The sequence below is a fragment of the Streptomyces tibetensis genome (assembly GCF_007655005.1).
GTDB classification, from domain to species: domain Bacteria; phylum Actinomycetota; class Actinomycetes; order Streptomycetales; family Streptomycetaceae; genus Streptomyces; species Streptomyces tibetensis.
Map to the genome: position 1 here is coordinate 1 of NZ_SZVW01000014.1, position 111,668 is coordinate 111,668.

A 111,668-nucleotide genomic window follows, 5' to 3' on the forward strand; every position below is an offset into this window, starting at 1 on the left:
TACAGCGCCGATGGTACTGCAGGGGGGACCCTGTGGGAGAGTAGGACGCCGCCGAACTCCTTTTAGAGCTCTGGCTCTTGGGCACACAGCCCAAGAGCCAGAGCTTTTTTGCGTTGAGGTAGGGTCAGGGGGCATCGTTGGCACGTTTCCCACAGGAGGCCCCCGGGTGGAGGTTCAGGAGACTCGCGTCCAGACGGACCGTGTGCTCACCATCCCGAACATCCTCAGCATGGCCCGCCTCGTCGGCGTACCCGTCTTCCTGTGGCTGATCCTGCTCCCTGAGTTCGGCGGACCCCAGAGTGACGGTTGGGCCCTTCTGGTACTCGCTCTGAGCGGCGTCAGCGACTACCTGGACGGCAAGCTCGCGCGGCGCTGGAACCAGATCAGCAGCCTCGGCCGGCTCCTCGATCCTGCGGCCGATCGGCTCTACATTCTCTCGACCCTGGTCGGCCTCACCTGGCGTGAGATTCTGCCCCTCTGGTTGACGGCCGCACTTCTTGCGCGAGAGCTGGTTCTGCTGGTGATGGTGGGCATCCTCCGCCGGCACGGCTATCCGCCGCCCCAGGTGAACTTCCTGGGTAAGGCCGCCACCTTCAACCTGATGTACGCCTTCCCCTTGCTTCTGCTGAGTGACGGAAGCAGCTGGATCTCGTCACTGGCTGCTATTTTCGGATGGGCGTTCGCCGGATGGGGTACAACCCTGTACTGGTGGGCAGGAGTCCTCTACGTGGTACAAGTCCGCCGCCTGGTCCGTGCGGACGCCATAGCCGATTGAACTCTCGGATGGTCCTGCTGCCGTAGCGGAGCGATGGCCTGTACCGGATAAGTGCGGGACAATCCTGGCGGGGGAAGTCGGCTAGACCGTCTCTTCGAGGAGGACGCTTCCGACATGAAGGCCGTCGTGATGGCCGGAGGCGAAGGCACACGCCTTCGCCCTATGACCTCAAGCATGCCCAAGCCGCTCCTGCCGGTGGCCAACCGGCCGATCATGGAGCATGTTCTTCGGCTGCTCAAAAGGCATGGGCTCAATGAAACAGTCGTGACCGTCCAGTTCCTGGCCTCGCTCGTCAAGAACTACTTCGGCGACGGCGAAGAGCTGGGTATGGAGCTCACCTATGCCAATGAGGAGAAGCCACTCGGTACTGCCGGGAGCGTCAAGAACGCCGAGGAAGCGCTGAAGGACGATGCCTTCCTTGTCATCTCCGGTGACGCTCTGACGGATTTCGACCTCACCGAGCTCATCAATTTCCACAAGGAGAAGGGCGCGCTGGTCACCGTCTGCCTGACGCGTGTGCCCAATCCGCTGGAATTCGGGATCACCATCGTCGACGAGGAAGGCAAGGTGGAGCGCTTCCTCGAGAAGCCCACCTGGGGCCAGGTCTTCTCCGACACGGTGAACACCGGCATCTACGTGATGGAGCCCGAGGTCTTCGACTACGTCGAGCCCGACGTGCCCGTCGACTGGTCGGGTGATGTCTTCCCGCAGCTGATGAAGGAAGGCAAGCCCATCTACGGCTACATCGCCGAGGGCTACTGGGAGGACGTCGGCACCCACGAGAGCTATGTGAAGGCACAGGCCGATGTCCTCGAGGGCAAGGTCGACGTCGACATCGACGGGTTCGAAATCTCCCCGGGCGTGTGGGTCGCCGAGGGGGCGGAAGTCCATTCCGACGCCGTACTCCGCGGGCCTGTTTACATCGGCGATTACGCCAAGGTCGAGGCCGGCTCCGAAATCCGTGAACACACCGTCGTGGGCTCCAATGTGGTCGTCAAGAGCGGTGCGTTCCTGCACAAGGCCGTCGTTCACGACAACGTCTACGTGGGGCCGCACAGCAATCTGCGTGGCTGCGTGGTCGGCAAGAACACCGACATCATGCGCGCGGCGCGGATCGAGGACGGGGCGGTCATCGGTGACGAGTGCCTGATCGGTGAGGAATCGATCGTCCAGGGCAATGTGCGGGTCTATCCGTTCAAGACCATCGAGGCCGGTGCCTTCGTCAACACCTCGGTGATCTGGGAGTCCAGGGGCCAGGCGCATCTCTTCGGTGCCCGTGGTGTGTCCGGCATCCTGAACGTCGAGATCACGCCGGAACTCGCGGTGCGGCTCGCCGGCGCGTATGCGACGACGCTCAAGAAGGGCTCGACGGTGACCACGGCCCGGGACCACTCGCGTGGTGCCCGTGCGCTGAAGCGGGCGGTGATCTCAGCGCTGCAGGCCAGCGCGATCGACGTGCGCGACCTGGAGAACGTGCCGCTGCCCGTGGCCCGGCAGCAGACCGCGCGCGGCAGTGCGGGCGGGATCATGATCCGTACCACCCCCGGGGTACCGGACTCCGTCGACATCATGTTCTTCGACGGGAACGGTGCGGACCTGTCGCAGGGCAGCCAGCGGAAGCTCGACCGAGTGTTCGCGAGGCAGGAGTACCGTCGGGCGTTCCCCGGGGAGATCGGGGATCTGCACTTCCCGGCCAGCGTCTTCGACTCGTACACCGGGTCGCTGCTGCGGAACGTCGACACGACAGGCATCTCCGAGTCGGGGCTGAAGGTCGTCGTGGACGCGTCCAACGGCAGTGCGGGACTCGTCCTGCCCAGCCTCCTCGGCAAGCTCGGGGTCGATTCGCTGACGATCAACCCCGGGCTCGACGAGTCCAGGCCCACGGAGACGGCCGACATGCGGCGGTCGGGGATGGTGCGCCTCGGGGAGATCGTGGCGTCCTCGGGCGCCGCGTTCGGCGTGCGGTTCGACCCCGTCGGTGAGCGGCTGTCGCTCGTCGACGAGAAGGGCCGGATCATCGAGGACGACCGGGCACTGCTCGTCATGCTCGACCTCGTCGCCGCCGAGCGGCGCAGCGGCCGGGTCGCGCTTCCGGTGACCACCACCCGGATCGCCGAGCAGGTGGCGGCGTACCACGGGACGCAGGTCGAGTGGACGACCACCTCTCCCGACGACCTCACACGCGTGGGCGGTGAGGAAGGGACGATCTTCGGCGGTGACGGCAAGGGCGGGTTCATCGTCCCCGAGTTCAGCAGTGTCTACGACGCCACCGCGGCGTTCGTACGGCTCATCGGGCTCGTGGCGCGGACGCAGCTCACCCTGAGCCAGATCGACGCGAGGATCCCGCGGGCGCACGTCCTGAAGCGGGATCTGGCGACCCCGTGGGCCGTCAAGGGGCTCGTGATGCGTCGGGTCGTCGAAGCAGCCGGAGATCGCTTCGTGGACACCACGGACGGTGTGCGTGTGGTGGAGACCGACGGCCGCTGGGTGATGGTGCTGCCAGACCCGGCCGAGGCCGTCACCCACCTGTGGGCCGAGGGGCCGGACGACGCCTCCGCGCAGGCCCTGCTGGACGAATGGTCGGCGGTCGTGGACAGCGCCGGCCGGTAGAACGGGCTGCACGCGTGCGTGCCGGACACGTGTCCCCAACGGGGCCTGTCCGGCACGCCGGTGGCCCCGTTCGAAGGTAGTGCTCGCGACGTGCGACGATGTGCGGCATGCCGCAGCAACCCCCCATTCGGAGCACACCCACGCGGCCCCGGCGCCCGGATGCGTCCATGTCGTTGCTCACCAACGTCATGGACCACAGCCTCGACGACGGATACGCCGAGGCCGCCGAGCGGAAGAAGGCCGCGGGTGACAGCGGCATGCCGAAGACGCTCAGGGCGAAGCTGGGGCTCGCCGCCGGACTGGTGCTCGCGGCCCTCGTCGTGACCGTCGGGGCGGCGCAGGCGCGGGTCGCGGCTCCGGTCGTCGCCAAGGAGCGGGAAGAGCTGGTCGACCGCATCGACCGGGAGACCGAGGCGGCGGACAAGCTGGCGGACACCGTCGACGAGCTGCGCGCGGACGTGGGCGCACGACAGCGCGAGGCACTGAAGCACAGCGGCGGCAGCGGGGACTCCGACCTGGCGGGCATCCTGTCGGGTGCGGTCGCGGTGCACGGCCCCGGTGTGAAGCTCGTCGTGAACGACGCCAAGGAAGCCGCCTCCGGTGGCGATGGCAACCCGCGGGAGACCTCCGGCTTCTCCGACACCGGTCGCGTGCGTGACCGGGACATGCAGCGCGTGGTCAACGGGCTGTGGGAGTCGGGTGCCGAAGCCGTCTCCATCAACGGGCAGCGGCTGACGGCGCTGTCCGCGATCAGGGCCGCCGGGGACGCCATACTGGTCGACAACAAGCCGCTGGTGCCGCCGTACACGGTGCTCGCGGTGGGGGACGGGCAGCGGCTGAGCACACGGTTCCAGGACAGCGCGGACGGGTTGTACCTCAACGCGCTGCAGGAGAGCTACGGCATCAGGACAGGCATCTCCGTGGAGGACGACCTCCGGCTGCCCGCCGCACCGAGTGTGATCGTACGAACAGCACAGCCGAGCATTGAGAAGAGCGAGAAGGGCACATCGTGATCGCCGTACTGGGCCTCGTGGTGGGAGTCGTGGCCGGCCTGTTGGTCCGGCCTGAGGTTCCGGCGGTGGTCGAGCCTTATCTGCCGATCGCTGTCGTGGCGGCGCTCGACGCCGTCTTCGGCGGTCTGCGAGCCATGCTCGACGGGATCTTCGACGACAAGGTCTTCGTGGTGTCGTTCCTGTCGAACGTGGTCGTGGCCGCTTTGATCGTGTTCCTGGGTGACAAGCTGGGTGTGGGTGCGCAGCTGTCCACCGGAGTGGTGGTCGTCCTCGGTATCCGCATCTTCTCCAACGCCGCGGCGATCCGCCGGCACGTGTTCCGGGCGTGAGGCCGATGAACGAGCACGACGAGAAGCCCCCCAAGCCCGCCGATCCCGCCGAGGGGCAGGGCAACACGCGCGACGGCGGTGACGAGTCCGGGAACAGGCTGCGCAAGGAACTGCCCCGAGAGGTTCCCGGGGCCGGGCCGGCGGAGGCGCCCGCGGCCAAGGAGACCCCGGCGGAGCCGGAGCCCGAGCAGGCACCGGAACCGCAGCCGGACCCCGAGCCCCGGCTGACCGGGCGGCAGCGGCTGGCACAGGGGGTGTGGCCGCCGCGCGTGACCCGGGCCCAACTCATCGTCGCCGTGCTGCTGTTCGGTCTCGGGTTCGGTCTTGCGGTGCAGGTGGCGTCGAACAGCGACAGCGACAATGCGCTGCGTGGGGCGCGACAGGAAGATCTTGTCCGCATCCTCGATGAACTGGATGACCGTACTCAACGTCTTGAGGACGAGAAGCAGGGTCTCGAGAAGCAGCGCGACGAGCTGGAGAACAGCTCCGACCAGGCGGAGGAGGCCCGGAAGCAGACGGTCGAGAAGGAGAGGCAACTCGGCATCCTGGCGGGCACGGTGCCCGCGCAGGGGCCCGGCATCACCATGACGATCCAGGACACGAAGGGGACGGTCGAGGCGGACATGCTGCTCGACGCGATCCAGGAGCTGCGCGCGGCGGGTGCCGAGGCGATCCAGGTCAACGGTGTTCGGGTGGTCGCGGGTACGTATCTCACGGACTCGGGCAAGGGCGTGGGCGTCGACGGGAACAAGATCAACGCGCCCTATCGTTTCAAGGTCATCGGCAAGCCGCAGGATCTCGAGCCGGCGCTCAACATCCCCGGAGGTGTGGTGCAGACTCTCGAGAAGGAACAGGCCACCGTCACGATCGAGCGGTCGACCGACATCGTCGTGGACGCCTTGCGAGCAGCGAAGCGGCCTGACTACGCTCGGTCGTCCTCGCAGTGAACCGAGGGTGCATGGGCGGCGTTCGGCGAGGGCATGAGGTTGCGGGGGGTCGGCGCACCGAATGGGCGGTGCGTGGTGGAAACTGTCTGGTGCAGACGGACGTTGTCAGGATGTCCGGGTCGGCCAGAGTGTTCAGTCAGGGTTCGTCCTGCCCCACGGGCGGGTCTGTTTCGGTCAAGGGGAATCGCCCGTGAAGTTGTTTGCGAAGTTGTTCGGCAAGAGCGCGCGAGAAGGTAGCGACAACGCGACCGCTCGTCATCGCGCACAGCCTGACGCGGAAGGCCAGCGGCCGCTGTTCCGGGACCAGGTCGGCGGCCCGGGCGGCGATGTCTCCGGTGGTCAGGGCGCGCCTTCGGTTGACCCTGCACAGTCCGGCGGCATAGGTTTCGGGCAACCGTCAGCCTCAAGTGCGGGTGGAGGGTTTTCCGACCCGTACGCGTCCAACGCCCCCGGTGGGCAGCCGCGGCAGGAGGATCCGATGTCGGCCCTGGTGTGTACGAGGTGCGGTAACCGCAACGCGGAGAACAGCCGTTTCTGCTCCAACTGCGGCGCGCCGCTGCGGGCGGGGGCGGCACCGGAGCGTCCGTCCGAGACGACCTCCACGATCTCCATCTCCGGTCTCGAGGCCTACGACAGCGAGACCACCGGTCAGACGCCGATGCCGACCCTGTCCCCCGAGGCGCAGGCCGCCGTCGACGCGCTGCCGCTGGGTTCCGCGCTCCTGGTCGTACGCCGTGGGCCGAACTCGGGCAGCCGCTTCCTGCTGGACGGCGACCTGACCACGGCCGGCCGGCACCCGCAGAGCGACATCTTCCTGGACGACGTGACGGTCTCCCGGCGGCACGTGGAGTTCCGCCGAGCCCAGGACGGCTCGTTCACGGTGGCCGACGTGGGCAGCCTGAACGGCACGTACGTGAACCGGGAGCGGATCGACCAGGTCGCCCTGAACAACGGCGACGAGGTGCAGATCGGCAAGTACCGGCTGGTCTTCTACGCCAGCCAGCGGGGCTACTGACCGGCTGCGTCCGGGCAGACCCAGCGAAGGTCCATCCGTCAGGGAAGGTCCATGCTTCATACACCGAGCGGCGGTGCCGGGCACGGCACCGCCGCCACGGACAGTGGGCTGATGAGCATCGGCGCGGTGCTGAACGCGCTGCGCGGTGAGTTTCCCGAAGTGACCATCTCCAAGATCCGCTTCCTGGAGTCGGAAGGGCTCATCGAGCCGCAGCGGACCCCCTCGGGATACCGCAAGTTCAGCGCCCGTGACGTCGAGCGCCTCGGACGCGTCCTGCGGATGCAGCGGGACCACTATCTGCCCCTGAAGGTGATCCGGGAGCATCTGGAGGCCATGGAGCGTGGTGAGGCCGTGCAGCTGCCGGTCGTGGGCCGCCAGCGGGACGGCGAATCCGCGCCCGAGCCGTCAGAGCCGCCCACAGCGGCCAGGATCGGGCGGGACGAGCTGCTCACGGCCGTCGGCGTGGACGAGCAGGAGCTCAAGGAGTGGGAGTCCTACGGGCTCCTCACCCCGCTGGAGGACGGGGCCTACGACGCCGAGGCGGTCACCGTGGCCCTGCTGGTGGTGGAGCTCGGGCGGTTCGGCATCGAGCCGCGGCACCTGCGGGCGATGAAGGCCGCCGCCGACCGGGAGGCCGGGCTCGTGGACCAGGTGGTGGCGCCGCTGAAGCGGCACCGGAACCCGCAGACCAGGGCTCATGCCGAGGCCCGCGCCAAGGAGCTGGCGGGGCTCACGGTGAAGCTGCACGCCGCGCTGGTGCAGACGGCGCTCGGAGTGCGGCTGCCCTGAGACGGGCGGTTGCTCGGGGGGCTGGATCAGGCGCCCGATCCCGGCCCGACTACCCAAACGTCCCGGGCACGGCCTAGGGTTGCTGTGTGAACGAGCTCGATGTCGTAGGTGTCCGGGTCGAAATGCCCTCCAACCAACCGATCGTGCTGCTGCGTGAAGTGGGAGGCGACCGTTACCTCCCCATCTGGATCGGACCGGGGGAGGCGACGGCGATCGCCTTCGCCCAGCAGGGCATGGCTCCCGCGCGGCCGCTGACACACGACCTGTTCAAGGACGTGCTGGAAGCCGTCGGCCAGGAGCTCACGGAAGTGCGCATCACGGACCTGCGTGAGGGCGTCTTCTATGCGGAGCTGGTCTTCGCCAGCGGCGTCGAGGTGAGCGCCCGCCCGTCCGACGCCATAGCGCTCGCGCTGCGCACCGGGACGCCGATCTACGGCAGTGACACGGTGCTCGACGACGCGGGTATCGCGATCCCGGACGAGCAGGAGGACGAGGTGGAGAAGTTCCGCGAGTTCCTCGACCAGATTTCCCCTGAGGACTTCGGCAGCAGCAGCCAGTGAGTTCCTCGGGGGCGGCAGCGGCCTGAGAAGCGTGTGGGCGGCCCGGCGGACGATGTGGTCCGTGGCAGGGTCGCCCGCCGTGTGTGGCGGGTGAAATGCCCGCATGTGCCGGTGGCGTGTGAGAGCGTCACACGGCCCGTTCCGGGCACATTCGGCTAGCCTTTCCCCGCGACGGGGCACGGGAAACCACTCTCAGGGTGATTATCACTCGGCGTGGCGAGTGTGGCGATCGTTGACGCACCCCTGGTGACTGCCTACCGTCGAGAAGGCAGGTCAAGGACGGAGGTCGGCGTGAGAAGCAGCGGCGACGGTACGGCTGGGGGCGGCCCCGAGCGCATTCTCAGGGCGAGCGGTCCGTACCCTCCCCCCGGCTCACGGCCTCTCCCGGGAGGGGGATGCCCCCAGCCCGGTGGTGCGGCCGATCACGCTCCGCAGCGACCGGCAGCGGTGCCGACCAGCGGAGGGGCGACGTCCATGGCGTCCGAGCAGATCGGCTACCGCGGCCCCACGGCCTGTGCGGCCGCCGGTATCACCTACCGGCAGTTGGACTACTGGGCCCGCACCGGGCTCGTCGAGCCCAGTGTGCGCCCCGCGTACGGCTCCGGGACGCAGCGGCTGTACAGCTTCCGGGACGTGGTCGTCCTGAAGATCGTCAAGCGGTTCCTCGACACCGGGGTGTCGCTGCAGAACATCCGCACCGCCGTCCAGCACCTCAGGGAACGCGGTTTCAGCGACCTCGAGCGCATGACGCTGATGAGTGACGGCGCGACGGTCTACGAGTGCACCTCGCCCGATGAGGTCCATGCCCTGCTCCAGGGGGGCCAGGGAGTCTTCGGGATCGCCGTCGGGGTGGTGTGGCGGGACGTCGAGAGCGCACTGTCCCAGCTGCACGGCGAGCGGATCGACACCGGCGAGACCCTGGTCGGGCCCAACCCGGCGGACGAGCTGGCGCGCCGGAGGAACCGGGCCGTCTGAGTCGTCCTGCGGCAGGGGGCGTACGCGGTCGAAGGAGACGGGACGTTTCCGCGCCGGGCCGTAAGCGCTTTCTGGCCGGAGGGCTTAGTCCGGTGGTGCAGAGAAGGCGTTGCCGGGTGGTGAGCGGTCTCGCCGGAGGGCGTTGCCGGGGCCGTGAGCGGCTTGCCGTGAGGCGTTCGGAGCGGCGGGGCGGGGGCGTTGTCAGTGGCGTAGGGCAGCATCGGGGGTGTGAGAACCTCGCCCACGATCCTGCATCTCGACATGGATGCCTTCTACGCCTCGGTGGAGCAGGCGTCCAAGCCGAGTCTGCGCGGGAAGGCCGTGGTCGTGGGCGGGCTCGGGCCGCGGGGCGTGGTGGCGACCGCGTCGTACGAAGCCCGGGTCTTCGGGGTGCATTCGGCGATGCCCATGGGGCAGGCCCGCCGGCTCGCGCCCAACGCCGCGTATCTCGTGCCGCGCTTCCATTTCTACCGGTCGATCAGCGAGCAGGTGATGGAGCTGCTGCGCGCGCTGTCGCCGCTGGTGGAGCCGCTGAGCCTGGACGAGGCGTTCGTGGACCTGGAGGCCGGCGGAGTGGCGTGGGACGAGCGGTCGGCGCGGCTGGCCGGGGTGAAGTTGCGCGCGGACATCCGTGCCGTCACGGGGCTCACGGGGTCGGTGGGGCTCGCCGCCTCCAAGATGCTCGCGAAGATCGCCTCGGAGGAGGCCAAACCGGACGGGCTGGTGGTCATAGAGCCGGGGACCGAGCGGGCGATGCTCGGGCCGATGTCGGTGCGGACACTGCCGGGCGTGGGGCCGGCGACGGGTGACCATCTGAGGCGGGCCGGGATCACCACGGTCGAGGAGATCGCCGAGGCGGGCGAGGACGAGCTGGTCCGGCTGCTGGGCAAGGCACACGGACACGGTCTCTACGCCATGGCGCTGGCACGGGACGACCGGCCCGTGGTGGCGGAGCGCGAGGCGAAGTCGGTGTCGGTCGAGGACACCTACGACGTGGACATCCACGACCGCACGCGGGTCGGGCTGGAGGTGCAGCGGCTCGCCGAGAGGTGCGTGCGGCGGCTGCGCGGGGCCGGGCTCTCCGGGCGGACGATCGTGCTGAAGGTGCGGCGGTACGACTTCTCGACGCTCACCCGCTCCGAGACGCTGCGCGGTCCCACGGACGACCCCGCGGTGGTCCGCGAGGCGGCGGCCAGATTGCTGGACTCGGTCGACACGACCGGTGGGGTGCGGCTGCTCGGGGTGGGGGTCAGCGGGCTCGCCGATTACACGCAGGAGGACCTGTTCGCCCAGGCGGCGGGGGAGCGGGCGGTCGCGGAAGGCCCGGTCGAGGAGCATTCCGTGGCGCCGGTCGAGGAGCCGCTGCCGCTCGCCGGGCGGCGCTGGCCCGCCGGGCACGATGTGCGGCACGCCGAGTTCGGGCACGGCTGGGTGCAGGGCAGCGGTCTGGGGCGGGTCACCGTGCGGTTCGAGACGCCCGACTCGGAGCCCGGGCGGGTGCGGACCTTCCGGGTCGACGATCCGGATCTGGAGGCGGCGGATCCGTTGCCCCTGGTGTTACGGGGGCCCGAGGGGGGAGACCGGGTACCCGGGGCGGGGTCTCAGGCCGTTTCGTCGGTGCCCGCCAGCTTGCCGAAGTCGTGGTCCGGGAGCGGGGGCGGGGCGGCGACGTCGAGACCGTAGTGGTGGTAGAGCTGCAGTTCCTGCTCGGGGGAGAGGTGGCGGCCCACGCCGAAGTCGGGGGCGTCCTTGATCAGGGCGCGTTCGAAGGGGACGTGGAGAGCGCCCTCGATCAGTTCGCTGGGCTCCAGGGGGACGAAGGCGTCCCTGCTGAACAGGCCGGTCCGTATGGCCGCCCACTCCGGCTCGCCGGTGGCGTCGTCGAGGTAGACCTCGTCGATGGTGCCGATCCTGGTCCCGTTGCGGTCGAACGCCTTGCGGCCGATCAGGTTGCGCGGATCGATATCGGTTCGCACGGGCCCTCCACATGGTCGCGCCTCATTTGTAAACACCACAAAACGGTACAAGCGGGGATGCGGCCACTCGAAGGTTCGTGCGTTGGCCTCGCTGGTACGCTGGCAGCGGCTGTTGACCCCGTGCGGGAGAGTCCTCCAGACACCATCGGAGGCGCCGAAGGAGCAAATCCTCCCCGGAATCTCTCAGGCACACGTACCGCACGGACGAGGTCACTCTGGAAAGCAGGGCGGGTGTCGACGGCTTCCGCTCTCACCGACGGTGAAAGCCGGGGGCCTTCGGGCGATCCGGTGAAGCTCTCAGGTTGAGATGACAGAGGGGGAGGCCGTCCGGGTACCCGTGCCGTGGTGCCCCTCGCAGGTCGTGTCGACCAGGAGGCCTCCGTAATGACCGCCCACCGCATTCCGCTCTCCGAGCTCGAAGAGGCAGTCCCCTTCGAGCAGCGCCACATCGGCCCCGATCACGAGGCCTGCGCCAAGATGCTCGCGCATGTCGGCTACGGCTCGCTGGACGAGCTGACCGCCGCCGCTGTCCCGGCCGTGATCAAGAGCGCCGAGGCACTGGACCTGCCCGGCGCCCGCAGCGAGGCCGAGGTGATCGCCGAGCTGCGCTCCCTCGCCGACCGCAACCAGGTCCTCGGCTCCATGATCGGCCTCGGGTACTACGGCACGTTCACGCCGCCGGTCATCATGCGTAACGTCATGGAGAACCCGTCCTGGTACACGGCTTACACGCCGTACCAGCCGGAGATCTCGCAGGGCCGGCTCGAGGCGCTGCTCAACTTCCAGACCATGGTCGCCGACCTGACCGGACTGCCGACCTCGGGCGCCTCCCTGCTCGACGAGGGTACGGCGGCCGCCGAGGCCATGGCGCTGTCGCGGCGCCTGGGCAAGAACAAGAAGGGCCTGTTCCTGGTCGACGCGGACACGCTGCCGCAGACCATCGCGGTGATCCAGACCCGCGCCGAGCCGACCGGCGTCGAGGTCGTCGTCGCCGACCTCAGTGAGGGCATCCCCGCCGAGATCGCCGAGCGCGAGATCAACGGCGTCCTGCTCCAGTACCCGGGTGCCTCCGGTGCCGTGCGGGACATCAAGCCGGTCATCGACCGGGCGCACGAGCTCGGCGCGCTCGTCACCGTCGCCGCCGATCTGCTGGCGTTGACGCTGCTGAAGTCGCCCGGTGAGCTCGGGGCGGACATCGCCGTCGGGACGACGCAGCGCTTCGGCGTGCCCATGGGCTTCGGCGGACCGCACGCCGGCTACATGGCGGTCCAGGACAAGATGGCGCGCAGCCTGCCCGGGCGGCTCGTCGGCGTGTCCGTGGACGTCGACGGGAACAAGGCCTACCGGCTGGCGCTGCAGACGCGTGAGCAGCACATCCGCCGCGAGAAGGCGACCAGCAACATCTGCACCGCGCAGGTGTTGCTCGCCGTGATGGCCGGCATGTACGCCGTCTACCACGGCCCGGAGGGCCTGAAGGGCATCGCGCGGCGCACCCACCGGTACGCCACGGTCCTGGCCGCCGGGCTCGCGGGCGGCGGGGTCGAGGTCGTGCACGGGGCGTACTTCGACACCCTGACCCTGCGGGTCGGGGGCCGGGCCGCCGAGATCGTGGCCGCCGCCCGGGACAACGGGGTCAACGTGCGTCTCGTCGACGCCGACCACGTCTCGATCGCCTGCGACGAGACCACGACGCGTGCCCAGCTGCGCGCCGTGTGGGCGGCCTTCGGTGTCGATGGTGTCGTCGAGGCGCTGGACGCGGCGACCGAGGACGGGCTTCCGGGCGCGCTGCTGCGGACCGACGACTGCCTGACGCACCCCGTCTTCCACCAGCACCGCTCGGAGACCGCCATGCTGCGCTACCTGCGCAGGCTGGCCGACCGCGACTACGCGCTCGACCGGGGCATGATCCCGCTGGGCTCCTGCACCATGAAGCTCAACGCGACCACCGAGATGGAGCCGGTCACCTGGCCCGAGTTCGGGCAGCTGCACCCCTTCGCGCCCGCCGAGCAGGCCGGGGGCTACCTCACCCTCATCCACGAGCTGGAGGACCGGCTCGCCGAGGTCACCGGCTACGACAAGGTCTCCCTCCAGCCGAACGCCGGGTCGCAGGGCGAGCTGGCCGGTCTGCTCGCCGTCCGCGGGTACCACCGGGCCAACGGGGACGAGCAGCGCACCGTCTGCCTGATCCCGTCGTCCGCGCACGGCACCAACGCCGCCAGCGCGGTGATGGCCGGCATGAAGGTCGTCGTCGTGAAGACCGCCGACGACGGCGAGATCGACGTCGCGGACCTGCGGGCCAAGATCGAGCAGTACCGCGACGAATTGGCCGTGCTGATGATCACGTACCCGTCCACCCACGGTGTGTTCGAGGAGCACGTCTCCGAGATCTGCGCGCAGGTGCACGAGGCGGGCGGGCAGGTCTACGTCGACGGGGCCAACCTCAACGCGCTCGTCGGGCTCGCCAAGCCGGGGCACTTCGGCGGGGACGTCTCCCACCTGAACCTGCACAAGACCTTCTGCATCCCGCACGGCGGCGGCGGCCCGGGCGTCGGCCCGGTGGCCGTGCGCGAGCACCTCGCGCCCTACCTGCCCAACCACCCGCTGCAGCCCGAGGCGGGCCCGGAGACGGGCGTCGGTCCCATCTCGGCGGCTCCGTGGGGCTCCGCCGGCATCCTGCCCATCTCGTGGGCGTACGTCCGGCTCATGGGCGGCGAGGGGCTGAAGCGGGCCACGCAGGTGGCCGTGCTCAGCGCCAACTACATCGCCAAGCGGCTGGAGCCGCACTACCCGGTGCTCTATACCGGCCCCGGCGGTCTCGTCGCGCACGAGTGCATCATCGACCTGCGGCCCCTGACCAAGGCGACCGGCGTGAGCGTCGACGACGTCGCCAAGCGGCTGATCGACTACGGCTTCCACGCGCCGACCATGTCGTTCCCGGTGGCCGGCACGCTGATGATCGAGCCGACCGAGTCGGAGGACCTGGCCGAGCTGGACCGGTTCTGCGAGGCGATGATCGCCATCCGCGCGGAGATCGAGAAGGTCGGCTCCGGCGAGTGGCCCGCGGAGGACAACCCGCTGCGCGGCGCCCCGCACACCGCCGGCGCGCTCGCCGGGGCGTGGGAGCACGCCTACAGCCGTGAGGAGGCCGTCTTCCCGGCCGGGGTGTCGACCGCGGACAAGTACTGGCCGCCGGTGCGCCGCATCGACCAGGCCTACGGCGACCGGAACCTGGTGTGCTCCTGCCCGCCGCTGGACGCGTACGAGGACTGATCGGCCGACCGGTCACAGGGAGGGGCTCCGCGGTGCGGGGCCCCTCTCGTCGTTCACCGCCGTGTCATGCGGTGGCGAGTGACACGGCGGTCGCCTTGATCAGAGCGACGACCGGCGTCCCGGGCGACAGGGTCAGGTCCTCCGCGGCGTTCCTGGTGATCGCGGAGGACAGCTCACCGCCCTCGACCGTGCGGCGGACCGACCCCATCGCCGGCGGCGAGATCCGTGACCGTGCCGGGGAGCTGGTTGCGGATGCTCAGGCTCATGGGTGCACGGTGGCCCCGATGGGCGGATCGGGGCGGTATGTGTAGGTGTGTGTCGACCTTCCCGGCCCCCCTCAGACGCGGTCGATATGGACGTTCGTCGACTTCACGCGGGCCGTCGCCTCCATGCCGACCTCCAGGCCCAGTTCCTCCACCGCCTCGCGGGTGAGCAGTGAGACGAGCCGGTGCGGGCCGGCCTGGATCTCGACCTGGGCGGCGACGTCGCCGAGTTTGATCGCGGTGACGATGCCGGGAAAGGCGTTGCGGGCCGAGGTGTACGGGGCGTCCTCTTCGGCCGTGCCGGACCGGGCGAGCTCGACCGAGAAGGCGGCCAGGTCCCGCCCGGCGATGAGACGGCGCCCGGTCTCGTCACGGTGGGTCGTGATGCGGCCCGCGTCGGCCCAGCGGCGGGCGGTGTCCGGGCTGACGCCGAGCAGCCGTGCTGCCTGGCCGATCGTGTAGGACTGCATGCCGGTCACGATAGGGGCGGGGGAGGGCAGCGGGGGATGCGGGGTTGGCCGTCGGGGCGTAACGCGATATGGCGCTTGACCGCATACGGCAGCCCGGGCCCGGCTCACCCCACGTGCACCCTCGGCCGCCGCTTCCGGTCCGGCTCCGCCTCGCGCAGGACCTCGCGGGTCACCGGGGCGACCTCGCCCTGGCCGAACAGGAAGAAACGCAGGAAGTTGGCGAAGGGCCCGCCCTCGGTCCACTCGAAGTAGATGTGCGGGGTCCGGTCGGTCGCGTCGCGGATGTGCAGCAGCAGCGCGGCCAGGGCGTTGGGGATGGAGGACGACTCCAGGGTCAGGACGCGGTAGCGGCCGTGCAGCACCTCGCCGCGTACGGTCAGGCCCGCCTCGAACTCGGAGGGGTCGGTCACCGTCACCTCGACGAAGACGAAGTCCTCCTGGCCGGACACGTCGTTGTCGTGCCGGATCTGCTCGATCTTGTCGCGGTACTCGGCGATGTCGCGCCGGTCGGGCTCGTTGGCGATGAACCGCATCCGGCGGCTGGCCATGTCCCGGACGAAGCGCTCGGCCATGTCGTCCAGGGTCACGCTGGTCACGCGCAGCTCGAACGCCCGGGCCAGGCGCGACAACAGGGAGACCAGGATGATGCCGGCGATGAAGCAGGCACCGATCTTCACGCCGTCCGGGCGCTCGATGACGTTGAGCACCGTCGTGTAGAGGAACACCGCGGAGATCACCGCGAAGGCGATCGTCCAGTTCCGCTGCCGGGCCTTTCGGGCGGCGATGGTCACCGCGATCGCCGCTGAGCTGATGAGGACCAGCACACCGGTGGCGTATGCGCCGCCCTGGGCGTTGACGTCGGCATCGAAGATCCAGGTGACCAGGAAGGCGATCAGTGTGAAGACGATGACCATGGGCCGCACCGCGCGGGCCCAGTGCGGCGCCATGCCGTAGCGGGGGAGGTAGCGCGGCATCAGGTTGAGCAGACCGGCCATGGCGGACGCGCCGGCGAACCAGAGGATGGCGATCGTCGAGACGTCGTAGACGGTGCCGAAGGTGTTGCCGAGGTAGTGGTGCGCCAGGTAGGCGAGCGCACGGCCGTTGGCCTGGCCGCCCGCCTCGAACTCCTTCTCCGGGATGAGGAGGGTGGTGATGAAGCTGGTCGTGATCAGGAAGACGCTCATGATCAGGGCGGCCGTGGTGAGCAGCTTCTTCGTGCCGCGGATGCGCCCGGCCGGACGCGCCTCCGTGTCGTCCTCATCGCCCCTGACGTGGGGCATCACGGCGACGCCCGTCTCGAACCCGGAGAGGCCGAGGGCCAGTTTCGGGAAGACGAGCAGGGCGACGCCGATCATGGCGAAGACGTTGCTGTGCTGGGCGGTGAGGGCGCTCGACCAGTCGGTGATCACATGACCGGCCGTGAGGACGTGGTAGAGGCCGACGACCACCACGACCGCGTTCAGCGCGAGGTAGGCACCGACGAGGGCGACGGCGACGCCGATCGCCTCCAGGAAGCCTTTGAGGAACACCGCGCCCAGCAGGGCCACCAGGATCAGGGTGATCAGCATCTGCTTGTCGTGCAGCACGCTCGTCAGATGAGGGTTCTCCACGAGGTGGGTGGAGGCGTCGGCGGCCGACAGGGTGATGGTGATGAGGAAGTCGGTGGCGGCGAAGCCCAGGAGGGTCAGGACGAACAGCTTGCCCTGCCAGAAGGAGAGCAGCCGCTCCAGCATCGCGATCGAGCCTTCGCCGTGGGGGCTCTCCTCGGCCACGCGGCGGTAGACGGGCAGCGCGCCCGCCAGCGTGACGACGACCAGGACGATGGTCGCGATCGGCGACAGCAGTCCGGCGGCGAGGGCCGCGATGCCCGGCTGGTATCCGAGGGTCGAGAAGTAGTCGACGCCGGTCAGACACATCACCCGCCACCAGCGCTGACCCCGGTGCGGAGGCTCCGGCTCGGCATGCGGCCCGGTGTGGCCGCCGCCCTTGCCCATGTCCGACAGGCCCTCCAGCATCCAGGCGCGCAGACGGCTGGGTGGGGAAGGCTCCGGACGGCTCGGTGCCGGGTGCTCGGTGGTGGCCATCGACGTGCTCCCGATCGTGCGGCTCAGTGTGGTTCCGGCCATCACTGGACGGCCCGATCAGCGTAAGCGGAGCGTGACGCCATGGCCCACGGGTGAAGGGGCTGACCGCGTCAAGCTTCCGTTAAGACTGATGGCCGGTCCGGTCGAGGCTCCAAAAGACGAGCTGAGCGCGCTCGGACGGCGTTGCCCGCGAAGGGGGAGGTGCTCCCTCGTCGGCTCGCGGGCGGACACCCTGCGTGATCACGGCACAGTCGACTTCGTAACGTTCGTCCGGTGAATCGAATGTTTCGCATCCGCGTCAGGTTCCGGTACTGCCGAGAGATTCACCTCGTACAAGGGGTTGCCACCGTTTATCCGCTGTCTCTAGGGTGCGGCAGCAGCGAAGCTTTCTGATTTGGATCCGAAACTTTCGACACATTCGAGGAGCGCATGATGGGCGACCCCGCACTGTCCCGCCGCGGCTTCCTGGCGGCCTCCGCCGCGACCGGTCTGGGGATGACGGCACTGACCGCATGCGGCGGGGACTCGGACGGGGGGGCGTCCGGGACGACCACGATCGAGTGGTGGAACATCTCCACCACCGAGCCGTCCAAGACCGTCTGGGCCGCTCTCGCGCGGAAGTTCGAGGCACAGAACCCCAAGGTCAAGGTAAAGATCGTTCAGCTGGAGAACGACGCCTACAAGTCGAAGATGACGGCTCTGACCGCCTCGGGGAAGCTGCCCGACATCTTCCACACCTGGGGCGGCGGCGTGCTGAAGCAGCAGGTCGACGCGGGGCTCGTCGAGAACCTCACGGACCGGACCAAGCCGTGGGGCGACGCCCTGTTGCCCGTCGCCAGGGAGCCGTACCTGTTCGACGACCAGGCCTACGGCATCCCGTTCGACATCGGCATGATCGGCTTCTGGTACAACAAGGCGCTCTTTCAGAAGGCCGGCATCGCCGGGCCGCCGACCACCTGGGACGGCTTCCTCGACGCCGTACGCAAACTGAAGGCCGCCAAGGTCACGCCCCTGGCCCTGGCCGGCAAGGAGAAGTGGCCCGGCATGTACTACTGGGCCTACCTCGCCATGCGCACCGCCGGGGCCGAGGCGCTGCAGAAGGCCTACGACGACAGGGACTTCACCGGCACCCCCTTCGTCGAGGCGGGCGAGCACCTGAAGGAACTCGTCGCCCTGCAGCCGTTCCAGAAGGGCTTCCTCGGCGCCGCCTACTCGTCGCCCACCGGCCAGGCCGCCGCCGTCGGCAACGGCAAGGCGGCCATGGAACTCATGGGCCAGTGGGCGCCCACGGTCCAGGCCGACGCGGGCAAGGGGCTCGGCAAGGACCTCGGCTTCTTCCCGTTCCCCGCGGTCGAGGGCGGCAAGGGCGCCATCGCCGAGGTGTTCGGCGGAGGGGGTGGGCACGCACTGCGCCGGGGCGCCCCGCAGGAGGCCGTCGACTTCCTCAAGTTCTTCGCGTCCGAGGCCACCGACCTCGAGCTGGTCAAGAAGACCGGTGTGCTGCCCGTGGTCCCGGCGGCCGAGAGCGCCATCGCCGACCCCAACATCAAGGCCGTGCAGGCTCAGTTGAAGGCCGCCACCGGCTTCCAGCTCTACCTCGACCAGGCGTACGCACCCGCCGTCGGCCAAGAGGTCAACGACAGCGTGGCCGCGCTCATCGCCGGTTCCAAGTCGCCCGGGCAGGTCGCCCAGTCGATCACGAAGACCGCGAAGGAAGAGCAGTAGCCGGCGATGACCTCCACGTTCCTGCCGGACAAACGGACCGGCCCCGGCGCCGGTGCCCCGCCCCCGGCCGCGGACCGGCCCACGGGGCGGACCCGGCGACGCGCACTGCACTGGCTCACCGCGGCCGGCTTCCAACTCCCGGCCTTGGTGCTGTTCCTGGGGCTCGTGCTGCTGCCGATGCTCTTCGCCCTGTACGCCGCGTTCTTCCGCTGGGGCGGCTTCGGCATGCCCTCCGACTACATCGGCGGCGAGAACTTCACCCGGCTCTTCCAGGACGACGTCTTCCTCGGCGACCTGTGGCGCTGCCTGGTCCTCGTGGTGCTGTCACTCGCCTTCCAGCTGCCGTTCGCGCTCGCCATGGCCGTCCTGCTCAACCAGCGGATGCGCGGCCGGGCGGTGTACCGGATGCTGTTCTTCGCCCCGTACGTCCTGTCGGAGGCCATCACAGGCATCCTCTTCGGCATGATCTTCGCCCCGGACGACGGCTTCGCCGACCAGGTTCTCGGCAGGATCGGTCTCGACGGGCTCGGCGGGGAGTGGTTCGCGGATCCGTCCACCGTCATGGCGACCGTCTTCCTGGTCATGACCTGGAAGTACTTCGGCTTCCACATGATGCTGTACCTGGCCGGGCTCCAGGCCGTCCCGAGGGAACTGACCGAGGCGGCGCTCATCGACGGGGCGAGTGCCTGGCAGCGGTTCCGCAACGTCACCCTGCCGCTGCTCGCGCCCACCCTGCGCATCAGCGTGTTCCTCGCGGTCATCGGGTCGATCCAGCTCTTCGACCTGGTGTGGGTGACCACCGCGGGCGGCCCCGACCACCACTCCGAGACCATGGCCGTGACCATGTTCCAGTACGGCTTCAAGCGCTACCAGGTCGGCTACGCCAGCGCGATCAGCGTGGTCATGTTCGGCATCAGCCTCGTCTTCGCCCTCGCCTACCAGCGGTTCGTCCTGCGGCGCGACCTCGAAGGGGCCACCACGACCATGCGGGGTGACGGAAAGTGACAGCCAGTCAGAAGACCCGTGCGGGCGGGAGGACCTGGAGCCTGCACCTCGTCCTGGTCGTCGTCGGGGCCGTCATGGCCGTCCCCCTGCTCTACGCCGCGCTCTCCGGCTTCAAGTCCACCGACGAGCTCTCCCGCAACCCGGTCGGACTGCCCGAGTCGTGGGTCACGTCCAACTACACCCAGATCCTCGGCTCGGGTGACTTCTGGCGGCTGATCGGCAACAGCACGCTGATCGCGATCGGCACGACCGTCCTGCTCGTGGCGGTCTCCGCCCTGTCGGCCTTCTCCTTCGCGCGGTTCGCCTTCCGCGGCCGGGAGGCGCTGTTCACGCTGTTCACCATGGGACTGATGTTCCCGTTCGCCGTGGCGGCCCTGCCGCTGTTCCTGCTGCTGCGCTCGCTGGACCTGCTGGACAACCCGCTCGGCGTGATCCTCCCGCAGGCCGCCTTCGGACTCCCGATGACGATCATCATCCTGCGGGGCTTCTTCCGGCAGATCCCCGGCGAGCTGGAGGAGGCGGCCACGCTCGACGGGTGCAGCCCGTTCGGCTTCTTCTGGCGGGTGCTGCTGCCCATGGCGCGGCCCGCGCTCGGCACGGTCTCCGTGCTGGCCGTCGTCACCAGCTGGAACAACTTCTTCCTGCCGCTGCTGGTGTTCACCGACGCGCAGTGGTGGACGCTGCCGATCGGCGTCCAGCAGTTCCAGGGGCAGTACTCCGCGGAGTACGCCAAGGTCTTCGCCTATCTGGTGCTGGCCATGGTGCCCGCCCTCGCCTTCTACTCCGTGGCCGAGCGTCAGCTCGTCGGCGGCCTCACCGCCGGCGCCACCAAGGGCTGACACGCGCCGCGAACGTACGGCTCTACCCACCCACATTCGTGAGGAGTCGCACCATGCGCACCACCCGTCTCAGACTCGTAGGCGCCGTCGCCGCGCTCCTGGTCGCCGCCGGCATCGGTGCCGGCACACCCGCCCAGGCGGGGCACCAGCAGTCCACCCTCGCCGACCTCGCGCAGCGGCACGGCCGCTACTTCGGCAGCGCCACCGACAACCCCGAGCTCGTGGACGGGCCGTACACGGCCCTGCTCGGCAGCGAGTTCGACCAGATCACGCCCGGCAACGGCATGAAGTGGTACGCGACGGAGCCCCAGCAGGGCGTGTTCGACTTCTCCGAGGGCGACGAGATCGTCGACCTCGCCCGGGCCAACCGGCAGAAGGTGCGCGGCCACACCCTGGTCTGGCACAGCCAGCTGCCCGGATGGCTCACGGGCAGGGAGTGGACGGCGCCCGAGCTGCGGGCCGTACTGAAGAAGCACATCCAGACCGAGGTACGGCACTACCGGGGCAAGGTGTTCGCCTGGGACGTCGTCAACGAGGCGTTCAACGAGGACGGCACGTACCGGGAGTCGGTCTTCTACAAGACGCTCGGACCCGGCTACATCGCGGACGCCCTGCGCTGGGCGCACCAGGCCGATCCGCGCGTCAAGCTCTACCTCAACGACTACAACATCGAGGGCGTCGGCCCGAAGAGCGACGCCTACTACCGCCTGGCCAAGGAGCTGAAGGCCGCGGGCGTCCCGCTGCACGGCATCGGTCTGCAGGCCCATCTGGCCTTGCAGTACGGCTATCCGGCCACCCTGGAGGACAACCTCCGCCGCTTCTCCCGGCTCGGCCTCGACACCGCGCTCACCGAGGTCGACATACGGATGCAGCTGCCCGCGACCGAGGAGAAGCTGGACCGGCAGGCCGAGTGGTACGCCGACCTGACCGAGGCGTGCCTGGCGGTCCGTCGCTGCGTGGGCATCACGCTGTGGGACTACACCGACAAGTACTCATGGATCCCCGCGTTCTTCCCGGGCGAGGGCGCGGCCCTGCCGTGGGACGAGGAACTGCGGCGTAAGCCCGCGTACTTCGCGCTGCGTGAGGCGCTCGGGGGGAGGTAGCGGGGGCGGGCGGCGCCCCACCGGACAGGGGGTGGTGGGGCGCCGTTCCTCGGGGTGGAGGTCAGGCCGGGGGCGCGGTGCTCGCCCGGACCACCAGGTCGGTGCCCAGTTCCACGCGTGGTGAGTCCGGCTGCTCGTCGCGGGTCATGCGGAGCACCGTGCGCACGGCGAGTTTGCCCATGTCGGCCAGGGGCTGGCGGATCGTCGTCAGGGGTGGTGCCGACCAGCGGACCTCCGGAAGGTCGTCGAAGCCGACCACGCTCATGTCCTGCGGCACCCGGAGACCGCGCCGGCGCAGCGCCTCGATGGCGCCGAGTGCCATCTGGTCGCTGGCCGCGAACAGCGCGGTCGGCGGCTCGGGCAGGTCGAGCAGGGTGCCGCAGGCGGTGAAACCGGACTCGGGGCGGAAGTCGCCGGGGACGACGAGGGACGGGTCCCTCGGGATGCCGGCGCCTTCCAGGGCCGCGCGGTAGCCGTCGAGGCGGGCCCGGGAGCACAGCAGGCGGGGCGGTCCGGCGATCAGGCCGATCCGGCGGTGGCCGAGGGACAGCAGGTGCTCGGTGGCCGCCAGGCCGCCCGCCCAGTTCGCGGCGCCGATCGTGGGGGCGTCGAGGGCCGGGGAGCCCGCCGGGTCGACGACCACCAGGGGCACGCCGAGGATCTGCAGCTCCTCGTGGAGCGTCGGATCCAGGGCGGACGTCACGAGGACGACCCCGTCGGAGGCGCGGGCCCTCAGGTTGCGCATCCACTCGCGGGCGTCGCCGGATCGCCCGTGGATGGCCGACACCACGGTGCCGACCCCGGCGGCGTGCGCGACCTCCTCGACCCCGCGGATGATCTCCACGGCCCAGGGGCTGTCGAGGTCGTTGAAGACCAGGTCGAGCAGGGCGGCGCGGGTGCCGGGGGCCGCGGGACGCTTGCGGTAACCGTGCCGGCGCAGCAGGTCCTCGACCCGGGCCCGGGTCCGCGGCGACACGTCGGACCGGCCGTTGACGACCCGGGACACGGTCGGTACGGACACGCCGGCCTGCCGGGCGATCTCCGTGATGGTGACCCTGCCCCCGGGGTCGGCCCCACCTGATCCCACCAGCCCCACCTCCGTCGACGGGTGACCGCGAAACCTCCAGGAGTCTTCCGGAAACGGGGCGTCCGTGGGAAGGCGTACGGGGCGAAGGCGTACGGGCCGGGAACGCCACGTCGCGGGAAGTTACCGTCAGTGACGACCGTCGGGCGTGCGTCGGGGCCGGGGCGCAGAGTGTCCTGCGGCCGGCCCCTCATGTCGGGCGGCGGGTCATCGCCCCGCCGACGGCCTCAGGCGGCCGTCATCACCTGGCCGGCCAGCGGACGGTGCGGGGCGATGGCCCGGCCGTCCGGCAGGAGTTCGCCGGTGTCCTCGAAGAGCACCACGCCGTTGCACAGCAGGCTCCATCCCTGTTCCGGGTGGTGCGCCACGAGACGGGCGGATTCCCGGTCGGCGGATTCTGCTGAGGGGCACTGGGTCTGGTGCTGGCACATGGGTGGGATCTTTCGCTGTGTCGAGACGGACGATGATATTGACGTGTCCGAGTGGGCTGTCGTGTCTGTTCCGCGGCTAGAAGTGTCGTTCATGGCCGCCCCCCGTTGTGATAAGTCGTCGGAACCCAGTGTTGCCCCACGGGCGTCGATCCGCAGGGATTTCGCGGCACCGCTTCTCACAGGTTCAGGACGCGTCACCCGCGCGGACGGTTCATCCCAACTGGGCTGTCCCTTCGGGTGGTTCGCAGTGGCCGGATAGGGCTAGTCCGCTCGCGCCGACGCCCATTCCGGCTCGTACGAGCTATTTATCGCTCGTACGAGCGATCGTGTGAGCGGTAATGCGATCGTGCGAGCGGTCCGTGGCCGGTCGGCAGGAAAGGAACGACCCCGCCGCCGGAATTCGGCGACGGGGTGCGAGGAATCGTGGGTGCTTCAGGCGATGGATCCGAGAAGTCTGGTGGGAGTCACTCGATGGGTGAGCACCGGGAGGAGTTCGGAGACGCGGTGCGGGCGGTGGGCCGCTATGCCGGGCGGCGCCGGCGCGAGTGGGACGAGCAGGTCGGTGGCGGCGGGGTGGCCGGCGGCACCGTCCGAGGAGCAGTCCTCGTGCAGCCAGAGCGTCAGCATGTACAGGCCGGGCACCGACAGCAGGCGGGGCTGGTACGGCTGCGGCATCGTCTCGGCCTGACGCAGGGCGCGCTCGGTGGAGGTGATGTACGGGCCCTCGAAGAAGTGGGAGAAGGCCCAGCCGTCGGCGGTCAGCATGGTCTCCGCCGCGGCCACGGCGTGGTCGCCACAGCGGATCAGGAAGCGCCACCCGGCCAACCGGGTCGCGGAGACGCCCTCGGCCGTGACGTGGTCGAGGACGTGCACGGGCAGGGGCAGCTCGGGTGTGGCGGGTCCCTGGGTGCCGAGCAGGGAGGGAGTGCGGGCTTCGCGGACCGCGGTGGGAGAGGAGAGGGCGGTGAGGACGGAGCGGAGTGCGGGCGCGGGAGCCGGAGGGACATGCAGCGGCATGGTGGGTCGCCTCTCATTCAAAGGCACGGTGGCACGAGGGCGGGGGCGGACGACGCTGTCTGCTCACGGGGGTCAGAGCGGCAGGGGCCGGGGTCTTGTGAACGAGAGGGGGGTGGGGTCCGCGTCGCCTCGACCGCAGGACCCATCGACCGTGGGCGCCGGCCTTCTGCCTTGTTGGCGGAGTTTATACGACACGGGTTCAGACTGTGTTTCGTCTAGCCGTTTCCGGTGAGTAGAACAAGGGTACATTCGGTCGGCGATACGCGAGAATTATCCCGATTCCATGCGGGGGTGCACAACGGTGACCTCGATGAATGTCCGCACGCCGGTCGGCCCATTCTCGTCGGCGTTTTTCACGAGTTCCCGGAGCCCGAAACCTGCGCTGTGCGTCATGCCGAGTGAATGTGCCACCGGTCACACCCGTCCAGCGTAGCGGTCACCGGGTCCGCCCGGGACGTTATCGATCGCTTTCGCTGGGCATCCTCCACCTGACCGGGGCCCCGTCGGCCGGATCCCGGCCCGCATCATCCAAGGAGGGACGCTTCGATGGGGGAGAAGGTCGTGGCAGGGCGGTTCGACCTGTCCGATCGCCAGCGCTACCGCGACAAGCTGCGTCAGTGCCTGACGGGCTTGGAGCGACTCCTGGCGGAGAAGCGGTTCGATCGCCCCAGGAACCTGATGGGGCTGGAGATCGAATTGAATCTCGCGGGCGCCGACGGCATGCCGAAAATGTTGAACGGGCAAGTCTTGGAACGCATCGCGAGTCGCGATTTCCAAACAGAACTCGCCATGTTCAATCTGGAAGTGAACATTCCCCCACACCGCCTGGGGGGCCGGGTATTCGACCGTCTGGCGGAGGAACTCCGTACGTCGCTGGCATATGCCGACCGGAAAGCCGGTGAGGTCGACGCGGGTATCGTGATGATCGGTATTCTGCCGACTCTCGACCGTGACGATCTGGTGTCGTCGAACCTCTCGGACGTCGACCGGTACACCCTCCTCAACGACCAGATCGTGGCCGCCCGCGGCGAGGAGTTCACCCTCGACATCGACGGCGTGGAGCACCTGAGCTGCACCTCGAAGTCCATCGCGCCGGAAGCCGCCTGCACCTCCGTGCAGCTGCATCTCCAGGTCACCCCGGCCCGCTTCGCCGACGTGTGGAACGCGGCCCAGGCGGTCGCCGCCGCGCAGATCGCCGTCGGCGCCAATTCGCCCTTCCTCTTCGGGCGCGAACTGTGGCGCGAGTCGCGGCCCCCGCTGTTCCAGCAGTCCACCGACACCCGCCCGCCCGAGCTCCAGGCCCAGGGCGTCCGGCCGCGCACCTGGTTCGGGGAGCGCTGGGTCACCTCGGCGTACGACCTCTTCGAGGAGAACCTGCGCTACTACCCGGCCCTCCTGCCGATCTGCGACGACGAGGACCCGCTCGAGGTGCTCGACCGGGGCGGCACGCCCTCGCTCGCCGAACTCGTCCTGCACAACGGCACGATCTACCGCTGGAACCGCCCGGTCTACGGCATCGCCGACGGCGTCCCGCATCTGCGCGTGGAGAACCGCGTGCTGCCGGCCGGGCCCACCGTCATCGACGTCGTCGCCAACGCGGCCTTCTTCTACGGCGTGGTCCGGGCGCTCGCGGAGGAGTCCCGGCCGGTGTGGTCCCGGCTGCCCTTCGAGGCGGCCGCCGCCAACTTCGACGCCGCGTGCAAGGACGGCATCGACGCACGCTTCACCTGGCCCCGGCGCGGCCGGTACAGCGGCACCACCGAGGTCGACGCGGTGAGCCTGATCCGTGACGAGCTGCTGCCGCTCGCCGAAGCCGGGCTGGACGCCTGGGGGGTGGAGCCGGCCGACCGCGATCTGTACCTGGGCGTGATCGAGGAGCGGTGCCGGCGCCGGGTGAACGGGGCGAGCTGGCAGGCCGCCACCTTCCACAAGGCACTGGACGCGGGCCTCTCCCGGGAGGACGCGCTGGCCGCCACGACCCGGCGCTACCGCGAGCTGATGCACAAGGGCGAGCCGGTGCACAGCTGGCCTGTGGGGCTGCCGGAACCCGTGTCGCTGGGCTGACGTCGCGTGCCCGACGCCGAGGGCCGCTGGGCTGACGTCGCGTGCCCGACGCCGAGGGCCGCTGGCTGATGTCGCGAGGCCGTGTGTCCTCGGGCCGACGCCGCGAGGCCGTGTCCTCGGGCCGACGCCGCCTCAGGGGTGACATCCCGCTGCCGCCATACTGATCCGACAGGTCGGTGAAGTGGAGGCGGGTGTGCAGGCGGAGGCGAGCCCGGTGGGCGATACCATTCCCCAGCAGGGGCTCTCACGGCGGATGCTCCGCAACGAGACGCTGCTGGTCCTCGCGCTGTCGCTGGGCGCGAGCGGGCTGTCGGCGCTGATCAGCTTCATCGGGTCGGTCACCAAGCCGGGCGGCCTCAGGGACCAGGCGGCCACGATGAACGCCTCGGCCGCGCCCGGCCGGCCCTGGCTCGACCTCGCCTGGCAGCTCTTCGGGATTACCACGGCGCTCGTACCCGTCGCACTCGTCGCGCACTTCCTGCTCCGCGAGGGCGCGAGCCTGCGCACGATCGGCTTCGACCGTACCCGCCCGCTGCCCGACCTCGGCCGCGGAGCGGCGATCGCCGCGGTCATCGGCAGTACCGGCATCGCCTTCTACCTGGCGGCCCGCGGCCTCGGCTTCAACCTCACCGTGGTGCCCGAGGCGCTGCCGGCGGTGTGGTGGAAGTACCCCGTGCTGATCCTCTCGGCGATCCAGAACGCCGTGCTGGAGGAAGTGATCGTCATCGGGTACCTGCTGCGCCGCATGGGTCAGCTGGGCTGGACGCCGACGGCCGCGCTGGCCGGCAGCGCCGTTCTGCGCGGGTCGTACCACCTCTACCAGGGCATCGGCGGCTTCATCGGGAACATGGTGATGGGCGTCGTCTTCGTGTACCTCTACCGTCGCTGGGGGCGCGTCGGCCCGCTCGTCGTGGCCCACTCGCTGCTCGACATCGGGGCGTTCGTCGGATACGCGCTGCTGGCGGGCAAGGTGGGCTGGCTGCCGACGGCGTGAAGAAAACGAGTGAAGGGGCGCACGGCGGTGTCGTGTGCCCCTTCACTCGTCTCAGGCCAGCAGGTCGCCCTCGATGACGGTGACCGCGGTGCCCGTCAGCAGGGTGCGGTCGCCGCGCAGCTCGGTGCGGATCCGGCCGGAGCGGAGTGAAGCCTGGAGACCGGTGAGGCGGGGGCGGCCCAGGCGCTCGGACCAGAACGGGGCGAGTGCCGTGTGGGCGCTGCCGGTCACCGGGTCCTCGTCGATGCCCACGTTCGGGAAGAAGCAGCGCGAGACGAAGTCGTAGCCTCCGGCGGGGTCCTCGGCGCGGGCCGTGGCGATCACACCGCGCTCGGAGTGCGCGGCGAGGGCCGTCAGGTCCGGGGCGAGGGCGCGCACCGTCTTCTCGTCGGCGACCTCGACGAGCAGATCGCCGACGTTCGGGCCGGTGTCGAGGACCGTGAGCACCTCCGTGCCCAGCGCCTCGACGAGACCTCCGGGCGGATCGATCCGGGTGAGCGGGGCCGTCGGGAAGTCCAGGGTGACGGAGCCGTCCGCTGCGGGCGTGGCGACGAGGACGCCGCTGCGGGTGGCGAACCGCACCGGCCCGTCGTGGGCGCCGGTCGTGTGCAGGACGTGGGCGGTGGCGAGGGTGGCGTGGCCGCACATCGCGACCTCGGTGGCCGGAGTGAACCAGCGCAGCGCCCAGTCCGCCTCGGAGGCCTCGCGGAGCGGGTGGGCGAAGGCCGTCTCGGCGTGGTTGACCTCCAGGGCGACGTTCTGCAGCCAGGTGTCGTCCGGGAAGGCGTCCGCGCGGGACAGGAGGAGGACCCCGGCCGGGTTGCCGGAGAAGGGGCGATCGGTGAAGGCGTCGACGATTCGGATCCGCATGCCCCGACGCTAGAGCGCCCACGACGCAGCAGGCCAAGGCCAATTCGCACCCGCTGGCCCGATTTCCCGGCAGAGAACTGTCCCCCGGCGGTGGCGAAGGCCTGTGCCCAGCGGGTCGCGGAACACGGCCTTCTCTCGCTCGGTCTCCAGCGCCCGCACCCGGGCCAGCGGGCCACGGGCCACAGGACACAGCCCAGGGACGGGGAGGGTCTTGTCGGTCGAGCATTACCGATATATCGTTGAAGCATCGCGACAGATCAACGATGGAATGGAGAGTGGTTGCGATGCGTACCCACGGATTCGAGCGTGGACATGGACACGGCGGCCCGCACCACGGTCGGGGCGGCTTCGAAGGGCTGCGTGCGGCCTTCGGTCCCTTCGGGCCGGGTGGTCCGGGTGGCCCCGGCTGGGGCGGGCCCGGCGGGCCGGGCTTCGGTCCGGGACCCTGGGGCGGCCGAGGGCGCGGGGGGCCCAGGGGAAGGGCGCGGCGAGGTGACGTACGCGCCTCGATCCTGGCCCTGCTGAAGGACCGGCCGATGCACGGCTACGAGATGATCCAGGAGATCGCCGAGCGCAGCGGCGGGGCGTGGAAGCCCAGCCCCGGCTCGGTCTACCCCACCCTCCAGTTGCTGGAGGACGAGGGGCTGATCGCCAATGCCTCCGAGGGCGGCAAGAAGCTGTTCTCGCTCACCGAGGCGGGCCGTGAAGCCGCCGAGGAGGGGCCCGAGGCCCCCTGGGAGGAAGCCTCCCGAGGGGTCGACTGGGAGGCTCTCGGTGAGATCCGCCAAGCCGGCTTCGGTCTGATGGAGGCCTTCGGCCAGGTCTGGAAGACCGGCAGCAAGGAGCAGCGGGAGAAGGCCCTCGGCGTCATCAACGAGGCCCGTAAGAAGCTGTACCTCATCCTCGCCGACGAGGACTGAACCGCGTAGGACACGAGGCGCCCCCGGAGTGGTCCGGGGGCGTCTCGGCGTGCGGAGTGGGCCGGGGGTGCCGCAGCGTGTCGGGGTGTCAGGTCACCAGCCGGTCCAGCTTGCGCAGCGACTCGTGCAGGGCGGTCGTCGCCGAGTCCTTGAGCTTGCCCGCCATCAGGGACACCGTCGCGCCCGTGAATTCGCCGTCGATGCGGACCGTCGTGGCGTCGCCGTCGGGTGTGAGGGTGTAGCGCGTCGCGACGGTCACCGCCATCGGGCCCTTGCCGCGGATGGCGAGCACCCGCGCCGGTTCCAGTTCCTCCACGGTCCACGCCACCTCGGCCGGGAAGTTCATCAGCCGCATGTTCTCCTGGAACGTCGCGCCCACTTCGAGGGGTTCCGGGCCGCCCTCCGGGAAGCTCGTGTGGGTCGCGTTCCACTCGCCGTACGCGGACCAGTCGGTGAGCTTCGCCCACACCGTGCCGACCGGCGCCCCGATGCGGGCCTCCGCGCTGACTTCGGCCATGCGACCACCTCTCCGTATCGGGCTGGGTGCGCGGAACGTAGCCGCGGCGGCCGCAATGTTCAATACTGACGAACTGTCAGACCGGTCGCGGTCTCCACCCGAATCTGCCTGATCTCCTCCGCAAGGAGGAGATTCCGGCCGGGGGAGTCCACTTCCCGTGGGACGCGAAGATGCTTCCCACCGAGGATGACGCGAGCCCGTGAGACTGGTGGGCTAGGGGATGTGCAATCCCGTACCCCCCGGCAGTCGGCCCATGAGCACGGCATTCAGCGCGTGGACAACGATGCCAGGCTCAGTGCCGAGCTGGCGTCGGTGGTCGGTGGTGCCCGGCGCCGGGCCGTCCGGGACGGGGACCGGCAGATCGACACCGCCCATCTGCTCCATTCGCTGCTGGAGTCGGACCCCGAGGCGCGTGCCGCCTTCGGCGAGGGGCCGCAGATCGCGCGTCTGCTGGGCTATCTCGTCCAGCGCAGCATCGGATACGGCCTGCGCTGGCAGAGCGGAGTCGAGGACTCCGGAGCCGTCCCCGTGGTGACGGGGACGGCGGGTTTCTCGCCGCTCGCCGCCGCGTGCATGGAGTACGCCTGCGAGCGTGCCGCCGAGCGCGGCGGGCCGGCTCGTGGTACCGACCTGCTCGCGGCGATCGTCGTCGACCCGCAGGCGCGCGCGGTCGAGGTGCTCGGACGGGCCGGCATCGACCCGCGTGAGGTGCTCACCGGGCTCGACGGGCGGTCCGGCATCGCCGAGGAGTGCGGCGAAGCCGCCAAATGAGCGGTACGGCATGGGGCCGGTCGCCCCCGTCCAGGCTGTGAGACAGGTGTCATAGGGGGTGACGCTCCTGTCATGGCCTGTCATCATGTGCCGGTGCGTACCACTGACAGCAGCGTGAGCGGGCGCGGCAGGGGCGTGGGGCTCGGACTCGCCCTCCTGTCCGCGGTGGCCTTCGGCGGATCCGGTGTCGCGGCCAAACCGCTGATCGAAGCGGGGCTGGACCCGCTGCACGTGGTGTGGCTGCGGGTGGCAGGGGCTGCCCTGGTCATGCTGCCGCTCGCCGTGCGGCACCGCGCGCTGGTGCGCAGGCGCCCCGGACTGCTCGCCGGGTTCGGGCTGCTGGCCGTCGCCGGTGTCCAGGCCTGCTACTTCGCGGCGCTCTCCCGGATCCCCGTCGGGGTGGCGCTGCTCATCGAGTACCTGGCGCCCGCGCTGGTGCTGGGCTGGGTGCGGTTCATGCAGAAGCGGCCCGTCACGCGTGCCGCAGCCGTCGGTGTCGTGCTCGCGGTCGGCGGACTCGCCTGTGTCGTGGAGGTGTGGTCGGGCCTCGGGTTCGACGCGCTGGGGCTGCTGCTCGCGCTCGGCGCGGCCTGCTGCCAGGTCGGCTACTTCGTTCTGTCCGACCAGGGCAGCGACGCCGGGGACGAGGCGCCCGACCCGCTCGGCGTCATCGCCTACGGACTGCTGGTCGGCGCGGCCGTGCTGACCGTCGTCGCCCGGCCCTGGACCATGGACTGGTCGGTGCTCGGGGGTACCGCGAGCATGGACGGCAGGCCCGTCGCCGCCGTCGTGCTGCTGGCGTGGATCGTCCTGGTCGCCACGGTCGTCGCCTACGTCACCGGTGTGGTCTCCGTGCGCCGGCTCTCCCCGCAGGTCGCCGGGGTCGTGGCCTGTCTCGAGGCGGTCATCGCCACGGTCCTGGCCTGGGTCCTGCTCGGCGAGCACCTCTCCGCGCCGCAGATCGCCGGCGGCGCGATCGTGCTGGTGGGCGCGTTCATCGCGCAGTCCTCGACGCCCTCGAAGGGGTCCGGTCAGCCGGTGGCGAGCGGCGGCCCGGAAAGGGAGTTGTCCAGGCGCGGGACCAGCGCCTAAGGTGTCGATCATGCCTTCGAACGCACTCGTTCTTCCGCCTCCGGCCGCCTGAGGCGGGCCCTCCGGAAACCGCGCCCGGCGATGCGCCGCCGCGCAGAACGGTGCTGCCCGCAGACGAAGTCCGCGGACCCCGCTGATCACGACTGATCCGGGGCCCTTCCCGAACTTCCGCGCACCCGGCCGCCGCCCGACGCGGGCGCGGCATGCCGTGCGCGTCTGCGGAGAGAACACGTGTCGAACACCGCCTCCGGCCTGCCCATCGGGCGAGGCCTCCTCTATCTGATCGTCGCCGGTGTCGCCTGGGGCACCGCGGGCGCGGCCGCCTCCCTGGTCTACCGGGCCAGTGACATGGGGCCCGTCGCCCTCTCCTTCTGGCGCTGCGCCGCCGGCCTCGTGCTGCTGCTCGCCGTCCGACTGGTGCGCCCGAGCGCCGCGGCCCCGGTGCGTGAACCGCTCGGCCGCCGGGCACTGCGCACCGGGGTCACCGGGCTCGGGCTCGCCGTCTTCCAGACGGCGTACTTCGCGGCCGTCTCCGCCACCGGCCTGGCCGTGGCCACCGTCGTCACGCTGGGCGCGGGGCCCGTCCTCATGGCGCTCGGCGCCCGGCTCATCCTGGCCGAGCGACTGGGCCGGGGCGGCGCCGTAGCCGTCCTGGGTGCCCTCGCCGGGCTCGCGGTCCTCGTCCTCGGGGGCGGCGGCGCGACCGTGCGCCCGATGGGTGTGCTGCTCGCCCTGCTGTCCGCGGCCGGATACTGCGCGATGACGCTGCTCACCCGCCTGTGGGGCCGCGACGCTGAAGGTGACGCCACCCGGACGACCGCCGGGGCCTTCGCCGTCACGAGCCTGTGCCTGCTGCCGTTCGCTCTCGCGGAGGGACTGCTGCCGCACAGCGAGGAGCCCGGCCGCCTCGTGCTCCTGCTGCTCTACGTCGCCGCCGTCCCCACGGCACTCGCCTACGGCCTCTACTTCGCGGGCGCGGCCGTCGTACGGTCCGCCACCGTCTCGGTGATCATGCTGCTCGAACCGGTGAGCGCGGCGGTGCTCGCCGTCGTCCTGCTCGGCGAGCACCTCACGGCGGCGACGCTGGCCGGGATCCTGCTGATGCTGGGCTCGGTGGCGGGCCTGGCGGTGGGGGAGGCCCGGGGTGTGCGGAGGAGGGAGGAGCCGGTGATGGCCGTGTGAGGCGGACACGCGCGGCCTACGCCTGCTGTCTGCGCAGGAGGTGGTCGCGCGCCCTGGAGTCGCCCGGGCCGCCGCGGGCCGCGAGACCCACGGCGATCCGGTCCCGGACCTCGGCCGGCCTGTGGCTCGCGTACTTGAACTTCGCCCGTACGTCCGTCACTTCCAGGCGCAGGCCGCGGATGCCGGCGAGCATCCTGCCGTAGGGCGCCTCGCCCACCGCCGCCCGTGCGGAGCCGCCCCGGGGCTGGAAGTGGTCGACCTGGCGGTTGAGCAGCGCGGCCTTCTGCGCCGGGTCGTCCACGACATGGGCGCGGCAGCGGAGCTGGACAGCCGCGTAGAAGCTCGTCGGGGTGCCGTGCTCGGGCAGGACGTCCGGGGCGGCCTGCCAGGGGCCGGGTACGAACACGTAGTCGTCGACCACGCTCAGCAGGACGTCCGGGGCGGCCTCCAGCGCGGGCCAGAGCGGGTTGGGGCGGGCGAGGTGGGTGATGACCTCGCGGCGCCCGGCGTCGTAGGCGAAGTGCAGGGGCTGGACGTGGGGCGGTTCGCCCGGCGGGCCGTTGACCGCGAGCTGGCCGAAGTCGTGGTCGGCCAGCCAGCGTTGCCATTCGGTGTCGTCACGGGGCGCGTCCCAGGGGTGGATCAGCATCACAGGGCCGTGAGGTAGTCGGGCAGCTCGGTGCCGGGGGCCAGGCCGGGGTCGGAGAGCGGGGTGCCGTAGGTGCGCCGCACCGGGACGACGCCGGCCCAGTGGGGGAGGGCGAGGTCCTCCGGTTCGTCGTTCACGCCGCCGGTGCGCAGCTTCGCGGAGACCTCGTCCAGGTCCAGGCGGATCACGGCGGTGGCCGCCAGTTCCTTCTTGTTGGCGGGGCGCGAGTCCGCGGAGCGGCCGGCCACGACGTGGTCGACCAGCGCGTCCAGGGCCCGCAGCTTCTCCTCGGGGTCCGTCACGTCGTGGGCGACGCCGTGCACCACCACGGAGCGGTAGTTGATCGAGTGGTGGAAGGCCGAGCGGGCCAGGACCAGACCGTCGACATGGGTGACCGTCAGGCAGACCGGGAGGCCGGGGTCGGCCTGACCGGCCGCCCGCAGCGGACGCGAGCCCGTCGAGCCGTGCACGTACAGCCGCTCGCCGACCCGGGCGTACAGGGTGGGCAGGACGACGGGCGCTCCGTCGCGGACGAACCCGAGATGGCAGACGTAGGCCTCGTCGAGTATCGAGTGCACCAGGTCCTTGTCGTACGCGGCCCGGTCCGGGGAGCGGGTGGGGACGGTGCGGTCGGTCGGCGTGTAGGCGGTGTCGGGCTGCGACGGCGTCTGCGCGGTCCCCTGCATGGCGCTCTCCATTGCACTAGTGCACAATTGGCTTTGTGCTAGGAGAGTATCGGATCAGTGGGCGTCGCGCAGCGGACATTTCCGCGAGCATCGAGCGCGCGGTGGGAGCCGGTGAGCTGCAGCCGGGCCAACTGCTGCCTCCCATGCGGGAGTTGGCGGAGCGGTTGGGGGTGAATCCCAACACGGTCGCGGCCGCGTACCGCACCCTGCGCGAGCGCGGGGTCATCGAGACGGCGGGGCGGCGCGGCAGCCGGGTGCGGCCCGCACCGGCCACGACCGGGCGGGAGCACTTCCGGGTGGACGTCCCCGAGGGGGTGCGGGACCTCGCGCAGGGCAATCCGGACCCGACGCTGCTGCCGGCGCTCGCGGCCGCGTTCGCGGCGGCCGCCGCCGAGGGTGACCGGGCGCCGGTACTCTACGGCGACACCCCCGTCGAACCGGAGCTGGCCCGGATCGCCCGGGCCGGGCTCGACGCCGACGGGGTGCCGGACGGGCCGCTCGCTGTGGTCTCCGGGGCTCTGGACGGCGTCGAACGGGTGCTGGCGGCCCACCTCAAGCCCGGTGACACCGTCGCCGTCGAGGACCCGGGCTGGGGCCGCACCCTCGACCTGGTGCCCGCGCTCGGGCTGCGCACCGTCCCCGTCGGCGTCGACGACGAGGGGCCGTGCGCTCAGGACGTGCGCCGGGCGCTGGAGGCCGGGGCGCGCGCCCTGATCGTCACGGACCGGGCGCAGAACCCGACCGGCGCGGCGGTGAGCTCCGCACGCGCGCGTGCGCTGCGAGCCGTACTGCGGGAGCATCCGGAGACCCTGCTGATCGAGGACGATCACGGCCACGGCATCGTCGACGTGCCCCTCCACTCCCTGGCCGGGGTCACCCGGCACTGGGCGTTCGTGCGCTCGGCCGCCAAGGCCTACGGCCCCGACCTGCGGCTCGCCCTGCTCACCGGGGACGCCGTCACCGTCGACCGGGTCCGCGGGCGGCACCGGCTCGGACCGGGCTGGGTGAGCCGGCTGATGCAGCGGGCCCTGGTCCGGCTGTGGGCCGACGGAGCGGTCGACACGGCCCGGGTGGCGGCGTCGTACGGGCGGCGGCGGGACGCGCTGATCGAGGCGCTCGAGCGGCGCGGTGTCGCGGCCTGCGGGCGCAGCGGCATGAACGTCTGGGTGCCGGTGCCGGACGAGACCGGTGCCGTCGCCCGGCTGCTGCACGCCGGCTGGGCCGTGGCCCCCGGCGCCCGCTTCCGGCTGAACGCGCCGCCCGGCGTCCGGGTCACCGTCTCGACTCTCGTCGACGGCGAGATCGAGAGACTGGCCGACGCGATCGCCTCGGCCCTCGGACCCGCCCCCGCGCGGAGTTACGACTGAGACGTCGGGCTGGGCGGCCGGGACTCGCACGGAGGCGCTCCTGCGACGTGGGCTCGGGGCTCGCACGGAGCCGCTCCTGTGACATGGGCCCGAGCGGCCGCTGCGTGTGCAGGGATGTCGACCCGGGCGGTCGGGCCCTGCCGGGCTACTGCCGAGGTCCCGGAGCGGGCTTCGGCCGGATCTGGGTGAGTGCCGCCCCCGTCAGCACGATCACCGCCCCGACCGGCGTCGACCAGGTGAGCCCCTCGCCGAGGACGGCGACGCCCGCGGCCGTGGCGATGACCGGGATGAAGTACGTGACCATCTGGGCGGTCGTGGGGCCGACCTCGGCGACCAGGCCGTACTGGAGGAGCACCGCGAGGCCCGTGCCCAGCGCGCCCAGGGCGGCGACCGCCAGCAGCGGCACGACGGACACGCGGGTCGGCAGGGTCGTGAACAGCGGGGTGACGACGGCCAACTGGGCGGTGGCGAGCAGCAGTTGCGCGCCGGTCATCGACAGGTGCGAGTGGCCGGTGCCGGCGAGGGTGCGGCGCACGTAGATCCAGCCGACCGGGTAGCTGAGGGAGCCCAGCAGGGCCAGTGCCGTGCCGGTGGCGTCCAGGCCGTGGAAGCCCTGCCAGGCTCCCAGCACCGTGAGGACTCCGAGGAAGCCCAGCCCGAGCCCCGCCACCCGCACCCGCGTCGGCCGGTCCTCCGACAGGGCGACCAGCGACAGCGCCATGCCCCACAGCGGCGAGGTCGCGTTGCAGATACCCGCGAGGGCGGACGGGATGGTCAGCTCGGCGTACGCGAAGAGCGAGAACGGTAGGGCGTTGAGCAGGAACGCGGCGACCGTCAGATGCCCCCAGACGCGCGCCCCGCGCGGCAGCCGCTCGCGTCGTACCGCCATCGCGGCGGCCAGCACCGCGGTGCCGAACGCCAGCCGTCCGAGCGTCACCTGGAACGGCGCGTAGGTCTCGGTGCCCACCTTGATGAGGAGGAAGCTGAAGCCCCAGATCAGAGACAGGGCGGCGAACCGAAGGCGCCAGTCGAGGAGACGGCGGGGCGGTGGCGGCGGTGCGGTGGCGGCCCGGTCGGCCGGGGTGGTCACGGTGCTCATGGCAGCCACGATGCGCCCACACAACCTCGTAGCACAATCGAGATTTCGCACCCGGTACTGCGTAGCATTGCTTACATGTTGAATCTGGAGCGCCTGCGCACCCTCGACGCCCTCGCCCGGCACGGCTCGGTGAGCGGCGCGGCCGAGGGTCTGCACATCACGACGTCCGCCGTCTCGCAGCAGCTGTCGAAGCTGGAGCGGGAGGTCGGTCAGCAGCTCCTCGCCAAGAACGGCCGGGGCGTGCGGCTCACCGACGCGGGCCGGCTGCTCGCCGAACACGCCGCGCGCATCCTGTCCCAGGTGGAACTGGCCCAGTCCGATCTGGAGGCGCAGCGCGGGCAGGTCGTCGGCGAGCTCAGACTGTCGGCGTTCCCGACGGCCGCGCGAGGGTTGTTCCCGCACGCGCTGGCCGCACTGCGCGAGCAGCACCCCGCGCTCCGGCTGCGCTCCTGCGAGCTGGAGCCGGAGCACGGCATCGCCGGAGTCGTGCGCGGCGACCTCGACCTCGCCGTCGTGCTCGACTGGTACAACAAGCCGATGGCGCTGCCCGAGGGCCTGGTCAAGGCGTCGATCCTGGACGACCCGGCCGAGGTCGCCCTGCGGGCGGACCACCGGCTCGCGGAGCGCGAGGAGGTCGACCTCGGCGAGTTCGCCGACGACGAGTGGATCACCTGGGGCGACGGCGAGTTCTGCCACGAGTGGCTGATGTTCACGCTCCGCTCCAAGGGCGTCGAGCCGATCGTCGGCCATCGCGCCGCCGAGACCCACACGCAGCTCGCCCTGGTCGCCGCGGGCCTCGGGGTGTGCATCGCCCCGCTGCTCGGCCGCCACCCCGTGCCCACCGGTGTGGTGACCGTCCCCCTCCGGCAGCGGGTCCGACGGCATGTGTACGTCGTCTGGCGCGCTGACGCGGACCGCCGTCCGTCGATCCGTGCGGCGGTCAAGGCCCTGCGGGCGGCGGGGGAGAGGGTCGGCTGACGTTCCGGGGAGAGGCTACCGCCCGGCCAGTTTGCGGAAGTCCCAGGAGACGATCTTCTCGGGCCTCAGCCGGATCCAGGCGTGCCGGCCGTCGTGCGGCATCTCCTCCAGGCCGAAGTTCTTCCGCGCGAACAGCATCTCGGGGACGTCGAGTTCGGCGCGCAGCTCGCCCGTGCGAGGTATCTCGCCCACGAACTCGACGGTGCCCGACAGCTCGGCGCCGCGCAGGTCGTCGTACTCCTCGCCGGTGTCGACCACGATCGCCACCCGCGGATCGCGCCGCAGGTCGGTCCAACGCTTGCTGCGTACGACCGAGTACAGCCACATCGAGGTGCCGTCCCAGGCGAACCACAGCGTGCTCACGTGCGGCGCCCCGCCGGCCGACACCGTGGCGACCCGGCAGGTGCGCTGGCTGGTCAGGAACTCGTCCAGCTCGCCCGGCGTCATCATGATCTTCCGGCCCCTGCGCTGCTGCGTGACGGTCATGCTCCCCCTCTTTCTCCCACGTCGTGCCAGAGGAAATCCTCTGACATCACGTCAGAAAAGGATGAGTGCTCTTCCGTCCGTGCGCAATGGTCGCTACGCTCGCCCGCCCTGCCGCCGGTGACAGGGGGAAACCCGTGCCCTCGTACACAGCGCTCAGCGAACTCCTCGAACCGCGCACCACCGTGCTGCTCACCGTCGAGTGCCAGGAAGGCGTCGTCGGGGCGGACAGCGCGCTGCCCGAACTCGCCGAACAGGCACGCGCCGGCGGCGCCCTCGCCAACGTCGCCCGTCTGGTGGCGGCCGCCCACGACGGCGGCGTCCAGGTCGTCCACGCCGTCGCCGAGCGCCGCCCCGACGGCCGCGGTGCCAGCCGCAACGCCCGGCTCTTCCGCGCCGCCGCACGGCTGCCCGTGCAGCAGCTGACCGGCACGTCGGCGGTGCGGGTGGCCGCTCCGATCGAGGTCGCCGAGGAGGATCTCGTCGTACGGCGTCTGCACGGGCTGTCACCCCTGCAGGGCACCGACGTCGATCCCCTGCTGCGCAACCTCGGCTGCCGCACGCTGATCGTCACCGGGGTCTCGGCCAACGTGGCCGTCCCCAATGCCGTGTTCGACGCCGTGAACCGCGGCTACACCGTCGTCGTCCCGGCGGACGCCATCGCGGGAGTGCCCGCCGACTACACCCCCGCGATGATCCGCCACACCCTCGCGTTGGTCGCCACGGTCGCGACCACGGACGAGGTGCTGGCGTGCCTGGAGCGTGCGCGGGACGTCAAGCCAGCGTGATGGAGTCGCCCTTCACGCTGATCTGCTTCGCCTCCAGCGGTTCGACCGCCGGCCCCTTCTTGACGCTGCCGTCGAGGACGGAGAACTGACTGCCGTGGCAGGTGCAGGAGATGATGTCGTCCTTCAGGTCCACCATCGGACACTGCCTGTGGGTACAGATCGTCGAGAACGCCTTGTAGTCGCCCGCCGCCGGTTGTGAGACCACGACCTTCTCGTCCTTGAAGATCTTGCCGCTGCCCTCGGGAATGTCGGCGGTCTTCGCGAGCGCCGCACCACCGGCTCCCGCTCCGGCGGACGAGCCGCCCCCTTCGTTCGTCGCGCCGCCACCGGAGGCACCCTGTTCGGTGGACGGGTCGGACGCCTTGTCCTCCGAACCGCACGCTGTCAGCGCCACGGTGAGCCCCGCCGCGCCGACCGCCGCCACGACGGTGCGGCGGCTCGGTTCCGACATCGGCTGAACTGATTCGCTGGTCATGCTGACGTTCCTTCCGGGGGGATTCGTGATCTGCCGAGAGGTACGGCCCCTGGGGACCGGCTGTTCAGACCCTGCCGAAATCCTGACGCGTTCGGGGAAGGACCCGGGTAAAGCGGAGCTGTCGGCTTGCTGTCGGGTTCCGGCCCGCGCCCCCGCGAGGTCGTCGCCACGATCGCCGGGTACGTCAGTAACCTGGGGCGATGCTCAAGGAAGTGATCGCGACCCGTTTCATCGCGCCCCTGCGCGAGGGCGGTTCGCTGCCGGGTCTGGTCGAGGCGGACGACTTCGGCACCTACGTCCTGAAGTTCACCGGCGCGGGACAGGGCCGCAAGACGCTCGTCGCCGAAGTGGTCTGCGGGGAACTCGCCCGCCGGCTGGGGCTGCGCATGCCGCGCCTCGTCACCGTGGAGCTCGACCCCGACCTGGGGCTGGGTGAACCGGAGGAGCAGGTGCAGAGCCTGCTCCGGTCCAGCGGCGGCACCAACCTCGGCATGGACTTCCTCTCCGGCGCGCTCGGCTTCGACCCGCTCGCGTTCCCGGTGAGCTCCGAGGAGGCCGGCCGCGTGGTCTGGTTCGACGCGCTGATCAACAACGTCGACCGGTCCTGGCGCAACCCCAACCTGCTGAGGTGGCGCGGCGACCTGTGGCTCGTCGACCACGGCGCGACGATGATCTGGCACCACAACTGGCCCGGCGTGGAGGCCTCCGCCGCCCGCCCGTACGACGCCTCCGACCACGCGCTGGCACCCTTCGCGCCCGATGTCGCCTCCGCCGCGGCCGAGTTGGCGCCCCTGGTCACCGAGGAACTGCTCGCCGACGTCACCGCGCAGATCCCGGACACCTGGCTCACGGACGAACCGGGCTTCGCCGCGCCGGACGATCTGAGGCAGGCCTACGCGCGCCCGCTGCTGGCACGGGCCGCCGCCATCCACGACCGCATCCAGGGGCTGAAGTGAACGACCGGCACATCATCAGGGGCGGGCCACGGGACCGCCACGTCTACGAGTACGCCGTCCTGCGCGTCGTCCCGCGCGTGGAACGCGGCGAATGCATCAACGCCGGGGTCCTGGTCTACTGCCGCGCCGAGGCCTACGTCGGTGCCCGCACCCACCTCGACGAGACCCGCCTGCTGGCCCTCGACCCCCTGGCCGACGTGGCCGGGGTCCGAGCCGCCCTGGGGGCCGTGGAGGGCCTGTGCACGGGGGGGAGCGCGGCCGGGCAGGCGGCCTCCGACGACCCGGGCCGCCGCTTCCGCTGGCTCGTCGCCCCCCGCTCCACGATCGTCCAGCCCGGCCCGGTGCACACCGGCCTGACCACGGACCCGGCGGCGGAGACCGAGCGGTTGCTGGACCTCCTGGTGAGGTGACGGACACCCGGCCGGCGGCGCCTCACCACGCCACCTGGCCGTCAGCACCGGCGGTGCCTCACCACGCCACCCGGCCGTCAGCACCGGCAGCGCCTCACCACGCCACCCGGTCGTCAGCGCCGGCGGCGCCTCACCACGTGGCCGGCGGCGAGAGTGGCACCCACAGCGAAGGTCAGCCCGATCGCGATGTCCCAGTCGCTCGGCCCCGAGGCCACCGCGCCCCCGAGCCCGCCCCGCACACCCTGGCTCGGAGCGCTGGTGGGAGTGAGGGTGACGGGAGCGGAGGGACTGACCGAGGGACTCACGGACGGACTGGCGGAGGGGCTGGGCGACGTGGGCGACGTCGTGGGGTTGATGATCCCGCGGCGGGACAGCGCCTCGCACGCGACGCCGTCGTCGGGGCCCTGGTCCTCGTCCAGCCTGTTGGGATCGCTCGGGTCCGCGTCGAAGACGGCCTGCGCGTCCTCCTGGAAGGCGAAGTCGCGGCAGTCCAGGTCCTGCCGGGCGTGAGCGGGGTCGGCCATGGGCACGATCGCGGCGATCGCGAACAGCGCGCCCGTGACACCGGTGCGACGGCGCATGGAACGCCTCCCTTCCGGTCATGGGTGGCTCGCGCTCCGACGCTAGGCGCCGAGGGGTGTGGCGGCGCGCCGCCATGGGCCGATCGGGTGTCCCCGAGGAGGCCGCCGGGCCGGGCGGGACCCGGGTGATGGATCACATGCCGCCCCGGGCCGTTGACACCGCGTGCCAGGGCTTCTAGCGTCACACCCACTGAAGGTACTAAGCGGTCGCTCACCTGAGGAGTAGCAGTCATGTCCACCACTGAGCAGCGGGTTGCCGTCGTGACCGGTGCCGCGCGCGGCATCGGTGCCGCCACCGCCGTACGACTGGCCACCGAGGGCCGCGCGGTCGCCGTGCTCGACCTCGACGAGGCGGCCTGCAAGGACACCGTCGAGAAGATCACCGCCGCCGGTGGCAAGGCCATCGCCGTCGGCTGCGACGTCTCCGACGAGGCGCAGGTCGAGGCGGCCGTCGCGCGGATCGCCGAGGAGCTCGGCGCCCCGACGATCCTGGTCAACAACGCGGGCGTGCTGCGCGACAACCTGCTGTTCAAGATGAGCGTCTCCGACTGGGACACCGTCATGAACGTGCACCTGCGCGGCGCCTTCCTGATGTCCAAGGCCTGCCAGAAGCACATGGTGGACGCCGGCTTCGGCCGGATCGTCAACCTGTCCTCGTCGTCCGCGCTCGGCAACCGCGGTCAGGTGAACTACTCGGCGGCCAAGGCCGGCCTGCAGGGCTTCACCAAGACCCTCGCCAAGGAACTCGGCAAGTTCGGCGTCACCGCCAATTCCGTCGCGCCCGGCTTCATCGCCACCGAGATGACCAAGGCCACCGCCGACCGCGTCGGCATGGGCTTCGAGGACTTCAAGGCCGCCGCCGCCACGCAGATCCCGGTGGCCCGGGTCGGTGAGCCGGAGGACATCGCCAACGCCATCGCCTTCTTCACCGGCGAGGCGGCCGGATTCGTGTCCGGCCAGGTGCTGTACGTGGCCGGCGGACCGCTCGACTAGAGGACGAAGAACAACATGACTTCCGTGGAACTCTCCGGCAAGGTCGCCCTCGTCACGGGCGCCAGCCGCGGCATCGGCTACGGCGTGGCCGAGGCGCTCGTCGCGCGCGGCGACCGCGTGTGCATCACCGGCCGCAACGAGGACGCCCTCAAGGAGGCCGTCGAGCAGCTCGGCGCCGACCGCGCCGTCTACGTGGCGGGCAAGGCGCACGACGAGGCCCACCAGGCCGTCGCCGTCGAGCGCACGATGGAGGCCTTCGGCCGCGTCGACTACCTGGTCAACAACGCCGGCACCAATCCGGTGTTCGGCCCGATCGCGGACCTGGACCTGAACGTCGCCCGCAAGGTGTTCGAGACCAACGTCGTCTCGGCGCTCGGCTTCGCCCAGCGGACCTGGCACGCCTGGCAGAAGGACAACGGCGGCGCGATCGTCAACATCGCCTCCGTCGCGGGTCTCTCGCCCTCGCCCTTCATCGGCGCCTACGGCGTCAGCAAGGCCGCGATGATCAACCTCACCGTGCAGCTCGCGCACGAGTTCGCGCCCAAGGTGCGGGTCAACGCGATCGCCCCGGCCGTCGTGAAGACCAAGTTCGCCCAAGCCCTGTACGAGGGCCGGGAGGAGGAGGCCGCGGCGGCCTACCCGCTCGGCCGGCTCGGCGTGCCCTCCGACATCGGGGGCGCGGCCGCGTTCCTCACCTCCGGTCAGTCCGACTGGGTCACCGGCCAGACGCTCGTCGTCGACGGCGGCATCTTCCTCAACGCCGGAACCGGCTGACGAGGACCGCGCACGCGGCCGGGCACGGGCGCCCGTCGACTCGAACGGCGCCCGTGCCGGCGTAAAGACACCGCAAAGTGCGATGACAACGTCGTCAAAGGTTTATCGATCAAGAGGCCATGGACGGGGAGGGTCAGGGGGCGCGGCACTGCGGTATGGTCTGCCGACCCTTGGTATGGCAGATCGAGGAGCGTGCGCGTGTTCAAGCGGAACCGATGCCTGCGGCGGGTGGCGGCCATCGCGTCCATATCGGCCCTGCTCGCCGGGTGCGGCGTGCTGTCGTCCGACACCCCGGAGGACGAAGGACCGATCGTCGTGGGCACCACCAGCGCGCCCAGCACGCTCGACCCTGCCGCGTCGTGGGACAGCTCCTGGGAGCTGTTCCGCAACATCTACCAGACCCTCCTGAGCTATCCGACGGGCGCGAGCACGCCTCAGCCGGACGCCGCCGAGAGCTGCGGCTTCAGCGACTCCTCGAACCAGGTCTACCGCTGTGAGCTGCGGGAGGGCCTGACGTTCTCCAACGGCGACGCCCTCGACGCCCGGGCGGTGAAGTACTCGTTCGACCGGATCCGCAAGATCAACGTCAACGGCGGCCCCGCCGGTCTCCTGGGCAGCCTCGAGCGGGTCCAGGCACCGAGCGAGCGTGAGGTGATCTTCCACCTCAACAAGCCCGATTCGACCTTCCCGTTCGTGCTCGCCACCCCCGCCATGTCCATCGTGTCCCCGGACGCCTACCCGGACGACAGCCTGCGCAAGGGCGACGACGTGGTCGGGTCCGGGCCGTACACCCTCGACTCGTACTCCGACGGCAAAGAGGCCGTCCTCGTCCGCAACGACTCCTACAAGGGCTACGCGGAGCGCCGGAACGACGCGGTGACCGTCCGCTACTTCCAGGACTCCGACGCGATGGTGACGGCGCTGCGGGACGAGAAGATCGACGTGACCTACCGCGGTCTGGCGGCCGGTGACGTCGTCGAGCTCCAGAGCAAGTCCTCCAACGACGAGGAGATCCAGCTCGTCGAGGGCACCGGCACCGACATCAACTACCTGGTGTTCAACCCGAAGGACACCTGGGCGAAGAAGAAGGCCGTGCGCCAGGCCATCGCGCAGGTCGTCGACCGGGCGGCGATCGCCCACAAGGTCTACAAGGACACCGTCGACCCGCTGTACTCCATGGTCCCCAAGGGTCTCACGGGCCACACCACGGGATTCTTCGACGACTACGGCGACCCCGACGTCGCCAAGGCCCGCAAGATCCTCACCGAGGCGGGCATCAACCAGCGCGTCCCGCTCACCTTCTGGTACACCAGCGACCGCTACGGCTCCGAGACCGCCGGGGAGTTCAAGGAGCTGGAGCGCCAGCTCGAGGCCTCGGGCCTGTTCACGATCAGCCTGAAGAGCCGGCCGTGGAAGACGTACGTCGAGGGCTACCAGAAGGGCGAGTACCCGGTCTTCGGGCGTGGCTGGTTCCCCGACTTCCCGGACGCCGAGAACTTCATCGCGCCGTTCGTCGGCGACCAGAACGCCCTCGGCACGCCGTACCCGGCGCCCGAGATCACCGGTGACCTGCTGCCCCGCTCGCGCCGGGAGAGCGACCGCGCGAACGTGGTGAAGGAGTTCGAGGAGGCCCAGCAGATCCTCGTGGACGACGCGCGGCTGCTGCCGCTGTGGCAGGGCCGGCAGTACGTGGCGGCCAGCCGGGACGTCTCGGGCGCGGAGCGGGCCATGGACCCGTCGACGATCATGATGATGTGGGAGCTGCACCGCAAGACCGCCTGGTAGGCGGTCCGGCACCGGGCTTCCAGGGCGCGTTGTCAGTGGTCGCCTGTAGGTTCTGACGCCTGGAAGTGACCGCACATCGTGAGGACGTTGACGTGACCGACACCGCCATGCTGCCCGAGTCCTGGCGCGGGGTTCTGGGCGACGAGCTGCAGCAGCCCTGGTTCAAGGAGCTGACGGAGTTCGTGGAGGAGGAGCGGGCGAAGGGTGCCGTCCACCCGCCGCGCGAGGAGGTCTTCGCGGCGCTGGACGCCACGCCGTACGAGAAGGTCAAGGTCCTGATCCTCGGTCAGGACCCCTACCACGGCGAGGGCCAGGGGCACGGTCTGTGCTTCTCGGTCCGGCCGGGCGTGCGGATCCCGCCGTCCCTGCGCAACATCTACAAGGAGATGCACCAGGAGCTGGGCACGCCGATCCCGGACAACGGCTATCTGATGCCGTGGGCCGAGCAGGGTGTGCTGCTGCTCAACGCGGTCCTCACGGTCCGCGGCGGCGAGGCCAACTCGCACAAGGGCCGGGGCTGGGAGAAGTTCACGGACGCCGTGATCCGGGCCGTGGCCGAGCGCCCCGACCCGGCGGTGTTCGTGCTGTGGGGCAACTACGCGCAGAAGAAGCTCCCGCTGATCGACCAGTCCCGGCACATCGTGGTCAAGGGCGCCCATCCCTCGCCCCTGTCGGCGAAGAAGTTCTTCGGCTCGCGCCCCTTCACGCAGATCAACGAGGCCGTGGCGGAGCAGGGCCACACGCCGATCGACTGGACGATCCCGAACCTGGGCTGAGCCTGCCGGCCGCGGGCCGTGCGGTGACGGGCTCGGTGTCCGAAGGCGCGAACGGTGCCGTGAGGGGCTCGGCGATGTCCGTGGCCGCGGAGCGTGCCGTGACGGGCCCGGTGGTGTCCGGAGCCGCCTGAGCCGGATCGCCCCCGCCTGCGGCTAGCGTCGACGGGAACAGCCGGCGAGTGTGCGGAGGGCGTCGTGGCGGAGCGACAGGAGCAGACGGCGCCGGATGCCGTGCTGACCCGGATCGGGCAGGTGGTCATGCTGCACCACGCGGGGGACCGGGAGGAGGCGCGGCACCGGTTCCTCGGCCTGTGGGCGGAGATCGGCGAGCACGGGGACCCGCTGCACCGCTGCACTCTCGCCCACTACCTCGCCGACACCCAGGACGACCCGGCGGACGAACTGGCGTGGGACCTTCGCGCGTTGACGGCCGCCGAGGAGGCCGGGGAGGAGGCCCTCGCGGTGACGGCGGTCGCCGCGCTCTACCCCTCCCTGCACCTGAACCTTGCCGACGACTACGTCAGACTGGGGCGCGGTGACGCCGCCCGCACACACCTGCGGTGGGCCCGGGAAGCCGCCACCGCCCTCACCGACGACGGCTACGCCGAGGGCGTGTGGGCGGCCATCGGACGGCTGGAGTCCCGGTTGGGAGAGGGCGGCGGCCGGGGGACGTGGACGCCGCCTCGACAGCGGCCCTGACGCGACAGGTCAACGCCGGTACGTGTCGCGGCAGATCGTCGCCTCCGGGCTGTCCGCCCGCCATCCCCCGTAGCGCCGGCCCAGCGCGCACACGTCGGCGTCGTTGCTCGGGACGCTCTTCTCGATGTCCTGGCGTACCGCCTCCGACACGTCGCGGACGTCGGCGTGCGACCGCTGGGGACGCCGCGGTGCGGGCTCGGGGTGTTCCGGACGCACGGGGCGCGGACGGGCGTCGTGGTGCCCGGGCTGCGGCACCCCGGATTGTCGCGAGGACGCCGGGGGAGCGGCCGGGCGGGTGGCCGGCACGGCCGCCTCCGGGCTGCGGGACGCCTCTTCGATGAGCAGCAGGGCCTCGCGGGCCGGTGCCTGCACGATGGGGGTCTGCGCCGCACCCTCCGGCTCCGGCGCAGACGGCCGGGACGGTGCCACCGAGGGCCCCGGCGCGCCGGAATGCGGGACCGTCGTACAGCCGGAGAGGGCCGAGACCGCCACGGTCACCAGGAGCGTCGCTGTGGTCGTCGTTCGATGCACCCGCGCAACTCTGGTGCTTCGGGCCCGCGTTGGGGAGGCGGACAGGAGCAGGTTGCCCCGCACGGGTGATCTCGCACCCCGTACGGACGGCTCTCGTGTGACGGGGGTGACGTCCGGTGGTGATGGGCTTCGTCCAGTGATGCCGGGTGACGTGCAGTGATGCCGTGACGGCGGTGATGTGTGCGGCGGTGCGTCAGTCGCCGGTCGCGCCGTCGATGCGCTCGCGGAGCAGGTCGGCGTGGCCGTTGTGCCGCGCGTACTCCTCGATCATGTGGGTGTAGAGCCACCGCAGGTTGAACCGCTCGCCGGTGCGCCGGTGCTTGCCCTCCGTGATGTCGTCCAGGCCGAAGCGGGCGGCGTTGCGCCGGGCCGTCTCGATCTCGGCCTGCCAGGTGGTGTGGGCCTCCTGCCAGGTGTCCGCCTCGGTGAGGCGGAACTCGCCGTCGCGGTTCTCGTCGCTCCAGTAGATCGGCTGCGCGTCCTCACCCGTCAGTACCCTGCGGAACCAGCTCCGCTCCACGTCCGCCATGTGCCGGACCAGCCCCATCAGGGACAGGTCGGACGGCTCGGCGGCCGCGGTCCTGAGCTGCTCGTCGCTCAGGCCCTCGCACTTCCAGGCGAGGGTCCGGCGGTGGAAGTCCAACCAGCCTTCCAGCATGGTGCGCTCGTCGGCCGTGGGGGCGGGCATGGTGCGTTCGTTCATCATGGACGCATCCTTTCCGAGTCGCCCCTGCCGCACCACAAGTTTTTCAGCCCCCGAGCATCCCCTCCAGCAGTTCCCGCAGTCCGGCACGCACCTCCTCCAGGCTCGGCACGTCGGCACCGAACGACCCCGCCACGCAGCTGAACATCAGCCCGTCCGCCCAGGCGATCAGCGAGAGGGTGTGCCGGGCCGGATCCGTCGAGCCCATTGCGGCGACCAGCGCGGTGAGTCGGTCCCGGAAGCGGGCGCCCGTGGCGTCGAAGAAGGCTCGGAGCTCGGGGCGGCGCGTCGCCTCCAGGGCCAGTTCGTAGCGGGCGAGGGTGAGTGCGCGCTGCTGCGTCAGGGTCCGGTGGGTCGCCAGGGCCAGGGCGTTGGCGAGGGAGCCGGCACCGGCCTCGGGGCCCGGCATCTCGTGCAGGGCCAGCACCCGGGCCTCACGGTCGGCCAGGCGCCGAACCGCCAGCTCCAGCAGGGCCTGCCGGGTCCGCGCGAGGTTCGACGTGGAGCCCTGGGGGAGTCCGGCCAGCTCGTCGACCGCCCGGTGCGTCAGGCCGCGCATCCCGCGCTCGGCGAGCAGGGCGAGGGCGGTGTCGGCGACGAGGTCGGAGCGGGCGGGGCCTTCGGTGCGTGCGGGCATGGGTTCACGCTACCCCTCTGACTACACCTGTAGTAACGTCGAAGGTGTCACTACAGGTGTAGTCACCGAAGGAGGGGTCATGGGACAGCCCGGGCATGCCGTCGTGATCGGCGGTGGGATCGGCGGTCTGACCGCTGCGGTCGCCCTGCATCAGCGTGGCCTGCGGGTCACCGTGCTGGAACGGGCCCGCTCGCTGGAACCGGTCGGCGCGGCGATCTCCCTCGCGCCCAACTCCCTGCGCGCGCTGGACGTCATCGGCCTCGGCGACGAGATCCGCGACCTCGCCGCCTGGTCGGGGGACGGAGGCCTGCGCAGCCCGAAGGGGCGGTGGCTGTCCCGCTCCTCCGCCGAGGCTGCCGCCCGGCGCTTCGGCGGGCCGCTCGTGCTGCTGCACCGCGCCACCCTGATCGAGCGCCTGGCCGCGCTGCTCCCCGCGGGAGCCGTCCGGACGGACGCCGCCGCGACCCTCGTCGACAGCGGCGGTCCCGGTCGGGCGGCCCGTGTCGCGACCGCGGACGGCGAACTCGAGGCCGACCTCGTGGTCGGCGCGGACGGGATCCGGTCCGCCGTGCGCGGAACGCTCTTCCCGCACCATCCGGGCGCCGTCTACTCCGGCTGGACGACCTGGCGGGTCGTGATCCCCGTCCCCGGCGCCCGGTTCACCTCGCACGAGACCTGGGGCCCGGGCCGCATCTGGGGCACGCACCCGCTGAAGGACGGCCGCGTCTACGCTTACGCCGGCGCCACGACCCCCGCCGGCGGACGGGCGCCCGACGACGAGAAGTCGGAGCTGCTGCGCCTGTTCGGTGACTGGCACGACCCGATCCCCGCCGTGCTCGCCGCCGTGCGCCCCGGGGACGTGCTGCGTCACGACGTCCACCACATCGCCGACCCCCTGCCCGCCTATCACCACGGCCGGGTCGCGCTGCTCGGCGACGCCGCGCACGCCATGACGCCGAGTCTCGGCCAGGGCGGCAACCAGGCCATCGAGGACGCCGTCGTCCTCGCCCACCACTGCGACGAACTCGCCGCCTACACCGCCGCCCGGCGCCCCCGCACGACCGCCATCGCCCGCCAGGCCGTGAAGGTGTCCCGCCTCAGCCTGATGAGCAGCCGGACCGGTCTTGCCGTGCGTGACACGGCCATGAGGCTGCTGTCGCCGGCCGGGCCGGCCCTGTTCCTGCGCGGCTTCGACGGCATCGCCGACTGGCGGCCCCCGCAGACGGACGTCGTATGCTCCGAGCAGACCCCGGCAGGCAACGGCTAGAGGAGATCACCCCGTGAAGGTCGGCTGCATCGGACTCGGCGACATCGCGCAGAAGGCCTACCTCCCGGTCCTCGCCCTCCAGCCCGGCGTCGAACTGCACCTGCAGACCCGCACCCCCGCCACGCTCGACCGGGTCGCCGAGAACCTCCACATCCCGCAGGAGCGACGGCACACCACCCTCGACTCGCTGCTCGCGGCGGACCTCGACGCGGCCTTCGTGCACGCGCCCACGCTCGTGCACCCGGAGATCGTGACGCGGCTGCTGGAGGCGGGCGTACCGACCTACGTCGACAAGCCCCTCGCCTACGAACTCGAGGACTCCGCGCGGCTGGTGGCGCTCGCCGAGGAGCGGGACGTGAGCCTCGCCGTCGGCTTCAACCGGCGTCACGCCCCCGGTTACACCCAGTGCGCGGACCATCCGCGCGAGCTCATCCTCATGCAGAAGAACCGCATCGGGCTGCCGGAGGAGCCCCGCGCGATGATCCTCGACGACTTCATCCACGTCGTCGACACCCTGCGCTTCCTGGTGCCGGGCGAGATCGACGACGTGACCGTGCGCGCCCGTGTCCGGGACGGGCTGCTGCACCACCTGGTGCTCCAGCTCGCCGGGGACGGCTTCACCGCGCTCGGCGTGATGAACCGGCTCAGCGGTTCCGCCGAGGAGGTCCTCGAGGTGTCCGGGCAGGACACCAAACGGCAGGTGGTCAACCTCGCCGAGGTCGTCGACCACAAGGGACAGCCGACCGTGCGGCGACGCGGCGACTGGGTACCGGTGGCCCGGCAACGCGGGATCGAACAGGCGGTGCTGGTGTTCCTCGACGCGGTCCGGGCGGGCCGGGTGCTCAGCGCCCGGGACGCGCTGGAGACCCATGAGCTGTGCGAACGGGTCGTACGCGCGGTTCAGGAGCGGACCGCCTGATCCGCAGGGCCCGTCCGCCCTCGCCGGCGGCCCACAGGGCGAGGATCAGCATCGCCGCGTGCACCGTCCAGTCGCCGTGGCGGACGTAGGGCGTGGTGCCGTGGGCGAGGGGAAGGTCGTAGACCCGCGCGGCGGAGGCGTCCGTGCCGAGCCATGATCCGGCGCGCTGTCCGTCCGGGCCGTAGACGGCGGAGACGCCCGTCAGGGTCGCGTGCACCATGGGGCGGCCGGTCTCGGCGGCCCGCAGAGCGGCCAGCGACGCGTGCTGCTCGGGTGCCCAGCTGTGCTGGAACGAGGACGTCGACGACTGGCCGATCAGCACGTCGACGCCCTCCCGGGTGAGGTGACGGGTCATGTCCGGGAAGGCGGTCTCGAAGCACACCAACGGGCCGACGCGCAGATCGTCGCCGACGTTCATCACGATCGGCTGCGAGCCGCGCCTGCGGTCCTCGCCCGCGGCCTTGCCGACCGAGGTGGCCCAGCCGAGCAGGGAGCGGGCCGGGATGTACTCGCCGAACGGCACGAGCCGCATCTTGTCGTAGCGCTCGCCGGTCAGGCCGTCGGGCCCGACCAGGACCGAGCTCTTGTAGATGCCGGGCTTGTCGGAGCGCCGGGCGTCCACGTTGACGAGGATGTCGGCGCCCGTCGCACGGGAGAGGTCCGCGAGCCGCCGGGCGAGATCGGGCCGGTCCCCGAGGTCGAAACCGACGCTGCTCTCGCCCCAGACGATCAGGTCGACGTCCTGCCCGGCCAGCCGGCGGGTGAGCTGCTCCTCACGGTCGAACCGGCCGTCGGGGCCGGCGATGACACCCGGCTGTACGACCGCGATCCTCACGTGGCCGTCGACGGCGGGGCGCGGTGAGAACGCCCAGGCGGCGGAGGTGGCCGCAGCCGTGGCGACCAGACCGGCCATGGCGGGCACCCGGGCCCTGCGGACCGCGACCAGGACGGCGACCGCCACGTTGACGGCCACGAGCAGGTAGCTGAGCAGCCACACCCCGCCGACCGAGGCGAGCCGCAGCGCGGGCTCGGCCTGCCACTGGCTGCTGCCGAGCATGCCCCAGGGGCCGCCGAGTCCCTGCCAGGAGCGGACCAGCTCGATGGCCAGCCAGCCCGACGGCAGCACCAGCAGAGCCACCGCCACCCGGCTGCTGGAGGGGAGTCCGCCCAGGAGGCAGCGCACCAGCCGGCCCCACGGGGCCCACAGGGCGCCGAGGAGGGCGGCGATGAGGAAGGTGAACACGTTCAGACTCGGCAGCAGCCAGTGGTGCATGGCCAGCATGAAGCCGAAGCCGCCGCACCAGCCGTCGTACGCGGCCCGCTTCCCGGTCGGCGCGGTGCGCAGCAGCAGGAGCCAGGGCACCAGGGCGACGTAGGCGCACCACCACAGGGACGGCGCGGGGAAGGCGAGGACGGGGAGGGCGCCCGCGACCGCCGCGGCGGCCGAGCGGCGCCAGGGGGAGGCGAGCCAGTGGCCGAGCGTCTTCATAGGCGCCTCCTACCCCGCGGGTGCCTTCAGTGTGCCCCCCGTGGACGATCTAGGACACCGGGCGCCGGGTCAATGGACCACAGGTGCCGTCCGCGGCTCGGGAAGGCGCCGCCACTTCTCCCGTACGACCACCTCGCTCAGCCGCCACCCGCCGGCCGTGCGCAGCACCGCGAAGGCGTACCGGCCGCCGCACACGAAGTCGGGAGCGGGTCCGGCGGTGGCCATGGGGTTGACGTAGTCGGCCTGGACCTCGGCGGTGTCGCCGGTGTCCTGTTCCCAGATCCCGAAGCACACCCGCCGGTTGACGATCAGATGCTGCCGCATCGGGAACGGCTCCAGGCTCTCCGCGAGCCAGGCGGCGACCGCCCGGGCCTCGCCCTCGATGCCGCCGGCCGAGCGGTAGTCCGCCCGCCCGCGAGGGGCGAACAGCCCTCGATATGCCTCCCAGTCACCGTCGTCGACCGCCACCGCGTAGTCGGTGATCAGTCCGTCGACGGCCAGTCGGTCTCTCACGGTGGCGAGTTCCACGCGCTGCGTCATCGGCTCAGTGTTGGCCATGGCGGGGACCGGGCCAAGAGCCGTGCGCGCCCGATATTCGGTGGCCGCCGAGGGGCGCCGGGGCCCAGCCTGTCCCTCGTGAACGAACGACACGAGCCGAAGTACCAGGTGAGGGCACGCCACACCGAGTCCACGATCACCGTCTACCAGGCCTACCGCCCGGAGATCGGCGGCCCCGCCGCCCGCCACGGCCGCTTCCCGGGCTCCTGGAAGCGGGAACGCATGACCTGGATCAAGCCCTCGTTCCTGTGGATGATGTACCGCTGCGGCTGGGGCACCAAGGAGGGCCAGGAGACCGTCCTGGCGATCGAGATCGACCGCGAGGGCTTCCTCTGGGCGCTGCGCAACGCCTGCCTGTCCCACCACGTCCCCGCTCTGCACGGCGACCAGGCCTCCTGGAAGCGGCAGTTGAGGCAGGCACCCGCGCGGGTGCAGTGGGATCCGGAACGGGATCTGCGTCTCAACCCGCTGCCGCACCGGTCGCTTCAGCTGGGGCTCGCGGGGGAGGCGGCCGCACGCTACGCGGACGACTGGATCAGGGGCATCGAGGACGTCACGCCGCTCGCCACGAAGATCCGTGGACTGGTGCGGGCGGGGCAACTGGCGTCGGCTGCGGGGCTGTTGCCCGAGGAGCGGCCCTTCGCCGTCGACGACGAGGTGCTGGCGCGGCTGCGCGCCTAGAGGGCGCGGTACGGCCAGAGGGTGCGGTACGACCAGTGCGCGCGGTACGGCCAGAGGGCGCGGTTCGACCAGAAGGTGCGGTACGAGTCGGAAAGGACTGCGGAGCCGCTCAGGCCGCCTTGACGACGCCGCCTCGGAGCGCGGCGGCCCATTCGACGACGAGCAGCTCGTACTCCGCGCGCTCCTCGGCCGACAGGGTGCCGCCCGTGCGCTGCCACAGCGCACGGATCTCCTCGTTCACCTCGGCAGCGGAACGCACGGAACCAGGGGTCACGAAATCGGGGGACATGCGACCAGCCTAGGGGCAGCCACTGACAGCCCGCTACCGGACGGCTACCCGACGGCTATGCGGTTGGTCACGAGACCGGGGTCACACGCCCCCGCGCTCAGCCCGCCGACTCGGCGGCGTGCGGACTGAGGGCACCCATGCTGACCAGGGCGATGATGACGATGCCGAGCACGATGCGGTAGTAGACGAACGGCATGAAGCTCTTGGTCGAGATGAACTTCATGAACCATGCGATCACCGCGTATCCGACGCCGAAGGCGATGATCGTCGCGAAGATGGTGGGACCCCACGAGACGTGGCCGCCCTCCGTGGCGTCCTTCAGCTCGAACACGCCGGAGGCGAGCACGGCGGGGATGGCGAGCAGGAAGGAGTAGCGGGCCGCGGCCTCGCGCTTGTAGCCCATGAACAGACCGCCGCTGATGGTGGCGCCGGAGCGCGAGACGCCCGGGATGAGCGCCATGGCCTGGCAGACGCCGTAGATCAGGCCGTCCCGCACGCCCAGGTCCTCAAGCGCCTTGCGCTGCTTGGGCGCGCGGTGCTTCCCGCCGCTCTCGTCGCGGGCCGCGAGCCGGTCGGCCACGCCCAGCACGACTCCCATGACGATCAGCATCGTCGCGGTGATCCGCAGGTCGCGGAACGGTCCCTCGATCTGGTCCTTCAGCGTCACGCCGAGCACACCGATCGGGATCGAGCCGACGATCACCAGCCAGCCCATCCTGGCGTCGGGGTCGCTGCGCAGCTCCTTGTCGGTGAGCGAACGCGTCCACGCCGAGATGATCCGCCCGATGTCCTTGCGGAAGTAGATCAGCACCGCGGCCTCGGTGCCGATCTGCGTGATCGCCGTGAAGGCCGCGCCCGGGTCCTCCCAGCCCGCGAAGGCCGCCGTCAGCCGCAGGTGGGCGCTGGAGGAGACGGGGAGGAACTCGGTCAGCCCCTGGACGAGTCCGAGGATGAGTGATTCGAACCAAGACATGAGGTAGCGGAGTCCAAGTGCCGATCGTGGGACGGACGACGGGCGCACCGGGCCGCCGTTGCGCTGAACGGGGGATCATGTGTGCCGAGGGGGAAGCGTAGCGTCCCCGGAAGGCCCGCCGGACACAGGGGTTTGGAAGCCGCTCCCGACCAGCGGCGATCAGGCCGCGGTGGGTCCGGTCACCGTCCAGCCCGGGGCCTGGGGGCGGGCCGTGAGGTCCTCGTGGCGCACCTCGTCGCCGCAGGCGCGGCAGGTGACGGCCGGGGCGAGGGGCCGCCCGCAGGAGTGCTCGACGACCATCGGTCGGTCGCCGTCCGGCCGGAGGTGGCGGTCGCCCCACGCCATCAGGGTCATCAGTACCGGCTCCAGCTCCAGTCCCGCGGGTGTCGGCCGGTACTCGAAGCGCTGTGGGCGCTCGCTGTAGAGGTGCTTGGCCAGGATCCCGGCGTCGACGAGCCGGCGCAGCCGGGTGGCCAGGATGTCGCGCGGGGCGCCGGTGTTGCGCACCAGCTGGTCGAAGCGGCCGTTGCCCAGACACACCTCCCGCAGCACGAGCAGGGAGTACTTCTCGCCGACGAGCGTGAGGGCGTCGGCGATGGAGCAGGGGCGCGGGTCTTTGCGGTCGGCCATGAGGATCAGTCTAGGAGAGGGTTGGATTTTCCAACCCTGCGGGCTACGGTGAGTTGGAATTTCCTACTCGCCGGTAGCCGTGGAGGCCGCACATGCGTGACGCAGTGATCGTCGAAGCCGTACGCACCCCGATCGGCAAGGGCAAACCGAACGGCGCCCTGTCACACGTCCACCCCGTGGAGCTCCTCGCCCACACCCTGCGCACCCTCGTCGAGCGGTCCGGGATCGACCCGGAGCTGATCGACGACGTCATCGGCGGAACCGTCGACCAGGTCGGCGAGCAGGCCATGAACACCACCCGCTACGCCGTGCTCTCCGCCGGGTTCCCGGAGTCGGTGCCCGCGACCACCGTGGACCGCCAGTGCGGCTCCTCGCAGCAGGCCGTGCACTTCGCGGCGCAGGGTGTGCTCTCGGGTGCGTACGACATGGTCGTGGCCTGCGGCGTGGAGTCGATGAGCCGGGTGCCGATGTGGTCGAACGTGCCCGAGGGCGAGGACCCCTTCGGCCCCGGAGTCGCCAGGCGTTACCCCGAGGGGCTCGTGCCGCAGGGGATCAGTGCCGAACTGATCGCCGCCAAGTGGTCGATCGGACGCGAACGAATGGACGCCTTCGCCGTCTCCTCGCACCACAAGGCCGCCGGGGCCTGGGAGAGCGGGCTCTTCGACGCCGAGGTCGCACCCCTGGAGGGGGTCACGCGCGACGAGTGCGTACGCCCCGGCAGCACCACCGAGATTCTCTCCGGCCTCAAGCCCGCCTACCACGACCCCGCCTTCGCCGAGCGCTTCCCGCAGATCGAGTGGAACATCACGGCGGGCAACGCCAGCCCGATCAACGACGGGGCCTCGGCGGTGCTCATCACGTCGAGCGAGACGGCGGCCCGGCTCGGCCTGCGCCCGCTGGCCCGCCTGCACAGCTTCGCGGTCACCGGCTCGGACCCGACGCTGATGCTCACGGGCGTGATCCCGGCGACCGAGAAGGTGCTGCGCAGGGCCTCACTGACCCTCGACGACATCGACCTGTTCGAGGTCAACGAGGCGTTCTCCAGTGTCGTACTGGCCTGGCAGCAGGAGACCGGCGCCGACCTCGACCGGGTCAACGTGAACGGCGGGGCCATCGCGCTCGGGCATCCCCTCGGCGCGAGCGGCACCCGGCTGACGACGACACTCGTGCACGCGATGCGGCAACGAGGCGCCCGGTACGCGCTCCAGACCATGTGCGAGGCGGGCGGACTCGCCAACGCCATGGTGCTCGAACGGGTCTGAACCGGGCGTGACGGGACGTCAGAGGCGGCGCAGCTGGTGGCGCTTGCGCCAGGCCACCACCACGCCCGCCAGCGCGGGCAGGGCGATGCACGCCATGGCGATCAGGAAGGCGGGGGAGGTCGGGGTGGAGGCCCGGGCGCCCGCGACGGCGTAGGCGGCGGTGTTCGGGATCGAGCCGAGGCCCGTGGCCAGCAGGAACGGCAGCAGGCCCATGCGGGAGACGGACGCGCAGTAGTTCGCGGCCCAGAACGGCACACCCGGGAACAGTCGCACCATCAGCATCGAGCGGAAGCCGTGCCGGCTGAGCTGGCCGTCCGCGGCCTTCAGCCAGCGCCCCCGCAGCAGCGGCCGCAGGGCGTCCTGGCCCAGCGCCCGGCCCAGGCAGAAGGCGATGCCGGCACCGAGCACCGTGCCCGTCAGCGCCACGCCGAGGCCGAGTTGCGAACCGAACAGCGCACCCGCCGCGAGGTTCAGCAGCGGCCTCGGCACGAACGCCACGGTGCACACGCCGTACGCCACCGTGAACACCGCCGCCGCGGCGGCGCCACCGAGCTGTGGCGGCAAGCCCTCCGTCAGCAGCCGCTGCGGCTCGAACAGCAGCACCCCGCACCCGCCGGCGGCGAGCAGCACGACGAGCAGGGACAGCCGCGACCACGGGGAGAGCAGAACTCTCGTGCAGCGATCGGCGAAACGGGTCGGTACGGCGGACGTGACGGTCGTTGCCGGGGGAACGGCGACGGCGAGCTCCGCGGCGGTGGCCCGGGGAGAGGCCGTGGCGGTGCCCCCAGAGCGGGTGGTGGCATCGAGCATCCGGTGACACTAACCGACAAATGTGTGTGATCGCCGTATGGTTCGTCTCACGAGCGTCACAGCTTCCGGCCCGCGCTCCGGTGCGCAGGGCGGACGAAAACCATTCGACGTGCGGTAAAGCGTCGGCAATGATCGACGGCATGTTCCGGTACGCCTTCCCCCTCGCAGCATCCGTGGTCACGGATGCCCCGAAGGCTGCCGCCCTCGATCTCACGGCCGTCATGGACGGCGCCCGAAGCTGACCCTCTCCGGTTCGTCCGGCGGACCCCGCAAGGGGAGGGTCGGGCAGGCCCTCGGGGTCCCACTCTTCTTCGCCGATCACACGCTTCGAGGTGCCGCCATGTCCAAAACGGCTTACGTCCGCACGAAACCCCATCTCAACATCGGCACGATGGGTCATGTCGACCACGGCAAGACCACGTTGACGGCCGCCATCACCAAGGTCCTCGCCGATCGCGGCAGTGGCGCGTTCGTGCCGTTCGACCGGATCGACCGGGCGCCCGAGGAGGCGGCGCGCGGCATCACCATCAACATCGCGCACGTCGAGTACGAGACCGACACCCGGCACTACGCGCACGTCGACATGCCGGGCCACGCCGACTACGTCAAGAACATGGTCACCGGCGCCGCCCAGCTCGACGGGGCGATCCTCGTCGTCTCCGCGCTCGACGGGATCATGCCGCAGACCGCCGAACACGTCCTTCTCGCCCGGCAGGTGGGCGTCGATCACATCGTGGTCGCCCTCAACAAAAGCGACGCGGGGGACGAGGAGCTGACCGACCTGGTCGAGCTGGAGGTCCGCGACCTGCTCACCGCGCACGGCTACGGCGGTGACTCCGTGCCCGTCGTACGCGTCTCCGGGTTGAAGGCGCTGGAGGGGGACCCGCGCTGGACGGCGTCGATCGAGGCGCTGCTCGACGCGGTGGACACCTATGTGCCGATGCCGGAGCGGTATCTGGACGCGCCGTTCCTGCTGTCGGTGGAGAACGTGCTGACCATCACCGGGCGGGGAACCGTGGTGACCGGGGCGGTCGAGCGGGGCCTGGTCCGCGTCGGCGACCGGGTCGAGGTGCTCGGGGCGTCCGTCGAGACGGTGGTCACGGGTCTTGAGACGTTCGGCAAACCGATGGGGGAGGCGCAGGCCGGGGACAACGTGGCGTTGCTGTTGCGGGGAGTTCCGCGGGACGCCGTTCGGCGGGGGCATGTGGTGGCGGCGCCGGGGAGTGTGCAGCCGCGCCGGCGATTCTCCGCGCAGGTGTACGTCCTGTCGGCCCGGGAGGGTGGGCGGACGACGCCCGTCTCCTCCGGGTACCGGCCGCAGTTCTACATCCGGACCGCGGATGTGGTGGGGGTGGTCGACCTCGGTGAGGTGGCGGTGGTCCGGCCCGGAGACACCGTTGCCATGACCGTGGAGCTGGGGCGGGAGGTGCCGTTGGAGCCGGGTCTCGGGTTCGCCATCCGTGAGGGTGGCAGGACTGTGGGGGCGGGGACCGTGACCGCGGTGGGTTGAGGCCGTGGGGGACTGCGGGGCTGTGGTGGCTGGTCGCGCCCACGCGGCGGAGCCGCATATCGGAACAGCCCCGCGCCCCTCAAGGGGGCGTGGCAGCACAGGCACAATGAGAAGGTGAATGAGCCTGTACCAGTCGCCCGGTCCGTCGACCACGGGTTTGCCAAGCTGATGCCCGACGTCGACCGGGAGCGGGCCTGGCTGCTGACCGTGGACGGGGCGCCGCAGTCCTACGTCGATCTCGACGAACCCGCGCATCTGGAGTTCGAGTACACCCGGCGGCTCGGGCATGTGCTGGATGTCGTGGCCGAGCCGGGGCGGGCGCTGGACGTGGTGCATCTCGGGGGCGGTGGGCTCACGTTGCCGCGGTACGTGGCCGTGACCCGGCCGGGGTCGCGGCAGGACGTCGTAGAGGCCGACAGGGGGCTGCTGGCGCTGGTGGCGGAGCATCTGCCGTTGCCGGAAGGCGCGAGCGTCGCCCTGCACGCGGCGGACGCCCGGGCCTGGCTGGAGAACGCTCCCGCGGCCTCGGCGGACGTCCTCCTCGCGGACGTCTTCAGCGGGTCGCGGGTACCGGCCCACCTCACCTCCGTCGCCTATGTCCGCGAGGCCGCGCGAGTGCTGCGGGGGAGCGGGACCTACCTCGCCAATCTCCCCGACGCCGCGCCCTTCGCCTTCTTGCGGTCGCAACTCGCCACGCTGGCCACCGCCTTCGAGGAACTCGTGCTGATCGCCGAGCCGGGTGTGCTGCGGGGGCGGCGGTTCGGCAACGCCGTGCTCGTCGCCGGGCATCAGCCGATCGACGTCGCCGCGCTGGCCCGACTCACCGCCGCCGACGCCTTCCCGGCCCGGGTCGAACACGGCACCGGCCTGCGGGAGTTCATCGGGGGTGCGCGGGCGGTGCGGGACGCGGACGCCGTGCCGTCACCCGAGCCCCCCGACGGGGCGTTCGGCATCGGCTGACGCGGCGTCCGAGCCGCCCTGGGCGATCGGTGTGGTCCGGCGGCGCAGATCGCGGACGTCCGGCACGCACAGCACGGCCGCCGTGACCAGGACGACCAGGCCGGCGCAGCCCCACAGGGCGGCAGTGCGGCCGAAGGCGTCCTCCGCCGGTCCGGCCGCGGCCGTGGCGAGGGGGACCAGCGCGACGGAGCCGAACCAGTCGTACGCCGCGACGCGGGAGAGCTTGTGCTCGGGGATCTCCTGGTGCAGGGCCGTCATCCAGGAGACGCCGAACACCTCCACCGTCGCGCCGGCGAGGAACATCACCCCGTACAGGACACCGGTCGGCACCGGGACGGCCAGGGCGGCCGAGGGCAGGGCCAGCGGGAACACGCAGAGGGTGCCGGCGAGGAGCAGGCGGCGGGGTTTCCAGCGGGTCATCAGCAGCGCACCGGCCACCGTGCCCGCACCGAAGGCGCCCAGGGCGAGTCCCCAGGGGCCCGCGCCGCCCAGGTGGTCGCGGGCGACGAGCGGGCCGTAGACCGCGTCGGCGGCGGCCACGACCGCGTTGGCGATGGAGAACTGGACGACGATGCCCCACAGCCAGGGGCGGCCGGCGAACTCGCGCCAGCCGTCCCGCAGATCGGCGAGCAGGCCGCCGCCCGGGGCCCGGGGCGGGATGTGGCCGACGTCGAGGAAGGCCCGCAGTGCTCCGGCGAGCGCGAAGGCCGCCGCGTCCGCCGCGAGCACCCAGCCGGGCCCGATCGCCGCGACCATGGCGCCGCCGAGCGCGGCACCGCCGAGGGCCGCGCCCTGCATCGCCATCCGGAACATGGCGAAGGCGCGGCCCGCGTTCTCACCGTCGACCGAGGACATCAGCATGCCCTCGGCGGCCGGGCTGAAGAAGGCCTGACCGGTGCCGCCGAGCGCGGCCAGCACCATCATGTGCCACAGCCGTGGCTCCCCGGTCAGCACGAGCACGGCGAAGGCGGCCTGCGAGAGGCAGTTCAGGACGTTGGCCGCGACCATCACATGGTGCCGGGGCAGCCGGTCCGACACGGCGCCGCCGATCAGCAGGAACAACACCAGCGGCAGGGTCCGCGCCGCCGCCACCAGGCCGACGTCACCGCCGTCACCGCCCGCTTCGAGGACGGCGAACGCCGACGCCACCAGGGCGCCGTGGCTGCCCAGGCCGGTGACGACCGCGGCCGCGGTCAGCAGGGAGTAGTTGCGGCCCGCCCAAGCGGGTCTGCGGGGGATCCGGGAGGAGGCGGTGGGGGACGTCACCGGCAGACTATCGCCGCCCGGGGCCCCTCCCGCCAAACCATTTGCGCGGCGTGACGGCGCATCGCTGACTTGATCTCTTACAAGAACAACAAGGTGCACGCCTACTGGGACTGCACCAACTCCTCGGGCAACCCGTGGGTCTGCATCGGCAGGCGCCACGTGGACGACGACGCCATCAGCGGGCGCAGCTGCCAACGTGGACGACGACGCCATCAGCGGGCGCTGGGTCTGCCGCAGGTCCATGAGGAGCTGACCCTCGGGCGATGCTCCGGTGAGCCGGGCCCGCCCCTGTCGCAGGGGCGGGCCCGTTCCGTCGCTCCGGGTCAGCCGCCGGTCGGTTCGCCGTTCAGGCGGACCGTGCTGAGGATCTTCATGATGGTCTTCTCGGGCACCTCGCCCTTGACGCCCTTGGCACCGTAGAAACTCCACGCGACGAAGTCGCCGGCGGAGTTCTTGAAGCCGAACGTGACCGCCTTGCCGTCGCTCGCGCACTTGCCCTTGTCGGGCGTGTTCTCCGAGTGCGCCCAGGCGACGCTGCCCTTCACGCCCGAGGCGGTCGTGTAGGGCTTGGCCTTGTCGTCGGCCTTGACGCTCTTCTTGTCCGGCTGCGTATAGCCGCCGTACACCCACCAGGCCACCTGGTTGACCGCGACCTCGTCCGTGTTCTTGGCGCCGTCGGCGCCCTTGGTGCCCGCCCCGGCCAGGGACTCGGTCTCGGTCCTGCCGTCCTTGTTGTCGTCGCTCGTGCACCACTTGGACTTGTAGAACGCCGGTGCCGACATGATGATCAGCGGCTTGCCGTCGTCGGACTTCTCGTCCTCGAAGAAGACGGACGAGGTGGGGGAGGCCACCTCCCAGTCCGCGGGGACGTCGAAGGCCGTGCCCCACTTGGGGTTGACGACGACTTTCCAGCCCTTGACGGTGGGCTGCGCCGCCTCGCCGCCGCGGGGGTTGTCGTCCGAGGCGGAGGCGCTCGGCTCCTCGGCCGACGGGCTCGTCGCGACCTTGTCGTCCTTGCCGTTCTTGCCGCCGTCGGCCGTGTCGTCCTTGTCGCCGCCCAGCACCAGGAAGCCCGTGACACCGGCCGCCACGACCACCGCGGTGGCCGCGATGATCGCGACCAGCTTCGTCCGGCTGCCGCCGCCACCGCCCTGCGGCTGCTGCGGGGGCTGCGGCGCGCCGGCCGGCCCCGGGGCGCCCCACTGCGGCTGCTGCCCATAGGGGTTGGGCTGCTGCTGGTATCCCGGCTGCTGGTAGGGATTCGGCTGCTGGTATCCCGGCTGCTGGTACGGGTTGTTCGCTTGCGGGTTCTGCTCGCCCCCGGGCGGCTGCTGTCCTGGCCACATGGGCAGCAACCCTAGCCGCGCCCCGGACACGATTCGGTCACCGCCCGTGGACGGAGACGTAGCAACCCGGAGACAGTCCGGTGTGGATGTCGTGCGCAGGGATGCGGCGGTCGTCACACCGCCCTGGCCAGGCGTCTCTACTCGTGAGTAACATTCCGGCATGAGCGCAGACCAGATGTCCATCGGCGAGATGCTCGCCGCCACGGTGCCCATGGCCCGGACCCTGAACCTCGAGTTCCTGGAGACCTCGCCGGACCGGGCAGTGGTGTCGCTGCCGGACCAGGGCGAGTACCACAACCACGTGGGCGGCCCGCACGCCGGTGCGATGTTCACGCTCGGCGAGTCCGCGAGCGGGGCGATCGTGCTGGCCGCGTTCGGCGACCAGCTCTCGCGCGCTGTGCCGCTCGCCGTCAGCGCCGAGATCTCCTACAAGAAGCTGGCGATGGGCGCCGTCACGGCCACGGCCACCCTGGGCCGCCCGGCCGCCGAGGTCGTGGCGCAGCTGGATGCCGGGGAGCGCCCCGAGTTCCCGGTGGCCATCGCCATCCAGCGGGCCGACGGTGCCGTGACCGGCGAGATGACCGTCGTGTGGACCCTGCGGCCCAACGGCTGATCCGGCAGCAGGTTCCGCGTCGACCCGGTCCTCGGCACCGGCTGAGGCGCCCCGGCGGGGAGCGGGCCGGGTGCCGGGGCCTCGCGGGTCAGGCCGCCGCGTCCCGCTGCCCTGGGAGCGCGCCGTCGAGCTCCCCGAGGAAGACCCGGAGCCACGCCACGAACTCCGGCCCCAGGTCGGGTCGTGCGCAGGCCATCCTGACCACCGTGCGCAGATAGTCGGCCTTGTCGCCGGTGTCGTGGCGCAGGCCCCTGAAGACCACTCCGTGCACCGTGCCGTCCGCGGCCATCTCCTGCAGGGCGTCGGTCAGCTGGATCTCGCCGCCCCGGCCCGGCGGGGTGCGCTCCAGGACGGGAAAGACCGCCGGATCGAGGACGTAGCGGCCGATGACGGCGTAACGGCTGGGCGCCTGACGCGGGTTCGGCTTCTCGACCAGGCCCGTGACGCGGACGAGGTCCTCCTCGCCGGTCGGTTCGACGGCGGCGCAGCCGTACCGGTGGATCTGCTCCGGCGGGACCTACATCAGGGCGACCACGCTGCCGAGCCTGCGGTCGCGGATGTCGAGCATCCGGCTCAGCAGCGTCTCGCGCGGGTCGATCAGGTCGTCGCCGAGGAGGACCGCGAAGGGCTGGTCGCCGACATGGCGGCGGGCACACAGCACGGCGTGGCCGAGGCCGAGCGGGTCGCCCTGGCGGATGTGGTGGATGCTCGCCAGCCGCGCCGGATCGCGCACGGCGTCCAACCGCACGGTGTCGCCCTTGGCCGTGAGGGCCTGCTCCAGTTCCAGGGCGTGGTCGAAATGGTCCTCGATGGCCCGCTTGTGACGGCCGGTGACCATCAGGACGTCGTCGAGTCCCGCCGCTGCCGCCTCCTCGACGACGTACTGGATGGCGGGCTTGTCGACGACCGGCAGCATCTCCTTGGGTGTCGCCTTCGTGGCGGGCAGGAAGCGGGTGCCGAGGCCCGCGGCCGGGACGACCGCCTTGCGGACGGTGCGGGCGGGGGCGGAAGGGTGGGGGGCGATCATGCGGCTCATGCTGACGCGGAGAGCTGAGCGTGCGCCGGGAGCCGCATGGGAGCGCGCTGTGAAGTTGAAGATTGTGTGGAGCAACCGCCCTTGAGTGCGCACAACTTGCGCCCCTCAGCGCCCGGGATTTCGAAAGCCGGTGCGGATACCGCCGGTAACATATCTGAATTCTTCTCGTTTTGAACTTGGGTCATCCAACTCCTTGTTACCTGTCAGTCGTATGTGCGAAAGTGAGCCGGCTCACAGCCGAGTCCGCAGCTGACGCGGCACAGGTATGCACCAATCACCCACCTGCTTTCCGACGGACGCGCAATTTCGCCTGCCGTTCCGCGGCTGGAAGGAAATGGTTCCGTGCAATCCCCCACCCCCCCACGCCCGCCGTACGCGCCACGACCCGGAGCGGGACCCGCGGAGTCCGACCGCAATCTCCTCGCCCGGGTCGGCGAACCTGCCGAAGGGCCGCGCGCCGTCGCGCTGTTGCTGGCCCGGCACTGGCGCGCGGTCTACGAATACGCCGTGATCTGCCTGGCGTCCTCCGAGGACTCCGCGTCGATGGCGGCGGCCGCCGCCTTCCGCAGGGAACTAGCCCGGCCGGGCGGCGGAGCCCTGCGTCCACGGCTGCTCACCGCCGTCCGGGAGACGGTCGGACAGTGGGCCGCCGACGACGGAATTTCCGAAGTACTGCCGGAACTCCGCAAAGCCGTCGGCGCCCGCGGCCTGCGCGCCGCCCGCCCCGGGACACCCGAAAGGCGGCGTCTCGCGGAGCGCGCTTTCCGTAGCCTTCCGGGGGCTTCTCAATGCCTTCTCTGGCACACGGACGTCGAGGCCGAACCCATATCCGTACCGGCCGGTCTGCTGGGAGTGGACGCCGGCACCGCGTCGGCCGCTCTGGAGCAGGCGCGCGAGCAATTCAGGTCGGGGTGCGTACGCGCCCACCGGGAACTCGCGCCGACGCAGGAATGCCGCTACTACAACCGTCTGCTGGACGTTCCCATGCGTCGCGGCGGGGCGCTGCTTCCCGATGTGCAGCGGCATCTCATGGCATGCCGCTACTGCCGCCACGCCGCCGAACAACTCAGTCATTTCGAGGGCGGTCTGGAGGACCTGCTCACCGAGACGGTGCTCGGCTGGGGCGCCCGCCGCTACCTGGAATCACGGCCGGGCCGCGTCGCGGGCCAGGGCGCCCTGGCCTCCGGCGGACGCCACCGCCTGCGGCCCCGTGCCCTGCCTGCGGCCGGTCGGCCCGGGGCGCCGAGGAGGCACGCGAAGGCGCTGGCCGCCGCGGTCGGGGTGACCTCCCTCGTGCTGCTCGCGACCCTGCTCGCCGCCCGGGGCTGGACCGAGGAGGGCGGTACCGCCGACCCGCAGGCCACCTGGGGCGCGGTCAGCGGCCACTCCGTCGATCCGGACGGTGCGGGGCCCTCGTCCGTCGGACCGGACTCCGTCGCGCCCTCGGCCGCCGCTTCGCCGTCGGCCGCCTCCGCCGGCAACGTCGCCGAAGTGGCCCGGGGACGGCTGCGCAACCTCGACGAGGGCCTCTGCGTCGACGTCCTGGGTGGACGCGCCCTGGCCGACGCCCGCATCGTGCTGACCGCCTGCTCCGCGGGTGGGTCCCAGCAGTGGTCCTACCAGGACGACGGCGTCCTGCGCAGCGCAGCCGACCCCACCCTGTGCCTCGGCTCCGACACCGGCAAGGGCACGGTCGCCCTGGCCGGGTGCCTCGTGCACGCGGGAGTCGTCCGCTACGACCTGACCGTGCGCGGTGAGATCCTGCCGCGCGGCGGCAAGGGTCTGGCCCTCGCTCCCGGGAAAGGCCGGAACGTGATCGTCACCGACCGTGACGGATCCGGGGCGCAGCGGTGGACACTGGAACCGGCCGCAGTCCCCCGCGGGCCAGGGGAGTCCCGGGAGAAGCGGGCGCAGGAGGCTCCGCGGGAGAGCCGCCCGGAGCGCGAGCAGCGGCCGTACGACAACGCCCCGCCCGGGCACCGGCCCGAACCGCCGCGCACCCAGTCCGGGGAACCGCCGCAGGAGCGGTACGAGACGCGGTTCGCGCAGGTGGACTGCTGCGGGAAGGCCGATTCAGGGGGCGGCGGGGCAGACGGGGCCGGGGCTGATGGGGCCGGTGGGTCCGCGCCGCAGGCCGGCTCCGGCGTCCTCGGACGCACGCCGGCCACCGTGGCCGACGCCGTGACGACGCTGCACTCCGCGGCGCGCTTGCCGTAGGAGCGGTACGGGACCCCGCCTGGGGGCGTCCGAGCAGGGATCGTCGCCGTCCCTGCGGGTTCGGCCGCGGCCGAACCCGCAGGGCGGATGCCCGTCAACCCGCAGGGGGTGCCGGATGGTCGACAGGCGCCTGGCATCGAACCGGAACAAACTGGTACTCCTCCTGAGTCCGCCCGCAGAACCCAGGGAGTCATCCATGCCCGAGGCCCCGCGCCAGGACAGCAGGACCGACAGCAGGACCGCGCCGACCGACGAGGAACTGCGTACGCTGGACGCCCACTGGCGGGCCGCCAACTACCTGGCGGCCGGTCAGATCTACCTGCTGGCGAACCCCCTGCTCACCGAGCCGTTGCGGCCCGAGCACATCAAGCCGCGGCTGCTCGGCCACTGGGGCACCTCACCCGGGCTGAACCTCGTCCACACGCATCTCAACCGGGTGATCAAGAACCGGGGGCTCGACGCCCTGTGCGTCTGGGGCCCGGGCCACGGCGGGCCGTCGGTTCTCGCCAACTCCTGGCTGGAGGGCAGCTACAGCGAGAAGTACCCGGACGTGTCCCGGGACGCGCAGGGCATGGAGCTGCTGATGCGGCAGTTCTCCTTCCCCGGCGGCGTGCCCAGCCATGTCGCCCCGGAGGTGCCCGGCTCGATCCACGAGGGCGGCGAGCTCGGCTACTCCCTCGCCCACGCCTACGGCGCCGCCCTCGACAACCCGGACCTGCTCGTGGCCTGCGTGATCGGCGACGGCGAGGCGGAGACAGGGCCGCTGGCAGGGTCCTGGCACGCCAACAAGTTCCTCGACCCCGTCCACGACGGTGCCGTCCTGCCGATCCTGCACCTCAACGGCTACAAGATCGCCAACCCGACCGTGCTGTCCCGCATCCCCGAGGAGGAGCTCGACGCGCTGCTGCGCGGCTACGGCCACGAGCCGATCCACGTCATCGGCGACGATCCGGCCATCGTCCACCGCGCCATGGCCGAGGCCATGGACACCGCGCTCGACCGCATCGCCGCCGCACAGCACGCCGCCCGCGAGCAGGGTGCGACCGGGCGCCCGCGCTGGCCGGTGATCGTGCTGCGCACTCCCAAGGGCTGGACCGGCCCGGCCGAGGTCGACGGTGAGCCGGTCGAGGGCACCTGGCGCGCCCACCAGGTGCCGCTGTCCGGTGTCCGCGACAACCCGGAGCACCTGCGGCAGCTGGAGTCCTGGCTGCGCTCGTACCGGCCCGAGGAGCTGTTCGACGCGGAGGGCCGCCCGGTCGCGGACGTCCTCGCCTGCGTCCCCGAGGGCACCGGGCGTCTCGGCGCCACCCCGTACGCCAACGGCGGCCTGCTCGTCCGTGACCTGCCCATCCCGTCCCTGGACGACTTCGCCGTGCCCGTCGACAAGCCCGGCACGACCATGCACGAGCCGACCCGGGTCCTCGGCGACCTCCTCGCCCGGATCACGCGCGACACCGCCGACCGCCGCGACTTCCGCCTGGTCGGCCCGGACGAGACCGCCTCCAACCGGCTCCAGGCCGTCTACGCCGCCAGCGGCAAGGCCTGGCAGGCCGGGACCCTGCCCGTGGACGAGCACCTCGACCGGCACGGACGGGTGATGGAGGTGCTCTCCGAACACCTATGCCAGGGCTGGCTGGAGGGCTACCTGCTCACCGGCCGGCACGGGCTCTTCTCCTGCTACGAGGCGTTCGTGCACATCGTCGACTCCATGGTCAACCAGCACATCAAGTGGCTGCGCACCTCCGGCAGGCTGCCCTGGCGGGCCCCCATCGCCTCCCTCAACTACCTGCTGACCTCCCATGTGTGGCGGCAGGACCACAACGGCTTCTCCCACCAGGACCCCGGCTTCGTCGACCACGTCCTCAACAAGAGCCCCGAGGTCGTCCGCGTCTACCTCCCGCCGGACGCCAACACCCTGCTCTCCGTCGCGGACCACGCCCTGCGCAGCCGCGACTATGTGAACGTGATCGTCGCCGGGAAGCAGCCCTGCTTCGACTGGCTGTCGATGGACGAGGCCCGGGTGCACTGCGCCCGGGGCGCCGGCATCTGGGAGTGGGCGGGCACCGAGGACGGCGCCGAGCCCGATGTCGTCCTGGCCTGCGCCGGTGACGTCCCCACCCAGGAGACCCTGGCCGCCGCCCACCTGCTCCGCCGGTACCTGCCCGAGCTGACCGTCCGGGTCGTCAACGTCGTCGATCTCGCCCGGCTGCTGCCTCAGGGCGAACACCCGCACGGCATGAGCGACTTCGAGTACGACGGGCTGTTCACCACCGACAAGCCGGTGATCTTCGCCTACCACGGCTACCCGTGGCTGATCCACCGGCTCGCCTACCGCCGCACCGGTCACCAGCACCTGCACGTGCGCGGCTACAAGGAGGCCGGCACCACGACCACGCCGTTCGACATGGTCGTCCGCAACGACCTCGACCGCTACCGCCTGGTCATGGACGTCATCGACCGCGTCCCCGGCCTCGCGGTCCGCGCCACGGCCGTGCGCCAGCGGATGGCCGACGCGCGCACCCGCCACCACGCCTGGATCCGTGAGCACGGCACCGACCTGCCCGAGGTCGCCGAGTGGAGCTGGAACGCCTGAGCCCCGAGGGACGTCCTACAAGCCGGTAGGCTTCCCTGGGCACGCAGGGAAGCTCAGCGAAAGGAACCGGCGTTGCACGTCCAGGAGTGGCTCGAAACCGTACCCGCGGTCGCCGTATACGCGCTGGTCGGGCTGGTCATCGGCCTGGAAAGCCTGGGCATCCCGCTGCCGGGCGAAATCATTCTCGTCTCCTCGGCGCTGCTCGCGTCCCAGAACGGCGAGATCGACCCCGTCGTCCTGGGCGCCAGCGCCACGGCCGGCGCGATCATCGGCGACTCGATCGGCTACGCCATCGGCCGCAAGGGCGGGCGGCCCCTGCTGGCCTGGCTGGGCGGCAAGTTCCCCAAGCACTTCAGCGAAGGCCACATCGCCACCGCCGAGCGCTCCTTCGAGAAGTGGGGCATGTGGGCCGTCTTCTTCGGACGCTTCGTCGCCCTGCTCCGCATCTTCGCGGGCCCCCTCGCCGGTGTGCTGCGCATGCCGTACTGGAAGTTTCTCATCGCCAACGTCCTCGGCGGCATCGTCTGGGCGGGCGGCACGACGGCTGTCATCTACTACGTCGGCATCGTCGCGGAGTCCTGGCTGAAGCGCTTCTCGTGGCTGGGCCTGGTGGCGGCGGTCCTGGTGGGCCTCACGTCCATGCTGGTGATCAAGCGCAGGGCGAAGAAGGCGGGCCAGAACCTGGAAGCGACCGGGGAGCCGGCGGCCTAGGGGCGCGCGGCTGTATCGATGTGCGGCTCCGCCGCGCGGGAGCGCGACCAGCCCTCACGGCGCTGCAGCCGCCCACAACCTATGCATGCACATCCCGATGCGCCTTCGCCAACTCGGCGTACATCGTGCCGTTGAGGGTGACGCCCTGCCGCTCCTCCTCCGACAGCTCCCGCCGGACCTTCGCGGGGACCCCCGCCACCAGTGACCCGGGGGGCACGACCATGCCCTGTGGCACCAGCGCCTGCGCCGCGACCAGCGAACCGGCCCCGATCACGGCGCCGTTCAGGACCGTCGCCCCCATGCCGATCAGACAGTCGTCCTCGACCGTCGCCCCGTGCACCACCGCGTTGTGCCCGATGCTCACCCGCTCACCCACGCTCACGGGAAACCCCGGATCGGCGTGGAGGGTGCAGTTGTCCTGGACGTTGCTGCTCGCCCCGACGGAGATCGCCTCGACGTCGCCGCGCACCACGGCTCCGTACCAGACGCTCGCCCCCGGGCCCAGCGTCACGCCCCCGATCACCGACGCCGTGGGCGCCACGAACGCCGTCTCATGGATCTCCGGCTCCCTGCCGCCGATCCCCGTGATCATCGCCCGCTGCGCCATGTCCGCCTCCAGGAACGTCGTAGACAACGCGCAAACCGTACGCCACCCGGTGGGGCGAAGATCACAGGCCTCCGACGCCGCGGCCGGAGCTACCGCTGAGTACCGTGAGGTCGTGCCGAAGCGCAAGAACACGTTCTCATCCTGGCGGCGGGGCCTCGCGCAGCGCGCCGTCCACACGGGCTGGGCCTGGCTGCAGCGCACGGGCTCCGTCACCGCGGAGCACCCCGGCCGCTACCGCTTCGGCGCGATGGGAACGAGTACCAGACTTGCCTTCCCGCTCGGCACGGTTTTCGGCGAACCCTGGATCCACCTCGGCTCCCACTGCATCGTCGGCGAGCAGGTCACCCTCACCGCGGGCCTGATGCCCGACCTCGACCTCGGCCCCGACCCGATCCTGCGCATCGGCGACGGGGTCGTCCTGGGCCGCGGCAGCCACGTCATCGCGGACACGACGGTCACGATCGGCAGCGACTGCTACTTCGGCCCGTACGTCTACGTCACCTCCACGAACCACTCCTACGACGATCCGCACGAGCCGATCGGCAAGCAGTGGCCGCGCATGGAACCGGTCGAGATCGGGCCCGGCTGCTGGATCGGCACCGGGGCGGTGATCCTTCCGGGCGCGCGGATCGGGCGGAACGTGGTGGTGGCCGCGGGAGCGGTCGTGCGGGGCACTGTGCCCGATCACGCCGTGGTGGCGGGCGCCCCCGCCCGCGTGGTACGCCGCTGGACCCCGGCCGACGGCTGGCAGCCGCCGCTGCGCACCCCCGCGCCGGTGCCGATACCGGAGGGTGTCACCCCCGAGCAGCTCCGCGCGCTGGCGGACCTGGACGAGGAGACGGCGGCCCGGCTGGCCGAACTGGACGAGGAGACGGCGGCCGGTCTCGCGAAGCTGGAGCCGGGTTCCTGAACCGCCGGGCTCAGCCCGACGCGAGCAGTACCGTCCCGACCAGGGCGAGCCCGGCTCCCGCTGCCTGTACCGCCCGCAGCCGTTCCCGCAGGACGCCCCGCGCCGCCACGGCCGTCACCACCGGGTACAGAGAGGCCAGCACGGCGGCAACCGTCACCGGGCCGTGCTGCGCGGCGATCGAGTACGTGCCGTTCGCGGCGACGTCCGCGAGGCCGACGAAGGCGAGGGCGGGAAGGGAGCGCCAGGGGAAGCCGTCCGCCGGGAGCGCGGGCGATCCGCGCCGCACCGAGACATGCAGTGCGAGGCCGCCCGCGGCGACGTTCGTCACCCGCTGCACGAACAGGGCGAGGAACAGGCCGGTCAGCGTCGTCGACGCCTCGGCGATCAGAGCCATCACCGCGCCGAAGCCGAACGCCGCGAGCAGGGTCAGGGCGATGGCCTGGCGCTGGACCGGGGCGCCACGCAACTGCGGACCGCCGGCCAGGCACACACCGGCGACGGCCACCAGGATGCCGACCAACTGCAGCAGGCCGGGGCGCTCGCCCAGCACCAGGCCGACCCCGACCGGCACCGCCACACCGATGGAGCCCAGCGGTGAGACCACGCCCATCGGGCCGAGCGCGAGGGCCTTGTAGAAGGCGAGCATCGCCACCGGCCCGACCAGCCCGGCCGCCACGGCGAACCACAGCTGCGGCCCCGCCTCGCTCCAGCCGCCGGTCGCCACCACGACCGCGCCGAGCACCACCACCGCGATCGACTGCGAGACCACCACCACCGTGAGGGCGGGCGTGCGGCGGGTCAGCAGACCGCCGCCGAAGTCGGCCAGCCCCCACAACAGGCTGGTGGCCAGGGCGAAGAGCGCTGTCATGGGACGGATACCTCGCAGTACAGTGCAGTGAACGATCAGGTCAACCACACCGTAGTGCAGTCCGCTGCACTATGCCATACAGAATATTGGACGGAACGTGTCGGACCTCGACCTGCTGACCCAGTCCCTGGCGCGGAGCGTCAAGCATTGGCGCGCGGTGCGCGGCTTCACCCTGGACGTGCTCGCCGCCCGGGCCGGCGTCAGCCGCGGCATGCTCATCCAGATCGAGCAGGCCCGCACCAACCCCAGCCTCGGCACCGTCGTCAAGATCGGCGACGCGCTCGGCGTCAGCATCACCACCCTGCTCGACTACGAGCAGGGCCCGAACGTCCGCATCGTCCCGGCCGAGCAGGCCGTACGGCTGTGGCACACCGACGCCGGCAGCTACAACCGGCTCCTCGCGGGCACCGAGGCCCCCGGGCCGCTGGAGATGTGGGACTGGCGGCTCATGCCCGGCGAGAGCAGCCCGTCGGACCCGCACCCCGCCGGCACGACCGAACTGCTCCACGTCACGGCGGGCGAACTGACCCTCACCGTCGACGGCGTCGAGCACCGCGTGCCCGCGGGCGCCAGCGTCCACTTCGAGGCGAACGTCCCGCACACCTACGGCAACACGGGCGACGCCCCCATGGAGATGGTCATGGCCGTCTCGGTGCCACCCGTGACCTGAGCCGGTGACACAGCCGCTGACCTACGCCGCCATGTGGTGGGCCAGCGGGAGATGGGGGTCGCTCTCGCCCGGGGCCGGCTCCGGGTCCGCGTGCACCAGGGCCGCGGTCAGACGCGGTACGGCGTGCAGCAGCGCGTGCTCGGCGTCCACGGCGATGCGGTGGGCCTCGCGCACCGTCACCCCGCCGTCCACCACGACCGCCACCTCGGCGCGCAGCCGGTGGCCGATCCAGCGCAGCCGCAGTTCACCCACCCCGCGCACCCCGGGCACCTCGGTCAGGGCCCGCTCGGCCCGGTCCACCAGGGCCGGGTCGACGGCGTCCATCACCCGGCGGAACACCTCCCGGGCCGCGTCCCGCAGCACCAGGACGATCGCCGCCGTGATCGCCAGCCCGACGATCGGATCGGCCGGCTGCCACCCGAGGGCCGAACCGCCGGCGCCCAGCAACACGGCCAGCGACGTGAAGCCGTCGGTGCGGGCGTGCAGACCGTCGGCGACCAGCGCGGCCGAGCCGATGGAGCGGCCGACGCGGATGCGGTAGCGGGCCACCCACTCGTTTCCGGCGAAGCCGGCGACAGCGGCCAGGGCGACCGCCGGGAGGTGCTCGACCGGGCGCGGGTCCAGCAGCCGGTCGATGGCCGTCCAGCCCGCGAAGACCGCGGACGCCGCGATCGTCAGCACGATCACGAGCCCGGCCAGGTCCTCGGCGCGTCCGTAGCCGTAGGTGAAACGTCGTGTGGCCGCGCGCCGTCCCAGCACGAAGGCGATGCCGAGCGGGACGGCGGTCAGCGCGTCCGCGGTGTTGTGCACCGTGTCCCCGAGCAGTGCCACCGACCCCGAGACGGCCACGACGGCCGCCTGGACCAGCGCCGTCACGCCGAGCACGGCGAGCGAGACCCACAGCGCCCGCATCCCGCGCGCCGAGGACTCCAGGGCGGAGTCGACCTTGTCGGCGGTCTCGTGGGAGTGCGGGGCGAGGACGTGGGCCATCCGGTGACGCAGGGAGTGCCGGTGGCCGTGGGCGTTTCCATGGTCGCGCCCGTGCGAGGGCCCATGAGCGTGGTCATGGGGGTGGTCGTGAGGGTGGTCATGACGGTGGGTGTGCTCGTGCCGTTCGCTCACGTGGATCCCCTTCCGGTGCGCGCGGGAGTGGACGTACCCGTGCCGTGCCGCCATTATGTGCGTATGAGCGCACGCATGCACCTGTCATCTGCGCACGATGCGCATCCGCGCAGCCCGGGCGAGGAGCAGTTCGCTCTTGCCGCGGAAGTCCTCGCCCTGCTGGGGGACCGGACCCGGCTCGCCCTGCTGCACGCGCTGACCGGGGGAGAGGCCGACGTCACGACACTCACGGGGGTGTGCGGGGCGGCCAGGCCGGCCGTCAGCCAGCACCTGGCGCGACTGCGCCTGGCGGGTCTGGTGAACACGCGCAAGGAGGGCCGCCGGGTCATCTACTCACTGCGCGACGGTCATCTGCGCCGGCTCGTCGACGAGGCATTGAACGTGGCCGACCACCGGCTCAGCGACCACCCCCTGCACGACTGATCAGGGCTCGCTCGGTAACGCCGCCGTCCCGATGCGCACGGTTGGCTCGGTAGCGCGTCGCCGTCCCGATGTGCACGGCTGGCTCGGTAGCGCCGCCGTCCCGACGAGTACGGGCCCGCTCAGTAACGCGCCGCCGTCCCGAGGTACTGCTCGGCGAAGGCCGCCGCCGCGGTGGGGGAGGTGAACAGACGGCGCAGCCGGGCGAGCGCGGTGCCCGCGCGGAACGGGTCGTCCGCCGCCGTGCCGTGAAACACCTCGGACAGCCACTGCGAGAACTCCTGGTAGTCCCACACACGCCGCAGGCACGCCTGCTCGTAGCCGGCCAGACCGCTCTCGTCACCCGTGGTCAGCCGGGCGACCAGGGCGTCGCCCAGCAGGAATGCGTCATGCAGGGCGAGGTTCATGCCCTTGGCGGCGATGGGGGCGACCAGATGGGCCGCGTCACCGGCGAGGTGGAGCCGGCCGTGCACCATCGGCTCGACCACGTAGTCGTGCATGTCCAGCACGCGCTTCTCGATCAGCCGCCCCTCGGTCAGCGGGGGCACGCCGGCCGCTCCGAGCCGCTGCTGGAGCTCCGACCACACGCGGTCCTGCGGCCAGTTGTCCGGGTCGTCGCCCGGCGGGCACTGGAGGTAGTAGCGGGTCACCTCCGGGCTGCGCGGCATCTGGCCCGCGAACCCGCGCGGGTGGCAGCCGAACAGCACGCAGTCGGCGGACGGCGGCGCCTCGGCGAGCAGGGCGAGCCAGCCGATGCCGTAGTCGTGCCGCGCGATCCGGACCCGCTCGGGTGGCAGCGAGGCCCGGGTCGCTCCGCGTGCCCCGTCGCACCCGGCGACGAAGTCGCAGTGCACCACCCGGAGTTCACCCGTCTCGGGGCAGGTGTACGACACCGACGGCCGGTCGCTGTCCACATCGTGCAGCGCCACGTCCCGGACGCCGAAGCGGATATCACCGCCGCGGACGTCGGCGTACTCGCGCACCAGGTCCGTCACCAGCAACGGCTGCGGATAGACGAAGTGATGACTGCTCGTCAGCTCGCCGTAAGGGAACCGGTAGCGCTCCCCGTCGAAGCGGAACTCGCAAGCGGTGTGCAGGTCCGCGCGGTCCAAGAGGTTCCGGGCGAGGCCCCGCTTCTCCAGGGCCCGTACGGCCCATTCCTCTATGACCCCTGCGCGGGGCCGCTGTTCGATGAACTCGCGGGTCTGCGTCTCCAGCACGAGACAGTCGACGGAAGCGGCCCGCAGGATGTTGCCGACCGTCAGACCTGCCGGACCGGCGCCCACGACAACGACTGGGAAACGTTGCGGGGCGCCGGAGTCGGCGGGCGGAGAGGCGTGGGTCATGCGCACATTATGGAGTCCGGTCTCAGTGGACCGGCACCTCCGTGACGGCCACCTCCTCGATGCTCCGCTCGATCTCCCCGGACAGGGAGGCCGAGGACCGGGCCCAGTAGTAGATCGCCAGCGAGAACACCGCGATGACCAGCATGTCCCACCACAGCGCGAGGTGCCCCTGGCCGCCGAAACCGCCCTGCCAGGAGATGACGCCCATGCCCAGCAGGTAGGCGGGCAGCCACTGGGCGGCCTTCCAGTCGAGCCGGGGCGCGTCGGGCAGGCCCTTGCTCGTGGCATACCAGGCGTAGCCGCCGAGCAGGACGTAGCCGAGGACGATGGCCACGCCGAGCCGCCACAGGGTGTCCCAGGTGGACCAGTAGATGATGAGGTTGGCCACCACGAACGACAGGGGCGAGAGGACCTTCCCGCCGGGCAGGCGGTAGGGGCGTTCCCGGTGCGGCAGCCGGTCCGCGAAGACGCCGTAGGCCAACGGGGCACCCGCGTACATCAGCACGCTCGCCGAGGTGATGAAGCCGACCAGCTGCTGCCAGCTCGGGAACGGCAGGAAACAGACCACGCCCGTCACGAAGGACACGATCAGCCCGAACCAGGGCACGCCGCGCGCGTCGGTGCGGACGAACAGCTTCGGCGCGTAGCCGTTGCGGGCCAGTCCGTAGGACACCCGGGACGTGGCCGTCGTGTAGATCAGGCCGGTGCCGCCCGGGGAGACCACCGCGTCCAGGTACAGCACCACGCTCAGCCAGCCGAGGCCCAGCAGGGTCGCGAGCCCCGCCCACGGGCCGCTGATGCCGGGGTAGTCGAGCTTGGTCCAGCCGTGTGCGAAGGAGCCCAGCGGCAGGGCGGCGATGAAGACGACCTGGAGCAGGACGTAGATGGCCGCTCCGATGGCGACGGAACCGATCGTCGCGCGCGGCAGGTCCCGCTGCGGGTCGCGGCTCTCGCCCGCCAGCTGGATCGCCTGCTCGAAGCCCAGCAGGGCGAAGATGATGCCGCTGGAACTGACGGCGCTCAGCACACCGTGGGCGCCGAACGGTGCGAAGCCGTGCTCGGTGAAGTTGCCCGGGTGGAAGTTGCCTGCCGCGATGATGAAGATCGCGGCCAGCGGCACGGCCACCTTCCACCAGGTGGCGGCGCTGTTGGTGTGCGCCAGGATCCGCACCCCGAGGAAGTTGACGACGACGAACACGGCCATCAGGACGACCGCGACGACGAAGCCGCTCGTCGTCAGCGTCCCGTCCTTCGCGTGCTGGAAGCCCTGCGCCCAGTGCCAGTGTCCGGCGTAGCCGATCATGGCCTCGACCTCGATCGGTGCCACCGTCGCGGCCTGGAGCCAGGCGAACCAGCCGAAGGACATGCCGGCCAGTCCGCCGAACGCGTAGTGCGGATAACGGGCGGTGCCGCCGGCGACCGGGAACATGCCGCCGAGTTCCGCGTGCACCAGAGCCAGCAGCACGATCGCCACGGCACCGATGAGCCAGGACAGGATCGCCGCGGGGCCGGCCGCCACGACGGCCTTCTCGGCGCCGTACAACCAGCCCGAGCCGATGATGGAGCCGACCGAGGCCCACATGAGCCCGATCAGCCCGACGTCCCGGCGCAGGCCGTCTCTTTCCATGAATTAAGGGGCCTCTCATAGAGAACTCGGAGAGTTCAGCGAGTAAGAGGCCTCAGATTAGGAATCGACCGCCCGGAGACAGAAGGCGAGTTGTGCAGCCTTGACCGGACACCGGAAGCCTTGACCGGCTGCGGGCATTTCCTGGAAAACGCTTCAGGATTCCTGTACGCGGTGATGAGGCAGCCGTGGGATCTCGATTGCCGGACAGCGGTCCATCACCATCTCCAGGCCCGCCGCACGGGTCCGGTCGTACGCCGCCTCGTCGATCACGCCGAGCTGGAACCAGACGCCCTTCGCGCCCTTGGTCACCGCCTCGTCCGCGACGGCCCCGGCGAGGTCGCTGTTCACGAACACGTCCACGACGTCCACGTCGAAGGGGATGTCCGTCAGGCTCGCGTACCCCTTCTCCCCGTGCACCGTCTCTGCCTTCGGGTGCACCGGCACGACGCGCTTGCCGAAGCGCTGGAGCACGGCGGCGACGCCGTACGCGGCGCGCTGCCGGTTCGACGACAGGCCCACCACGGCCCAGGTGTCGCCGAGCTCGGTGAGGATCCTGCGGACCGTTGCCTCGTCGCCGTACACCGGCGGCCTCCTCAAAAAGTCGTGGACGAGTTGCCTACCGTTCAACGGCGCCGGGTGCGCGGTGATTCCCCGGATTGCCCCCGTGATAGCTTGCCGGGGCCAGTCGAACCCATGTACGTGGGTCAGGGAATCCGGTGCGAATCCGGAACTGACGCGCAGCGGTGAGGGGGACGGGCGGGGCCTCGGCCACTGGACTCCTTCGCGGACGTCCGGGAAGGCGCCCCGACCCGGGTGAACCCGAGTCCGAAGACCTGCTGGCGGCCCCCGCGGCCGCGCGTGGCGGGGGAGCACCGTACGACCGGGCTCCGCGACCGAGCCCTCGACGACTGAGGACTGGTTCCCGTGCCCCTCGCCCGCCCCGCCCGTGCCGCCGTCCTGCTCGCGGCCGGCTCCCTGCTCCTGACCGGCTGCGGCGGGAGCACGTCCACCGGCGCGAAGGCCGCCGTCACCCTGACCGACTGCGGGCACGAGGTCCGCGTCGCCGCCCCGCCGCGGCACGCCGTGTCCCTCAACCAGGGCACCACCGAGATCCTGCTCTCCCTCGGTCTCGCCGACCGCCTGGCGGGCACGGCCACCTGGACCGACCCCGTGATGAAGGGGCTTCAGAAGGCGAACGCGACGGTACCGCGCATCGCCGACGACACCCCGTCCTTCGAACGCGTCCTGGACACCGAGCCCGACTTCGTCGCCGCGTCCTTCGTCTCCACCCTCGGCAAGGGCGGCGTCGCCACCCGCGAGCAGTTCGAGAAGCTCGGCGTCCCCACCTACGTCTCCCCGTCCGACTGTGCCGGCAAGGACAACTCGGGCGGCGGCGACGGCACCCGCGGCAAAGCCCTGGACATCGGCACCGTCTACGGCGAAGTCCACGACCTCGCGACCGTGTTCGGCGTGCCCCAACGCGGCGACGACCTCGTGGCCTCCCTCCAGAAGCGCATAAAGAAGGCCACGCAGGGCGTCGACGCCTCCGACGTCACCCTCCTCTACTGGTTCGCGAACTCCGAGTCGCCCTACATGGCGGGCTGTTGCGGAGCACCCGGCATCATCACCCGGGCCCTCGGCGCGAAGAACGTCTTCGACGACACCCACGAGGAGTGGCCACAGGTCAACTGGGAGACGGTCGCCGACCGCGACCCCGACGTCCTCGTCATCGGCGACCTGACCCGCGAGTCCCAGACCGCCGAGTCGGCCGCGAAGAAGATCGCCTTCCTGGAGTCCAACCCGGTCACCAGGACCATGGACGCCGTCCGGCACAAGCGGTACGTGCTGCTCAGCGGGCAGGCCATGAACCCGACGATCCGCACCGTCGAGGGTGTGGAACAGGTCGCGGCCGGGCTGCGCCGGTTCGGGCTGGTGAAGTGACCGCCCGCGAGCAGGAGCTGCCGGCCGCCGGGCCCGGGCGCCGGGCCGGGCTCGCGCTGGGCCTGGCCGGGGCCGTCGCGCTCGTGGCCTCCCTCGCCGTGGCCATCACCATCGGCCCCGCCGACCTGGGCGTCGCCGACGTGTGGTCCGTCGTGGCCGCCCATCTCGGCTTCGGCGGCTCGGGCCTGACACCGATCCGGGACGGGATCGTCTGGCAGCTGCGACTGCCGCGCACTCTGCTCGCCGCCGTGTGCGGGGCCGGACTGGCCGTGTGCGGGGCGGTGATGCAGTCCCTGCTGCGCAACCCGCTCGCCGACCCGTTCGTGCTCGGGGTGTCCTCGGGCGCCTCCACCGGAGCGGTCCTCGTCGTCGTGCTCGGCGTGGGCGGCGGCGCCCTCCCGGTGTCCGCGGGCGCGTTCCTCGGCGCCCTGCTGTCCTTCGCGCTGGTGCTCCTGCTCAGTCACACCCTCGGCGGCACCACCGACCGGGTCGTCCTCGCGGGCGTCGCCGCCATGCAGCTCTTCTCCGCGCTCACCTCCTTCGTCGTGATGACCTCCGCCGACGCCGAGACGACCCGCGGCGTGCTGTTCTGGCTCCTCGGCTCGCTCGGCGGCGCCGGCTGGACCGACGTATGGCTGTGCCTGGCCGTGCTGGCGGTGGCGCTGGTGGTGTGCCTGTCGTACGCCCGGACCCTCGACGCCTTCGCCTTCGGGCAGGAGGCGGCCGCCGCGCTCGGGGTGTCCGTCGCCCGGACCCGCCTGGTCCTGCTGTGCGTCACGGCCCTGCTCACGGCGGCACTGGTCAGCTCCGCCGGGGCGATCGGCTTCGTCGGACTGGTCCTGCCGCACGCCGCCCGGGCCCTGACCGGCCCCGGGCACACACGGCTGCTTCCGGTCACCGCCCTCGCGGGAGCGGTCTTCCTGGTGTGGGTGGACACCCTGGCCCGTACCGTCCTGGATCCGCAGGAGGTCCCGGTGGGGGTCGTGACGTCGCTGATCGGCGTGCCGGCGTTCGTTGCGGTGCTGTACCGGACCCGGAGGGTGCGGTGAGCGGCGCGGGGGCGTCGGCGGGAGCGGGGCTGCGGGCCGACCGGGTCAGCCGCCGTGCCGACGGGCGTCTCATCCTGGACGGCGTCGCCCTCGCGCCGGAGACCGGCTCCACGGTCGGCGTGCTCGGCCCCAACGGCTCGGGCAAGTCCACGCTGCTGCGGCTGCTGGCCGGGCTGCTCGCGCCGTCCTCGGGAGTCGTCACCCTCGATGGCACACCCCTTGCCGAGCTGCCCCGCCGCACGGTCGCGCGCCGCCTGGCGGTCGTCGAGCAACAGTCGGACACCCAGGTCGAACTGACGGTCGAGGACGTCGTGCGGCTGGGCCGCGTCCCGCACCGCCGCGCCTGGACGCCCCCCTCGGCCGACGACGAGCGGGCGGTGCGCGCCGCCCTGGAGCACACAGGTCTCGCCGACCGGGCGGGCCGGCTCTGGCACACCCTCTCGGGCGGCGAACGCCAGCGGGTGCAGATCGCCCGCGCGCTCGCCCAGGAACCCCGCGAACTCCTCCTCGACGAGCCCACCAACCACCTCGACATCCACCACCAGCTCGACCTGCTCGCCCTGGTCACGGCCCTGCCCGTCACCACCGTCGTCGCCCTGCACGACCTCAACCTCGCGGCGATGTACTGCGATCGGGTCGTCGTGCTGTGCGCGGGGAGGGTGGTGGCGGCGGGCCCCGCGGGAGACGTCCTCACGGCGGAGCTCATCGCCGAGGTGTACGGGGTGCGGGCCGCCGTCAGCCGGGAAGGGCCCGAAGGGCGGCCTCATGTGCGGTTCCTCGGAACCCTGAACTGAGAGGAACGGCCCGTCCCCACGCCACGGGGTGGGTCACCGACGCCAGGGTGGGTCACCGAGGTCAGGGTGGTCACCCACCCCGCGGGTGGTCACCCAGCTGACCGACCGGCGCATCGGCGAGTGCCTCGAAGGGCTCGAGCCACGGGTGGTCACCCACGCCACGGGTGGTCACCCACGCCACGGGTGGTCACCCACGCCACGGGTGGTCTCCCACCCCGCGGGTGGTCACCCACGCCACGGGTGGGCTGATCGCGCCACGGTGGCCGGAAAACGCCCGGCCTGCCTGCGCGGGCCCGTCCGCCCGCCTACGCTCGCCTCGTGCTGCGCATCATCGACGCCCGAACCCGTGAGCCGGTCGACGCCGCCCCGGCCCGCCGGGGCCTGACCCGTGTCCAGGTGCACGCGTCGGACTCCGGCACGACGGACCTGCGGGTGCTGCTCGTCGGGGACCTGCTCGTGCGGACCCTGGAACTCGGAGGCACACCGGTCTGGGCACTGCTGACCGGCGGCAACCGGCAGGCGGAGCTGCGCGCGGGCGCCACGACACTCGGCATCCGCCCGTTCGAGGACAGCCCCGACGTCGGTGCCGGTCTGGGCGAGTCCCAGGTCGTCCATGTCGCCGCCGAGGGCGAGACGGTACCGGACGGGGTGCGGATCGCCGTCGCACCGGTCGAGCCGGGCTCGCCGGAGCACGGCGACCCCGCCGCCCTGCGCCTCGCCCTGATCACCCGGCACCACAGCGCCCCGGTCCGGCTGGAGCCCGCCGGACTCGACGAGGCGGGCGCCACCCTCGCCCGCTGGCGCGCCGCGGTCGCCCGCTGGGCCCGACAGCCCTCGCGGCCCGTCCCCGACGGCGTCCGGGAGCGGATGCGCGAAGCCTGGGACGACGACCTGGACGTGCCGCGGGTGCTGGACATCCTGCGCGAGGTCGAGACCGAGCCGGAACTGGCGGACGGCGCCCGCTTCGAGACATACGCCTACGCCGACCGGCTCCTCGGCCTCGACCTCGCCCGCGACCTGGGATCGCCGTCATGATCGCCCGCAGCAGCGCCGGCCCGATGCGCCGCCTGATCGTGCTGCGGCACGCCAAGTCGGCCTGGCCCCTGGACGTCGCCGACCACGAACGCCCCCTCGGGCCGCGCGGCCGCCGGGACGCACCCGCGGCGGGGCGGGCCCTGGCCGACGCCGACCTGCTGCCGGACCTCGCACTGTGCTCCACCGCCGTCCGCGCCCGCCGGACCTGGGACCTGGCCGCCGCCGAGTGGGGCACGCCCCCGCCGGCCCGGCACGACCGGCGCCTGTACGCCGCCGGTCCGTCCGGCCTGCTGGCCGTGGTGCACGAGGTGCCCGCCGAGGTGGAGAAGCTGCTGCTGATCGGGCACAACCCCGGGCTGGAGGAACTGGTCCTGGCCCTCGCCGGTGACGGCCTCGACGACACCCTGGAGCAGGTCCGCACGAAATTCCCCACCTCTGCGATCGCCGTCCTGTCCTGGCACGGCACGACCTGGCAGGCGCTGGCCCCCGGCGTCGCGCTGCTCACGTCCGTGACGGTGCCCCGGGGCGCCGAGCACTAGCCCGGGCCCCGCACGGGCATGGGGCCTTTCCGGTGATGTGCGCCGGGCTTGCGCTGCGCATCCCTTCCGCGGCGGGTATGGCGTCTGAGCGAACGCCTTGCCGACCCATGAGGAGACCAGTCATGCACGCAGTGATCCGGCGGTACGAAGGGGTGACCGACCCGGCCGAGGCGGGTCGCCGGGTGAACGAGGAGTTCCTGCCGCTCGTCCGCCAGGTCAAGGGGTTCGTGGCCTACTACTGGGTCGACGCCGGCGGCGGGGTGATGGTGTCCACCGGTGTCTTCCAGGACCGGGCCGGCGCCGAGGAGTCGACCGAGAGAGCCGGGGACTTCGTACGGGAGCGGCTTGCCGAACTGCTGCCGCATCCGCCCCAGGTCACGGCCGGCGAGGTCGTGGCCCACTCGTAGCGGAGGTCTCGGCGGTACCGGCCGACCTGGGGTGTCATGGGCCGACCTCCCGGGGCCCCGGAGAGACAGCCGCCCCGTCGGGACGCTCCCGACCAGGGGATTAGGCTGGCCGGATGCAGGACGAATACCGCACGGTGGCCGGTGCCGGCGTGCACGAGACCGAGGTCAGCCGCTCCCGCTTCCTGTGCGCCCTCGCCCCGGCCGCCAGCGAGCAGGAGGCTCAGGACTTCATCGCCTCGGTCCGCAAGGAGCACGCCGACGCCTCCCACAACTGCTGGGCCTACGTCATCGGCGCCGACGCCTCCGTCCAGAAGGCGAGCGACGACGGCGAACCCGGCGGCACCGCAGGCGTCCCCATGCTCCAGATGCTGCTGCGCCGCGACATGCGGTACGTCGTGGCCGTCGTCACCCGCTACTTCGGCGGGGTCAAACTCGGAGCGGGCGGACTCATCCGGGCGTACGGCGGGGCGGTCGGCGAGGCCCTGGACGCCCTCGGCACCCACACCCGCCGCAGGTTCCGGCTGGCCACGGTCACCGTCGACCACCAGCGGGCCGGCAAGCTGGAGAACGACCTGCGCACCACCGGGCGCGAAGTCCGGGACGTGCACTACGGCGAGGCGGTCACCATCGAGGTCGCCCTCCCGGACTCCGAAGTGGACGCCTTCCGCTCCTGGCTCGCCGACGCCACCGCAGGCACGGCCGGTTTTGAAACGGGCGGGGAGGCGTACGGGGACGCCTGAGGGAGGCGCACCTCGAACCCCGCCGGCTACGCGCGTACGGCAATGACCTGCTGCACCGCCCGGTTGCGGACATATCCCCTGAATTGCTGCCGGACGTGCGCGGCGGTCCGGGGTTCGTGGTGGACCAGGTGCCCACAGGCGTTAGCGTGGTGGGCTGACAGCGGGCCGGACCGGCTCGTTGTGGCCGACGAACGGACAGTAGGGGGAGACATGCAGGTCGGAGCGGCGTCTTGAGGCTGCTGCACACCTCCGACTGGCATCTCGGCCGGGCCTTCCACCGGGTGAACATGCTCGACGCCCAGGCCGAGTTCATCGGCCACCTCGTCACCACCGTGCGGGAGCGTGCCGTGGACGCGGTGGTCGTGTCGGGGGACGTCTACGACCGGGCGGTGCCGCCACTCGCCGCGGTCGAGCTGTTCGACGACGCCCTTCACCGCCTCGCCGACCTCGGCGTGCCGACGGTGATGATCTCCGGCAACCACGACTCGGCCCGCCGGCTGGGCGTCGGTGCGGGGCTCATCGGGCGGGCCGGCATCCATCTCCGTACGGAACCTTCGGCGGCCGGCACTCCGGTCATGCTGGACGACGCCCACGGCGAGGTCGCCTTCTACGGGCTGCCCTACCTCGAACCGGCTTTGGTCAAGGGCGAGTTCGGGGTGGAGAAGGCGGGGCACGAGAGCGTGCTCGCCGCCGCCATGGACCGGGTCCGCGCCGACCTCGCCGCGCGCCCGGCCGGCACCCGCTCCGTCGTCCTCGCGCACGCCTTCGTCACGGGCGGCGAACCCAGTGACAGTGAGCGGGACATCACCGTCGGTGGCGTCGCCGCGGTGCCGGCCGGGGTGTTCGACGGCGTCGACTACGTGGCACTGGGCCATCTGCACGGCTGCCAGACCCTCACCGATCGCGTCCGCTACTCCGGTTCACCGCTGCCCTACTCCTTCTCCGAGGCCGCCCACCGCAAGAGCATGTGGCTGGTCGACCTGGCCGCGGACGGCTCCGTGGATGCCGAGCGCGTCGACTGCCCGGTGCCCCGCGCCCTCGCCCGGATCCGGGGCACGCTGGAGGACCTGCTCGCCGATGCGGACCTGACACGGTACGAAGAGGCCTGGGTCGAGGCGACCCTCACCGACCCCGTACGCCCCGCCGACCCGATGGCCCGGCTCACCGCACGTTTCCCGCACACGCTCAGCCTCGTCTTCGACCCCGACCGCGACGAGGACGACTCCGAAGTGTCGTACGCCCGGCGCCTGGCCGGCCGCAGCGACCAGCAGATCGCCGAGGACTTCGTCGCCCATGTGCGCGGCGCCGGACCCGACCCGCACGAACAGGGCGTGCTGCGCGACGCGTTCGACGCGGTACGGGCGGACGAGACCGTGCGGGAGGTGGCCCGGTGAGGCTCCACCGGCTCACGGTCACCGCCTTCGGGCCCTTCGGGGGCACGCAGAGCGTCGACTTCGACGAGCTGTCGGCGGCAGGGCTGTTCCTGCTGCACGGACCCACCGGCGCGGGCAAGACATCCGTCCTGGACGCCGTCTGCTACGCCCTCTACGGTTCGGTTCCGGGCGCCCGGCAAGGCGGCGGCCAGGGCACGGCCCTGCGCAGCGACCACGCCGCGCCCACGACCCGCACCGAGGTCACCCTCGACCTCACCGTCGCCGGGCGCCGCCTTGAGGTCACCCGTCAGCCGCCCTGGGAACGCCCCAAGAAACGCGGCACCGGCACCACCCTGGACAAGGCCCAGACCTGGCTGCGCGAGCGCGACGCGACCACCGGGGCCTGGAAGGACCTCAGCCGCTCCCACCAGGAGATCGGCGAGGAGATCACCCAGCTGCTCGGCATGAGCCGGGAACAGTTCTGCCAGGTCGTGCTGCTGCCGCAGGGCGACTTCGCCCGGTTCCTGCGCGCCGACGCCGAGGCCCGCGGCAAACTCCTGGGCCGCCTCTTCGACACCCGCCGCTTCGCCGACGTCGAAAAGCGCCTCGCCGAGCGGCGACGCACCACCGAGTCCCAGGTGCGGGACGGGGACGCGGAACTGCTGGCCGACGCCCACCGCATGCAGCAGGCCGCGGACGCCGCCATGGAACTGCCCGACCTCGCCCCGGGCGAACCGGGGCTCGCCGAGGCCGTGCTGAGTGCCGCCGCCGTGGCCCGCAGCACCGCCCGCGAGCAGCTCACCGTCGCCGCGTGCACGCTCACCGCGGCCGAGTCCGTGCAGGCCGCCGCCGGCCGCGCCCTGGACGAGGTACGCGAACTGGCCAGGCTGCAAAGGCGGTTCGACGAGGCACAAGAACGGGCGGCGCGCCTGGAGCAGGGAGCCGAGGCCTACCGGGAGGCCCAGGCCCTCATGGAGCGGGCCCGCAAGGCCGAAGCCGTCGCACCCGCCCTCGACCTTCGGGAAGCCTCCGAAGCCGAACACCGCCGGGCGGCCGCCGCCGAGGCACGCGCGCGTGCCCTGCTGCCGGAGACCTTCGCCGACGCGGGTGCGGCCGGACTCGCCGCCGCCGCACGCCGGGCCGCCGAGGAACTGGGCGGGCTCGACTCCGCCCGCCGTGCCGAGCGACGACTGACCGAACTCCTGGACGAGCGCGCCGGCCTGGACCGCCAGGAACGCGCCGACGCCGACCTCCTGCAGGAGGCGGAGGCCTGGCTCGACGGCTGGGAGGAGCGGCGCACCGTACTCCAGACCCGCGTCGACTCCGCGCAGCAGGCCGCCGCCCTCGCCGAGCAGCTCGGCGCACGGCGTGAGCCCGCGCAGCAGCGGCTGCGGGCGGCCCGCACGCGCGACCGGCTCGCCCAGGACACGGACCGGGCCGTCGACCGGGTCCGCACCGCGCAGGACGAGACGCTGCGGGCCAAGCAGCACTGGCTCGACCTCAAGGAACAGCGTCTGAACGGCATCGCCGCCGAACTGGCGGCGAACCTCACCGACGGCGAACCCTGCGCCGTCTGCGGCGCCACCGAACACCCCGCCCCCGCCCGCAAGGTCGCCGGGCACGTGGACCGGGAGGCGGAGGAGCACGCCCTCACCGCCTACCAGCGCGCCGACGAGCAGCGCGCCGAGGACGAACGGCGCCTCGGCGACGTACGGGAGGCGCTCGCCGCCGCCACCGCGGAGGCCGGTGACACGCCGTCCGGACAACTCGAAGACGACCTCGCCGACTTGGAGGAGCGGTACGCGCAGGCCCGTCGTGCCGCGGCCGAGCTGCACGCCGCGCAGGAGCGGCTGCGGCAGGCCGGACAGGAGCACGAGCGCCGCCTCGCCGCCCGGCAGGAGACCGCCGTGCGGACCGCCTCCCGGATCGGTCACCGGGAGCGCCTGGACCGTGAACGGGCCGCGCTGGAGGAGGAGCTGGACCGGGCACGCGGCTCCTCGGACAGTGTCGCCGCGCGGGCCGCGCAGCTGGAGCGGCGGACCGCCCTGCTCACGGATGCCGCCGACACCGCCCGCGTGGCCGAGGACACCGCCCAGCGGCTCAAGGACGCCGACGCCCGGCTCGCCGACGCCGCCTTCCGGGCCGGCTTCGAGACCCCGCAGGCCGCGGCCGACGCCCTCCTCGACCGCGCAGCCCACCGCGAACTGCAACGCCGCCTGGATGCCTGGGAACACGAGCAGGCCGCCGTACGGGTCGTCCTCGCCGAGGCCGACACGGCCGCGGCGGCCCGCGAGCCGCGGGCCGACCCGGACGCGGCGCAGCAGGCCGCCGACGCAGCGGTCCGGCGGCTGCGGGACGCCGCCTCCGCCCATGACGCCGCCGAGCGGCGCTGCGCCGACCTCGACCGCCTCTCCGCCCGGGCGACCGCCGCCGTACGCCGGCTGGCGCCGCTGCGCCAGGAGTACGACCGCGTCGCCCGCATGGCCGGCCTCGCCGCCGGCACCTCGGCGGACAACGAACGCCGGATGCGCCTGGAGTCGTACGTCCTGGCGGCCCGGCTGGAGCAGGTCGCCGCCGCCGCGACCGTCCGGCTGCGCCGCATGTCGTCCGGCCGCTACACCCTCGTCCACTCCGACGACCGCACCGGACGCGGCCGCAGCGGACTCGGACTGCACGTCGTCGACGCCTGGACCGGCCGCGAACGCGACACCGCGACCCTGTCCGGCGGCGAGACGTTCTTCGCCTCGCTCGCCCTGGCCCTCGGCCTCGCGGACGTCGTCACGGACGAAGCGGGCGGGGTGCGGCTGGACACCCTCTTCATCGACGAGGGCTTCGGCAGCCTCGACGACCAGACCCTGGACGAGGTCCTCGACGTGCTCGACTCCCTGCGCGAACGCGACCGCAGCGTCGGCATCGTCAGCCACGTCGCCGACCTGCGGCGGCGGATCCACGCCCAGCTCGACGTGGTGAAGGGCCGGTCCGGATCGGCACTGCGGCAGCGCGGTGCCGGCTGAGGTCAGCGGCCCAGGGGGCGCCGGGGGAGGGGCGAGGAGTACACCACGCTCGTGGTCACCGAGCCCAGCGCCCCGATCTTCCCCGACACCTCCTCCAGGTGGCGCATCGAGCGGGCCGTCACCTTGATGACGAAACAGTCGTCGCCCGTGACGTGGTGCGCCTCAAGGATCTCGGGCGTGACGGCGACCAGGTCGTGGAAGGGCTTGTAGTTGCCGTTCGGATACCGCAGACGCACGAACGCCAGGATCGGCAGGCCCAGCCGCTCGGGGTCGACGACCGCCGCGTAGCCCTGGATGACCCCCGCCTCCTCCAGACGGCGCACCCGCTCGGTCACCGCGCTCGCGGACATCGACACGGCACGGGCCAGTTCGGCGAAGCTGGACCTGCCCTCCCGCTGGAGGACGTCCAGGATGCGCCAGTCGGTGGCGTCCGGGGAATACTCGGTCATGTCCGAGAGATAGCAGGGGAATCCCCGGCAGATCAAGCAGAGCGCCGGGGATCGTCACTTCAGGGTCGGGCCGGGCGGCCGTAGTTTTGCCGCATGACCACCACCGTGAACCCCGTCCTGCGCGTCGCCCCCGCCGCTCCGGCCGAGGCCGCCGCCCACTTCCGCGCCGGTCTCGCCTTCCACACCGACGTGTCCGACGTCGCCGCCGCACTCGACTCCGGTGGCGACCCCGGCTTCGTCCTCGTCGACACACGCTCCACCGAGGCCTGGGACCAGGGCCACATCCCCGGCGCGCTCCACCTGCCGACCGGGCTCGTCCCCGAGCGGGCCGGGCAGCTCCTCGACCCGACGGTGCCGGTCGTGACGTACTGCTGGGGCCCCGGCTGCAACGGAGCCGCCCGCGCCGCCCTGGCCCTCGCCGAACTCGGTCACCAGGTCAAGGAGATGCTCGGAGGCTTCGAGTACTGGGTGCGTGAGGGGCTGGAGTTCGAGACCTGGCAGGGTCGCGAGCGCCGGGCCCCGGACCCCCTGACGGCCCCCGTGAACGCAGGCGACTGCGGTTGCTGAACCCGTCAACGCCTCCTGCACCACCCGATACGCCGTCTGCTCCTCACCCGCTCCTCGATCTCCGTCGGACACGGCCCCTTGCCGTCCGCCACCTGCGAAGCCGCCGCAGCCGCCACCCCTGCCCCGGTGCGGCGAGTCAGCCCTGTAGGTTCTTGCGTCATGGTGCGATACGCGGAGCCGGGCGCTGTGGAGTGGGTGGAGTCGGGCGGGGGGCCGCTGATAGCGGTACCGGAGACCGTCCTGCCGTTCTGGGCGGGCGCCGACGGCGAGGAGACCGCCTCGGACTACGACCGGGCCTGCGAGGTGGACGGCCACGTCGGCTTCCTCCCCGTCGGCGACTGCACCGCGCTGGTCCTCGGCGACGAGCCCGCCGCGACCGCCTATCTGCCCGACCACGGCATGTTCGTCCGCTGGTGCGCCGGCGACTCCGAGCACGAAGTCCTGGCGAGCGTCCCCCCGGCGACCGCCATGGCGCAGTGGGGACCGGAGACGACGTGGAAGGTGCCCGGGCCCGTCCGCCTCTTCGACGCGGCCTGGCCCGGGACGAGCCTCGCGGACACCGACCAGGTCCGGGTCGCTCTGGAACCCGGCACCTACACGGTCCGCACCGCACGGGTCCAGCCGGGCCCTGAGACCTGGCTGGACTTCATCCGGCTCCACCTGCGAACGCCGCGCTGACGGACGCCCTGCGGGGGCGCGGGGAACCGCGCGACCGGCCACGACGGACCGCACCCGCCGGACGACGCGGCATCCCCCGATGCGCGAACTACAGCTGCGACAGCTCGTCCACCAGATCGTCCAGCCCCAGCGACCCCTGCGACAGCGCCGCCATGTGCCAGGCCTTCGGGTCGAAGGCGTCGCCGTGCCGCTTGCGGGCGTTCTCGCGGCCCAGCAGCCATGCCCGCTCGCCGAGCTTGTAGCCGATGGCCTGGCCCGGCATGGACAGGTAGCGGGTCAGCTCGCTCTCCACGAAGTCCGCCGGCCGGCTGCTGTGCGAGCCGAAGAACTCCTGGGCCAGCTCGGCCGTCCAGCGCTCGCCGGGGTGGAAGGGCGAGTCGTCCGGGATCGTCAGCTCCAGGTGCATGCCGATGTCGATGATGACGCGCACGGCCCGCATCATCTGCGCGTCCAGGTAGCCGAGCCGGCGCTCCGGGTCGGTCAGGAAGCCCAGTTCGTCCATCAGCCGCTCCGCGTACAGCGCCCAGCCCTCGGCGTTGGCGCTCACCATGCCGACGCTCGCCTGGTAGCGGGAGAGGTTCTGTGCCACGTGCTTCCACTGGGCCAGCTGGAGGTGGTGGCCGGGCACGCCCTCGTGGTACCAGGTCGACACCAGGTCGTAGACCGGGAAGCGCGTCTCGCCCATCGTGGGCAGCCAGGTGCAGCCCGGGCGGGAGAAGTCGTCCGACGGCGGCGTGTAGTAGGGGGCCGCGGCGCTGCCCGGAGGGGCGATGCGCGACTCCACCCGGCGCACCCGCTCGGCCAGGTCGAAGTGGGTGCCGTCGAGCGCGTCCATCGCCTCGTCCATGAGGCTCTGCAGCCAGACGCGGACCTCGTCGACGCCCTCGATGTGCGTGCCCTGCGCGTCGAGGTGGGCCAGCGCCTCCCACGGCGTACCGGCGCCCGGCAGGATCTTCTCGGCCTCGCTCTTCATCTCGCCGAGCAGGCGGTGGTACTCCGACCAGCCGTAGGCGTACGCCTCGTCCAGGTCGAGGTCCGTGCCGTTGAAGTAGCGCACCCAGCGCGCGTACCGCTCCCGGCCCACCACGTCCGGCGCGCCCTCGATCGCCGGCGCGTACACGTCCCGCATCCAGTCGCGCAGCCGCACGACCGCCTCGGTCGCCGAGCGGGCGGCGGTGTCCAGCTCTGACCGCAGGGCCTTTGGGCCGGCCGCCGCGTACTGCTCGAACCAGCCGCGCCCCTCGCCGTCCGCGTCGGCCCACTCACCGAGCTGCGTCACGAAGGTGGCGGTGGCTCGGGGGCCGGCGTACAGCTTCCGCTCCAGGCCGAGCGCCAGGGACTCCCGGTAGCCCTCCAGCGCGGCCGGGACCCCGCGCAGCCGCTCGGCGATAGCCGCCCAGTCCTGCTCCGTCTGCGCGGGCGTCACGGTGAAGACCTGCCGCACCGCATGGGCGATGGAGCTCAGGTTGCTGACGGAACGCAGGCTCTCGTCGGCGTCGTGCACCGCGAGTTCGGCGCCCAACCGCTCGCGCAGCAGCCGCGCGCACCGGCGCTCGATGTCACTGTCCGCGCCGGGCAGCCGCTCGGCCTCGTCCAGCCGGGCCAGTGTCCGCCGCGCCAGCTCGGCAAGTGCCTCCTGGCCCGCCGGCGAGGTGTCGGGCAGCCTGCTCGAACTCTCCTTGTCACCGAGGAACGTACCGGTGATCGGGTCGAGGGCGACGAGCTCGTCGACGTAGGCGTCGGCGACTTCCCGGGGCAGCTGGCTCTTGATCTCAGACATGAGGCCATCCTCGTACGACGGACCGCGCACGTCACGCGGATTGAGCCGAGGGCGAAGGCGGCAGCAGCGGGCCGCACTCCCACTGCTGGAAGATCAACCGGGTCTCCACCCGCGCCACCTCCCGTTGCGACGTGAACTCGTCCAGCACCAGCCGCTGCAGGTCGGCCATGTCGGCGACCGCGACATGGACCAGATAGTCGTCGGGACCGGTCAGGTGGAACACCGTCCGTGACTCCGGCAGGACCCGGATCCGCTCCACGAACGGCCCCACCAGCTCCCGCCGATGCGGCCTGACCTGTACCGACAGCAGGGCTTCCAGCCCTCGCCCGAGCTTGGCCGGATCCAGCTCCAGCCGGTGCCCGAGGATCACGCCCGAGCGGCGCAGCCGCGTGACCCGGTCCAGACACGTCGACGGCGCCACCCCGACCTGCGCGGCGAGATCCCGGTACGTCGCCCGGGCGTCGTTCTGCAACAGCCGCAGCAGATGGAGATCCACCGGATCGAGTACGACAGATTCAGCCATCGGCCGAACGTAGCACGGGAGACGCACGCGGTAGCCCGCTCGATGTTCACCCTTGCCCACCATGGACATGGACACAACGAGCACGCGCACCCACGACGACATACGCATCGCACCGCGAGCCCTCGCCACCGAGGCCGTGCACGCCGGGCGGGACGACCTCGCCCGGCAGGGGCTGCACGCCCCGCCGATCGACCTGTCCACCACCTACCCGTCGTACGACAGCCGCGGCGAGGCGGCCCGCATCGACGCGTTCGCCGGCACCGGTGCCGAGCCGGACGGCCCGCCCGTCTACGGGCGGCTGGGCAACCCGACCGTCGCCCGCTTCGAGACCGCCCTGGCCCGTCTCGAGGGCACCGAGGCCGCGGTCGCCTTCGCCAGCGGCATGGCCGCGCTCAGTGCCGTCCTGCTCGTCCGCGGCTCCATGGGCCTGCGGCACGTCGTCGCCGTACGCCCCCTCTACGGCTGCAGCGACCACCTGCTCACCGCCGGACTCCTGGGCACGGAGGTGACCTGGACCGACCCGGCCGGCGTCACCGACGCCCTGCGTCCGGACACCGGAATGGTGCTGGTCGAGTCCCCGGCCAACCCCACGCTCGCCGAGGTCGACCTGCGGGCCGTCGCACACGCCTGCGGCTCGGTGCCGCTGCTGGTGGACAACACCTTCGCCACGCCGGTCCTCCAGCGCCCCGCCGAGCACGGTGCCCGGCTGGTCCTGCACAGCGCCACCAAGTACCTCGGCGGCCACGGTGACGTCCTCGCGGGCGTGGTCGCCTGCGACGAGGAGTTCGCGGGCCGGCTGCGCCAGGTGCGGTTCGCCACCGGCGGAGTCCTGCACCCGCTGGCCGGCTATCTGCTCCTGCGCGGCCTGTCCACCCTTCCCGTCCGGGTCCATGCGGCCTCGGCCACGGCGGCCGAACTGGCCCGCCGCCTTGCCGCCGACCCGCGGATCGCCCGGGTGCACTACCCGCGCATCGGCGGCGCGATGGTCGCCTTCGAGGTGCACGGCGACCCGCACGAGGTGATCGGCGCGGTACGCCTGATCACCCCGGCGGTGAGTCTCGGCAGCGTCGACACCCTCATCCAGCACCCGGCCTCCATCAGCCACCGCATCGTCGACGCGGACGACCGCAAGGGGGCCGGCGTGAGCGACCAGCTCCTGCGCATGTCGGTGGGCCTGGAGGACGTGGACGACCTCTGGTCGGATCTCGACCAGGCGCTGGGGCGCCCCGTCAGGGGCGCGGGGAACTGCGCGACAAGCCACATGGAACCCGCACCCGCCCACTGACGATCACCCCTACGGTGCGGAGGCGCTCCCCAGCTCCTCCGCACTCCTCACGACCGCCTCACCCAGCCGCGCCGTGATCACCAGCGTCCCCTCCTCGACCTGGTAGTCGAGAGGCAGCCCCAGCCCGCGCATCGCGGCCACCATCCCCGTGTTGGACGCCTGCGTCACGGCGTACACGCTGGAGCACCCCGCCTCGACGGCCATGGCCACGAGCCGCGACAGCAGCTGCGCCCCGACACCCCGCCGCTGCCACGCGTCCTCGACGAGCAGCGCGACCTCTGTCTCGTCCCCGTCCCACAGGAGGTGACCGAGCCCGACGACCCGCCCGGAGGCCGTCTGCACGGCGAGGGTGCGGCCGTAGCGCGGACTGAGCAGGTGGTTGAGGTACCGGTCGGCGTCACCGACGGGCCCGTGATAGCGCAGCCTCAGCGTGTGCGCCGAGCAGCGGTCGTGCATCGCGCGGGCCGCTTCGAGGTCACGAGTGTCGGCCCGCCGCACGGTGATGTCGCTGCCCTCGGCGAGCGTGAGCAGGTCCCGGCCGTGCGGCAGACGCGGTCCGAGCCGGGCGTCGAGTTCCACCAGGGCCCTGGCCCGGGCGAACTCGGTGGGGGTGAAGGGCAGATACGGCCGCTCGACGGTGATCACGCCGCCTTCCGGGCCGCGCAGCCGCATCACGGTGTCGTCGAGGGCCCCCTCCACGGGAACGCCTCCCGTGACCTGGCCGCCGCCGGCCGGGGCGGGCCGGGACCGGATCGTGCACCGGCCGAGCAACTGCCGCAGGGCCAGCGGCAGTTCCGCCGAGTCCAGGGCGGTGCGGGCGGCGAGTCCGAGGACCCGGGTCGGCGCGTCCACCAGGTCGTGGGCGTCGGCCCGCTCGATCCAGGTGTCGGTGCCACCGGCCGACTCGACGGCCGCGGTGACCTCGGACGCCGGGAGACCGGCCGGGCCCCGCAGCAGGAACTCGTCGACCGTGCCCGTGGCCAGCGGGTGCGTCTGCAGGCTCAGGATGTCGACGCGCAGCCCGGACAGGGCACCGCACAGCGCGGCCAGTGACCCCGGTTCGTCCTGCACCGTGGTCCGCATCCGCCACAGGGTGTTCGCCCCCGGCACCGGCTCCGGTGCCGGGGACTCGATATCACTCGTGGGCGGTGCGTGTTCCTGGCGTCGTGTCCGCCAGGCGTGGAACGCCGCCGTGGCCCGCCGCCACGAGGTGGCGGGGCGGCAGTTGTCGTCAGGGTGCGTCACTTGAGTCACTTCTCGCGTCATGCACCCACTGTGACGGAACGGTGTTGCGTGATCGCGAACGCATTGTGACCGATGGGTAAAGGGGGCAGTCTGCCCCCTTTATGGACGCTTCAAACGTTGAGTTCCGTACCTACTGGCCGACCAGGCCCGGCTGGAGGGTCTGGGAGAACAGCACGGTGCCGTCCTGCTCCCGCAGACGTACCGTCAGCTCGCCGCTGTGGCCGTCGATGTCGACTTCGCCGAAGAACTGGAAGCCACCGGCGGGGGAGACGTTGGCGGTGGTCGGTGCCTTCACGAACACGCGGTCCGGGCCGAAGGTGCCGTCCAGCGCGTTCGCGGGGAAGGCGCCCGCGTTGAGCGGACCCGAGACGAACTCCCAGAACGGCTCGAAGTCCGTGAAGGCGGCCTTCGACGGCTGGTAGTGCTGCGCCGAGGTGTGGTGCACATCGGCCGTCAGCCACACCGTGCCCGTGATCCGACGGTGCTTGACGAACCGCAGCAGTTCGGCGATCTGCAGCTCGCGGCCGAGCGGCTCGCCGGGGTCGCCCTGCGCGACGGCCTCGATGTTCGCCTTGCCCTGGGTCGGGTCCGGGACGACCAGTCCGATCGGCATGTCGGAGGCGATCACCTTCCACACCGCCCGGGAGCGGGACAGCTCGCGCTTGAGCCACTCCAGTTGTTCCCGGCCGAGGATGCCCTGCGGATCGGTGGTCTGGTCGTCGGGCGAGTTCGCGTTGCGGTAGGTGCGCATGTCCAGGACGAACACGTCCAGGAGCGGGCCGTGGTGCTGCACCCGGTAGACCCGGCCGTCGGGGCGGCGCAGTGTGGAGATCGGGAAGTACTCGGAGAAGGCTTGCCGGGCACGCGCGGCAAGTACGTCGACGCGCTTCTCGGTGTACCGGGTGTCGGTGAGGATCTCGCCCGGGTACCAGTTGTTGACGACCTCGTGGTCGTCCCACTGGACGATGGACGGCACCCGGGCGTTGAAGGCCCGCAGGTTCTCGTCCAGCAGGTTGTAGCGGAAGTTGCCGCGGAACTCCCTGAGCGTCTCGGCGACCTTCGCCTTCTCCTCGGTCGTGACGTTGCGCCAGGTCCGGCCGTCGGGCAGGGCCACGCTCTCGGTGATCGGGCCGTCGGCGTAGATGTTGTCACCGCTGCAGAGGAAGAAGTCGGGGTCGAGGGCGCCCATCGCGTCGTAGATGCGGTAGCCGCCGGCCTCCGGGTTGATGCCCCAGCCCTGCCCGGCCAGATCGCCGGACCAGACGAACCGCACACCGTCGCGGCGTTTGGCGGACACCGTGCGGAAGGTGCCGGTGACCGGCTCACCGACGCGGCGCGGGTCGTCCGGGTCGGCGAGCAGCACGCGGTAGTGGATCTGCTCGCCGGACGGCAGACCGCGCAGCCGGGTCGTGCCGGTGAAGTCGGTGCCCGGACCCAGCAGCGGGCCGTGCCATCGGTGCGGGTTGCGGAACGACTCGGTAGCCGACGTCTCGACGATCATCCTGGCCGGACGGTCGGAGCGCACCCACACCAGCCCGGAGTCGGACGTCACGTCGCCCGCCTGCACCCCCCACCCGGCCGTCGGGCGCCCGGAGCGTGCGAAAGCGGGCGCCGCGCCGAGAGCGGTGGGCAGGGACAGGGCCGCCGACGCGGCGAGGGAGCCACGCAGGACGCTGCGGCGTCCGGGCAACGGACGGTGGGACATGGATACGCCTCCGGGGACGGGATCCGGCCAAGTGTGCAGAGCCACACCTACTGGCACATCGCGGCGCACACACGAACCCCAAGTGAACAACCGACCGCAGGGTGAGGGAACGCGCGAACCGGCCGCCTCACCCGGCCGCCACACTGGTCGCCTCACCCGGTCGCGGCGTGCGCCATCAGCCGCACGCCCTCGGCGACCCGGGCGGGCGGCACATGGGCGTAGCCGAGGACCAGCCGAACCTCCCCGGCCGCCCCGGGCCCGGTCGGCGCGTGGGCGTAGGCCGAGAGCGGGCGCACCGCCACCCCCGCCTCCGCCATGCGCGTGAGGAACCGCTCCTCGGGCCCGTACCGCCGAGGCAGAGTGGCGATCACGTGCAGGCCCGCGGCGATCCCGGACACCTCCGCTCCGGGGAAGCGGGCGTCCAGGGCCGCGACCAGCGCGTCGCGCCGTTCGCGGTAGGCGCGCTGGCAGCGGCGCAGCTGGCGGTCGTAGTCGCCGCGCTCCAGGAAGCGGGCGAACACCGCCTGGTCGAGGGCCGGGTGGCCGAGATCCATCGTGCGCTTGCGTTCGACAACCTCCTCCGTCCAGGACTCCGGCACCAGCAGCCAGCCCAGTCGCAGGCCCGGCGCGAGGGACTTGCTGACCGAGCCCGTGTAGGCCACGTGGTCCGGGTCGAGGCCCTGGAGCGCCCCGACGGGGGCACGGTCGTAGCGGAAGTCGCCGTCGTAGTCGTCCTCCAGCACGATGCCGTCCACGGATCGCGCCCAGTCCAGCAGTTCGGCGCGCCGCCGGGCCGAACAGGCGATGCCGGTGGGGAACTGGTGGGCCGGGGTCGTCACCACGGCCCGTACGCCGGACGCCCGAAGCGGCTCCAGGGCGACGCCCTCGTCGTCCAACGGCAGCGGCACGGCGGCGACCCCGGCCGACGCGTACAGCGCGTCGTGCTGGGGACTGCCCGGGTCCTCCACGCCGACGGTGCGCATCCCGCGCGCGTGCAGCGCGAAGCCGAGCAGCGCCGTCGCCTGGGCGACGCCCGAGACGACCACGATCCGCTCGGGGTCGGCCACCACGCCCCGTCGCCTGGCGAGCAGTTCGGCCAGCGCGGTACGCAGTCTCGGCAGCCCCCGCGGATCGGGGTAGCCCAGGTCCCGGTGCGGAAGTTCCGCGAGCACGGCGCGCTGCGCGGCGGCCCAGGCCGCGCGCGGGAACAGCGCGAGGTCCGGTGTCCCGGGCACGAAGTCCGCCCGGGCGCCGGGCGAGCGCGGAGCGAGATCGCGCGCCCGCGGCCGCGCGGCCCGTACGGCCGCGCCCACCCATGTTCCGGCGCCCCGGCCGCTGCGCAGATACCCCTCGGCCGTCAGCTGCCCGTACGCCTCCGTGACCAGCCCGCGTGACACTCCCAGGTCCGCCGCGAGGTCCCGGCTCGACGGCAGCCGGGTGCCCGGCGCGAGGCGGCCCGAGCGGACCGCCTCGCGCAGTGCGGCCTGCAGGGAACGGCCACGCGTGCGTGCCGGGGCCGAAGCGGCCGGGAGCAGCAGCTCCCAGGCGGCGGACGCCGCACCTCCACCCGGGTTCCTCCGCGTCGGCCTCATGAGGGGAGACCTCAGGGGCTCCGCAGCCCTCCTCGCGGAGTCAGCGGCTGCCGTCGAGCACCACCCGGGCCACCAGCGCCGGATCGTCGTTCATCGGGACGTGCCCGCAACCGGGCAGCCGCACCAGCCGGGCCCCGGGTATGACGCTCTTGGCGCGCACGCCCTGGCGGGGGATGAGCAGCCGGTCCCGGTTGCCCCAGGCCAGGGTGACCGGTGTCCCCACGATGTCGTCGGTGAACTGCACCGTCCGGCCGGAGCGCAGCGTCTCGGAGAACCCCTGGGCGCGGGCCAGGGCGAGCGTCTCGGCGACCACGGCCTCGGGTGAACGGCGGCCCGGGCGGGCGTAGATGGTGCTCGTCAGCAGGGTGCGGCCGAGGGCCGGGCGGGCCAGCCGCTCCACCAGGGGCGGCGGCATCCGCCGGGCGATCTGCCGCATCGCCGTCAGCACGGTGAAGGCGTAGCGGCGCTCGGCGTCGTTCCAGAACCCGGCGGGGGACAGGGCGGTGACGGAGCGGACGAGCTGCGCCCGGGCCAGGTCCAGTGCCAGCAGACCGCCCAGCGAGTTGCCCGCCACGTGCGGCCGGTCGATCTCCAGGGCCCCGAAGAGGGCCGTCAGGACCGTGCTCATCGTGGGCAGGTCGTGTGCCATGCCGTCCGGGAGCGCCGGCGACTCACCGCAGCCCGGCAGGTCCACGGCGATCACGTCGCGTTCGGCCGCCAGCGCCGGGATCACCGGGTCCCACACCTGCCGGTGGTGGCCGATGCCGTGCAGCAGGAGCAGCGGTTCGCCGCTGCCCCGGCGCGTGTAGGACAGGGTCACGCTCTGCTCGCCCTGCGCGGAGGCGACTGTGAAGGAGACGGTGGCGGACATGGGGTGCTCCTCGGCTGTACTCGCTGACGGACGCCGTAGACAGCTTGTCAGCAATTGCTACCGGCGGGTAGCCCCATGGGTGCGCCACCTTCGCGGCGTCGGCCCGTTCACCGCGACCGGCGCACCTCCAGGTTGAACTCGCCGTGCCCGAACTTCTGGAACAGTCCGACCCACAGGGGCAGCCACATCTCCACCGCGCGGGCCGCCCGGATGCCGCCGAGGTCCAGCACCCGCTCCGCCGGCCAGCCGAACTCCCCGAGCAGCGCCGTCACCTGCTCCCTGGCACCCGGGTCGTCCCCGCAGACGAAGACGTGGTGCTCGCCCGGCACGCTGCCCGGATCCACCATCACCCGGCAGTTGACCGTGTTGAGCGACTTCACCACGCGCGCGTGCGGAAAGGCCCGCTGGATCTGCTCGCCCACGCTGTCCGACTCGACGGGGGACAGCCGCAGCTCGCCCTCCTCGAAAGCCAGCGGATTGGACACGTCCACGACGACCTTGCCGTCGATGTTCTGCGCGCCCGCCGCCTCCAGTGCGGCCAGTGCCACCCGGCCGCCGACCGCGTTGACCAGGACCTCCCCGAACTCCGCCGCCTGCGCGAACGTCCCCGCGCCCGCCCGGGGGCCCGCGGCGGCGGCCCACTGCACGGCCGCCGTGTTGTCCGGCGTGCGCGAGCCGAGCCGCACCTCGTGCCCCAGCCCCACCAGCCGTCCGCCGAGCGTGCGCCCGACCTGTCCCGTGCCCAGCACCCCGTACCGCATCGCCACCTCCGCAGCCGTACCGCCGATCACCGGTGTCCTGTCGGCCATTCTGTCCGGGAAGTGACGATTCCGCCTGGACAGGGCCGCAGGGGTGGGCTGGGATGGAGACGTGACCACCGAGACCCCGACCGACGTCTTCGAAGCACACCGCCCCGTCCTGCTGGGCGTCGCCTACCGGATGCTGGGGCGCGTGGCCGACGCGGAGGACGTGGTCCAGGAGGCCTGGCTGCGCTGGTCCGGCAGTGACCGCGGCGACGTGCGCGAGCCGCGCGGCTACCTCGTACGGATCACGACCCGCCTGGCCATCGACCGGCTCCGCCGGATCAAGGCCCGCGGCGAGACGTACGTCGGCCCCTGGCTGCCCGAGCCGTACGTCACCGACTTCGGCGACACCGTGCCGGACACCGCCGAGCGGGCCGTGCTCGCCGACTCCGTCTCCCTCGCCGTGCTCGTGGTGCTGGAGTCGCTGTCACCGCTGGAGCGGGCCGTGTTCGTGCTGCGCGAGGCCTTCGGCTTCCCCCACGCCGACATCGCCACCATGCTCGACCGCGGCGAACCGGCGGTGCGCCGGCTGGCCGGGCGGGCCCGCAAGCACGTCGAGGAGCGGCGCCCGCGCTACGAGGTCGACCCCGCCGAGCGCCGCGACCTCACCGAGCGGTTCCTCGCCGCGGCGGCAGGCGGCGACCTCGAAGGCCTGATGGCGCTGCTCGCCCCGGAGGTCCGGCTCGTCGGCGACAGCGGCGGCAAGTCGCGGGCGCCGCTGCGGGTCCTGCAGACCGCCGACAAGGTGGGCCGCTTCCTCGTCGGCGCCGCGCGGAAGAGCCTGCCCGGCCTGTCCGTGCGCTTCCTGGAGCTCAACGGCGGCCCGGCCGCGCTGATCCTCTCCGGCGGCAGGCCCGACTCCGTCTTCCAGATCGATGTCGCCGAGGGCCGCGTCCAGTCCGTCTACATCATCCGAAACCCCGACAAGCTACGGTCCCTGACGGCCTTTTAGGCGCTTCGTCGGGGCCTGTCCACGGCCCTTCATGAACGCCCCGTGAACGTTCCCGGCCATTGGTCTTGACCAAGAATCAGGGCCGCCCTATGGTCGCAGAGAAGTGCAACAACCTTTAATAAACAAGGGCGAGAAAAGGCCGCCGACCACGGCGATTGCGGAGGACAGGGTGGGGACCACGCAGCTGGAATCGGTGCAGGAACCGAAGTACTGGCATCTCAAGACCGTGCTGAGTGAGGCGCTCGACTCGGAGTTCTCGGTCGGCGAGATCCTGCCCAACGAGCGCGACCTCGCGGCCCGCTTCGGTGTCGCCCGCGCCACGCTCCGCCAGGCCCTGGAGCAACTCGAACTCGAAGGCAGGCTGCAGCGGCGCCGCGGCGTCGGTACGACCGTCGCGCCGCCGCGCATGGGCGTCTCCCTCGGCACCGGCCCGCACACCTGGCCGGGCGGCCCCGAGGACGCCTGGCAGCCCGCCGACTGCACGGCGGCCGCGCCGCCGGCGAGCGTCGCCGACGTGCTGGAGGCCGGCCGGGGCGAGCCCGTGCACATCGTGCGGCGCTCCCGCGTCTCGCACGGCCGGCCGGTGGCCTCGGAGCTGCTGTACGTCCCGCAGCCCTCGGTGCCCGAGCTCTCCGGCATCGACGCGCCGTCCGGAGCGGCACGCGCGCGTGCGGTGCTGCGGGAACTGCAGCGGCTGGAGCTGGAGCGGCGGGAGAACGCGGTGGAGCTCGGCTCCGCCGGGGCCGAGGAGGCGAAGGAGCTGGACCGGCTGCCCGGGGCGCCGGTGCTTGTCGTCACGACCCGCTTCATCGCCCTGGGGCGTACGGCTGCGCTGTCCGTGGCGACCTATCGCGCTGACACGTGCCGACTGACCTTCGGCGACTCGGGGAGCGTGGAGATCCACGACGGGCCTCAGCGGAAGGCGTCCTGAGCTTCGCGCCGCGGGGGTGCGGTGCGTCGGGGGCCGCGCGTTCGGTGTGGTTGATCGTGCAGTTCCCCGCGCCCCTGAAGAGGGCGTTGCTCCACCGCGTCGCGGGGGTGTGGTGCGTCGGGGGCCGCGCGTTCGTTGTGGTTGATCGTGCAGTTCCCCGCGCCCCTAAAAAGGGCGTTGTTCCACCGTGAACAACTGCTCCTCCACGCGGTCCAGGGCCAGGCGTAGGGCGCCTGTCGCGACGGCTGCGTCTCCCAGGGCGGAGAGGGTGACCTCCGGGGGGCGCAGGCAGTAGCGGGCGAGTTCCTCGCGCAGGGGGGTCAGGACGCCGTCCAGGCCCGCCGCCCAGCCGCCGATGACGACCAGCTCGGGGTCCAGGGCGAGGACGAGGGCCGCCACGTCGTGGACCAGGCGCTGGATGAAGCGGTCGACGGCCGCGCGGGCCCGCCGGTCGCCCTCGCGTGCCTGCGCGAAGACCGCGGCGACGGCCTGCTCGTCGAGCGGGTGGAGAGGCTCGTCCGTGGTGGACAGGAGCGTCTCGGGCGTCACCCCCCGGCCCAGCAGATGCAGCGCCCCGATCTCGCCGGCCGCCCCGCCGTAGCCCCGGTGCAGCCGCCCCCCGATCAGCGAACCGGCACCCGGGCTGAGCCCCGCCAGCACGAAGACCACGTCGTCCGACTCGGTGGCCGCGCCCTTCCAGTGCTCGGCGACGGCAGCGGCGTTGGCGTCGTTCTCGACCAGGACCGGGCACGTGAACGACCGGCCCAGCCGCTCGCCCAGCCGCAGCCCCGTCCACCCCGGCAGCGCCGTGCCGAGCCGCACCGTGCCGTCGGCCTCGACGATCCCGGGCGTCGCCACGCCCACGGCCCGCAGCGATCCGCGGGCGACCCCGGCCCGTCGCAGCAGCTCGGTGACCGCCCCGCGCAGCCGCTCCAGCCGCTCGTCTGCCTCCGCCGTCTCGGGCACGTCCTTCGCCTGGGCGCCGATCACCCGGCCGTCCAGGTCGGACAGCAGTGCCGCCACCCGATGCGCCCCGATCTCCAGCCCCATCAGATGCCCGGCCTCCGCCCGGAACCGGAACCGCCGCGCCGGACGCCCCTGCCGCCGGGCAGCACCCTCCTCGGCCGCCTTCTCGACGACCAGCCCGGCCTCGATGAGCCCCTCGACCACACCCTCGACGGTCGGCCGGGACAGCCCCGTCACCCGGGTGATCTCGGTCAGCGTCGCGCAGTCCGTGGCACGCAGCGCGTGCAGCACCACCGCGGAGTTGATCCTTCGCAGCAGCGAGGGATCCCCGCCGGTCAGCCGCCCCACCGTCCGTCCTCCCAGGTCGTGCGCGTGTTGGCCGGATCGTACTTCGGTACGGCACACCCCGGCGAGGGGCAGGCACCCGCCCCAGGCGGTCAGCCCGGCGCCACGAATCCCGACTCGTACGCCGCGATCACCGCCTGGGTGCGGTCCCGCGCCCCCAACTTCGCCAGCACTGAGCTGACATGCGACTTCACGGTCTCGGTCCCCACGACCAGCCGGGTGGCGATCTCCGCGTTCGACAGCCCCCGCGCCATCAGCCGCAGCACCTCGGCCTCCCGCTCGGTCAGCTGGGCCCGCTCCAGCACGGCCCTGGCCGCACGGTTCCCGCCGGCGTCGCCGTACTCGGCGGCGAGCTGCCGCACCGAGGCCGGGAACAGCAGCGACTCGCCCTCGGCGATCAGCCGCACCGCGTGCACGATCTCGGCGGGCCGGGCCCGCTTGAGCAGAAACCCGTCGGCGCCCGCCCGCAGCGCCTCGTACACGTACTCGTCGTTCTCGAAGGTCGTCACCACGAGGATCCTGGGCGGATCGTCTACCGTCCGCAGCAGCGCCCGGGTGGCCTCGATGCCGTCCAGCAGCGGCATCCGCACGTCCATGGCGACCACGTCCGGCCGCAGCCGCCGCACCAGCGGGATCACCGCCGCCCCGTCGGCGGCCTCCCCGACGACCTCGATGTCGGGCTGTGCCTCCAGCACGGCCCGCAGACCCGCGCGCACGAGGGGTTCGTCGTCGACGAGGAGAACGGTGACCGGCATCCGGTCAGCCTAGATCAACTCAGCGGCAGTTCGACATGGACCTGCCAGTCACCGTCGTCGGGGCCGGTCCGGGCGCGTCCGCCGAGCAGGGCCGCCCGCTCGCGTATGCCCCGCAGGCCACTGCCGCGTCCGGGGCCGGACACCGGCGCGGTCAGCGGGTTGCGTATGGCGAGGACGAGGGTGTCGCCGGTGACCTCGATGCGTACCTGTGCCGGGACCGCCCCCGCGTGCCGCAGCACATTGGTCAGTGCCTCCTGGAGGATCCGGTAGCCCTCCCGGGACACCGGCCCGGGCACCGTCTCCACCGGGCCTGTCACCTCGGCGTCGACCTTCGCCCCGGAGGCGCGGGCCGACTCCAGCAGCCGGTCCGCGTCCGCCAGGGTCGGTCTGCCGCTCACGGGCTTCTGCGACTCGCGCAGGACGCCCAGCACTCGCTCCAGGTCCTCCAACGCGGCCCGTCCGGTCTCCTCGATGGCGACCAGCGCCCGGTCGGTGAAGGCCGGATCGCCCGCCGCCCGGGCGGCGCCCGCCTGCACGACGGCGACCGTGAGCGCGTGCCCGATGGAGTCGTGCAACTCGCGGGCGATCCGCGTGCGTTCCAGCAGCTGCTCGGTGCGCTCCTCCAGTGCCGCCATCCGCTCGGCGGGGGACGGGCCGAGAAGCCGTTCGGCCAGCGCGGTGACGAAGTGACCCGACCACACCACGACCAGGGCGAGGAGAACCAGCGGCACGGGGGCGAGCACTGCGTGCCACCAGTGGTTGCCCTCGACGGTCATGAATCCGTCGGCGGCGGGCCCATGGCCGAGTCCCGTCGTCAGCAAGTCCACCGCCAGCAGGGGCAACTGGACGGAGACGTGGGCCACCACCCAGCCGAGGCACAGTCGTGCCTCCAGCCATACCACCGTCCGCCCGCGGTCGGCCCACGTGACCGACGGGGTGGTCACGATCTCCGGGCTTCCTGCGTCCTGCCGATGGCCGGTCAGCAGCAGCCTGGCCTGGAAACCCTCCACGACCCGCGTGAGGGGCACGAGGCCCGCCATTGCGAGCAGCACGGCGGCCGTGATCTGGGTCCACCAGGCCTCCTGGATGAACAGCCACAACGACGGCCACACGATGGCCACCACGATGTGCAGCCACCGCTTGTACGTGACGGCCCGCATGAACGGGCGCAGCATGCGGACCATGGCGTCATCGTGCCAGCAGGCACCGACAGCGAGCCTCCCCCGCACGGGGGAGACGATCTCCACCACCGGGGGAGGCCCGCACCGCGGTCCGGCCGCGACGCTGCTGCCATGACCAGCATCGACGTCCAGGACCTCACCAAGGAGTTCGGCGGCCGGCGAGCCGTGGACCGGCTCACCTTCCGCGTGCTGCCCGGCCGCGTCACCGGCTTCCTCGGCCCGAACGGCGCCGGGAAATCCACCACCATGCGGCTGGTGCTCGGCCTCGACCGGCCGACCGCCGGTTCCGCCACGATCGGCGGCAGGCCCTACCCGGCGCTCCGCGAACCGCTGCGCCACGTCGGAGCCCTGCTCGACGCGCAGGCCGCGCACGGCTCCCGCACCGCCCGCGACCATCTCCGCGTCCTGGCGGCGAGCAACCGCATCCCGGACTCGCGGGTCGACGAGGTCCTGGCGGAGACGGGCCTGGCGTCGGTGGCACGGCGCCGGGTACGGACGTACTCCCTGGGCATGCGCCAGCGGCTCGGCATCGCCGCCGCCCTGCTGGGCGACCCCGAGGTCGTCATGCTGGACGAGCCGTCCAACGGTCTCGACCCCGAAGGCATCGTGTGGATCAGGCGGTTGCTGCGCCGGCTCGCGGCAGAGGGCCGCACGGTCCTGGTCTCCAGTCACCTGATGAACGAGACCGCGTCCTTCGCCGACCACCTGGTCGTCCTCGGCCGGGGCCGGCTCCTCGCCGACACCCCGATGCGGGACTTCATCCACGCGCGTGTGCAGCCCCGCGTCCGCATCCGCACGACCGACCCCGGCGCCCTCACATCGGCCCTCGCCCGGCACGGCCACGCCGCCGAGGAACACGCGGACGGGCACTGGACGGTGCGCGACGCCCGCGTGGACGACATCGGCCGCATCGCCTCGGCCTCGGGTGTGCCGGTCCTGGAACTGGCCGCCGAGGAGGGCACCTTGGAGCAGGCCTACTTCGACCTCACCGGCGCCGAGACCGAGTTCACCGCACAGCCCCAGGAGGCCTGACCATGGAATTCGCGCCCGTACTGCGCTCCGAGTGGCTGAAGGTCCGCACCCTGCGCTCGCTCCCGGGAGCACTGCTGGCCCTGCTCGCCGTGACCACGGCGTTCTCCGCGATCGCCGGAGCCTCCGATGCCGCGGACCCGGGGTTCGATCCGCTGTTCACGGCCCTGTCCGGCGTCATTCCGGGCCAGATCGCGGCCGTCACCTTCGGGGCCATGGCCGTGTCGTCGGAGTTCCAGCAGGGCGCACTGCGGCTCTCCCTGGCCGCGGTGCCGCAGCGCGGACGGTGGTTCGCGGCCAAGGCGGCCGTCATCGCCCTGCCGGCGCTCCTGGTGGGGCTGGGCACGGCCTTCGCCGCCCTCCTCGTGGGGCGGGCGGGGCTCGGCGCGGCGGCCGACGGGCTCGGCACCGGCGCGCAGGTGCGCGGGGTGGTGGGCTGTGGTGTCTACCTGATGCTGATGGCCCTGTTCGCCGCGGGGATCGCCGCCCTGCTCCGCAGCGGCGTGGCCACCCTCTCCCTGCTGGTGCCGTTCATCCTCGTCGTGTCGTTCGTGATCGGCGACGCGACGGGCACCGTCGCCGACTTCCTGCCCGACAAGGCCGGGCAGTTGGTCCTCCGGGAGACGTACGACGGCACCCTCGGCCCCTGGTCGGGGCTCGGGGTGACCGCGCTGTGGACGGCCGCCGCCCTGCTGGCGGGAGCCTGGAGCGTACGCCACAGGGACGCCTGACGGCGGGCCGGTTGATGCCCCGCCAAGTGTCAGTGGCGGCGGGTTTACTGGACCCATGAACATCGCACAGCACATCGCCCTCATCGACGAGCTGTGCTACCGCCCCTTTCCGGCGGAGCACGGCCCGTCGGACATCGGCGTCTCGGGGCCCGGTCACCACCTCGCGGTGTTAGCGGCCGGGACCGACGGCGACCCCGGAGCCCGGGCGGTGACGATCGACCAGTTCGAGAAGGACCGGGACGCCGTCTACGAACTCCTCGCCTCCCGCTGGGGCGACACGGACCCCTACAACCTGCAGACCGTGCTGCTGCGCACCGAGCGGGAGGACATACCACGGCCGTGGGCCGAGTTGAGCGCGCGGGCCGGCGTCGCCCACCTGTGGGAGGTGGAGGGCACGGGCCGCTGGGTCGCCGTGGCGGTCGCGGACCGGGACGCCTCACGGGAGGTCCTGCTGCTGGCCCTGGTCACGGAGACGGACCCGCCGTAGCGGATCAGTCCCCGGCGGCTTCCCTCAGCCGCCCGAACTCCTGCGCCATCGTCTCGACCGTCCAGTGCGCGTTCAGCCCGCTCGGATTGGGCAGCACCCACACGCGCGTGTCACCGATCGTCCGAGCCTGCGGCCCCACCCGCGCCTTGCGGTCGTCGAACGCGGCGCGGTACGCGGTCACGCCGACCACGGCCAGCCAGCGCGGCCGCAGCCGTTCCACCTTCGCCGCGAGCAGCCGCCCGCCCTCCCGGTACTCCTCGGCGCTCAGCTCGTCGGCCCGGGCGGAGGCCCGCGCCACGACGTTGGTGATGCCGAGCCCGTAGGACAGCAACTCCTGCTGCTCGGACGGCTTCAGCAGCCGTGGTGTGAACCCGGACCGGTGCAGCACCGGCCAGAAGCGGTTGCCCGGCCGGGCGAAGTGATGGCCCGTCGCGGCCGTCATCAGGCCGGGGTTGATACCGCAGAACAGGACGTGCAGACCCTCCGCGACCACGTCGGGCACGACGCGGTCGCGGGCGGCCTGGAGCTCCTCGGGCGTGAAACGCGCCATCGCGAGCGGCGCGTCAGAGGATCGCGCCGGGCGTGTAGCCCGCGGCCTCGGGGTGCTGCTTGACGATCTCCTCGACCCGGGCGACGACGGCGGCGACCTGGTCACCCGCGGCACCGGTGAAGGACAGCTTGTCGGCCATCAGCGCGTCCAGCTGTTCCCGGTCCAGCGGGATGCGCGCGTCGGCGGCCAGCTTGTCCAGCAGCTCGTTGCGCTCGGCGCCCTGCTCGCGCATGGCGAGCGCGGAGGCGACGGCGTTCTCCTTGATCGCCTCGTGCGCGAGCTCCCGGCCGACACCCGCGCGCACGGCGCCCATGAGGACCTTCGTGGTGGCGAGGAAGGGCAGGTAGCGGTCCAGCTCACGGGCGACGACCGCCGGGAACGCGCCGAACTCGTCGAGCACCGTCAGGAACGTCTCCAGCAGACCGTCCAGCGCGAAGAACGCGTCCGGCAGCGCGACCCGGCGCACCACCGAGCAGGACACGTCGCCCTCGTTCCACTGGTCGCCCGCCAGCTCGCCGGTCATCGAGGCGTACCCGCGCAGGATCACCATCAGGCCGTTGACGCGCTCGCAGGAGCGGGTGTTCATCTTGTGCGGCATCGCCGAGGAGCCGACCTGGCCGGGCTTGAAGCCCTCGGTGACCAGCTCGTGTCCGGCCATCAGCCGGATCGTCTTGGCCAGCGACGACGGGGCCGCCGCCAGCTGCACCAGCGCGGTGACGACCTCGTAGTCCAGCGAGCGCGGGTAGACCTGGCCGACCGAGGTGAACGCCTGCGAGAAGCCCAGGTGCGTGGCGATCCGCTGCTCCAGGTCCGCGAGCTTCGCGGCATCCCCGCCCAGCAGGTCCAGCATGTCCTGCGCGGTGCCGACCGGGCCCTTGATGCCGCGCAGCGGGTAGCGGCCCAGCAGCTCCTCGATGCGGCCGTGGGCGACGAGCAGCTCGTCGGTGGCGGTGGCGAAGCGCTTGCCGAGGGTGGTGGCCTGGGCGGCGACGTTGTGCGAGCGGCCGGCCATGACCAGCTCGCCGTACTCGCCGGCCAGCTTGCCGAGCCGGGCGAGGACGGCGACCGCGCGGTCGCGGACCAGCTCCAGCGAGAGGCGGATCTGCAGCTGCTCGACGTTCTCGGTGAGGTCGCGGGACGTCATGCCCTTGTGCACGTGCTCGTGCCCGGCGAGGTCGTTGAACTCCTCGATCCGCGCCTTCACGTCGTGCCGCGTGACCTTCTCGCGCTCGGCGATGGAGGCCAGGTCGACGGTGTCGAGGACGCGCTCGTAGTCGGCGAGCGCCGCGTCCGGCACCTCGATGCCGAGGTCCTTCTGGGCCCGCAGCACGGCGAGCCAGAGCTGCCGCTCCAGCTTCACCTTCTGCTCGGGGGACCAGAGCGTGGCGAGCTCGGCGGAGGCGTAGCGTCCGGCGAGGACGTTCGGGATGCGGGGCTTGGCGGGCGCAGAAGTCACGTGTACGGATTCTACTGGCGATTCCTGCAGGCCAGCGCCGCGGGTGTCTTTGTCGGAACCTACGAAGCGGTCCGGCTGCGTCCACCTGCGGCTACGCCAGGTCCTAGGCCAGTTCCTCGTACGGCAGCAGCTCCGGCCGCTTCGGGGGCAGTCCGTCGCCCGAGGAGCGGCCCGTCAGGCGGCGGCCTATCCACGGGAGCAGGTGCTGTCGGGCGAATCGCGCGTCCGCCACGCGTCGCATGACCCAGCCCGGCGGCAGCGTCGCCGGCATCGGCGTGTGCCACTCGGCGTCCTCGGGGTCGTAGCCCAGCGTCTGCCAGACCGCCTCCGCGACCCGGCGGTGGCCCTCGGCCGTCAGGTGCAGCCGGTCCACGTCCCACATCCGCGGATCGCTCAGGGAGGGCGCGCCGTACAGGTCGACGACGATCGCTCCGTGCCGGGCGGCCAGCTCGTCGACGCAGGCGAACAGCTCCTCCATGCGCGGCCGGAACCGTGCCTGGACCGGGCCCTGCCGCCCGGGGCTGCGCATCAGTACGAGCTGCCGGCAGGCGGGGGCCAGCTTCTCCACGGCCTCCTCCAGGAGCCCGCGGACCCGGCCCATGTCGCACTTGGGCCGCAGCGTGTCGTTGAGCCCGCCGACCAGGGTGATCACGTCGGCTCCCATGGCCGCCGCGACGTCGACCTGCTCGTCGACGATCTGCTGGATCAGCTTGCCGCGCACCGCGAGGTTGGCGTACCGGAAGCCGGGCGTCCGGGCGGCCATCCGCGCGGCGAGCAAGTCGGCCCAGCCCCGGTAGGTGCCGTCGGGCATCAGGTCCGACATGCCCTCGGTGAAGGAGTCGCCGAGGGCGACCAGGCTGCTGTGGGTGGGGTTCGTCTGCATGGCGACGGAAATAATATCCCGTGCACATACCCGTCAGTCGGTCGGCCCCGCCCGACCGGGTCTCGGCCCCGCTGACGACCAGCTCCCACGCCCGCTGACGACCAGTTCCCACGCCCGCTGACGACCAGCTCCCACGCCCGCCGGGCCCGGTTCCTTACGCCCGCTGACGACCAGCTCCCACGCCCGCCGGGCCCGGTTCCTCACGCCCGCTGGCCGAACAGCTCCCGCAGGACGTCCTCCATCGTCACCAGGCCGGCCAGCCGCCCGTCCGCCCCGAGGGCCGCCGCGAGGTGGGTGCGGCTGCCCCGCATGGCCGTGAGGACGTCGTCCAGCGGCGTGTGTTCCCGCACCCGCGCGATGGGCCGCATGTCCCGCAACCGGAACGGCACATCACGCCCGGCGGCGTCCAGCGCGTCCTTCACATGCAGGTATCCGACGATCCGCCGCCCCTCGTCGACCACCGGGAAGCGGGAGAACCCGGACTCCGCCGACAGTCGCTCCAGCTCCTCCGGCGTGACACCCACACTCGCGTACACCACGCGTTCCAGCGGCAGCACCACGTCCCGCACCGGACGGCGGCCCAGCTCCAGCGCGTCGCGCAGCCGCTCCTGGGCGCGGTCGTCGATCAGGCCGGCCTCGCTGGAGTCCTTCACGATCTGCGCTATCTCCGCGTCCGAGTAGGAGGCGGCGATCTCCTCCCGGGCCTCCACCCGCAGCAGCTTCAGCAGCGTGTTGGCGAAGGCGTTCACCGTGAAGATCACCGGACGCAGGGCACGGGACAGCGCCACCAGGGGCGGTCCGAGCGCCAGCGCGCTGCGCACCGGCTCGGCGAGCGCGATGTTCTTCGGCACCATCTCGCCGAGCAGCATGTGCAGATAGGTCGCGAGGGACAGCGCGATCACGAAGGACACCGCGTGCCCCGCGCCCTCGGGCACGCCCACCGCGTGGAACACCGGCTCCAGCAGATGCGCGATCGCGGGCTCGGCCACCACACCCAGCACCAGGGTGCACAGCGTGATGCCGAGCTGGGCGGCCGCCATCAGCGCGGACACGTGCTCCAGGCCCCACAGCACGCTCTTCGCGCGCCGGTCGCCCTGGTCGGCGTAGGGCTCGATCTGGCTGCGGCGCACGGAGATCAGCGCGAACTCGGCGCCGACGAAGAAGGCGTTGACGACGAGCGTCGCCAGTCCGATCAGCAGCTGGACGACGGTCACAGCTCCACCCCCTTCTCGTCGGGCTTGTGGTCGTCGAGGGGTGCGCGCAGCCGCACGCGGGCCGCCCGGCGCCCCGTGGCGTCCAGGACCTCCAGGTGCCAGCCGGCGACCTCGAGGGTGTCACCGGCGGCCGGTATCCGGCCGAGCACCGTCGCCACCAGCCCGGCGAGCGTCTCGTAGGGCCCCTCCGGCGCGCGCAGCCCGACCCGCTCCAGGTGGTCCACGCGTGCGGAGCCGTCGGCCGAGTACAGCGCGTGCCCGGACTCGTCCGTGCCGGCTGCGGCCAGATCCGGCGTCTCGTGCGGGTCGTGCTCGTCGCGCACCTCGCCGACGACCTCCTCGACGATGTCCTCCAGCGTGGCCACGCCCGCCGTGCCGCCGTACTCGTCGATCACGACGGCCATCGTGCGCTTGCCGGAGAGCCGGTCCAGGAGCCGGTCGACGGTGAGCGTCTCCGGAACCAGCAGGGGTTCGCGCATCAGCTCGGAGACGTAGATCCGGGTCCGGCGCTCGGCCGGTACCGCCAGCACGTCCTTGACGTGGGCCGTCCCGACGACCGAGTCGAGGGTCCCGCGGTAGACGGGGAACCGGGACAGGCCCGTCGCCCGGGTGGCGTTCGCCACGTCCTCCAGGGTCGCCTGCACTTCCAGCGCGACGACCTGCACCCGGGGCGTCATGACGTTCTCCGCGGTCAGGTCGGCGAGGTTCAGCGTGCGCACGAACAGCTCGGCGGTGTCCGCCTCCAGGGCGCCCTCCTTGGCGGAGTGCCGGGCGAGGGCGGCGAGCTCCTGCGGCCCGCGCGCCGAGGCGAGTTCCTCGGCCGGCTCGACCCCGATCCGTCGCACGACCCGGTTCGCCGTGTTGTTGAGGTGCGTGATGAACGGCCGGAAGGCGGCACTGAACCAGCGCTGGGCGTTGCCCACGGTCTTGGCGACGGTCAGCGGCGAGGAGATCGCCCAGTTCTTGGGCACCAGCTCGCCCACGACCATCAGGAACATCGTGGACAAGGCGGTGCCGATCACCAGCGCGATGCTGTGC

The 111,668-nt window shown here is 71.9% G+C and carries 109 protein-coding genes, 2 pseudogenes and 2 riboswitches (1 of these 113 running past the window's edge); of the genes and pseudogenes, 61 read left to right on the top strand and 50 right to left on the bottom strand.

The window, feature by feature from the left end; all coding sequences use genetic code 11:
• The first annotated feature begins 166 nt into the window (after window positions 1-166).
• From clsA to FDO69_RS23655, 10 genes are all read left to right on the top strand, one after another.
• On the top strand, window positions 167-775 hold the full coding sequence (gene clsA / locus FDO69_RS23610) for a cardiolipin synthase ClsA (protein WP_053674126.1): 609 nt from the start codon (window positions 167-169) through the stop codon (window positions 773-775).
• 114 nt (window positions 776-889) lie between these two features.
• A complete protein-coding gene (locus tag FDO69_RS23615) occupies window positions 890-3,385 on the top strand; it encodes a mannose-1-phosphate guanyltransferase (protein ID WP_104781857.1) in 2,496 nt (831 codons plus the stop codon).
• Between the two features lie 98 nt (window positions 3,386-3,483).
• On the top strand, window positions 3,484-4,398 hold the full coding sequence (locus FDO69_RS23620; protein WP_104781858.1) for a DUF881 domain-containing protein: 915 nt from the start codon (window positions 3,484-3,486) through the stop codon (window positions 4,396-4,398).
• Window positions 4,395-4,727 (top strand): small basic family protein, encoded by a 333-nt coding sequence (locus tag FDO69_RS23625; protein WP_003988855.1) that lies wholly within the window; start codon window positions 4,395-4,397, stop codon window positions 4,725-4,727. The genes FDO69_RS23620 and FDO69_RS23625 overlap by 4 nt, the downstream gene beginning before the upstream one ends.
• Window positions 4,728-4,732: 5 nt before the next feature.
• Window positions 4,733-5,674, top strand: a complete 942-nt coding sequence (locus tag FDO69_RS23630; RefSeq protein WP_170320935.1) for a DUF881 domain-containing protein — start codon at window positions 4,733-4,735, stop codon at window positions 5,672-5,674.
• A gap of 61 nt (window positions 5,675-5,735) precedes the next feature.
• Window positions 5,736-6,689, top strand: a complete 954-nt coding sequence (locus FDO69_RS23635; RefSeq protein ID WP_104781859.1) for an FHA domain-containing protein — start codon at window positions 5,736-5,738, stop codon at window positions 6,687-6,689.
• Between the two features lie 51 nt (window positions 6,690-6,740).
• The gene (gene ftsR, locus FDO69_RS23640; protein ID WP_104781860.1) at window positions 6,741-7,478 is read left to right on the top strand and encodes a transcriptional regulator FtsR; all 738 of its coding nucleotides are present in this window, start codon (window positions 6,741-6,743) and stop codon (window positions 7,476-7,478) included.
• Window positions 7,479-7,564: 86 nt separating this feature from the next.
• Window positions 7,565-8,038: a bifunctional nuclease family protein gene (locus FDO69_RS23645; RefSeq protein WP_003988851.1), complete on the top strand. Its 474-nt coding sequence runs from the start codon at window positions 7,565-7,567 to the stop codon at window positions 8,036-8,038.
• Window positions 8,039-8,329: 291 nt separating this feature from the next.
• Window positions 8,330-9,013 carry a MerR family transcriptional regulator gene (locus tag FDO69_RS23650; protein ID WP_104781861.1) on the top strand — a complete coding sequence of 228 codons (684 nt, stop codon included), beginning with the start codon at window positions 8,330-8,332 and terminating at the stop codon, window positions 9,011-9,013.
• A 228-nt stretch (window positions 9,014-9,241) separates the two neighbouring features.
• A complete protein-coding gene (locus FDO69_RS23655) occupies window positions 9,242-10,696 on the top strand; it encodes a DNA polymerase IV (RefSeq protein WP_104781862.1) in 1,455 nt (484 codons plus the stop codon).
• Here FDO69_RS23655 and FDO69_RS23660 read toward each other — a convergent pair.
• A complete protein-coding gene (locus FDO69_RS23660) occupies window positions 10,615-10,989 on the bottom strand; it encodes a PRC-barrel domain-containing protein (protein ID WP_031104789.1) in 375 nt (124 codons plus the stop codon). The genes FDO69_RS23655 and FDO69_RS23660 overlap by 82 nt on opposite strands.
• Window positions 10,990-11,102: 113 nt before the next feature.
• Window positions 11,103-11,198: riboswitch (glycine riboswitch) on the top strand.
• Between the two features lie 175 nt (window positions 11,199-11,373).
• Here FDO69_RS23660 and gcvP point away from each other — a divergent pair.
• Window positions 11,374-14,259 carry an aminomethyl-transferring glycine dehydrogenase gene (gcvP, locus tag FDO69_RS23665; protein WP_104781863.1) on the top strand — a complete coding sequence of 962 codons (2,886 nt, stop codon included), beginning with the start codon at window positions 11,374-11,376 and terminating at the stop codon, window positions 14,257-14,259.
• Window positions 14,260-14,323: 64 nt separating this feature from the next.
• Here the strand turns inward: gcvP and FDO69_RS23670 are convergent, their stop codons facing one another.
• The 3 genes from FDO69_RS23670 to FDO69_RS23680 all read right to left on the bottom strand — a co-directional run bounded on the left by FDO69_RS23670 (window position 14,324) and on the right by FDO69_RS23680 (window position 17,076).
• Window positions 14,324-14,467, bottom strand: a complete 144-nt coding sequence (locus FDO69_RS23670; protein WP_104781864.1) for a TOBE domain-containing protein — start codon at window positions 14,465-14,467, stop codon at window positions 14,324-14,326.
• A 129-nt stretch (window positions 14,468-14,596) separates the two neighbouring features.
• Window positions 14,597-14,992 carry a TOBE domain-containing protein gene (locus FDO69_RS23675; RefSeq protein ID WP_104781865.1) on the bottom strand — a complete coding sequence of 132 codons (396 nt, stop codon included), beginning with the start codon at window positions 14,990-14,992 and terminating at the stop codon, window positions 14,597-14,599.
• 104 nt (window positions 14,993-15,096) lie between these two features.
• The gene (locus FDO69_RS23680) at window positions 15,097-17,076 is read right to left on the bottom strand and encodes an APC family permease (protein WP_104781866.1); all 1,980 of its coding nucleotides are present in this window, start codon (window positions 17,074-17,076) and stop codon (window positions 15,097-15,099) included.
• 432 nt (window positions 17,077-17,508) lie between these two features.
• On the opposite strand from FDO69_RS23680, the gene FDO69_RS23685 reads away from it, so the two are divergent.
• From FDO69_RS23685 to FDO69_RS23700, 4 genes are all read left to right on the top strand, one after another.
• Window positions 17,509-18,801, top strand: a complete 1,293-nt coding sequence (locus FDO69_RS23685; protein ID WP_104782078.1) for an extracellular solute-binding protein — start codon at window positions 17,509-17,511, stop codon at window positions 18,799-18,801.
• 6 nt (window positions 18,802-18,807) lie between these two features.
• The gene (locus FDO69_RS23690; protein WP_104781867.1) at window positions 18,808-19,806 is read left to right on the top strand and encodes a carbohydrate ABC transporter permease; all 999 of its coding nucleotides are present in this window, start codon (window positions 18,808-18,810) and stop codon (window positions 19,804-19,806) included.
• A 74-nt stretch (window positions 19,807-19,880) separates the two neighbouring features.
• A complete protein-coding gene (locus tag FDO69_RS23695) occupies window positions 19,881-20,645 on the top strand; it encodes a carbohydrate ABC transporter permease (RefSeq protein WP_234388078.1) in 765 nt (254 codons plus the stop codon).
• 53 nt (window positions 20,646-20,698) lie between these two features.
• On the top strand, window positions 20,699-21,748 hold the full coding sequence (locus FDO69_RS23700; protein WP_104781868.1) for an endo-1,4-beta-xylanase: 1,050 nt from the start codon (window positions 20,699-20,701) through the stop codon (window positions 21,746-21,748).
• A 61-nt stretch (window positions 21,749-21,809) separates the two neighbouring features.
• Here the strand turns inward: FDO69_RS23700 and FDO69_RS23705 are convergent, their stop codons facing one another.
• From FDO69_RS23705 to FDO69_RS23715, 3 genes are all read right to left on the bottom strand, one after another.
• On the bottom strand, window positions 21,810-22,835 hold the full coding sequence (locus tag FDO69_RS23705; RefSeq protein WP_234388058.1) for a LacI family DNA-binding transcriptional regulator: 1,026 nt from the start codon (window positions 22,833-22,835) through the stop codon (window positions 21,810-21,812).
• A gap of 224 nt (window positions 22,836-23,059) precedes the next feature.
• Window positions 23,060-23,263: a DUF5999 family protein gene (locus FDO69_RS23710; RefSeq protein ID WP_033307435.1), complete on the bottom strand. Its 204-nt coding sequence runs from the start codon at window positions 23,261-23,263 to the stop codon at window positions 23,060-23,062.
• A 432-nt stretch (window positions 23,264-23,695) separates the two neighbouring features.
• Window positions 23,696-24,280, bottom strand: a complete 585-nt coding sequence (locus tag FDO69_RS23715; RefSeq protein WP_104781870.1) for a hypothetical protein — start codon at window positions 24,278-24,280, stop codon at window positions 23,696-23,698.
• A gap of 546 nt (window positions 24,281-24,826) precedes the next feature.
• Here FDO69_RS23715 and FDO69_RS23720 point away from each other — a divergent pair.
• Entirely contained in the window at window positions 24,827-26,344 is a 1,518-nt protein-coding gene (locus tag FDO69_RS23720; protein WP_104781871.1) for a glutamate-cysteine ligase family protein, read from the top strand.
• A gap of 193 nt (window positions 26,345-26,537) precedes the next feature.
• A complete protein-coding gene (locus tag FDO69_RS23725) occupies window positions 26,538-27,338 on the top strand; it encodes a CPBP family intramembrane glutamic endopeptidase (RefSeq protein WP_104782080.1) in 801 nt (266 codons plus the stop codon).
• A gap of 51 nt (window positions 27,339-27,389) precedes the next feature.
• Here FDO69_RS23725 and FDO69_RS23730 read toward each other — a convergent pair whose 3' ends face one another.
• Both FDO69_RS23730 and FDO69_RS43095 read right to left on the bottom strand, forming a co-directional pair.
• Window positions 27,390-28,208, bottom strand: coding sequence for a PhzF family phenazine biosynthesis protein (locus FDO69_RS23730; RefSeq protein ID WP_104781872.1), 819 nt, complete (start codon window positions 28,206-28,208; stop codon window positions 27,390-27,392).
• Between the two features lie 80 nt (window positions 28,209-28,288).
• Window positions 28,289-28,434, bottom strand: a pseudogene (locus FDO69_RS43095) (SAM-dependent methyltransferase); the annotation flags it as partial.
• Between the two features lie 58 nt (window positions 28,435-28,492).
• On the opposite strand from FDO69_RS43095, the gene FDO69_RS23735 reads away from it, so the two are divergent.
• Window positions 28,493-29,128 (top strand): PadR family transcriptional regulator, encoded by a 636-nt coding sequence (locus FDO69_RS23735; protein ID WP_104781873.1) that lies wholly within the window; start codon window positions 28,493-28,495, stop codon window positions 29,126-29,128.
• An 88-nt stretch (window positions 29,129-29,216) separates the two neighbouring features.
• On the opposite strand, the gene FDO69_RS23740 is transcribed toward FDO69_RS23735, so the two are convergent.
• The gene (locus FDO69_RS23740; RefSeq protein ID WP_104781874.1) at window positions 29,217-29,645 is read right to left on the bottom strand and encodes a type II toxin-antitoxin system Rv0910 family toxin; all 429 of its coding nucleotides are present in this window, start codon (window positions 29,643-29,645) and stop codon (window positions 29,217-29,219) included.
• A gap of 222 nt (window positions 29,646-29,867) precedes the next feature.
• Here FDO69_RS23740 and FDO69_RS23745 point away from each other — a divergent pair, with 222 nt between their 5' ends.
• The 3 genes from FDO69_RS23745 to FDO69_RS23755 all read left to right on the top strand — a co-directional run bounded on the left by FDO69_RS23745 (window position 29,868) and on the right by FDO69_RS23755 (window position 32,690).
• The gene (locus tag FDO69_RS23745; RefSeq protein ID WP_420878532.1) at window positions 29,868-30,416 is read left to right on the top strand and encodes a Clp protease N-terminal domain-containing protein; all 549 of its coding nucleotides are present in this window, start codon (window positions 29,868-29,870) and stop codon (window positions 30,414-30,416) included.
• 87 nt (window positions 30,417-30,503) lie between these two features.
• Window positions 30,504-31,508 (top strand): EamA family transporter, encoded by a 1,005-nt coding sequence (locus FDO69_RS23750; RefSeq protein WP_104782081.1) that lies wholly within the window; start codon window positions 30,504-30,506, stop codon window positions 31,506-31,508.
• A 231-nt stretch (window positions 31,509-31,739) separates the two neighbouring features.
• Window positions 31,740-32,690: a DMT family transporter gene (locus FDO69_RS23755; RefSeq protein ID WP_104781876.1), complete on the top strand. Its 951-nt coding sequence runs from the start codon at window positions 31,740-31,742 to the stop codon at window positions 32,688-32,690.
• Between the two features lie 16 nt (window positions 32,691-32,706).
• On the opposite strand, the gene FDO69_RS23760 is transcribed toward FDO69_RS23755, so the two are convergent.
• Window positions 32,707-33,339, bottom strand: a complete 633-nt coding sequence (locus FDO69_RS23760) for an FMN-binding negative transcriptional regulator (RefSeq protein WP_104781877.1) — start codon at window positions 33,337-33,339, stop codon at window positions 32,707-32,709.
• Window positions 33,339-34,025, bottom strand: coding sequence for a pyridoxamine 5'-phosphate oxidase family protein (locus FDO69_RS23765; protein ID WP_104781878.1), 687 nt, complete (start codon window positions 34,023-34,025; stop codon window positions 33,339-33,341). Before FDO69_RS23765 ends, FDO69_RS23760 begins: the two co-directional genes overlap by 1 nt.
• A gap of 35 nt (window positions 34,026-34,060) precedes the next feature.
• Here FDO69_RS23765 and FDO69_RS23770 point away from each other — a divergent pair, with 35 nt between their 5' ends.
• On the top strand, window positions 34,061-35,392 hold the full coding sequence (locus FDO69_RS23770; RefSeq protein ID WP_104781879.1) for an aminotransferase class I/II-fold pyridoxal phosphate-dependent enzyme: 1,332 nt from the start codon (window positions 34,061-34,063) through the stop codon (window positions 35,390-35,392).
• 145 nt (window positions 35,393-35,537) lie between these two features.
• On the opposite strand, the gene FDO69_RS23775 is transcribed toward FDO69_RS23770, so the two are convergent.
• Window positions 35,538-36,491 (bottom strand): DMT family transporter, encoded by a 954-nt coding sequence (locus FDO69_RS23775; RefSeq protein ID WP_104781880.1) that lies wholly within the window; start codon window positions 36,489-36,491, stop codon window positions 35,538-35,540.
• 75 nt (window positions 36,492-36,566) lie between these two features.
• Between FDO69_RS23775 and FDO69_RS23780 the strand changes: the two genes are divergently transcribed.
• Complete coding sequence (locus FDO69_RS23780; RefSeq protein ID WP_104781881.1) at window positions 36,567-37,469, top strand: LysR family transcriptional regulator; 903 nt, start codon at window positions 36,567-36,569, stop codon at window positions 37,467-37,469.
• A 15-nt stretch (window positions 37,470-37,484) separates the two neighbouring features.
• Here FDO69_RS23780 and FDO69_RS23785 read toward each other — a convergent pair whose 3' ends face one another.
• Window positions 37,485-37,955: a pyridoxamine 5'-phosphate oxidase family protein gene (locus tag FDO69_RS23785; RefSeq protein ID WP_104781882.1), complete on the bottom strand. Its 471-nt coding sequence runs from the start codon at window positions 37,953-37,955 to the stop codon at window positions 37,485-37,487.
• Window positions 37,956-38,089: 134 nt separating this feature from the next.
• Here FDO69_RS23785 and FDO69_RS23790 point away from each other — a divergent pair, with 134 nt between their 5' ends.
• Window positions 38,090-38,740 (top strand): cysteine hydrolase family protein, encoded by a 651-nt coding sequence (locus FDO69_RS23790; RefSeq protein ID WP_104781883.1) that lies wholly within the window; start codon window positions 38,090-38,092, stop codon window positions 38,738-38,740.
• On the opposite strand, the gene FDO69_RS23795 is transcribed toward FDO69_RS23790, so the two are convergent.
• Window positions 38,727-39,215, bottom strand: coding sequence for a Rieske (2Fe-2S) protein (locus FDO69_RS23795; RefSeq protein WP_104781884.1), 489 nt, complete (start codon window positions 39,213-39,215; stop codon window positions 38,727-38,729). The two genes, FDO69_RS23790 and FDO69_RS23795, sit on opposite strands and share 14 nt — an antisense overlap.
• A 200-nt stretch (window positions 39,216-39,415) precedes the next feature.
• Between FDO69_RS23795 and FDO69_RS23800 the strand changes: the two genes are divergently transcribed.
• Both FDO69_RS23800 and FDO69_RS23805 read left to right on the top strand, forming a co-directional pair.
• Window positions 39,416-40,171, top strand: a complete 756-nt coding sequence (locus FDO69_RS23800; protein WP_104781885.1) for a HipA family kinase — start codon at window positions 39,416-39,418, stop codon at window positions 40,169-40,171.
• The gene (locus tag FDO69_RS23805) at window positions 40,168-40,581 is read left to right on the top strand and encodes a DUF3037 domain-containing protein (RefSeq protein ID WP_104781886.1); all 414 of its coding nucleotides are present in this window, start codon (window positions 40,168-40,170) and stop codon (window positions 40,579-40,581) included. The genes FDO69_RS23800 and FDO69_RS23805 overlap by 4 nt, the downstream gene beginning before the upstream one ends.
• 113 nt (window positions 40,582-40,694) lie before the next feature.
• Here the strand turns inward: FDO69_RS23805 and FDO69_RS23810 are convergent, their stop codons facing one another.
• The gene (locus tag FDO69_RS23810) at window positions 40,695-41,162 is read right to left on the bottom strand and encodes an excalibur calcium-binding protein (RefSeq protein ID WP_104781887.1); all 468 of its coding nucleotides are present in this window, start codon (window positions 41,160-41,162) and stop codon (window positions 40,695-40,697) included.
• A 231-nt stretch (window positions 41,163-41,393) separates the two neighbouring features.
• Here FDO69_RS23810 and fabG point away from each other — a divergent pair, with 231 nt between their 5' ends.
• From fabG to FDO69_RS23835, 5 genes are all read left to right on the top strand, one after another.
• Window positions 41,394-42,155 (top strand): 3-oxoacyl-ACP reductase FabG, encoded by a 762-nt coding sequence (gene fabG / locus FDO69_RS23815; protein WP_104781888.1) that lies wholly within the window; start codon window positions 41,394-41,396, stop codon window positions 42,153-42,155.
• Between the two features lie 15 nt (window positions 42,156-42,170).
• Window positions 42,171-42,929, top strand: coding sequence for an SDR family oxidoreductase (locus FDO69_RS23820; protein ID WP_053674161.1), 759 nt, complete (start codon window positions 42,171-42,173; stop codon window positions 42,927-42,929).
• A 198-nt stretch (window positions 42,930-43,127) separates the two neighbouring features.
• A complete protein-coding gene (locus FDO69_RS23825) occupies window positions 43,128-44,714 on the top strand; it encodes an ABC transporter substrate-binding protein (RefSeq protein ID WP_167526672.1) in 1,587 nt (528 codons plus the stop codon).
• A gap of 92 nt (window positions 44,715-44,806) precedes the next feature.
• The gene (locus FDO69_RS23830; protein WP_104781890.1) at window positions 44,807-45,490 is read left to right on the top strand and encodes a uracil-DNA glycosylase; all 684 of its coding nucleotides are present in this window, start codon (window positions 44,807-44,809) and stop codon (window positions 45,488-45,490) included.
• Between the two features lie 195 nt (window positions 45,491-45,685).
• On the top strand, window positions 45,686-46,189 hold the full coding sequence (locus tag FDO69_RS23835; protein ID WP_104781891.1) for a hypothetical protein: 504 nt from the start codon (window positions 45,686-45,688) through the stop codon (window positions 46,187-46,189).
• A gap of 9 nt (window positions 46,190-46,198) precedes the next feature.
• Here the strand turns inward: FDO69_RS23835 and FDO69_RS23840 are convergent, their stop codons facing one another.
• The 3 genes from FDO69_RS23840 to FDO69_RS23850 form a co-directional block, all read right to left on the bottom strand.
• Window positions 46,199-46,720 carry a hypothetical protein gene (locus FDO69_RS23840; protein WP_104781892.1) on the bottom strand — a complete coding sequence of 174 codons (522 nt, stop codon included), beginning with the start codon at window positions 46,718-46,720 and terminating at the stop codon, window positions 46,199-46,201.
• Between the two features lie 193 nt (window positions 46,721-46,913).
• Window positions 46,914-47,426, bottom strand: a complete 513-nt coding sequence (locus FDO69_RS23845; RefSeq protein ID WP_104781893.1) for a DinB family protein — start codon at window positions 47,424-47,426, stop codon at window positions 46,914-46,916.
• 43 nt (window positions 47,427-47,469) lie between these two features.
• A complete protein-coding gene (locus FDO69_RS23850) occupies window positions 47,470-48,060 on the bottom strand; it encodes a TetR/AcrR family transcriptional regulator (RefSeq protein WP_104781894.1) in 591 nt (196 codons plus the stop codon).
• 79 nt (window positions 48,061-48,139) lie between these two features.
• Between FDO69_RS23850 and FDO69_RS23855 the strand changes: the two genes are divergently transcribed.
• Entirely contained in the window at window positions 48,140-49,327 is a 1,188-nt protein-coding gene (locus FDO69_RS23855; protein ID WP_104781895.1) for an FAD-dependent monooxygenase, read from the top strand.
• 13 nt (window positions 49,328-49,340) lie between these two features.
• Entirely contained in the window at window positions 49,341-50,246 is a 906-nt protein-coding gene (locus FDO69_RS23860; RefSeq protein WP_104781896.1) for a Gfo/Idh/MocA family protein, read from the top strand.
• Here the strand turns inward: FDO69_RS23860 and lnt are convergent.
• Window positions 50,170-51,735: an apolipoprotein N-acyltransferase gene (gene lnt, locus FDO69_RS23865; protein WP_104781897.1), complete on the bottom strand. Its 1,566-nt coding sequence runs from the start codon at window positions 51,733-51,735 to the stop codon at window positions 50,170-50,172. The genes FDO69_RS23860 and lnt overlap by 77 nt on opposite strands.
• Before the next feature lie 69 nt (window positions 51,736-51,804).
• Window positions 51,805-52,275, bottom strand: coding sequence for a nuclear transport factor 2 family protein (locus FDO69_RS23870; protein WP_104781898.1), 471 nt, complete (start codon window positions 52,273-52,275; stop codon window positions 51,805-51,807).
• A 96-nt stretch (window positions 52,276-52,371) separates the two neighbouring features.
• Here FDO69_RS23870 and FDO69_RS23875 point away from each other — a divergent pair, with 96 nt between their 5' ends.
• A complete protein-coding gene (locus tag FDO69_RS23875) occupies window positions 52,372-52,974 on the top strand; it encodes a DUF4291 domain-containing protein (RefSeq protein ID WP_104781899.1) in 603 nt (200 codons plus the stop codon).
• A 109-nt stretch (window positions 52,975-53,083) separates the two neighbouring features.
• On the opposite strand, the gene FDO69_RS23880 is transcribed toward FDO69_RS23875, so the two are convergent.
• The 3 genes from FDO69_RS23880 to FDO69_RS23890 form a co-directional block, all read right to left on the bottom strand.
• A complete protein-coding gene (locus FDO69_RS23880; protein WP_104781900.1) occupies window positions 53,084-53,263 on the bottom strand; it encodes a hypothetical protein in 180 nt (59 codons plus the stop codon).
• A 97-nt stretch (window positions 53,264-53,360) separates the two neighbouring features.
• Entirely contained in the window at window positions 53,361-54,236 is an 876-nt protein-coding gene (locus tag FDO69_RS23885; RefSeq protein WP_104781901.1) for an undecaprenyl-diphosphate phosphatase, read from the bottom strand.
• A 159-nt stretch (window positions 54,237-54,395) separates the two neighbouring features.
• Complete coding sequence (locus tag FDO69_RS23890) at window positions 54,396-54,866, bottom strand: winged helix-turn-helix transcriptional regulator (RefSeq protein WP_104781902.1); 471 nt, start codon at window positions 54,864-54,866, stop codon at window positions 54,396-54,398.
• A gap of 92 nt (window positions 54,867-54,958) precedes the next feature.
• On the opposite strand from FDO69_RS23890, the gene FDO69_RS23895 reads away from it, so the two are divergent.
• Window positions 54,959-56,128 (top strand): thiolase family protein, encoded by a 1,170-nt coding sequence (locus FDO69_RS23895; protein WP_104781903.1) that lies wholly within the window; start codon window positions 54,959-54,961, stop codon window positions 56,126-56,128.
• 18 nt (window positions 56,129-56,146) lie between these two features.
• Here FDO69_RS23895 and FDO69_RS23900 read toward each other — a convergent pair whose 3' ends face one another.
• Window positions 56,147-56,938, bottom strand: a complete 792-nt coding sequence (locus tag FDO69_RS23900; RefSeq protein ID WP_104781904.1) for a TVP38/TMEM64 family protein — start codon at window positions 56,936-56,938, stop codon at window positions 56,147-56,149.
• Window positions 56,939-57,278: 340 nt separating this feature from the next.
• Between FDO69_RS23900 and tuf the strand changes: the two genes are divergently transcribed.
• Window positions 57,279-58,448: an elongation factor Tu gene (gene tuf, locus FDO69_RS23905; protein ID WP_104781905.1), complete on the top strand. Its 1,170-nt coding sequence runs from the start codon at window positions 57,279-57,281 to the stop codon at window positions 58,446-58,448.
• Between the two features lie 114 nt (window positions 58,449-58,562).
• Window positions 58,563-59,408, top strand: coding sequence for a spermidine synthase (locus FDO69_RS23910; protein ID WP_170320936.1), 846 nt, complete (start codon window positions 58,563-58,565; stop codon window positions 59,406-59,408).
• Here FDO69_RS23910 and FDO69_RS23915 read toward each other — a convergent pair.
• Together FDO69_RS23915 and FDO69_RS23920 are read right to left on the bottom strand one after the other, a co-directional pair.
• A complete protein-coding gene (locus FDO69_RS23915; RefSeq protein WP_104781907.1) occupies window positions 59,370-60,674 on the bottom strand; it encodes an MFS transporter in 1,305 nt (434 codons plus the stop codon). The genes FDO69_RS23910 and FDO69_RS23915 overlap by 39 nt on opposite strands.
• A 323-nt stretch (window positions 60,675-60,997) precedes the next feature.
• Entirely contained in the window at window positions 60,998-62,020 is a 1,023-nt protein-coding gene (locus FDO69_RS23920) for a DUF8017 domain-containing protein (protein WP_104781908.1), read from the bottom strand.
• Between the two features lie 175 nt (window positions 62,021-62,195).
• Between FDO69_RS23920 and FDO69_RS23925 the strand changes: the two genes are divergently transcribed.
• Entirely contained in the window at window positions 62,196-62,633 is a 438-nt protein-coding gene (locus FDO69_RS23925; protein ID WP_104781909.1) for a DUF4442 domain-containing protein, read from the top strand.
• An 88-nt stretch (window positions 62,634-62,721) separates the two neighbouring features.
• On the opposite strand, the pseudogene galU reads toward FDO69_RS23925, so the two are convergent.
• A pseudogene (galU, locus tag FDO69_RS23930) lies at window positions 62,722-63,669 on the bottom strand (UTP--glucose-1-phosphate uridylyltransferase GalU).
• A 342-nt stretch (window positions 63,670-64,011) separates the two neighbouring features.
• Here galU and FDO69_RS23935 point away from each other — a divergent pair.
• The 3 genes from FDO69_RS23935 to FDO69_RS23945 all read left to right on the top strand — a co-directional run bounded on the left by FDO69_RS23935 (window position 64,012) and on the right by FDO69_RS23945 (window position 69,190).
• Complete coding sequence (locus FDO69_RS23935) at window positions 64,012-65,886, top strand: RICIN domain-containing protein (protein WP_234388059.1); 1,875 nt, start codon at window positions 64,012-64,014, stop codon at window positions 65,884-65,886.
• A 196-nt stretch (window positions 65,887-66,082) separates the two neighbouring features.
• Window positions 66,083-68,479: a phosphoketolase family protein gene (locus FDO69_RS23940; protein WP_104781911.1), complete on the top strand. Its 2,397-nt coding sequence runs from the start codon at window positions 66,083-66,085 to the stop codon at window positions 68,477-68,479.
• A gap of 72 nt (window positions 68,480-68,551) precedes the next feature.
• The gene (locus FDO69_RS23945) at window positions 68,552-69,190 is read left to right on the top strand and encodes a DedA family protein (RefSeq protein ID WP_104781912.1); all 639 of its coding nucleotides are present in this window, start codon (window positions 68,552-68,554) and stop codon (window positions 69,188-69,190) included.
• Between the two features lie 79 nt (window positions 69,191-69,269).
• Here the strand turns inward: FDO69_RS23945 and FDO69_RS23950 are convergent, their stop codons facing one another.
• Window positions 69,270-69,797, bottom strand: a complete 528-nt coding sequence (locus tag FDO69_RS23950; protein WP_104781913.1) for a gamma carbonic anhydrase family protein — start codon at window positions 69,795-69,797, stop codon at window positions 69,270-69,272.
• Between the two features lie 112 nt (window positions 69,798-69,909).
• Here FDO69_RS23950 and FDO69_RS23955 point away from each other — a divergent pair, with 112 nt between their 5' ends.
• Window positions 69,910-70,707 (top strand): acyltransferase, encoded by a 798-nt coding sequence (locus FDO69_RS23955; protein WP_104781914.1) that lies wholly within the window; start codon window positions 69,910-69,912, stop codon window positions 70,705-70,707.
• 10 nt (window positions 70,708-70,717) lie between these two features.
• On the opposite strand, the gene FDO69_RS23960 is transcribed toward FDO69_RS23955, so the two are convergent.
• Window positions 70,718-71,575 carry a DMT family transporter gene (locus FDO69_RS23960; RefSeq protein WP_104781915.1) on the bottom strand — a complete coding sequence of 286 codons (858 nt, stop codon included), beginning with the start codon at window positions 71,573-71,575 and terminating at the stop codon, window positions 70,718-70,720.
• Window positions 71,576-71,672: 97 nt separating this feature from the next.
• Here FDO69_RS23960 and FDO69_RS23965 point away from each other — a divergent pair, with 97 nt between their 5' ends.
• A complete protein-coding gene (locus FDO69_RS23965; RefSeq protein ID WP_104781916.1) occupies window positions 71,673-72,245 on the top strand; it encodes an XRE family transcriptional regulator in 573 nt (190 codons plus the stop codon).
• A gap of 21 nt (window positions 72,246-72,266) precedes the next feature.
• Here the strand turns inward: FDO69_RS23965 and FDO69_RS23970 are convergent, their stop codons facing one another.
• Complete coding sequence (locus FDO69_RS23970) at window positions 72,267-73,367, bottom strand: cation diffusion facilitator family transporter (protein WP_104782082.1); 1,101 nt, start codon at window positions 73,365-73,367, stop codon at window positions 72,267-72,269.
• A 63-nt stretch (window positions 73,368-73,430) separates the two neighbouring features.
• Here FDO69_RS23970 and FDO69_RS23975 point away from each other — a divergent pair, with 63 nt between their 5' ends.
• Complete coding sequence (locus FDO69_RS23975; RefSeq protein ID WP_167526673.1) at window positions 73,431-73,790, top strand: ArsR/SmtB family transcription factor; 360 nt, start codon at window positions 73,431-73,433, stop codon at window positions 73,788-73,790.
• Between the two features lie 119 nt (window positions 73,791-73,909).
• Here FDO69_RS23975 and FDO69_RS23980 read toward each other — a convergent pair whose 3' ends face one another.
• The 3 genes from FDO69_RS23980 to FDO69_RS23990 form a co-directional block, all read right to left on the bottom strand.
• A complete protein-coding gene (locus FDO69_RS23980) occupies window positions 73,910-75,133 on the bottom strand; it encodes a 4-hydroxybenzoate 3-monooxygenase (protein WP_104781918.1) in 1,224 nt (407 codons plus the stop codon).
• Window positions 75,134-75,155: 22 nt separating this feature from the next.
• On the bottom strand, window positions 75,156-76,760 hold the full coding sequence (locus tag FDO69_RS23985; protein ID WP_104781919.1) for an APC family permease: 1,605 nt from the start codon (window positions 76,758-76,760) through the stop codon (window positions 75,156-75,158).
• Window positions 76,761-76,913: 153 nt separating this feature from the next.
• Complete coding sequence (locus FDO69_RS23990; protein ID WP_104781920.1) at window positions 76,914-77,342, bottom strand: CoA-binding protein; 429 nt, start codon at window positions 77,340-77,342, stop codon at window positions 76,914-76,916.
• 98 nt (window positions 77,343-77,440) lie between these two features.
• Window positions 77,441-77,601: riboswitch (cobalamin riboswitch) on the top strand.
• Window positions 77,602-77,675: 74 nt separating this feature from the next.
• On the opposite strand from FDO69_RS23990, the gene FDO69_RS23995 reads away from it, so the two are divergent.
• From FDO69_RS23995 to FDO69_RS24035, 9 genes are all read left to right on the top strand, one after another.
• A complete protein-coding gene (locus FDO69_RS23995) occupies window positions 77,676-78,701 on the top strand; it encodes an ABC transporter substrate-binding protein (RefSeq protein WP_420878537.1) in 1,026 nt (341 codons plus the stop codon).
• Window positions 78,698-79,750, top strand: a complete 1,053-nt coding sequence (locus tag FDO69_RS24000) for a FecCD family ABC transporter permease (protein ID WP_420878533.1) — start codon at window positions 78,698-78,700, stop codon at window positions 79,748-79,750. Before FDO69_RS23995 ends, FDO69_RS24000 begins: the two co-directional genes overlap by 4 nt.
• On the top strand, window positions 79,747-80,544 hold the full coding sequence (locus tag FDO69_RS24005; protein ID WP_104781922.1) for an ABC transporter ATP-binding protein: 798 nt from the start codon (window positions 79,747-79,749) through the stop codon (window positions 80,542-80,544). Before FDO69_RS24000 ends, FDO69_RS24005 begins: the two co-directional genes overlap by 4 nt.
• A gap of 318 nt (window positions 80,545-80,862) precedes the next feature.
• Window positions 80,863-81,579: a hypothetical protein gene (locus tag FDO69_RS24010; RefSeq protein ID WP_170320937.1), complete on the top strand. Its 717-nt coding sequence runs from the start codon at window positions 80,863-80,865 to the stop codon at window positions 81,577-81,579.
• Window positions 81,576-82,118 (top strand): SixA phosphatase family protein, encoded by a 543-nt coding sequence (locus FDO69_RS24015; protein WP_104781924.1) that lies wholly within the window; start codon window positions 81,576-81,578, stop codon window positions 82,116-82,118. Before FDO69_RS24010 ends, FDO69_RS24015 begins: the two co-directional genes overlap by 4 nt.
• A 122-nt stretch (window positions 82,119-82,240) precedes the next feature.
• The gene (locus FDO69_RS24020; protein WP_104781925.1) at window positions 82,241-82,525 is read left to right on the top strand and encodes a hypothetical protein; all 285 of its coding nucleotides are present in this window, start codon (window positions 82,241-82,243) and stop codon (window positions 82,523-82,525) included.
• Between the two features lie 113 nt (window positions 82,526-82,638).
• Window positions 82,639-83,265, top strand: coding sequence for a YigZ family protein (locus FDO69_RS24025; RefSeq protein WP_104781926.1), 627 nt, complete (start codon window positions 82,639-82,641; stop codon window positions 83,263-83,265).
• Window positions 83,266-83,495: 230 nt separating this feature from the next.
• A complete protein-coding gene (locus FDO69_RS24030; RefSeq protein WP_104781927.1) occupies window positions 83,496-84,659 on the top strand; it encodes an exonuclease SbcCD subunit D in 1,164 nt (387 codons plus the stop codon).
• Window positions 84,656-87,652: an AAA family ATPase gene (locus FDO69_RS24035; protein WP_104781928.1), complete on the top strand. Its 2,997-nt coding sequence runs from the start codon at window positions 84,656-84,658 to the stop codon at window positions 87,650-87,652. Before FDO69_RS24030 ends, FDO69_RS24035 begins: the two co-directional genes overlap by 4 nt.
• 2 nt (window positions 87,653-87,654) lie before the next feature.
• Here the strand turns inward: FDO69_RS24035 and FDO69_RS24040 are convergent, their stop codons facing one another.
• Window positions 87,655-88,101 carry an Lrp/AsnC family transcriptional regulator gene (locus tag FDO69_RS24040; RefSeq protein WP_104781929.1) on the bottom strand — a complete coding sequence of 149 codons (447 nt, stop codon included), beginning with the start codon at window positions 88,099-88,101 and terminating at the stop codon, window positions 87,655-87,657.
• 93 nt (window positions 88,102-88,194) lie between these two features.
• On the opposite strand from FDO69_RS24040, the gene FDO69_RS24045 reads away from it, so the two are divergent.
• Window positions 88,195-88,668 (top strand): rhodanese-like domain-containing protein, encoded by a 474-nt coding sequence (locus FDO69_RS24045; RefSeq protein ID WP_104781930.1) that lies wholly within the window; start codon window positions 88,195-88,197, stop codon window positions 88,666-88,668.
• Between the two features lie 159 nt (window positions 88,669-88,827).
• Window positions 88,828-89,346, top strand: coding sequence for an immunity 21 family protein (locus FDO69_RS24050; protein WP_104781931.1), 519 nt, complete (start codon window positions 88,828-88,830; stop codon window positions 89,344-89,346).
• 88 nt (window positions 89,347-89,434) lie between these two features.
• On the opposite strand, the gene FDO69_RS24055 is transcribed toward FDO69_RS24050, so the two are convergent.
• The gene (locus tag FDO69_RS24055; protein WP_104781932.1) at window positions 89,435-91,126 is read right to left on the bottom strand and encodes a DUF885 domain-containing protein; all 1,692 of its coding nucleotides are present in this window, start codon (window positions 91,124-91,126) and stop codon (window positions 89,435-89,437) included.
• Between the two features lie 31 nt (window positions 91,127-91,157).
• On the bottom strand, window positions 91,158-91,649 hold the full coding sequence (locus FDO69_RS24060) for an Lrp/AsnC family transcriptional regulator (RefSeq protein ID WP_030835643.1): 492 nt from the start codon (window positions 91,647-91,649) through the stop codon (window positions 91,158-91,160).
• A gap of 61 nt (window positions 91,650-91,710) precedes the next feature.
• On the opposite strand from FDO69_RS24060, the gene FDO69_RS24065 reads away from it, so the two are divergent.
• Window positions 91,711-92,934, top strand: coding sequence for a trans-sulfuration enzyme family protein (locus FDO69_RS24065; RefSeq protein WP_420878535.1), 1,224 nt, complete (start codon window positions 91,711-91,713; stop codon window positions 92,932-92,934).
• 9 nt (window positions 92,935-92,943) lie between these two features.
• Here FDO69_RS24065 and FDO69_RS24070 read toward each other — a convergent pair whose 3' ends face one another.
• The 5 genes from FDO69_RS24070 to FDO69_RS24090 form a co-directional block, all read right to left on the bottom strand.
• Window positions 92,944-94,200: a GNAT family N-acetyltransferase gene (locus FDO69_RS24070; protein ID WP_104781933.1), complete on the bottom strand. Its 1,257-nt coding sequence runs from the start codon at window positions 94,198-94,200 to the stop codon at window positions 92,944-92,946.
• Between the two features lie 109 nt (window positions 94,201-94,309).
• Window positions 94,310-95,884 carry an alkaline phosphatase D family protein gene (locus FDO69_RS24075; RefSeq protein WP_104781934.1) on the bottom strand — a complete coding sequence of 525 codons (1,575 nt, stop codon included), beginning with the start codon at window positions 95,882-95,884 and terminating at the stop codon, window positions 94,310-94,312.
• A 152-nt stretch (window positions 95,885-96,036) separates the two neighbouring features.
• Window positions 96,037-97,476 carry a MocR-like pyridoxine biosynthesis transcription factor PdxR gene (gene pdxR, locus FDO69_RS24080; RefSeq protein ID WP_104781935.1) on the bottom strand — a complete coding sequence of 480 codons (1,440 nt, stop codon included), beginning with the start codon at window positions 97,474-97,476 and terminating at the stop codon, window positions 96,037-96,039.
• A 40-nt stretch (window positions 97,477-97,516) separates the two neighbouring features.
• On the bottom strand, window positions 97,517-98,347 hold the full coding sequence (locus tag FDO69_RS24085; protein ID WP_104781936.1) for an alpha/beta fold hydrolase: 831 nt from the start codon (window positions 98,345-98,347) through the stop codon (window positions 97,517-97,519).
• A 107-nt stretch (window positions 98,348-98,454) separates the two neighbouring features.
• Window positions 98,455-99,108: an NADPH-dependent F420 reductase gene (locus FDO69_RS24090; protein ID WP_104782085.1), complete on the bottom strand. Its 654-nt coding sequence runs from the start codon at window positions 99,106-99,108 to the stop codon at window positions 98,455-98,457.
• Between the two features lie 109 nt (window positions 99,109-99,217).
• Here FDO69_RS24090 and FDO69_RS24095 point away from each other — a divergent pair, with 109 nt between their 5' ends.
• Both FDO69_RS24095 and FDO69_RS24100 read left to right on the top strand, forming a co-directional pair.
• On the top strand, window positions 99,218-100,102 hold the full coding sequence (locus tag FDO69_RS24095; RefSeq protein WP_104781937.1) for an RNA polymerase sigma-70 factor: 885 nt from the start codon (window positions 99,218-99,220) through the stop codon (window positions 100,100-100,102).
• 169 nt (window positions 100,103-100,271) lie between these two features.
• The gene (locus tag FDO69_RS24100; protein WP_104781938.1) at window positions 100,272-101,033 is read left to right on the top strand and encodes a GntR family transcriptional regulator; all 762 of its coding nucleotides are present in this window, start codon (window positions 100,272-100,274) and stop codon (window positions 101,031-101,033) included.
• A gap of 165 nt (window positions 101,034-101,198) precedes the next feature.
• On the opposite strand, the gene FDO69_RS24105 is transcribed toward FDO69_RS24100, so the two are convergent.
• The 3 genes from FDO69_RS24105 to FDO69_RS24115 all read right to left on the bottom strand — a co-directional run bounded on the left by FDO69_RS24105 (window position 101,199) and on the right by FDO69_RS24115 (window position 104,283).
• Window positions 101,199-102,347, bottom strand: coding sequence for an ROK family transcriptional regulator (locus tag FDO69_RS24105; protein WP_104781939.1), 1,149 nt, complete (start codon window positions 102,345-102,347; stop codon window positions 101,199-101,201).
• A gap of 89 nt (window positions 102,348-102,436) precedes the next feature.
• The gene (locus tag FDO69_RS24110) at window positions 102,437-103,099 is read right to left on the bottom strand and encodes a response regulator (protein ID WP_104781940.1); all 663 of its coding nucleotides are present in this window, start codon (window positions 103,097-103,099) and stop codon (window positions 102,437-102,439) included.
• 14 nt (window positions 103,100-103,113) lie between these two features.
• Window positions 103,114-104,283 (bottom strand): sensor histidine kinase, encoded by a 1,170-nt coding sequence (locus FDO69_RS24115; protein WP_104781941.1) that lies wholly within the window; start codon window positions 104,281-104,283, stop codon window positions 103,114-103,116.
• Window positions 104,284-104,391: 108 nt separating this feature from the next.
• On the opposite strand from FDO69_RS24115, the gene FDO69_RS24120 reads away from it, so the two are divergent.
• The 3 genes from FDO69_RS24120 to FDO69_RS24130 are packed head-to-tail and all read left to right on the top strand — an operon-like array spanning window position 104,392 to window position 106,527.
• The gene (locus tag FDO69_RS24120; RefSeq protein WP_104781942.1) at window positions 104,392-105,312 is read left to right on the top strand and encodes an ABC transporter ATP-binding protein; all 921 of its coding nucleotides are present in this window, start codon (window positions 104,392-104,394) and stop codon (window positions 105,310-105,312) included.
• Window positions 105,313-105,314: 2 nt separating this feature from the next.
• Window positions 105,315-106,040, top strand: coding sequence for an ABC transporter permease (locus tag FDO69_RS24125; protein ID WP_104781943.1), 726 nt, complete (start codon window positions 105,315-105,317; stop codon window positions 106,038-106,040).
• A gap of 55 nt (window positions 106,041-106,095) precedes the next feature.
• Entirely contained in the window at window positions 106,096-106,527 is a 432-nt protein-coding gene (locus FDO69_RS24130; protein ID WP_104781944.1) for a hypothetical protein, read from the top strand.
• A gap of 4 nt (window positions 106,528-106,531) precedes the next feature.
• On the opposite strand, the gene mug is transcribed toward FDO69_RS24130, so the two are convergent.
• The 5 genes from mug to FDO69_RS24155 all read right to left on the bottom strand — a co-directional run.
• Window positions 106,532-107,077, bottom strand: coding sequence for a G/U mismatch-specific DNA glycosylase (gene mug, locus FDO69_RS24135; RefSeq protein WP_104781945.1), 546 nt, complete (start codon window positions 107,075-107,077; stop codon window positions 106,532-106,534).
• Window positions 107,078-107,090: 13 nt separating this feature from the next.
• The gene (purB, locus tag FDO69_RS24140; protein WP_104781946.1) at window positions 107,091-108,533 is read right to left on the bottom strand and encodes an adenylosuccinate lyase; all 1,443 of its coding nucleotides are present in this window, start codon (window positions 108,531-108,533) and stop codon (window positions 107,091-107,093) included.
• Between the two features lie 103 nt (window positions 108,534-108,636).
• Entirely contained in the window at window positions 108,637-109,416 is a 780-nt protein-coding gene (locus tag FDO69_RS24145; RefSeq protein WP_104781947.1) for an SGNH/GDSL hydrolase family protein, read from the bottom strand.
• A gap of 200 nt (window positions 109,417-109,616) precedes the next feature.
• On the bottom strand, window positions 109,617-110,630 hold the full coding sequence (locus FDO69_RS24150) for a hemolysin family protein (protein WP_104781948.1): 1,014 nt from the start codon (window positions 110,628-110,630) through the stop codon (window positions 109,617-109,619).
• Window positions 110,627-111,668 carry the 3' portion of a hemolysin family protein gene (locus FDO69_RS24155; RefSeq protein ID WP_104781949.1) on the bottom strand. It continues 299 nt past the right edge of the window, so 1,042 of the gene's 1,341 nt are visible here — the last part of the coding sequence; its start codon lies beyond the right edge, outside the window — the gene reads right to left on this strand; the stop codon is at window positions 110,627-110,629. Before FDO69_RS24155 ends, FDO69_RS24150 begins: the two co-directional genes overlap by 4 nt.

Bases quoted from the DNA above. Each gene is read 5' to 3' on its own strand.
- FDO69_RS23765 (WP_104781878.1), bottom strand. From the start codon at position 34,025: ATGCAGGGGACCGCGCAGACGCCGTCGCAGCCCGACACCGCCTACACG.
- FDO69_RS23985 (WP_104781919.1), bottom strand. From the start codon at position 76,760: ATGGAAAGAGACGGCCTGCGCCGGGACGTCGGGCTGATCGGGCTCATG.
- FDO69_RS23680 (WP_104781866.1), bottom strand. From the start codon at position 17,076: ATGGCCACCACCGAGCACCCGGCACCGAGCCGTCCGGAGCCTTCCCCA.
- FDO69_RS23810 (WP_104781887.1), bottom strand. From the start codon at position 41,162: ATGCGCCGTCGCACCGGTGTCACGGGCGCGCTGTTCGCGATCGCCGCG.
- FDO69_RS23940 (WP_104781911.1), top strand. From the start codon at position 66,083: ATGCCCGAGGCCCCGCGCCAGGACAGCAGGACCGACAGCAGGACCGCG.
- FDO69_RS23960 (WP_104781915.1), bottom strand. From the start codon at position 71,575: ATGACAGCGCTCTTCGCCCTGGCCACCAGCCTGTTGTGGGGGCTGGCC.
- FDO69_RS23845 (WP_104781893.1), bottom strand. From the start codon at position 47,426: ATGATGAACGAACGCACCATGCCCGCCCCCACGGCCGACGAGCGCACC.
- FDO69_RS24090 (WP_104782085.1), bottom strand. From the start codon at position 99,108: ATGCGGTACGGGGTGCTGGGCACGGGACAGGTCGGGCGCACGCTCGGC.
- gcvP (WP_104781863.1), top strand. From the start codon at position 11,374: ATGACCGCCCACCGCATTCCGCTCTCCGAGCTCGAAGAGGCAGTCCCC.
- FDO69_RS24120 (WP_104781942.1), top strand. From the start codon at position 104,392: ATGACCAGCATCGACGTCCAGGACCTCACCAAGGAGTTCGGCGGCCGG.
- FDO69_RS23675 (WP_104781865.1), bottom strand. From the start codon at position 14,992: ATGCAGTCCTACACGATCGGCCAGGCAGCACGGCTGCTCGGCGTCAGC.
- FDO69_RS23880 (WP_104781900.1), bottom strand. From the start codon at position 53,263: ATGTCCCCCGATTTCGTGACCCCTGGTTCCGTGCGTTCCGCTGCCGAG.
- FDO69_RS23800 (WP_104781885.1), top strand. From the start codon at position 39,416: ATGCTCAAGGAAGTGATCGCGACCCGTTTCATCGCGCCCCTGCGCGAG.
- FDO69_RS24065 (WP_420878535.1), top strand. From the start codon at position 91,711: ATGGACATGGACACAACGAGCACGCGCACCCACGACGACATACGCATC.
- FDO69_RS24085 (WP_104781936.1), bottom strand. From the start codon at position 98,347: ATGTCCGCCACCGTCTCCTTCACAGTCGCCTCCGCGCAGGGCGAGCAG.
- FDO69_RS23760 (WP_104781877.1), bottom strand. From the start codon at position 33,339: ATGCTGATCCACCCCTGGGACGCGCCCCGTGACGACACCGAATGGCAA.
- FDO69_RS24025 (WP_104781926.1), top strand. From the start codon at position 82,639: ATGCAGGACGAATACCGCACGGTGGCCGGTGCCGGCGTGCACGAGACC.
- FDO69_RS23620 (WP_104781858.1), top strand. From the start codon at position 3,484: ATGTGCGGCATGCCGCAGCAACCCCCCATTCGGAGCACACCCACGCGG.
- FDO69_RS23890 (WP_104781902.1), bottom strand. From the start codon at position 54,866: ATGGCCGACCGCAAAGACCCGCGCCCCTGCTCCATCGCCGACGCCCTC.
- FDO69_RS23820 (WP_053674161.1), top strand. From the start codon at position 42,171: ATGACTTCCGTGGAACTCTCCGGCAAGGTCGCCCTCGTCACGGGCGCC.
- FDO69_RS23920 (WP_104781908.1), bottom strand. From the start codon at position 62,020: ATGTGGCCAGGACAGCAGCCGCCCGGGGGCGAGCAGAACCCGCAAGCG.
- FDO69_RS23735 (WP_104781873.1), top strand. From the start codon at position 28,493: ATGCGTACCCACGGATTCGAGCGTGGACATGGACACGGCGGCCCGCAC.
- FDO69_RS23885 (WP_104781901.1), bottom strand. From the start codon at position 54,236: ATGTCTTGGTTCGAATCACTCATCCTCGGACTCGTCCAGGGGCTGACC.
- fabG (WP_104781888.1), top strand. From the start codon at position 41,394: ATGTCCACCACTGAGCAGCGGGTTGCCGTCGTGACCGGTGCCGCGCGC.
- FDO69_RS23730 (WP_104781872.1), bottom strand. From the start codon at position 28,208: ATGCGGATCCGAATCGTCGACGCCTTCACCGATCGCCCCTTCTCCGGC.
- FDO69_RS23630 (WP_170320935.1), top strand. From the start codon at position 4,733: ATGAACGAGCACGACGAGAAGCCCCCCAAGCCCGCCGATCCCGCCGAG.
- FDO69_RS24110 (WP_104781940.1), bottom strand. From the start codon at position 103,099: ATGCCGGTCACCGTTCTCCTCGTCGACGACGAACCCCTCGTGCGCGCG.
- FDO69_RS23925 (WP_104781909.1), top strand. From the start codon at position 62,196: ATGTCCATCGGCGAGATGCTCGCCGCCACGGTGCCCATGGCCCGGACC.
- FDO69_RS23615 (WP_104781857.1), top strand. From the start codon at position 890: ATGAAGGCCGTCGTGATGGCCGGAGGCGAAGGCACACGCCTTCGCCCT.
- FDO69_RS23780 (WP_104781881.1), top strand. From the start codon at position 36,567: ATGTTGAATCTGGAGCGCCTGCGCACCCTCGACGCCCTCGCCCGGCAC.
- FDO69_RS23975 (WP_167526673.1), top strand. From the start codon at position 73,431: ATGAGCGCACGCATGCACCTGTCATCTGCGCACGATGCGCATCCGCGC.
- FDO69_RS23715 (WP_104781870.1), bottom strand. From the start codon at position 24,280: ATGCCGCTGCATGTCCCTCCGGCTCCCGCGCCCGCACTCCGCTCCGTC.
- ftsR (WP_104781860.1), top strand. From the start codon at position 6,741: ATGCTTCATACACCGAGCGGCGGTGCCGGGCACGGCACCGCCGCCACG.
- FDO69_RS24130 (WP_104781944.1), top strand. From the start codon at position 106,096: ATGAACATCGCACAGCACATCGCCCTCATCGACGAGCTGTGCTACCGC.
- FDO69_RS23895 (WP_104781903.1), top strand. From the start codon at position 54,959: ATGCGTGACGCAGTGATCGTCGAAGCCGTACGCACCCCGATCGGCAAG.
- FDO69_RS23685 (WP_104782078.1), top strand. From the start codon at position 17,509: ATGGGCGACCCCGCACTGTCCCGCCGCGGCTTCCTGGCGGCCTCCGCC.
- pdxR (WP_104781935.1), bottom strand. From the start codon at position 97,476: ATGAGGCCGACGCGGAGGAACCCGGGTGGAGGTGCGGCGTCCGCCGCC.
- FDO69_RS24125 (WP_104781943.1), top strand. From the start codon at position 105,315: ATGGAATTCGCGCCCGTACTGCGCTCCGAGTGGCTGAAGGTCCGCACC.
- FDO69_RS23785 (WP_104781882.1), bottom strand. From the start codon at position 37,955: ATGACCGTCACGCAGCAGCGCAGGGGCCGGAAGATCATGATGACGCCG.
- FDO69_RS24060 (WP_030835643.1), bottom strand. From the start codon at position 91,649: ATGGCTGAATCTGTCGTACTCGATCCGGTGGATCTCCATCTGCTGCGG.
- mug (WP_104781945.1), bottom strand. From the start codon at position 107,077: ATGGCGCGTTTCACGCCCGAGGAGCTCCAGGCCGCCCGCGACCGCGTC.
- FDO69_RS24045 (WP_104781930.1), top strand. From the start codon at position 88,195: ATGACCACCACCGTGAACCCCGTCCTGCGCGTCGCCCCCGCCGCTCCG.
- FDO69_RS24115 (WP_104781941.1), bottom strand. From the start codon at position 104,283: ATGGTCCGCATGCTGCGCCCGTTCATGCGGGCCGTCACGTACAAGCGG.
- FDO69_RS23950 (WP_104781913.1), bottom strand. From the start codon at position 69,797: ATGGCGCAGCGGGCGATGATCACGGGGATCGGCGGCAGGGAGCCGGAG.
- FDO69_RS23700 (WP_104781868.1), top strand. From the start codon at position 20,699: ATGCGCACCACCCGTCTCAGACTCGTAGGCGCCGTCGCCGCGCTCCTG.
- FDO69_RS23775 (WP_104781880.1), bottom strand. From the start codon at position 36,491: ATGAGCACCGTGACCACCCCGGCCGACCGGGCCGCCACCGCACCGCCG.
- FDO69_RS23980 (WP_104781918.1), bottom strand. From the start codon at position 75,133: ATGACCCACGCCTCTCCGCCCGCCGACTCCGGCGCCCCGCAACGTTTC.
- FDO69_RS23855 (WP_104781895.1), top strand. From the start codon at position 48,140: ATGGGACAGCCCGGGCATGCCGTCGTGATCGGCGGTGGGATCGGCGGT.
- FDO69_RS23695 (WP_234388078.1), top strand. From the start codon at position 19,881: ATGGCCGTCCCCCTGCTCTACGCCGCGCTCTCCGGCTTCAAGTCCACC.
- FDO69_RS23635 (WP_104781859.1), top strand. From the start codon at position 5,736: ATGGGCGGTGCGTGGTGGAAACTGTCTGGTGCAGACGGACGTTGTCAG.
- FDO69_RS24145 (WP_104781947.1), bottom strand. From the start codon at position 109,416: ATGCAGACGAACCCCACCCACAGCAGCCTGGTCGCCCTCGGCGACTCC.
- FDO69_RS23900 (WP_104781904.1), bottom strand. From the start codon at position 56,938: ATGCTCGATGCCACCACCCGCTCTGGGGGCACCGCCACGGCCTCTCCC.
- FDO69_RS23710 (WP_033307435.1), bottom strand. From the start codon at position 23,263: ATGTGCCAGCACCAGACCCAGTGCCCCTCAGCAGAATCCGCCGACCGG.
- FDO69_RS23720 (WP_104781871.1), top strand. From the start codon at position 24,827: ATGGGGGAGAAGGTCGTGGCAGGGCGGTTCGACCTGTCCGATCGCCAG.
- FDO69_RS24055 (WP_104781932.1), bottom strand. From the start codon at position 91,126: ATGTCTGAGATCAAGAGCCAGCTGCCCCGGGAAGTCGCCGACGCCTAC.
- FDO69_RS23870 (WP_104781898.1), bottom strand. From the start codon at position 52,275: ATGACGCAGCGCGTGGAACTCGCCACCGTGAGAGACCGACTGGCCGTC.
- FDO69_RS23670 (WP_104781864.1), bottom strand. From the start codon at position 14,467: ATGGGGTCGGTCCGCCGCACGGTCGAGGGCGGTGAGCTGTCCTCCGCG.
- lnt (WP_104781897.1), bottom strand. From the start codon at position 51,735: ATGAAGACGCTCGGCCACTGGCTCGCCTCCCCCTGGCGCCGCTCGGCC.
- FDO69_RS23795 (WP_104781884.1), bottom strand. From the start codon at position 39,215: ATGACCAGCGAATCAGTTCAGCCGATGTCGGAACCGAGCCGCCGCACC.
- FDO69_RS24015 (WP_104781924.1), top strand. From the start codon at position 81,576: ATGATCGCCCGCAGCAGCGCCGGCCCGATGCGCCGCCTGATCGTGCTG.
- FDO69_RS24050 (WP_104781931.1), top strand. From the start codon at position 88,828: ATGGTGCGATACGCGGAGCCGGGCGCTGTGGAGTGGGTGGAGTCGGGC.
- FDO69_RS24075 (WP_104781934.1), bottom strand. From the start codon at position 95,884: ATGTCCCACCGTCCGTTGCCCGGACGCCGCAGCGTCCTGCGTGGCTCC.
- FDO69_RS23690 (WP_104781867.1), top strand. From the start codon at position 18,808: ATGACCTCCACGTTCCTGCCGGACAAACGGACCGGCCCCGGCGCCGGT.
- FDO69_RS24020 (WP_104781925.1), top strand. From the start codon at position 82,241: ATGCACGCAGTGATCCGGCGGTACGAAGGGGTGACCGACCCGGCCGAG.
- FDO69_RS24070 (WP_104781933.1), bottom strand. From the start codon at position 94,200: ATGACGCGAGAAGTGACTCAAGTGACGCACCCTGACGACAACTGCCGC.
- FDO69_RS23740 (WP_104781874.1), bottom strand. From the start codon at position 29,645: ATGGCCGAAGTCAGCGCGGAGGCCCGCATCGGGGCGCCGGTCGGCACG.
- FDO69_RS23850 (WP_104781894.1), bottom strand. From the start codon at position 48,060: ATGCCCGCACGCACCGAAGGCCCCGCCCGCTCCGACCTCGTCGCCGAC.
- FDO69_RS24040 (WP_104781929.1), bottom strand. From the start codon at position 88,101: ATGACCGAGTATTCCCCGGACGCCACCGACTGGCGCATCCTGGACGTC.
- tuf (WP_104781905.1), top strand. From the start codon at position 57,279: ATGTCCAAAACGGCTTACGTCCGCACGAAACCCCATCTCAACATCGGC.